This is a genomic window from Massilia putida (assembly GCF_001941825.1).
GTDB classification, from domain to species: domain Bacteria; phylum Pseudomonadota; class Gammaproteobacteria; order Burkholderiales; family Burkholderiaceae_D; genus Telluria; species Telluria putida.
Window position 1 is genome coordinate 3,662,279 of sequence record NZ_CP019038.1, and the last position, 115,343, is coordinate 3,777,621.

Sequence of the window (115,343 nt, forward strand, 5' to 3'; positions counted from 1 at the left end):
TCAGCCTGGGCCCGCTGATCTCGTGGAACCTGCCGGCCACCAGCTCGGCCCGTTCCCACATCGCCCAGGCCAAGGCCGGCACGGCCGGCGCGCTGGCCCGCTTCGATGGCGTCGTGCTGAACGCGCTGCGCGAAACGGAAAGCGCGCTGACCGTGTACGCCCGCGAACTCGACCGTAACGCCGCCCTGCGCGCCGCCCGCGACCAGAGCGCGCTGGCATCGCGCCAGTCGGCCAAGCTGTACCAGTTCGGCCGCACGGACTTCCTGTCCCAGCTCGACGCGGACCGCACGCTGGCCATCGCCGAGAGCATCCTGGCCGCGTCCGACGCGCAGCTGGCGGCGGACCAGGTGCAGTTATTCCTGGCGCTGGGTGGGGGTTGGGAAAACACCCGCACGGCCCACGGCGAGCATGGCGGCGAACACGCCGCGGCCAATGGCGACAAGGCCGGGCAGGTGGCGCAGGCGACGCACGGCAAATAAATCGGCCCACTTGCCATAGCGTCGGCGCGCAACCGTCGCGCATCGCCGCGCGGACGGCGGTAACGGTGCGGATGGACGACCGCGGCCGGTGTGGCCGCCCACCCTACAGCAGCTTGTCGAGCGTGATCGGCAGATCGCGCACCCGTCTGCCCGTCGCGTGGAACACGGCATTCGCGATGGCGGCACCGACGCCCGTGATGCCGATCTCGCCGATCCCCTTGGCGCCCAGCGGGTTCACGTGCGGGTCGTCCTCGTCGACGATCTGCACGTCGATCTCCCGGATGTCGGCATTCGTCGGCACGTGGTATTCGGCGAGGTTGCCGTTCACCGCGCGGCCGATCCGCTTGTCGATCATCGTCTCTTCGAACAGCGCCAGGCTGATGCCCCAGACGATGCCGCCCATCAGCTGGCTGTAGCCCGTCTTTTCGTTCATCAGCTTGCCGACGCCGTAGACGCCCACCACGCGCGGCACGCGGATCTCGCCCAGGTCTTCATCCACCGTCACCTCGACGAACACGGCGCCGAACGCGTGCATCGAATAGGTCTGCTTCTCGTCGCCGGGCTCGGCCTTTGCCGTTGCTTCCACCGGACCACCGTGACGCGCGGCGATGGCCTGCATCGCTTCGCGCCGCGCCGGGTCGGCCAACAAATACAGTTCGCCGCCGTCCGACGTCGCATCCACGCCGACCTGGTCGGCCGTCGCGCCGAACAGGGGAGAACGTTCGTCCGCGGCGGCGATGCCGAGCAGTTTCAGGCGCAGCGCCTTCCCTGCCGCCTGCACGGCCGGCGCCACGCTGGCTACCGTCGTCGAGCCACCCGAGACCGGCGCTTCCGGCATCTGCGAATTGCCCAGCTCGAAACGCACGCGGTCGACCGGCACGCCGAGGGCGTCCGCCGCCACCTGGCTCATCACGGTGTAGGTGCCGGTGCCGAGGTCCTGGGTGCCGGAGCGGAACAACGCGGTGCCGTCCGGCATCAAGGTCGCGGAACATGACGCCGGCGAGCGGTTCGTCGGATAGCTTGCCGTCGCCATGCCCCAGCCGACCAGCTTGTTCCCCTGGCGCATCGAGCGCGGTTGCGGATTGCGGTCGCGCCAGCCGAACCGTTCGGCACCGATGTCGTAGCACTGGCGCAGCGATTTACTGGAAAACGGCAAGTCCTTGCCGGGATCGCGCTCCGTGTAATTTTTCAGGCGCAGCTCGAGCGGGTCCATGTGGAGCTCGTAGGCCAGTTCGTCGATGGCGCAGTCCTGCGCGTACGAACCGGTCGCTTCCCCGGGCGCGCGCATGAACGTGGGCGTGCCCAGGTGCATGCGCGCGAGGCGGTGCGACGTTTCCTGGTTCGGGCTGGCGTACATCATGCGCGTGACGAGGCCGCACGGCTCGACCCAATCCTCGATCATCGACGTGTAGGCGATGGTGTCGTGGCTGGATGCCGTCATGCGTCCGTCCGGCAGCGCCGCCATGCGCATGCGCTGCTCGGTGTTGGGACGGCAGCCGACCGGGCCGAACATCTGGTTGCGGTCCAGCGACAGTTTGACGGGCCGCCCCACCTGCTTCGCGGCCATCGCCGCCAGCACGACGTGCGACCACGCCGAACCTTTCGCGCCGAAGCCGCCGCCGACATACGGGCAGATCGACGTGACATTGTCCGGCGGGATGTCGAAGATGCCGGCGACGATGCGCTGCACGCCTTTCATGTATTGCGTCGAGTCGTACAGCGTGAGGCGGTCGCCGTCCCATGCGGCGATCGTCGCGTGCGTCTCGAGCGGATTGTGGTGTTCGATCGGCGTCGTGTAGGTGACGTCGATCCGCGCGCTGCCGGACAGCAGCCCCGCCTGCAGGTCGCCGCGCTTCGTGTCGGTTTCTTCCGTCAACACCTTGTCGGGCGGATGCAGCGATTGCTTCGCCTGCTCGAAGTCGAGCACGGCCGGCTTGCGTTCGTACTCGATGCGCAGCCGGGCGCCCGCCTCGCGCGCGCGCTCGAAGGTGTCGGCCACGACGACGGCGATCGGCTGGTTGTTGTAGTGGACGTCGTCTTCCTGCAGCAGGGTCAGCCGGCGGCCGATGGGCGGCTGGATCTTGCCGTCCTTCGTCTTTTCGGGCAGACGCAGGGCGTTCTCGTGGGTCATCACGAGCAGCACGCCGGGCACCTCGCGGGCCGCGCTGTCGTCGATGGAGAGCACGCGTCCGCTGGGGATCGTGCTCGTCACGAGGACCGCATGGGCCACGTCGTCGACCGGATGCTCGGCCGAATAGCGTGCCGCGCCGCTGACTTTCGCCCAGGCGTCGACGCGATTGATGGGTGCGCCCGTGATGCTCATGGCATGCTCCCTGCCACGCCGGTGGCGTGGCCGCCGGTGGCGATGCGCAGCGCCCGCGCGACGGCACGCTGCGCCAGTTCGACCTTGAACGCATTGTGCGCATGCGGCTGCGCGCCGGCGACGGCATCCGCCCCCGCCTTGCCGAGCACGTCGTCGGTGAGCGCATCCAGCGCGTGGCCGCGTAATCTCTGTTCCGCGCCGAGCGCGCGCCAGGGCTTATGGGCCACGCCGCCCAGCACGATACGCAGGTCGCGGATGGTGTCGCCATCCAGGTCGACGGCGGCCGCCACCGACACGAGTGCGAACGCATAGCTGGCGCGGTCGCGCACCTTGAGGTAGTGCGCGTGCTGCGCAAACGGCGACGGCGGCAGTTCCACCGCCGTGATCAGCTCGCCAGGACGGATCACCGTGTCGTCCTGCGGGCGGTCTTCCGGCAGGCGGTGGAAATCGGCGACCGGGACCTGCCGCGCGCCGTCCGGCCCCTGCAGGTGGACGACCGCGTCGAGCGCGACGAGGGCCACGCTCATGTCGGACGGATTCGTCGCGATACAGTGCGGGCTGGCGCCCAGGATCGCGTGGATGCGGTTGTGGCCGTCGACGGCGTCGCAGCCCGAACCGGGATCGCGCTTGTTACAGTGCGGGAAAGTGGGGTCGGTGAAGTAATAGCAGCGCGTGCGCTGCAGCAGGTTGCCGCCGACGGTCGCCATGTTACGGAGCTGGGTCGACGCGCCGTTCAGCAGCGCCTCCGACAGCAGGCGGTAGCGCCGGCGCACGAGCGGGTGATTCGCCGCCGCCGTGTTGCTGGCCATGGCGCCGATGCGCAGGCCGCCGCCCGGCAGTTCCTCGATGTCGGCCAGCGCCAGCCGGCTCACGTCCACGAGGCGCACCGGCTTTTCGATGCCGCTCTTGTACAGGTCGAGCAGATTGGTGCCGCCGCCGATGAACTTCGCGCCCGGCTGGCGCGCCAGCTCGAGCGCATGATTCACGTCCCTGGCCCGGTCATAGAAGATCGAATGCATGCACGTCCTCCTACGCCTGGCGCAAGACCACGCTGTGGATGGCCTTGACGATGTTGGGATAGGCGCCACAGCGGCACAGGTTGCCGCTCATGCGCTCGCGGATTTCGTCTTCGGACAACGCGCCCGGCGCCAGCTGGTCGCCTTCCGTCAGCATGCTGGCTTGCCTTGCCTTCACTTCGTCCAGCAGCGCCACCGCCGAACACACCTGTCCCGGCGTGCAATAGCCGCACTGGAAGCCATCGCAATCCATGAAGGCCTGCTGCATCGGATGCGGCTGTCCTTCCCGACCCAGGCCTTCCACCGTGGTGATCTCGCGACCGTCGTGCATCATCGCCAAGGTCAGGCAGGAATTGATACGTTGGCCGTCCACGAGGACCGTGCAGGCGCCGCACTGGCCGCGATCGCAGCCCTTCTTGGTGCCGGTGAGGCCCAGCACTTCGCGCAGTGCGTCCAGCAGCGTCACGCGCGGCTCGATCGTCAGGTTGTGCTCGGCGCCGTTGATCCGCAAGGTGAGCGGTTGCGGCGGCGCATAGGACGGCATCACGCCGGTCGGGCGCTGCGCCGATAGACTCTGGTCGTCGTCTGGCATTGCTTTGCTCGCTTCCGAAATGAGATGAATATCTTATTCATCATCTCCGAAATCGGAAAATCACGGAGCGCGACAGAATGTAATTCCTCAAAGAAATCAGTTACTTAGAGTCACGGGCGACAGGCCGCCGTTGCGGTCGGCGTTTGAAGCGCTCTATACTCGCGCAGTGATGCACCAAAGCATCGCCAACCCGGAAACGACCATGCGCTCCACCTTGCTCCTGTTGACGCCGCTCTTGCTGCTGGCCGGCTGTGTCAACGAATCGGCCAGCTATACCATCGACAGCAACGACCACGCCCTGACCGTGGTCGTCACGCAGGATTATTTCTGGAGCAAACAAGTGGCATTGCGGGTCGTCGCGTCGCGCCTGCCCGACTGCCAGCGCCAGTTCGACCTCGGCAAGACGCCGCTGGCCGACCTGAACGTCGAGCTGTTCTCGACGGGCGAGGAATCGTTCCTGCTGCGCGCGGGCGACGAGATGTGGCAGGTGGACACCCGGGATTGCAAGCAGTTGCCCCAGCCATCGGACAATGTCCAGGCCCAGCCGGTCGGCGTCTTCCACATGGACACGAAAAAGAAATTCGTGTTCGAGCCCGCGGAAGGGTCGGTGGCGACCGCGCGCTGATCGCGGCCGGATCAGCGCTGCCCGGTCAGCTGGCGCAGCCGCGCGATTTCGGCCGTGCGCCCGAGCTTGTCGAGCGCCTGCTCGAGCAGGGTACGGTCGCCGTCGCGCAGCATGGTCCATTGCGTGAAATATTCGTGCACGGTACGCCAGGGCGGAAACTCGGGCGGCATGCTGCGCCAGGCGCTGCCGGTGTGGAGGAAGTACAGGACGGCACAGAAGACATCGTACAGATCGTGCTTGCGAGGCCGGGTCTTGCGCCGCGCCGCTTCCAGCATTTCACGTACGGTCTCGAACTGTTCACGCGGTACATCGCTTGGAAAGGTTTGCCTGGCCATGTCGATCGCCTCAAATAGCACTTGGAGACATATGATCCGGAACAGGTTCCCGATCATCGACGGGCGCAAGGCATGTCGCACCGGGATCGAACATGAGCGCCCCGTAAATACGAGTCTAGCAGCGTGTTCGGAATCTTGGCGACTTTATTTGTATCGGCGGCGGTCCGGAAGGGAAGCCGGGGCGGCGGGCCGCGCCCCGGGACTCAGCGGTCAGTCGCGGGCCAGCGACAGGAACTCGGTGCGCAGCGCCAGGTTCGGCTGCAGTTCGCCGAGCAGGGTCGACGTGATGGTTTCCTCGCCCGGCGTGCGGATGCCGCGGCTTTCCATGCACATGTGGCGGCACTTGATGACCACGCCCACGGCTTTCGGTTCCAGCACTTGCATCAGCGTATTGGCGATCTGGACCGTCAGGCGTTCCTGCACCTGCAGGCGCTTGGAGAACACGTCGACGAGACGGGTCAGCTTCGACAGCCCGACGATCTTCCCGTTCGGCAGATAGCCGACGGTCGCCTTGCCGAAGAACGGCGCCAGGTGGTGTTCGCAATGGCTGTAGACCGGGATGCCGCGCACCACGATCAATTCATTGTATTCCTCGGCGCCGTCCTCGAAGGCCTTGAGGATCTCGACGGGATCCTGGTCGTAGCCGGAAGTCCAGTGTTTCCAGGCCTTGGCGACGCGTGCGGGCGTCTCGTGCAGGCCGGAGCGGTCGGGATCTTCGCCAAGGCTGGACAGCAGGCGACGCCAGTCGTGCTCGGTGAAGACTTCTTTGTCAGACATGGTGCATCCTAAAATTTTCGATTGCCGAGAGTATATAGAAAATGGGGCAGATCCACAGATGGCGACAGTTTCCTTGCGCAAAATGAAGGCCGGCGCGTGGCGCATGCGCTAGCGTAGTCGAGGTCCTTGTCACTGCGCGGGAGAACAGCCATGCTCGGAAGCACCGTCCTGGAAGTTGCGATCGGCCTGACATTTTGTTATGGCACGGTCGCGCTGATCGTCAGCACCTTGCAGGAAGCGCTGGCCGCGGCGTTCCGCCTGCGTGCCAATACGCTGCTGGCGGGCATCAAGAGCATGCTCAACGACCCGCGCTTCGACGGCTTAGCGCGTGCCGTCTACCTGCATCCGCTGGTCAACCCGCACTCGGACGGCGTCACGCCGCACGAGCGGGACATGCGCTCCCGGCCATCGTACATCGAACCGGCGCATTTTGCGATTGCCCTGGTGGACAGCCTGTGGAAAGTGCCGGGCGACTTCGCCCAGCTCGCGAACGCCATCGAGACGATCCCCGATCCGCAGGTCAGGCAAGTGATGCGGGGGCTGTACGGCCGCGCGCGCGACCTGCAGCAATTCCAGGACATGCTGGCCGGCTGGTTCGACAGTGCGATGGCGCGCATGTCCGGCACCTATAAACGGCGGCAGCTGCTGATCTCGCTGCTGCTGGCGCTGCTGCTGGCGATCCTGTTCAACATCGACAGCATCCACCTGTTCCGCACGCTGTGGCAGCAACCTTCCCTGACGGCGCACCTGCATGACGCGCCCGGCGCGCTCGACCCGGCCGTGTTCGACGCCATGATGGCGCTGCCGATCGGCTGGACCCATTTCCCGCCCGCGGCCGGCGCCGATTTCGCGCTGCAGTTCGCCGGCTGGCTCGTCACGGCGTCGACGGCGCTGTTCGGCGCCCCGTTCTGGTTCGACCTGATGCAGCGCGTCGTGCGCATGCGCAGCACGGGCAGCCGGCCGGAAGAACTGCCGCTGTCGCTGCGCGTGGAAGGCAAGATCGCGGCCGCGGCGACGCCGCTGCCCTGATTGCCGCCGCCTCAGCGTCCGGCCGGACGGTGGCTGTCGACGAGCATGCTCGAAATCGACACGTGCGGCACGCGCTCCGGCCACGCGTCATCCGGACCGAACCAGCGTGCCTCGCTGATCTCGTTCGGGTCGATACGGATGTCGCCGTCCAGGTAATCGGCCGTGAACGCGATCATCAGCGAGTGCGGGAAAGGCCACGACTGGCTGCCGAAATAGCGCAGGTTGTGCACGCGCAGGCCGACCTCTTCGAACACTTCGCGGTGCACGGCTTCCTCGATCGTTTCGCCGGCTTCCAGAAAGCCGGCCAGCGGCACGAAGCGCTTGGTCGGCGACTGCGCGTGCAGCGCCAGCAAGACCTTGTCTCCATTGCGGATCAGGACCATCATCGCCGGTGAGATGCGTGGATACGCCATGTGGCCGCAATTCACGCATTTGAAGCAGCGTTCTCCCGCCGCCAGCACGGTGCCGCTGCCGCAGGCGCCGCAGAAACGGTGCGTGCGCGCCCATTCCGCGATCTGGGCCGCGCGCACGGCCACGCCAAGGTGCGCTTCGTCAAACTCGCCGAACAGCGAACGCAGCCCGCGCCAGGCGTACCCCGCCGGCGCCAGCGCCTCGTCGTCCACCCAGGCCGTCTGGCAATAACGCTCCCCCAACAGACCGACCGGCTGCAGGCGCGGCGGATCGAGCGCGAGGCTGCGCACGGCGGTCTCGTCGGGCAGGCCGAGGTCGGCCTCGCGCACGAGCAGCCGCCCGCCGTGGAAGACGAAGGACAGCGGTGCGGCATCCTGCCGTGGAGCCATCAGGGGTGTGAACGAGGCGGGCGTCTGGAGCATGGGGTATCCGGTCATCGATGGGACTGGCGACGATGATACCGCCTTTCGCCACACCGTTCAGGACGCCGCCCAACGCGAATGGATGAACTAATCCAGGTCATCGTGCTCCAAGACTTAGCTGGACCGTTGCATCGCAATCCAACGAGGAGGAAACGATGACCGATGTTCCCGTCGTGCTCGGCATTAACCGGACCCAGGACGCCAGTGCCTGCCTGATGCAGGGTTCGCGCCTGCTGTGGGCAATCCAGAAAGAACGGCTGACGCGCCACAAGCACCACTGGGGCAGACCGGGCGACGTCCGCGACCATTACGGGCCGCGCCTGCCGTGGCCGGAGCGCCCGCTCGACGTCGTGGTCGAATGCTTCTCGTCCGACGACGAAGGGCGCAACCCGGCACGGTACGACGAGGAACTCGAGGCCACCCTGCGCCTGGCCCCGGGCTGCCGGCGCGCGCGCATCTCGCACCACCTGGCCCACCTGTACAGCGTCTTCCACCCCTCGCCTTTCCGCAACGCCGCCGTCATGGTCATCGACGGCCAGGGCAGCCCGGTCGCGGAACTGACCGACCACTGGAGCGGCGCCGCCTACGTGCCGGGCGACTGGCGCGAAGTGGCCTCGTTCTACCGTGCCGACCGTGAACGCGTGCACTGCATCGGCAAGCAGCTGTGGAACCGGGACGACATGCGCCTCGTCGGCCTCGGCATGTTCTATTTTCTGCTCACGCAGGCCATCTTTCCCGGCGAAGGCAACGAAGGCAAGGTGATGGGACTCGCCCCGCACGGCCTCGCGCATGCGCTGGGCCTGCCGCCGCTGGACGTCGAAGGGGGCCAGGTGACATTGCCGGCGGCCTGGCGCGACATCCTGCGCGACCATGAACGGTTCCGCTACGGCCAGCCGGGCGTCGCGTTTGCCGACTGCGCGAACCTGGCGGCGGCCGGCCAGCGCGCCTTCGAGGACGCCATCCTCGCCGTGGCCCGCTGGCTGCATGCGGAAACGGGGCTGGACAATCTGTGCTTCGCCGGCGGCACGGCACTGAACTGTTCGGCCAACGAACGCCTGCTGCGGGAAACGCCGTTCAAGCAAGTCTTCATTCCTCCGGCGCCGGGCGATGCCGGCACCGCGCTGGGCTGCGCGCTGTACGGCCTGACCGAGCTGGCCGGCGCCAGCTGCGCCTACCGCTGGACCCACGACTACCTGGGCCCGGCCCCGCGGCGCGACGACATCGAAGCCGCATTGGCCGACCGCGACGACCTGCACATCACGCACCTGCCCGACCTCGAGGCCATGTGCGACCGCATGCTCGACCTGCTGTGCAAGCGGCGCGTCATCGCGCTGTACCAGGGCAGCAGCGAATTCGGGCCGCGCGCCCTGGGGCACCGCAGCATCCTCGCCGACCCGCGCCACGCCGAACTACGCGACTGGATCAATGCGCGCGTCAAGCAGCGCGAGTGGTTTCGCCCGCTGGCGCCGGTCGTACTCGCCGAACGCGCGGCGGCGTATTTCGACTTGCCCGGCCCATCGCCGTTCATGCAGTTCGCAACGCCGGTCCGCCCGGACATGATGCCGCGCGTACCCGCCATCACGCACGTGGACGGCAGCGCGCGCCTGCAGACCGTCGGCCCCGACGACGACCCGCTGCTGCGGCATCTGCTGGAAGGTTTCGAGGCGCGCACCGACGTGCCGGTCCTGCTCAACACATCGTTCAACGGCAAGGACGAACCGATCGTCGAAACGCCGGACGAAGCGCTCGCATCGTTCCGCCACATGCCCCTGCACGCCCTTGCGATACCGCCCTTCCTGGTGACGAAACGGGTCGAGCCGGAGCTGCCCACATGATCCGCGCGTATCCGGCACGGCCCAGCGTGCTGCCCGGCGCCACGCTGATCCTGCATGTCTCCACCGACAGCAGCCGTTTCCGCGTCATCTTCTACCGCTGGGGCGACGGACCGGTATGGGTCCTGCGCAGCGAGTGGCTGCCCGGTGCATGGGCGGCCGATGCCGCGCCGGACGTCGACTGGAACTGGCCGGCCTATCGCTTTCCGATTCCACCGGACTGGCCCTCGGCCGTCTACATCGCCGACTTCGAAGAGGAAGGACGCAAGGCGCCGTTCGATCTCGCCCGCGACCACGGGACCGCCCTGTTCGTCGTGCGCGCGCGGGCGGGCGGGCGCGGCCTGCTCTATAAACTGCCGGTCGCCACGTACCACGCGTATAACGTCAGCGGCGGCGGCTGCTTTTATGCCCACCCGCCGCGCTCGAACGATCCGCCGGGCGCGCGCGTGTCGCTGCGCCGTCCCGGCGGCGGCATCGGCGGCCCCGTGTGGTGCGCCGCCGATCATTACGATGCGGCGTCGCCGCGCCAGACCTTCGCCCACTGGGACGCGCGCTTCATCCGCTGGATGGACCGCAACGGCTACCGCGCCGACTTCTGCACCGATCTCGACATCCATGCCGACCCGGCACTGCTCGCGGGCTACCGCCTGCTCGTATCCGCCGGTCACGACGAATACTGGAGCACCGCGACCCGTGATGCCGTCGAGGACTTCGTCTCCGGCGGCGGCAATGTTGCGTTCTTCAGCGCCAACGTGTGCTGGTGGCGCATCCACCTCGTCGACGACGGGACGGCCATCGTCTGCCACCAGGGCGGACCGCACGGGGCCCTGGACCACTGGTGGCCCCCGCACGGCGCGGCGCGTCCCGAAGACAGCCTGAGCGGCGCGAGTTACCGGCATGGCGGCGGCTGGTGGGACGGACCCCGCGCCACCGACGGTTACCGCGTCCAGCAGCCGGACCACTGGGTCTTCGCGGGCACCGGCCTGGCACGCGGCGACACGTTGTGTGCGCACAGCTGGCCGCCGCTCGCCGGCTATGAATGCGACGGCGTCCCGCTCGACGTGTTCGACACCGGCCACGGCGCCACGCTGTCGGCCTGGGCGAACGAGGATGGCACGCCGGCCGGCTACACGTTACTGGCGGCCGCGCGACTGGGCCCCGGCTGGCAGGAACTGCCGGCACGCGCACGCCACGCCGCCGGCGAAGGCATCCACGCGGCCGCCATGGGCCTGTTCAGCCGCAATGGCAGCGTGTTCTCGACGGGGACCACCGACTGGGCGCAAGTCCTTGACGCCGGTCGCGATCGCCGGCTGGAGCGCATCACGCGCAATGTCCTCGACGGGCTGTTGCGCGCAGCGCACCAGAGCGCCTAACAAAACCTTCAGGGTCAGACGCATCGTCGAAGACAGTACGCGTTGTACGGCGGGACGATGCAACGTCGCCATGGAGGTTTTGTTAGCCGCTCAGCCGAAAAGGAGGAAAAAGTGTACCGTCGACCACTGCTGCAGCGTCTCGATCCGTCTTCGGTCGTCGTATTCCGCGCGCTCCACCTCGGCGACATGCTATGCGCGGTGCCTGCCCTGCGCGCGTTGCGCGCCGCCCTGCCCCGCGCCCACATCGCACTGGTGGGTTTGCCGTGGGCGCAGCAATTTGCGGACCGGTTCGACACCTATGTCGATGAGTTCATCGCCTTTCCCGGCCATCCTTTATTGCCCGAGCAACCGGTCCGGCAGGAAGCGCTCGCGCATTTTTATACGCACCTCTGCACCCGCCAGTTCGCGCTGGCGCTCCAGTTGCACGGAAGCGGTGACGTGAGCAATGACATCGTCAGCGGCTTCGGCGCGCAAACGATGGCGGGGTTCTGCCGTGGCGACGCCGTCGTCCGCGACCGGACCGTCCTGTTCCCCTATCCGGAGATCGGCGCGGAGCCGGAGCGTCTCCTGTCCCTGATGGAACAGATGGGCGCACCATCGACGGGCGTGGACCTGGAATTTCCGTTGTCGCGGCAAGACGAGGATGAGTGGCGCGCCAGCGGCCTCGGCAAAACGCTCGTTCCCGGCGAATACATGTGCATCCATCCCGGCGCGCGCAAGCGGGACAAATGCTGGCCGGCGCACCTGTTTGCCGACGTCGGCGATCGCCTGGCGGCCGAGTTCGGCCTCAAGGTGGTGTTGACCGGATCGGCCGAAGAAGCGGACTTGACGGCCGAAGTCGCGGACCGCATGCACCACAAGCCGCTCGACGCCGCCGCACCGATCTCCATCGGCGCGATGGCCGTCCTGATGCGCGATGCCAGGCTATTGCTCTGCAACGACACCGGCGTGTCCCACATCGCGGCCGGCCTCAAACTGAAAAGTGTCGTCGTGTTCAGCAAAGCCGACATCGCCCGCTGGGCGCCACTCGACCGCCATATGCACCGCTGCATCTGGGATCCCGGTGCCGAACGCGCCCACGTGGTGCTGCAACACGCGCGTGCCTTACTGTCCGGTACGGCGCCGAGCCGGCAGCGCAGTGTCGGCCTGTGGCCCTACTGGTAGCGATCGATGGCCACCCGCGCCAATGCATCCACCTCATCGACACTCACGTCGGCCACGAAGCTCACATCATGCGGACAGCGCGTGTGGAGATTGTCTTTATCGCAGACGGGACATCGTGTCCGCACCGCCAGGGCGGCATGCAGCGCTGACGGCCGCAACGGCATCCCTTCGATCAGATTCGTCAGCCAGAAAATGCCGACACTCGGCACGCCCAGGGCCAACCCGAGATGCAGCGGTCCGGTGTCGTTCGATACCAGCAGGGCCGTGCGCTCGAGCAGGCCGCACAGCCCGCCCAGGCTCAGCCGGCCCGCGAGGTCGATCGCCGGTGCGCGCATGCGGGTCGCAACGTCGTGCACCAGCGCGGCTTCGTCCGCCGAACCGTTGATCGCCACGCACACGCCGTCTCGCGCAAGCCGGTCGCCCAACGCCGCGAAAGCGCGCGCGGGCCAGCGGCGGCGCGGATCGGTCGCTCCCGGCTGCAGCAGGACGAGACGTTCACCCGGCCTGACGGGGACGATTGCCGCCGCCTCGTCCCGATCGGCTGCCGTCAACGCGATTTCCGCTTGCGCGGCCGGCGGCAACCGGACATCGGCACCGGCAAGGCCCGCGATCTCGAGCAAGGCAAGCCTGCGCTGGCCGGGTTCGCGATAGGCGATCCAGCGGTCGAGCAAGGGAACGCCCAGCGCGCACGCGCCGACCGTCAAGCGCGCCCCGAAACGCAACAGGAAGGGATTCGAATACCGTCCGCCGCCATGCATCTGCAGCGCGAGATCGAACCGTTCCGCGCGCATCGCGTCGACGAAGCGCCCGATTGCGTCTGTGTCCGGTGCCGTATCGGGCGGCGCGGCCACGCCGGGGACGGGAGGGACTTCGACGACGCGGTCCACCGGGCCAGGCCGCCCTTGCAGGAACGTCCGATGCCAGGCTTTACCGGCCAGGACCAGCTCGGCCTCGGGATAGGTCTGCTTGAGCGCATGCAAGGCCGGCAGTGCGAACACGAAATCGCCCACCGCGCCCGGCCGCAGGACGACGATCTTGCGCACGTCGTCCATGTCACCGGATGTCCATCACGCTGTCTGCCGGCGGATCGGCCAACGGCAGCACATAAGGCGCATCGATGGCCCGTGCCGTGATCGTCGTCGGCAGTTCCATGTGATACGCGCCGGACGGCAGGATGGCGCAGCCGCCGTAGCGTGCCATGACGCGCTGCTGAGCCAGCACGTCTTCGCCGCAATGCTGCGCCGGCAGTTCGGGCCAGAAGTCGAAGCCGCCCGCGGCCCGCAGCTTGGCCGTGTCGAACATCACGCATCCGCCCACCCAGGCAATCTTGTAGCGCCGGGTCGGCGCGCCCTCCTGCTTCAGGCGCGACTGCACGTGGAACAGATTCGCCGCGCTGTGCAAATGGTGGCGTGCCCATGCCGGGCTGCCGGGCCGTATGGTTTCCGGCATCACGGGACCGTCCCAGAATTCGATTGTCTCCTGCATCGGCCGCAGCTGCCCGAGGAAGCTCAATCCGTGCAGCGCGCTGCCGACGAGGCCGCATCGTTCGGCGCGGATGACGGCGTGCAAGCGGGCGACGAGGTCGGGCTCAAGGATCACGTCGTCGTCGACGAACAGACAGAACGGAGACCGCACCTGGGCCAGCAGGAAGGCGCGCTGTTCGGCCATGCCGCGGCGGCGCTCACGTTTGAAGGTGTCCACGCTGCGTCCGCACGCGCGCAGGTAGCGCAATACGGCCTGCACTTCGCCATGCGCGCATGCGCCGTCCCCATCCGACTGGTCGGCAAGCACGATGCGCAAGGCCGGCCAGGTCTGGGCGCCCAGCGCCGTCAGCGTGACCGCGAGCGCCCCGGGCCGGTTGCGGGTCGGGATCAGGACGTCGATCGTCTCGCTCACGGCGTCGCCCTTCCATTTGGCGTCGCCTGGCCATTCAGATAGGGATTGAGTGCCGGATCGTTGTACATCTTGAATTGGCGATAGAGCTTGAAGTAAGCCCGTCCGGCCCGCGCCTCCGTGAGCAGGAGGTCGAGGCAGGACACCAGGTCCTGGCGTTGCGTGAGCAGGCGTTCGAGCTTGCCGGTGCAGGTGCGGACGTGTGCCTCGTCCGCATCGGCGCGTTGCGCCTGCGCGCGCATGTGGTGGATCTTGAGGGCCAGGATCGACAGGCGGTCGATCATGGCGCCCGCTGTCTCGCTCGAGAGCCGCGCGCCGGGCTCGCAGACGACGTGGCGCAGGTCGGCCAGCAGCGCCTCGTCGATGGATTCGACCGCGTCGTTGCGCTTCTGGTTGTAGCGGTCGATCAGGCGCTTGCCGGCCGCGATCTCGGCGGGCGGCACGTCCAGCCGGCGCGCCCGGTCCTCCTCGTGCCACAGCAGGCCGTTGTAGCGGTGGTTGTCGTCGATCCATTCCCATACGCCGGATGCGCCGGATGCGCCGGCGCCATGCGACATGACCGGCCAATCGCGTTCGCGCAGCTGACGGTCGTGGAACCAGACGATGGACACGGCATCGATTTCGCTTTGCATGAGAACTCCAGGCAGACGAGTGACACTGCTTGGAGCACCCAGGCGTACTGGGGTTCTTCGAAATCGGCTCGGGCTTGGCTCAGCGCAAACTGCGCGTGCCGGACGAAAAAGATTACTTCAACAGGCGCGAACGGCTGGCCACGAAGGCGATCAGCGCAGCCAGGCCGCCGATGTAGGCGATGGCGACCTGCATGCCGAGGCCTTGCGCGATGGCGCCGATCACCGGCGGGCCCATCAGGCTGCCGCTGTACGCCATGCTGGCGACGCCCGCCAGTGCCACCGGACCTTGGCTGCCTGCGGCGCTGAACACGAACGGGAACACCAGCGCCATGCCCGCGCCGGCGACGGCGAAGCCGAACAGGGCGAAGTAGGCATCCGGCGACAGCACGGCAAAGAACAGGCCGGCCGCACCCAGCATCGAGCCGCTGGTGACCAGGGAGCGGGCGCCGTAGCGGGCCTTGAGCTTGTCGCCGACCAGGCGGGCCAGCAGCATCATCACGGAGAACGACGACAGGGCCAGCGGCGCCAGGCCGTCCGATGCACCGAAATGCTCTTTCAGGAACACGTCGCTCCAGTCGGCGATGCTGCCTTCCGCCATCGAACCGAGGAAACCGATGGCGCCCAGGAACAGCAGCGGACCGCGCGGCAGCGAGAACGATTTTTTCTCGACGGCTTCGCCGGAATCATCCGCGTCCAGCGACGACACGCCGAAGTACAGGGCCAGGGCCAGCGGACCGGCCAGCATCACGAAGTGGGTCGCCGGCGCGATGTGCAGGCTCGCCATCAGGCTGCCCAGGGTGGCGCCCGCCAGGCCGCCGGCACAGCCGAGGCCATGCAGTTTCGACAGTTCCGACTTGCCGGTCTGCTTTTCGCGCCTGGTGGCGGCCGAGTTGACGGCGACGTCGAACGTGCTGGCCGCGACGCCCAGGCTCAGCACGGCCATCATCAGCAAAGGCACGGTCGGCGCGGCACCGATGGCGATCAGCACGGCCAGCAGGGCCAGGCCGGAAAACAGCATGGTCTTGCGCGCGCCGAGCGAACCCATCATGCGCGATGAAATCGGGTACGACAGAACGGCCCCCAAGCCGCCGCAGAGAAGAATCATCGACAACGCCGAGTGCGACACGTGCACGCGTCCGGCCATGGCGGGGATACGGCCGGCCCACGAACCCATGATCACGCCGAACACCGTGAACAGGAGCGGCAGGGCAAACGACTGCGATTGCGCGAATGCGACGGTGCGGGAACTGGCGGTGCTGACGGGCAGATGATTTTGCATTTAGTAGATGTTCGTTGATGACTGAAGCTGACAAAGGCCAAAAGCAAACGCCAACCGATTGGTTGGCGCATGGAAAGCTGACAGGGGGCAATTCTACGTGATTTGCGCGCGCTTTGCTTTGCCACTCGGAAAAAAGACGCCGACAGAAGTCACGGGTTTGTAACCAGATGTGAACGAGAGGCAAAGCAGCAGCGGCCGGCATTTGCAAAAATCATTGAGCGTGAAAACGTTTTCAAACTAGAATTGCCGGGCACAACGGACAGGAATCCCATGACGACCTCCACTATGCCGAACACGTCCCGCCTCGACCTCGTCGACGCCCTGCGCGGATTTGCGATCGTCTCGATCATGCTGCTGCATAACATCGAGCATTTCGACCTCTACTTTTCGCCGCCGGGGGAGCCGGCCTGGCTGAAAGGACTCGGACAAGGCATCTGGGACACGATGTTCGCCCTGTTCGGCGGCAAGTCATATGCCATCTTCGCCCTGCTGTTCGGCCTGACGTTCCAGATCCAGCACGACGCGCGGGCCCGGCGCGGCGAGGATTTCCGGCCGCGCTTCGCGTGGCGCATGCTGCTCCTGCTCGGGTTCGGACTGGTGAACAGCGCGTTCTACCAGGGCGACATCCTGTCGATGTATGCCGTGCTCGGCCTGGTCCTGATCCCGGTCGCGCGCCTGCGCATGCGCACCGTGTTCGTGCTGGCCTGCTTCCTCAGTCTGCAGCCGTTCGCCTGGTTCGATGCGCTGGCGGCACTGGACAGCGCGCCGGGCAAGTTGCCGGATCCGGCGTCCTGGGCCTTGTACGGCCGCGCCGACGCGTACCTGAAGCACGGCGCCTTGGTCGACGTCTGGATCGGCAACCTCACGAACGGCAGGCAGGCCGTGTGGCTGTGGAGCTGGGAAATGGGCCGCGTCCTGCAGATTCCCGCGCTGTTCATGTTCGGCATGCTGGCCGGGCGCGCCGGGCTGTTCGCGGTCAACGACAGGAACCGTCTCATCTGGCGCCGCATCTTTGTCGTCGCGTTGCTGCTGCTCGGTCCGCTGATCTTCATCCACGGTCACCTGGAAGCGTGGATCGCGGCCGAGGCACTGCGCCGGCCGGTGGACGGCATCTGCGCGCCGCTGCTGAAACTGGACATCATGCTGATGCTCGTGACGGGCTTCGCGCTGCTGTACCGCCGCCCTTCAGGCGCGCGCGTGCTGGGCGCGTTCCGCTGGCTGGGACGGATGAGCCTGACGAGCTACATGATGCAGTCCATCATCGGCACGACGCTGTACCACGGCTTCGGCTTCGGGCTGTATGCGACGACGGGCACCGCGCTGGCGCTCTCGATCGGGATCGTGCTGGCCGTGCTGCAGGGCACCTTCAGCGCCTGGTGGCTCAGGCATCACAAGCAGGGGCCGCTGGAAGCGCTGTGGCATCGCCTCACGTGGATCGGCACGGACGCTCAACCGGCGACGCGCGTGAACAACCCCGGGTAATGCAGCACGAGGCCGTCGCCGTCGATCTCGAGCTCGGCGGTGAACGGGCGGGACAGGCTTTCGAACCGCACCCGGTCCTGCGCCAGGCGGGTGTAAGCCTGGGCCACGGGCTGGACGTCGAGCTTGGGCAGGTCGACGTAGGCGACGCGGATTTCCTGGCGCTGCTGCAATTGCTCGCCCAGGCGGCGGATCGGCAGCGTGTTGGTGAAGGGGCTGCCGGACAAGTCGACGTCCGTGCAACCCTGCAGCGCCGGCAGCGGCGTGCCGTCGGCTTGGGTCCAGTTGCCGGCACCGTCGGCCCGCAGACATACCCGCCCCTTGCCCGCGACATGCACGTCGAGACTGCGCACCCGCCAGTGCTCGTCGCAGCATAGCGCGTAACTGCAGGCAAACAACCGGCCGCCCGCTGGACCGATGAGTACGCCTTCGGCCGTCGCGCCCGCGTCGCCGATGTCCAGTTCGACATGCTCCAGGCCCCCACTCTGCTCCGTTGCCCAACGATAGCTGCGATTCACGTCGCCTCCTTCGCTTTTCCGTGCACGCTCACTGTAGCACCATGCCCGCAACCATGTTGCCGAGTTGCGCGCCGGCGATATGGTCCTCGCCGTATCATGTTGACAAGGGCCGCCGTACCGGCGGGCCGCTGCCAGGGAGAAACCGTGTTCGGTATCGATGCGCGCACGGCACGCGTGGTGTGGACGGCCGCGCTGGTCGTCGCAGGCCTGTATGGCGTCTATCTCGTGCGGACGACGCTGCTGGTGATGCTGATCGCCGTGCTGTTCAGCTACCTCATCTATCCGCTGTTCGTGCTGGCCCAACGCCAGGTCGGCGGACGCATTCCGCGCACGCCCCTGCTGTGCCTCGTGTACCTCATCGTCATCGCGCTCGTCGCGCTGGCCGTCGGACTGTTCGGCAACCAGGTGGCCGAGCAGGCGACGACGCTGGCGCACCAGTTGCCCACCCTGCTCGATCCCGCCACGCTGGAAAAACGCCTGCCGCTGCCCGGCCTGCTCGAACCGCTGCGCGCGCGCCTGGCCGCTTTCCTGCGCGGCATGTTGCAGGGCGGCTCGGCGGAAGCGATGCCGTTCGTGCGCAACCTCGGCTTCGGGCTGGTGCACCTGGCCGGCAACCTGATCTATGTCGTCGTCGTGCCGATCCTGAGCTTCCTGATGATCCTGCAGGCGCCCGTCTTCGACGAACTCCTCGTGACGATGACTCACCGCCGCAACGGCGCGTTCTGGACGGACGTGCTGCACGGCCTGAACACCGTACTGTCGAGCTATGTACGGGCGCTGGCCCTGCTGTCGCTGGCGACATTGATCGCCTACGGCCTCGTGCTGTCGCTGATGGGGGTGCCGTTCGCGCTGCTGCTGGCCGGCGTGGCGGCCGTGCTGGAAGTGATTCCCGTGCTGGGTCCGCTGGTCGCGGCGGCCGCCATCGTGGGCGTCGCCCTGTTCAGCGGCTACGAACACGTGGGCTGGATCATCGCCTTCATCGGCGCCTATCGCGTCTTCCAGGACTACATGCTGAATCCCTACCTGATGAGCGAAGGCGTGGACGTGCCGCCCATCCTCGTCGTGTTCGGACTGCTCGCCGGCGAGGAGCTGGCGGGCGTCTCCGGCATCTTCCTCTCCGTTCCCTTCATCGCCGCCGTCCGGATGGTGGCCATGCAGGTGCGCCTGCACCGGGCCAAGATCACGAGCACGTCCACGCCCGCCGGATAATCGTGTTGTAAACGCCACACCTGACCCGACCATGCCGCTATGCACAACTGATAGCGCTAACAGTATCCGACGACCATTTCACTCTGACACAACAACAAGATACGTACCATTTCATGCACATCGCATGATGTCATCTCCGGCGCGTTTCGCTGCGCAGCATGAAGAAATCCTTTACAAACGTGCCGCCTTATTGAAGACTGGGCAAAAATGATAGCGCTAACGGTCGCACCGAACTGAAAGGAAGAAAAACAGCATGGCACCACCAAGCGATGTATCGATCCAGCCCGGCGATGGCCTACGCGGTGACGACCGCCGCTGGGTCATCATGGGCGTCTGCGGATGCGGTAAAAGCACGATCGCTGCCGCCCTCGCCGCGGCGTTCGACGTCCGCTTCATCGAAGGCGACGCGTATCACCCCGCCCCCAACGTGGTCAAGATGTCGGCCGGCATTCCGCTGACGGACGACGACCGCACCGACTGGCTGCAGGCGCTGGCCACGGAAATCGCTGCCGCGCGCGAACGCGGCACCGGCATCGTCGTCTCGTGCTCGGCGCTCAAGCGGCGCTACCGCGACCAGTTGCGCCGCGCCGATCCGAACTTGCGCTTCGCGCACCTGGCAGGTCCGCGCGGCACGATCGCGGCGCGCATGCAGACGCGCATCGGCCACTACATGCCGATTTCGTTGCTGGACAGCCAGTTGCGCGACCTCGAGCCGCTGCAACCCGGCGAGGCCGGCATCACCCTGGACCTCACCCAGCCGCCGGAAATCCTGGTGGCCAGCATCATCGCATCGACCGGCAGGACGGACTGAACACAAGCAATACCAAGTAAGTCGCCGCACCCTGGCCCAGCCGCCCACCGTCCGAGGCGGCACGCCAACCACACGAGAACAACGGAGACACCATGCGTACACCACTACCAAGGACCCTCATCAACCTGGCCGTCGCCGGCGCCTGCGGCATCTTGGGCGCGGCCGTCCACGCCCAGGACGTCCAGCAGGCACCGCAAACCCCGGCCGACGGCCAGGGCGCGAGCGAGGCCGCGCAGGCGACCCCGGCCACGGAACCGGCCACCGCCGCCGTCCCGGAAACGAATGTCGTGCGCATCTCGGGCTCGCGCATCGTGGCGCGCGGCTTCACGCAGCCGACGCCGACGACGAGCCTGTCCGCCGCCGACCTGGAAAAGGCGGCGAAACCGAACCTGTTCAACACGCTGGCCGAACTGCCGGCGCTGCAGGGCAGCACGGGCCGCACGACAAGCACCAACAGCACCTCGAGCGGCATCCAGGGCCTCTCCTCGCTGAGCCTGCGCGGCCTGGGCACGCTCCGCACGCTGACCCTGCTGGACGGCCAGCGCGTCGTCGGCGCCAACGTCACCGGCGTCACGGACGTCAGCCAGTTCCCGCAACTGCTCGTCAAGCGCGTGGACGTCGTGACGGGCGGCGCGTCGGCGTCGTACGGGTCGGATGCGGTGGGCGGCGTCGTCAACTTCATCACGGATAAAAAATTCACGGGTTTCAAAGCCAACGTCGAAGGTGGCCAGACGCGCTACCACGACGACAAGAGCGGCACCCTGCAGGCCGCCTGGGGCAAGGGCTTCATGGACGACCGCCTGCATGCGACCGTCAGCGGGGAATTCAGCAAGGAGAACGGCATCGATTCGCCGGGCTTCGGCGAAGTGGGCGCCGGCGGCCGCACGTGGTACCGCAACACCGTGTTCCAGCGCCGCCCGCTGTCGCAAACGACCGACGGCCAGCCGGAATACAAGGTCATCGACCACGCGCAGCAATACCAGTATTCGAAATACGGCCTGATCACGAACGGGCCGCTGCAGGGCACCGCGTTCGGCGACGGCGGCGTGCCCTACCAGTTCAACTACGGTTCCAACGGCGTGCCGACCCACACGGGCCAGGTCACCAACTGCGTGAATCCGTTCTGCGTGGGCGGCGACTTGTCCGGCAGCGTGGGCGCCGGCACGAACCTCGCGATGAATTTCAAGCGGCAGGTCGCGTACACGCGCCTGTCGTGGGACATCGATCCGGATAACGAGATCTATGTCACGCTGAACTACGCGCAGGTGAAATCGCATTTTTCGCCGAATCCCGGCGCGGCCAAGCAGGCCAACCTGACCATCAATTGCGACAACGCTTTCCTGCCGGCCTCGATCGTGGCAGCCTGCGCGGCCAACAATATCAAGAGCTTCCAGTACGGCACGGCGAACGCCATCTTCCCGGCGAACATCAACGTGCACCCGACGCGCACGCAGCGCCGCTTCGTCCTCGGCGGCGACGGCAAGTTCACGCTGTTCGGCAAGGACTGGTCGTACGACGCGTACGCGGAACACGGCGAGAACACGACCAACATCAACGTCCACGACATCACGCTGAACGCACGCTACGGCAAGGCGATCGACGCCGTGCGCGACCCGGTGTCCGGCAAGATCGTCTGCCGCGATGCCACCGCCGCCGCGAACGGCTGCGTCCCGCTGAACATCATCGGCAACAACCCGGTCGATCCGGCCGCGTGGGCGTATGTCGCGCCGGCCGCCGGCCCGATCCAGCGCACGACGCAAAGCCAGGACGTGGCCAGCGCCAACTTCAACGGCGAAGTGTGGGAAGGCTGGGCCGGTCCGCTGTCGATGGCGACGGGTGCCGAGTGGCGCCGCGAAAAATACGACGTGCACGGCGACCCGTACGGCGCCGGCGTTTCTCCCGATTCGATCGGCGGCGCCGCCTACCCGGCCGATCCGATCCTCAACAGCACGGTCGGCAACAACTGGTACGCCGGTAACTATCACAACGGCGCCGGCGCCTACAATGTGCGCGAGGCCTACGTCGAGCTGAACCTGCCGGTACTGAAATCGGACACGTGGGGCGAAGCGAACCTGAACATCGCCGACCGCCAGACCAAGTACAGCACGGCGGGTAACGTCAGCAGCTGGAAGATCGGCGCCACGTGGAAGACCGGCATCGACGGCCTGCGCTTCCGGGCCGTCAGCTCGAAGGACGTGCGCGCGCCTAACCTCTCCGAACTGTTCGCGGCGCCGGTCGTCGTCAACAACCAGGTCCAATACCAGGGCAACACGGTCAGCGTGCAGCAGCGCACCGTCGGCAACACGAACCTGCGTCCGGAAATCGCGCGCAACAACTCGTTCGGCATCGTGCTGAGCCAGCCGAGCTGGGCGCCCGGCTTCTCGACGTCGGTCGACTACTATGACATCAAGGTCAACGACGTGATCTCCACGTTGTCGATCCAGCAGGAAGTCGACCTGTGCACGGCCGGTAACAAGGAAATCTGCTCGGCGATGGTGCTGAACAGCCCGGGCAACAACTACGTCACGGTGCAGAACTTCAACCTCGCGTCGCTGCATTTGAAAGGCTTCGACATCGAGAGCGCGTACCGCACGAATCTCGACAAATTCAGCCTGCCGGGCCGCTTCACCGTGCGGGCGCTGGCCACGCGCACGCTGCACTTCATCACGGACTCGGGCGTCGTCGGCACGATCCCGTCGGAAGGCGCGGGCGTCAACCTGGGCAACACGCCGAAGTGGAAGCTGCTCGCGACGCAGTCCTGGGACAACGATAAGCTGAGCCTCACGCTGACCGAACGCTGGGTCAGCGACGGCAAGTACAGCAACGAGTACATCGAGTGCCAGACCAACTGCCCGGTGTCGACCCTGATCCACCCGACCATCTACGACAACAAGATGAAGGGCGCGACCTATATCGACTTCGGCGGCAGCTACAACGTGTCGAAGCAGACGATGGTCTACTTCAAGATCGACAATCTGGCTGACCGCGATCCGACGCCGGCACCGCAGGCCAACCCGAGCTTCGCGATCAACCCGGCCCTGTACGACGTCGTGGGCCGCACCTACCGCGCCGGCCTGCGCTACAACTTCTGATCGGAGCCGGCCATGTGGAATCTACTGTCCGTATTGCTGGCGGTCGGCCTGCTGACGTTGATGATCGCGTGGGGCAAGGTGCAGCCGCTCCTCGCGTTCGTCGTCGCCGCCATCGTCGCCGCATTGATGCTCGGGATGCCCGCCGCGAAAATCCCGGGCGCGATCGAAAAAGGGATCGGTGACCTGCTCGGGTCCCTCGTCGTCGTGATCTGCCTCGGCGCCGTGTTCGGCAAGCTGATCGCCGACAGCGGCGCGGCCCGGCGCATCGCGATCAGCCTCGTCGGCCGGCTCGGCATGCACCGGATCCCGGTGGCGATGACCGTCACCGGCTTCGTCGTCGGCCTGCCGCTGTACTACAACGTCGGCTTCGTGCTGATGGTGCCGCTGATCTTCTCGCTCGTGTACCAGTCGGGCCGCCCGGCCGTGGCGCTCGGCATGCCGCTGCTGGCGGGCCTGTCGATCGCGCACGGCTTCCTGCCGCCGCATCCGTCGGCAACGGCGCTCGTCGTCGCGGTGCACGCCGACATGGGCAAGACCTTGCTGTACGGCCTCGTCGTCGCGATCCCGACCTTGATCATCGCGGGGCCGATCTTCGCGATGTCGCTGAAACACATCCGGGGCGAGCCGGCACCGATGTTCCGCACCGCGCAGCAGGACATCCCCGACAGCGAACTGCCCGGCACCTTCAACAGCTTCGCGACGGCGCTGCTGCCCGTCGTGCTGCTGGGTGCCCTCACGCTCGTCACGCTGGTCCGCCCGGATCTGGCGAAACCGCTCGCGTTCCTATCCAGCCCGCTGATCGTGATGCTGCTGTCGTACGGCGTCGCGATCGTGACGCTGGGCGTCGGCCGCGGCCAGCCGTTCAAGCGCGTGACGGACAGCGCCGCGGGCGCGCTGCGCGAGATTTCGCCGATCCTGATGATCATCGCCGGCGCCGGTGGCCTCAAGCAGGTGCTGATCGATTCCGGCGTCAGCGCGGAACTGGGCACGCAACTCGCCCACATGCCTGTGCCGCCGCTGCTGCTCGGGTGGGCCGTCGCGACCCTGATCCGCGTCTGCCTGGGCTCCGCCACGGTGGCCGGCATCACGGCGGCCGGCGTCGTCGGCCCGCTCGTGCAGAGCTCCGGCGTCGACCCGAACCTGATGGTCCTCGCCGTCGGCGCGGGGAGCCTGATGTTCAGTCACGTGAACGATTCCGGCTTCTGGATGTTCAAGGAATATTTCGGCTTGTCGTTGAAGGACACGTTCCGCTCGTGGACGATGATGGAGACCATCGTCGGCGTGTTCGGGCTGCTGTTCGTGATGTTGTTGTCGCTGTTCGTCACCCAAGGATAACAAGGATAACTATAAATGAAGACTACGCTTTCGACGATGCCGGCCGCCATGGCGCTGGCGTTCGCGCTCGCCGCGCCAGGATATGCCGCTGCCGCTTCCGTGTCCGCCTTCCAAACCATGCCGGACGACCCGCACGCCATCGTCGTGCATGCCAGGGGCGACGGCAGGACGGACGACAGCGCCGCCATCCAGCAAGCCCTCGACGCCGCCGCCAACAAGGGCGAAGGCGGCGTCGTGTTCCTGCCGTCGGGCCGCTACCGCATCACGAAGAGCCTCCTGATCCCGCTCGCCGTGCGCCTGTACGGCGTCGGCCCCACGCGCCCCGTGTTCGTGCTGGCGCCGAATACGCCCGGCTTCCAGCAGGGCGTCGCCAACATGGTGATTTTTACCGGCGGCGACCAGTACACGGTCGGCAAGGTGCCGATGCCCGTCGCGGGCGCCGTCGGCGCGACGCAGGACGTGCGCGACGCGAACTCCGCGACCTTCTATTCCGTGCTGTCGAACGTCGATTTCGAGATCGGCGACGGCAACCCGGCCGCCACCGGCGTGCGCATGCACACGGCCCAGCACTCGAACCTGTCGCACATCGACTTCCACATCGGCAGCGGCCTCGCGGGCGTCTACCACGTCGGCAACATCGCCTACGACCTGAAATTCCACGGCGGCCGCTACGGCATTTTGGCGGAGAAGACGTCGCCCGCGTGGCAGTTCACCCTCGTCGATTCCAGCTTCGACGGCCAGCGCGACGCGGCCATCCGCGAACACGAGGCCGGGCTCACGCTGGACAACGTCGACATCCGCGACACACCCATCGGCATCGACATCGACCGCGGCTACGGCGACTGGCTGTGGGGGAGACACGTGCGCTTCGAGAACGTGGCGAAGGCCGCCGTCGTCATCAGCAACGAGGACAACGTCTACACGCAGATCGCCTTCGACCGCGCCAGCGCGCGCAACGTGCCGACGTTCGCACGCTTTCGCGACAGCGGCAGGACGCTCGCCGGCGCCGGCCGCGCGTATGAAGTCACGGAACTCAATTACGGCATGAAGCTCGAGCAGCTGGGCGCGCCGGGCCGCTTCACGACGAATTACAAGACGGCGCCTTTCCCGGCCAAGGCTACGCCGCAGCGTGTGCTGAAAGCGCTGCCGCCGACAAAAGAATGGGCCAACGTGCGCACGTTCGGCGCGCTCGGCGACGGCCATGCGGACGACACGGCCGCCATCCAGAAAGCCATCGACAGCCACCGCGTCGTGTACCTGCCGCAGGGCTTCTACATGGTGAACGACACGATCCGCATGAAACCGGACACGGTGATCGTCGGCCTGCATCCGGGCCTGACGCAGCTCGTGCTGCCGAACGGCTCGCCGCTGTTCCAGGACGTCGGCACACCAAAAGCCCTGCTGGAAAGCGCGCGCGGCGGCGCCGGCATCGTGTCCGGCATCGGCCTCGCGACGGGTGAGGTCAACAACCGCGCCGTCGCGCTGCTGTGGCGCGCGGGCGAAGCCTCTCTCGTGGACGACGTGCGCATCCAGGGCGGCCACGGCACGCGCCTGTACGACGGCACGCGCGCCGATCCGTACAAGAAGACGGCCAACTGGGACACGACGGCCTGGTGGGACCGCCAGTACCCGAGCATCTGGGTGACGGACGGCGGCGGCGGCACGTTCACCGGCGTCTGGTCGCCGAGCGGGTATGCGCAGGCGGGCTTCTATGTCTCGAACACGAAGACGCCGGGCCACGTGTACGAACTCTCGGCCGAGCACCACATCCGCAACGAGATCGTGCTGGACGGTGTCGAGAACTGGTCCTTCTATGCGCCCCAGACGGAAGAGGAAGTCCGCGACGGCATGGATTCCACTTCGTTCGACATCCGCAATTCGAAGAACATCCTGATCGCGAACTACCACGCCTACCGCGTCACGCGCTCCATCAAGCCGGCGCTGACGGCCATGCGCATCGCCAACTCCAGCGGCCTGCGCCTGCGCAATGTGCACGTGAACGGCGAGAGCGGCTTCGCCACCTGCGACGAGAACGGCTGCACCACGTATCTGCGCGCATCGAAATACCCGTACGAGGATGCCATCGTCGACGTCACGCACAACATCCAGGTGCGCGAGCGCGAGTTCGCGATCCTCGACTACACGGGCACGCAGGCCAGCGCACCGGCGCCCATGGGCAAGGTGGAAAAGGTCGCCGACGGCTTTTATTCCATCGCCGGCGGCGCCGTCGACGCGAACGGCAAGCTGTATTTCATCGACCGCCACTTCAAGCGCATCCACGCGTGGAGCGAGGGTCGCGGCCTGGAGATCGTGCGCGACGCGCCGCTCGACCCGATCAACCTCGCCATCGACCGCAGCGGCAACGTGATGGTCGTGTCGCACTACGGCCCGAGCGCGAGCGTGTACGCATTCAAGCCGGACGTCCCGCCCACGCCGGAAGGCATCACGATGATCAAGCCGACAGCCGTGGCAAGCAGGGCGGGTGCGCGCGTCGCCGTCCCCGTCAACTTCTGGCAGAACGGCGAATTCCAGGACCAAATCGACCCGAAAACGTACGAGTTCACTACCTTGAGCGAAATGTTCGCGCGTGACGTCGCACAGCCGAAGGCGCAGGAATACGTGTCCCCGGACGGCAGCCTCGTGCTGCCGGCGTACCGCGTGACGCGCCAGGGCGCGACGAATCACCTGGGCTACCGCTGGTCCGACACGCTCGACACGCACGGCTTCACCAGCGCCCGCGTGGGCGAGCGCGTGATCTTCACGAACGGCTCCGAGAACCGCACGTTCAGCGGCTTGATGGGCCAGGGCGGCGCGATCACGGACCTGAAGGCCGTGGCCGACCGCGGCGGAGAAAGCGCGGCGCTGGGCCCGGACGGCAATGTCTACGTCGCCAACGGCCAGGTGTTTATCTACGGCCCGGACGGCAAGGAACGCGGCCGCATCGACGTGCCGGAACGGCCATTGCAGCTGGTCTTCGGCGGATCTGACAAGCACACCTTGTTCATCCTCACCCACCACAGCCTGTACACGAGCCAGATCGCGAGCCATGTCGACTAAGCGCCTGACCGTATCGATCCTGCTGGCGCTGGGCTGCGCCGGCAGCGCCCTCGCCCAGCAGGCCGCACCGCCCGTGGTTCAGCTGTGGCCCATTGGTGCGCCAGGTTCGGAAAAGCGCCACGGCGAGCCGGAAAAGCTCACGGACGGTGCCTATGTCAGCAATGTGCACGACCCGTCGCTGACAGTGCTGCGCGCGGACCCGCGCCATGCGAACGGCGCCGCGATCGTCGTCGTACCGGGCGGCGGGCATCGGATGCTCGTGTTCCAGAACGAGGGCGTCGTCGCGGGCAAGCTGCTGAACCGGATGGGCGTCACCGCGTTCGTGCTGAAATACCGGCTCGCGCGCGATCCGGACTCGCCCGGCTACAGCATCGAAGGCGACGGCGCGGCCGATCTGCGGCGTGCCGTGCGCTGGGTGCGTGCGCATGCGAACGAGTACGGCGTCGATCCGCAGCGCGTGGGCATCATGGGATTCTCGGCCGGGGGCGAACTCGTGTCGCTCGTCGCGGACAACCCCGAGCCCGCGCCGCGTGGCAAGACGGATGCGCTGGACCGCCAGAGCGCGCGCCCGGATTTCCAGGTGCTCGTGTATCCTGGTCCGCTGGGCTCACCTGCCAAGGCCGTAGACGGCGCGCCGCCCGCGTTCCTCGTCGCCGGGTCGCGCGACACGTGCTGCATGCCGCCGACGCTCACGCTGTACCAGCAACTCGTGAAGGCGGGCGTATCGGCGGAACTGCACCTGTATGCGGACACGGACCACGCATTCAACGTGGGACAGCGCGGCGAACGCGTCTCGCTGCAGCACTGGCCGGATCGCCTGGCCGACTGGCTGTCCGACGGCGGCTGGCTCGTGCCGCGCAACGGCCGGCAACCGGAAGGCGTGCCCGCGCCATGAAAGGATTCCAATGAAAGGCATCGTATCGACGGTGGCGGCGGCCACGATGCTGGCCACGCCGGCGGCATGGTCGGCCGACATCCAGTACAAGCTGCTCGTGCTGGCCATGCCGAACAAGTACCACTACGAATACATTCCCATCGCGCGCGACAGCCTGGAAAAGCTGGCCAGGCTGCACGCGTTCGAGTTCACGTACACGAACAAGCCCGAGGCCTTCGACGGCGATTTGAAACAGTACGCGGCCATCGTGTTCCTCAACACGCCCGGCGAGGAGCTGAGTCCGGCACAGCGCGCGAACTTCGAAGCGTACATGCGCGCCGGCGGCAATGCCGTCATCGTGCACCGCGCCGCGATCACGCCGCCGAACGGGTGGGTGTGGTACGAGAAACTGGTCGGCAGGTCCTTCAAGATCCACCCGTTCCTGCAGACGGCGGCCGTCGACGTCGTCGATAAAGGCTTCCCGGCGACGTTCGGCATCCCGCCGCGCTGGATCTGGAGCGACGAGTGGTACGAGACGACCAACCCGTACAAGGTCGCGATCCGACCCGTGCTGAACGTGGACGAATCGAGCTACGATCCGACCCGGATCTGGCCGGGCCAGGTCGCGACGGGCATGGGCAAGGACCACCCGGTGTCGTGGTATCACCAGGTCGAGAAGGGCCGCGTGTTCGTCACGCTGCTGGGCCACAACGGCGAAATGTACCGCGATCCGCAATACCTGGCCCACCTGATGGGAGGAATCTGGTGGGCGGCGACGGGCAAGGGGCAGCAGCGGTAGGTGGAGGTGGGGTGTTTGATGCTGGGGCATCAAACACGTGCCCACGCGTGACGCTCGCGATTTGTTGGCGTTACGCGTGGGCGGCGGGCCGCCCACCCTATAACTTGGCGGTGTCAGGGCGCGAGCCCGGCCGGAGCCCGCGGCAAATCGCGCGCATGCGTGCCCCAGCCCGCGGTATCCGGCTGCGGCGCGAGGCGGTAGCCGAGCGTGCCGCCGGCCTGCAGCTGTTCCCAATCCAGCCACACGCGCGACAGCGGCTTGTTCGCCCAGCTCACGGACTGCACGAAGCGGCGCTCGCCCACCTTGGTGTCGGGCGCGTCGATGCGCAGCACGCGGCCCTGCGGCAGGTCGATCTCGGCGTGCGCGAATCGCGGCGCGTGAAGCAGGAAGCGGCCGCTGCCCGGCGTGTCCGGGTACAAGCCCAGTGCGCTGAACAGATACCAGGCCGACATCGTGCCCAGATCGTCGTTGCCGGTGACGCCGCTCGGGCCATTGCCGAACAGCGTTTCCGCCGCGCGCAGCACGGTCGTCGTCTTCCACGGCTGGCCCATCAACGTGTAGACCCACGGCGCGTGCAGGTCCGGTTCGTTGTTCGGGTTGTAGCGGAACTGGCTGTAATAGCTGTACGGCCCCACCACCCACGACTTGCGCACGGCCGCCGGATCGGCCGCCAGGGCGTCGTAGTCGAAGAACAGGTCGAGGCGGCGCAGCGCCTGCGCGGGACCGCCCATCGCCGCGGCCAGGCCCGGGATGTCCTGGCGCACGAGCCACTGGTATTGCCATGCCGTGCCCTCGTGGAAGCCCCGCTCGCTGCGCGGATCGTAGCCGCCGCCGACGTCGGCGAACCAGCTGCCGTCCTGCACGCGCGGGCGCGGGAAGCCGCGCAGACCGGTCTCCTTGTCGACCACGCTCGCATCCCACACATGGCGCCAGTTGAGGGCGCGCCGGTCCAGCAGACGGGCGTCGTCGGCGTGGCCGAGCGCCCTGGCCATCACGGCCAGCGCGCTGTCGGACAGAGAATATTCCAGCGTCGCCGAGGCGCCGTGGTGCGGGTCGATGTCCATGCCCTTGGCGACGAAGGCACGGTCGTACTGCACGAAGCCCTGGCTCAAATAGCTCGGGTTGCCGGCGCGGCCTTCGGCGCGGATGCGCTGCGGCGGCACGCCGAACGCGTTTTCGCGCAGCGCCGTATAGGCTTCGCCCTCGCGGCCTTTCAGCGCGCCGTAGCGCCACAGGTCGACCAGGAAGGGCGTGACCGGGTCGCCCGTCATCACGTTCGTCTCGAAGTTGGCATAGCCCCAGCGCGGCAGCCAGCCGCCCTGTTCGCGGATTTTCAGTACCGAATTCGCGATGTCGCGCGCGCGCTGCGGCCGCAGCAGGGCAAGCAGCTGGTTCTGCGCGCGGTAGGTGTCCCATAGCGAAAAGAACTCGTAATACGTCCAATCCTTCGCCGTATGGATCGCGTCGTCGTAGCCGCGGTAGCGGCCGTCCGCGTCGTTGCCCGTCAGCGGCTGCAGCAGCGCGTGGTACAGCGCGGTATAGAACACGGTGCGGTCGTCCTGGCTCCCGCCATCGATGCGCACGCTGCCAAGCTCCCGCTGCCAGGCCGCCTGTGCCTTCTCGCGCATCGCATCGAAGGCGAGCGGCTGGCCGCCGGCCATGCCTTCCGCCTTCAGGTTGGCGCGTGCGCCTTCGGCGTCCACGTGCGAGATTGCGCTGACCGCCGTGACGGCACGTCCGCGTTTCAGGTCGAACGTCAGCCAGACCCCGTGCGGCCGGCTGTCGCCCTGCTGGCTGGGGCCCTTCGCATTCGGCCAGCCGCCGCGGTCGTCCCAGATGCCGTGGGCGGCGAAGGGCTGGTCGAACACGATGCGGAACCAGGTGGTGTACTGCGCGCCGCCGCAGAAGCTTTTCGTCGTGATGCGGCCTTCGACGCTGCGGTCGTCCACGATCCGCACTTCGCTGCCGACCACGGAATGGCGCTCGTTGGCCTGTCCCACGTTGAGCAGCACGTTGCCGGACGCGGTGCCGGCGGCGAACGTGTAGCGCTCGGCCGCGGCGCGGGTCAGCGCCGTCGCTTCGGCCGTGATGCCGCCATAGCTCGTGAGCTGGACCTTGTAGTAGCCGGCCTGGCCGACCTCGCCGTCATGCGTGTAGCCGGCGGCATAGCGTTTATAGTCGAAGGTTTCCGGCTTGGCGGTGTCGAAGTCGCCGCCGGGGCCGATGCGGCCCGTGACCGGCAGCACCTGCAGCTGCCCGCCCTGCTCCCAGCAGCCCGCGCCGGACAGGTAAGAATGGCCGAAGCCGCGGATACGCGTGTCGCTGTAGCGCCAGCCGGCGTAATGCTCCCCGGTCGGGCCGACCTGGATCATGCCGAACGGTGCCGACGCGCCGGGGAAGGTATTGCCTTCGTCCTGCGTGCCGATGAAGGTGTTCACGGGCGTGGCATCAAGCCGAGGCGCGCCGTGCGCCAGCGGCAGCGCCAGCGCCAGCGCCGCCAGCAGCACAGCAAGGCGCGGGGTGGAGAATGCGGTCATGCGGATTCTCCTGTCAGTTCTTTGGCGCCGGCAGGCGCAGCGGATGCGCTTCGGTGTTGAAAGTGACCGCGTCGAAGTCCAGCGCCTGCTTCGGCGCGAACAGCAGGTAGAAATACTTGAAGGTCTCGGCGAACACGAAGCTCTCCATCGAATCTTCCTGGACCTTGGTGCGCACATCCTTCAGCGCCGCGTAGCCGGCGTCGGTGCGGCACCAGCGCACGAAAGCCTCGAAGAATTCGCGGCCCATGGCGCGGTAGCGCGCGTCGCCCGTGTAGTGGTTCAGGTAGTACGCGGATTCGATGATCTCGGGACGCAGCGCATAGCCCGGCGACGTGATCTTCATGCGCGCATAGTCCAGCGCTTCCGGCTCGACGCCGGCGAGGCGCCACATGCGCAGTCCGGATTCCTGCAGCGCCTTCGCGCGTGGGACGTCACCGCCGAGCGCCAGCAGCGCGGGCATGAAGGCGTCCAGCGCCCCATATTGCGTGGCGGTGCGCCGGCCGGTATTCATGTCGGCGTGGCCGTACCACAGGGCGCCGTCGCGCTTGTCGGCCAGGGTCTTGTTGACGCCGGCGATGCTCCGGTCCCACATGGCCTTGCAGTCGTTGTCGCCGAACAGGCGGTAGCACTTGTACAGGTACTCGTAATAGGAGTCGATGCCGCCGCCGATGTGGGCGTCGGTATTGACCCACTTGCCCGTTTCGACGTCGATCGCCGAACCCACCAGGCCATCCTTCGACGCGCGCTGATAGGTTTCCACGAGCGCGCGCTTGGCCTTGTCGAAGTAGACGGGCTTGCCGGTCAGCTTGCTCAGCATGCCGAATTCGAGGATCAAGGTGCCCGTCTCGGCCGGATTGCTGACGTTGCCGCGCACCTTGCCGGTGTGCAGATTGACGTGCGTGTAGGGCATGCCGGTCGGCGACTCGAACACCGGCAGCAGGCGCTGGCCCAGGTCTTCCGCCTTGGCCAGCAGGCGGTCGTCGCCGGTCAGCTGGTAGGCCGAGATCAGGCCGCCCAGCAGGCGGATGGTGATCTCGAAGTTTTGCACATACATGTCCTGGTCGAACGACAGCTGCGTCGCGATCAGCTCGCGCGCCTCGTTGGCCTCGTCCTTCAAGCCCATGATGACCAGCGTATCCAGGGCATCCACGGGCGTCATCAGGAGCGAATGCTCGTACCAGTCGCGCGGTTTCTTGCTGAGCGGGCTCAGGGCGTCGTGGCCCCAGGCATACTGTTTATATCCTTGCCAGGCGTGGCGCATCTCGTCCTTCACGCGCTGGGCCAGCGCCGCGGACTCGATATCGCTGACGGGCCGCAGCGCGGGCACGGGTGCGGCAGCTTGCGACATGGCCGGCAACAGCGCGAACAGCGTGACGCACAGGCCGCGCAGGCCGCGCGCGGTCGGTTTAATCTGGGAAAAGCGGGTACGGCTCGTCACGATATGTCTCCTTAAAATCTTTTCGTAATCATTCAATCGCCATCGCACTGCGTCAATCGAAGCGAGCGAAACAGCGCGTTTTTTAGCGCGGTTTAGTAAACGCCATCGCGTCCGACAGCGAACGCACACGCAACAACGCGCGCAGCTTGGCGAGTCCCGCTTTCGACGACACGTGCAGGGTCACGCTTTCGCCCGGCAGCAACGCGAACGCGTTGTCGGATACGTCGGCATCGCCCGCGTCGATCCACACGGCGCGCGCGAACCGGGTCGCCTGCAGTTCGAGCGCGTAGCCGGCGCCGGCGCGGCGCACGTCGGCACGCAGGCCAGGGTCGGGCCACGTCATGTCTTTCGCGGCCTTGAAATACACGACGCCGCGCGACGCCGGCTCGCCTTCGGCGCGCAGGTCGAACACGGCCACGGTGTTGGAAGGATCCGCGGCGCCGAGCAGGTCGGCATCGACGTAGTCCGCCGCCTTCGTCGCCGCCAGCGGCGCGAGTTCGACCGGCTTGCGTTCGTCGCGCAGCACCTTGCCATCGAGGGTCATCACGCGCAGGCGTAACTCGCCGCGCACAGGCCGCGTGCGGTCGTTGAGCAGACTGACCGACGTCTTGCCATCAAACCCGCGCAGCGCGGCCACCGCGACCGGCGCATAGAAGCGGCGCGCGTGGAAGTGCAGCGCCTTCCAGCGGCCGAACCAGTCGACGCTGGACCACGACGCCCCGGGCCACACATCGTTGAGCTGCCAGTACAAAGAGCCCATCGTGTACGGCCGGCTGGCGCGGTGGTGCAGCGCCGCCAGCTCGATGCCCTCGGCCTGCGCGGCCTGGCTCAGGTAGACGAAGCGGTCGAAATCGTCCGTTGCGCCGAATTCGTAGTCCACATACTTCATCAGCCGTTCGTTGCCTTTACCGGCCAGGAACTTCTGGTGCGCCTCGATCACGGGCGTGGCGATGCCCTGCTCGTCGCGCCTGGCGAATGCGTCGATGGTGCGCCGCACCGGCCAGGCCTGCAGGCCGTATTCGGACATGAAGCGCGGCGTGATCTCCAGGTACTTGGTTGGCGGGTAAGCGGGATTGCCCCACACTTCCCAGTAATGCATGTCGCCGCTGGCCGGGGTGTTTGCGGCATCATGCAGGTCGTCGCTGGGCGAGCTGGCCCAGTAGGCGATGCCGCCGCCCTCGTCCGCCACGACCTTGCGCAGATCCGTGCCGAACAGCTGCACATAGCCTTTCCACACCTTGTCGGCGAACGCCGGATCGGCGTCCTTCAACGTTTTACCGTGGCCCCAGTACTTCCACGCGATCTCTTCCTCGTTGTTGCCGCACCAAAGCGCAAGGCTCGGGTGATTGCGCAGGCGCCGCACGTTGTCGCGCGCTTCGAGAATCACGTTCGCGCGGAACGCGTCGTCGTAGGCGGGCGGCATGCCGCCGCCGAACATGAAGTCTTGCCAGACCAGCAGGCCCAGTTCGTCGGCCAGGTCGAAGAAATCGTCGCTCTCGTAATAGCCGCCGCCCCAGCTGCGCAGGAAATTCATGTTGGCGTCGCGCGCCGATTGCAGCACGCGGCGCAGCTGCGCCTTCGTCACGCGCGGCTGGAACATGTCGAACGGGATCGTGTTCGCGCCCTTGGCGAACACGGGGATGCCGTTGACGACGAAATAAAAGCTCTTGCCCTTGTCGTCGGGGTCGCGGCGCAATTCGATGCTGCGCAAGCCGGTGCGCGCGCTGATCCGGGCGTCGCCCACGTCGAGCTCGTAGCGGTACAGCGGTTGCGCGCCGTAGCCGTTGGGGAACCAGCGTTGCGGCTGGTCGACGTGCACGGGCAATTCGATGCGGTTGGCGCCCGCCTGCAGGTCGACGCGCCGCGTGACCGCCAGCGCGCGCTTGCCGCCGGGCGCCGTCTGCCACAGGCGCAGGTCGACGGCGCCCGCGCGCACGGCATCGATGATTGCCACCGCGACGATGTCGGCACGCGCCGCGTCGACGTGGTCCTGGCGCAGCTGCAGATTATCGATGCGCACCGCGTCCCAGCTTTGCAGCACGACAGGTTTCACAATGCCGGCGGTGACGTAGCGCGGTCCCCAATCCCAGCCGTAGTGGTAGCCGGGCTTGCGCGCAAAGTTGCCGGTCATCGCATCGGGCGGTTCGTCGCCGTAGGGAGACGGATAATTGCCGGCCAGCTTGTGCGGCATGGCCTGGACCTGCGGCAGCAGCGTCGCGATCGGGGAATGCAGCACGATGCGCAGCTCGTTTCCCTTCTCGCGCAGCTTGCCCTGCACCGGCACGCGCCAGGTGCGGAACGCATTATCCGCGTCGAGCACTTTTATCCCATTCAGCCAGACTTCGGCGAAGATATCCAAGCCGTCGAATACGAGGTCGCTGCGCGCGGCTGCCAATGCGGTGCGCGGCGCGTCGAACGTCGTGCGGTATTCCCAGTCCGCGAGGCCGATCCATTGCAGGCCGGCTTCCGGTGCCCCGACGTAGGGATCGGGGATCGCCTTGTTCGCGAACAGGTCCGTGTGCACCGTGCCCGGCACCGTCGCCGCGTGCCAGGACGCCGCTTCCGGATGCGCGTCTCTTTGCGCATTGCCGGGCGCGAGGCGGAACGTCCAGCCGCGGTCGATGACGACGTCGCCCGCCATGGCCGATGCGCCGGCGACAAAGGGGGCGAAGCCGAGGCACAGCCGCGCGAGCGCATGTCTGCTCATGACGCCTTCCAGTAGCGGTTGATCCATTCGTCGTGCGTGGGCATGCTGGATACCGCCTGCGCCAGCGTCGCGCGCATGCCCTCGACGTTGTCGGCCAGCCGCCCTTCGGGCATCTCGTCGACGATCGGGTGGTAGCCTTGCGGGATGATGCGCTGGCCCAGCATCACCTGCACCCAGCTCGGCAGCGCAAAAAAGTCCTCGCCGTTGCGGAAGTAGCGGCCGTCGATACGGAACAGCGCCATCGCGTCGCGCAGCGTATCCGGGATGGACATGGTGCGGCAGTAGTCCCAGAACGGCGTGTCGGTGCGCTGCGTCGCGTGGTAGTGCAGGATGAGGAAATCGCGGACCCGCTCGTACTCGAACATGGATTCATTGTTGTAGCGTTCGGCCAGCAGCGGATTGACGTCGCGCGTGGGGAACAGGCTCAATAAACGGGTGATGCCCGACTGGGCCAGGTAGATGCTGGTGGATTCGAGCGGTTCGAGGAAGCCGCTGGCCAGTCCCAGCGCCACCACGTTCTTGTTCCAGGATTTCTTGCGCACGCCGGTGGTGAAGCGGAGCAGGCGCGGCTCGGCCAGCGGCTTGCCGTCCAGGTTCGCGAGCAGCGTCGCGGCGGCTTCGTCGTCGCTGATGTACCGGCTCGAATACACGTGGCCGTTGCCGGTGCGGTGCTGCAGCGGAATGCGCCACTGCCAGCCGGCCGCCAGCGCCGTGGAGCGCGTGTACGGCGTGATCGATGCGGCGCTTTCGCTGGGCACGGCCAGCGCGCGGTCGCACGGCAGCCAATGCGACCAGTCGACGTAGCCGGTCTTCAAGGTCTGCTCGATCAGCAGCCCGCGGAAGCCCGAGCAGTCGATGAAGAGTTCACCGCCGACGGATTTTCCGTTTTCCAGCGTCACCGAGTCGATGAAGCCGTCGTGGGCGCGCTGGTTGACGCCCACGATCTTGCCTTCGATGCGCTGCACGCCGCGGCGTTCCGCCAGCTCGCGCAGGTAGCGCGCGTACAGGCCGGCGTCGAAGTGATAGGCGTAGGCGATGTCGGCCAGCGGCGAGTTCGGCGCCGCGTTCCGGTCGCCGGGCGCGAACTTGCCGCGCGGGCCCATCACGGTCTGCGGCGAGTATTCGCCGATCGGCCCCGCCTTCCCGGCCAGGAACAGCTTCAGCCAGAACTGGTGGAACGGCAGCGGCCCGATCGATTTGCCGATGGCGCCGAAGCCGTGGAAATAACTGTCGCCGATGCGGCTCCAGTCGTTGAATTCAATGCCGAGCTTCGCGGTGGCCTGCGTGCGCTTGACGAATTCCGCTTCGTCGATGCCCAGCCACTGCCCGTTGAACAGCTTCATGTGCGGGACGCTGGCCTCGCCCACGCCGACGATGCCGATCTCCTCGGACTCGATCAGGCGGATGGTGGCACCCTTGCCCAGGTAGGTCGCGAGGGCGGCGGCGGCCATCCAGCCCGCGCTGCCGCCGCCGACGACGGTGATGCTGCTGATCCGATGATGCGTACTCATTGCGTGCTCGCTGCGTGTCGGAAATGAAGACACCTCCCCGGCCTTGCGGCGCGGGGAGGTCGGGTTGCTGCGGGCTTAGAACTTGTAGTTCAGGCCCACGTACGCGATGCGGCCGGCGTAACCGTTCGAGTAGAAGCGGTCCTTGGTGTCGTTGCCCAGGTGCGAACGCGACTCCTGGCGGGTCAGGTTCAGCACGGACGCCGTCACGCTCAGCTCCTTGGTGACGTTGTACGCCACGTTCACGTCGACCTGGCTGTACGGATCCTCGTACACGTTCAGGCCGTTGACGAGGCCGTCCACCACTTCGCCGCGGCGGTTGTACGACACGCGTGCCAGCAGCTTGTCGGTCTCGTAGAACGCGGTGACGTTGGCCTGGTTCTTCGCGCTGCCGACCAGCGGCGACGTACCGATCGCGGTGCCGTCCGAGAGGGTGATGGCCGCCTCGTTCGTCTTGTTGTACGTGTAGTTGACCTGGAAGCCGAAGCCGGAAGTGAACGTGTGCTGCGCGTACAGCTCGACGCCTTTCGACACGCCGTTGCGGCCGCCGGCGCTGGTCGAGTAGTTCTGCACCGTGACGTTCTGGCCGCCGACGGACATGGCCACGTTCTGCACGACCGGCACCGCGAAGTTGCTGACGTTCTTGCGGAAGAAGTCGGCGCCGACCACCGAGCCGCGATGGAAGTACCACTCCAGGCCCAGGTCGTACTGGGTCGCCTTGTACGGCTCGAGGTTCTTGTTGCTGCCGCTGCCGAACCAGCCCACTTTGTCGCCGCCACCGATCAGGCGGCGGTCGTTGACGTATTCCTGGCTGTAGTACTGCAGGCCGCCCGGCGAGGCGATGTCGCCATAGCTCGGACGCGAGATCGCCTTCGAGGCGGCCGCACGCAGCAGCAGGTTGTCCGTCAGGTCGTAGGCCAGGTTCAGGCTCGGCAGCACGTCGTTATAGGTGCGATCGAGCGCGCTGACCACGAACGACTGGGTGTGCGCGGTGCTGTCCGGCAGCGTCGTGAAGCCGCTGACGCAACCCGAGCCCGCGGGCGCGCCCACGGCCGGCGCACCGCCCGCCTGGCAAGGTGCCGGGCTGCCATTGGGGCCGTTGAAGAAGTAGTCGTTGTAGTTGTCGACGCGGTCCGTCGAATCGGCATGCTGCTTGGTGCGCACGAAACGCAGGCCGACGTTGCCGCGCAGGTGGTCGGTCTTGATGTTGGCCTGCACGTAAGCCGCGGAGATCTTCTCGCTGACGTTGTAGACGAAGTTGTCTTCGTTACGCGTCTGCATCTGGCCGTAGGTCTGGTTCAGGTACGAGACATAGGCCGGGTAATTAATGGCCGGGAAAGCGCTGGCCTTGATGCCGCCGGCGAGGTTGGACAGCGAGCTCGAATACAGGAACTGCGACTGGAACTTGTTCGCCGTCGGGTCGCAACCGGCCTGGAAGCGTTTGTCGTAATTGGTCGGATCCGCGCCCTTGCAGACCCAGTAGTTGTTACCGGTGTTGCGGTGGATGCCGCCGTCGCGGTATTTGCCGCCGAACTGCAGCGAATCGAGCCAGTTCGTGTCGGTATGCCACGTGAAGTCGGCTTGCGCGTATTTCTGCTGGTTGCTGTTGCGGGTCCACGACGACGACGTCGAGCCGAGGTCGATTTCGCCGATGCCCTTCATGAGGTTGTCCATCAGCTGCGGCGAGAACGTCATCGTCGGCGTGCCGTTCAGGCTCCATGCGCTGGCGTAGTTACCGAGGGTCCAGCTGCCGTCCGCATTCTGCACGCGCGGCTTGATCGGCATAGTGAATTGCAGCGACGGGCCGCCGCCGGCCCACGTGCGGCCGCCCTTGAAGCTGGCGTCCAGCGACTGGCCGTGCCAATCGGCTTCCAGGTCGAACGTCTGCGACAGCGCTTTTTCGCGGTTGAAGCTGCCGGTGATCTGCGGCGTCGGGATGGTGCAGTCGTCCGGGCCGAAGCCGCCGGTGTTCGTCAGGCCGCCCGCCTTGGCGGCATCGCCGCTGCAATAATAGGTCTTGCCGGGGTGGGCGCTGTACTGCGCGCCGGTGACGATGGTCTTGCTCGGGTCGAACGTCAGGCCGTCGAGCATGCGGCCGCCCGGCCAGTTGCCGTCACCCGAATAGCGCGCCAGGTTCCATTCCGGGATTTTGAGCGTGTTGGTCTGCGAGTTCTGCGACAGGTCGAAGCGGAAGTAGTTGGCTACCAGGTTCAGGTTGCGGACCGGCTTGAACTGCAGCGTCAATTGGCCGCCCTTGCGTTCGCGTTCCTCGGTCTTGACGTCGAGGTTGACCGACGTCGGCATCATGAAGTTGGTGTAGTACTTGCCGTTCTGGTCGTGGAAGCCCGACTGCCCCCACCAGTAGCTGTCCATCTTCGACGGCTTGCCGTTGACGTCCGTCGCCGGATGCGCGTCGTAGTCGTCGCCGTACCACTGCCAGTTTTCGGTGCTGGCGCCCATCGTGCGCGTCGTGCGTTTCTGCTGGGTGTAGCCCACCAGGATGCCGAAGCGGTTCGATTCGTCGTGCCAGGCGTACTGGCCGGAGAACTGGCCGTCGGTCTTCTTGGTCGTATCGGCCCAGGTGCCCTCGGCATTGACGAAGCCGGAGCCGGACTTGACGTCCAGCGGACGGCGCGTGTGCAGGATCACGGTGCCGCCGATGCCGCCTTCGTCGATGCGCGCTTCCGGCGTCTTGAACAGCTCGGCGCTGGACAGCATGTTCGACGGCATCAGGGTGTAGTTGAACGAACGCGTCGGATCGCCATTCGATTCGGCCGTGGCGATGTAGTTGCCATTCAATTCGGTCAAGGTCAGTTCCGACGACAGGCCGCGCACGCTGACGTTCTTGCCCTCGCCGCCGCTGCGGTCGATGATCACGCCGGGCACGCGCTGCAGCGCGTCGGCCACGTTCTTGTCGGGGAACTTGCCGATGTCTTCGGCGGTGATCACTTCGACGATCGAGTTGGCGTCGCGCTTCTGGTCGAGGCTCTTTTCGATCGAGTAGCGATAGCCGGTCACGACGACTTTTTCCGGCGCGCTGGTGTCGGCCGGCTTGTCGGCCTGGCCGGCGGCGTCCGCGGTTTGCGCGTGCGCGTTCGCAACGGCCAGCAATGCGGCGGCCACCGCCATGGCGATGGGCGTTGCGCGGCAGCTGCGCTGCCGTGAAGCGAGAGGGGTTCTTAACGTCATGTATGTCTCCTGGTTGTACCCTGCGGGGGCTTTTTGTGGTGGCAGCAGGTCTCTCATCACTCGTGGCATGCGGTGACCCATCCGCTCGTTTCCCGTTACGATTTACTAAACGAGAAAGTTGCGCTTGGTGTCGAGGGGTATCGCATTCCACCCAGGAAAATTTATACAAAGGAAGCGAAGGCAGTTCAACAAGCTTTCAAAATTCGCACGATGTTTAGTCGGTTTACTAAACTGGCGCGGCGGAATTGCGACATGAAATCAATTTCATGACCATGCGGCCAGTGCGATGGCGTGTTGCGTGATTGTTCGGCGCCTGCTGTTTTCCGGTCGTTCGCAACGGTCGGTCATGGACCAGCCGGCAGCGACGATGCGGCACTCATCAGGTGAGGAGCAGGCAAGCGGGCGCCTGGCGGATCCTGTCGTTGGGATGGCCATGTCGTAGCGGCGGGCGCTGGGCAATGCGCTACGCCTTCTCGGCCATGAACGATGCGACCAGGGCGTTGGCATGGCCATGACCGACTTGATGTTCGGTCTTGAGGCGGTTGACCAGCTCCATGTGCTTGCGCGGGCCCGCCTGCTCCAGGACCTGCATCCAGTGCGAGATCGGCTTGCCGTACTTCTTTTCGATGGAGGGAAAGTAGGATGCGGGACCTTTGACCGGTCCTTGCGTTGCCAAATTTATTAACGCCTCAATCGTTGTGGCGGATCGGTTCCTTCATGACGACGAATGAGGTCACCGCATTTCGACAGGACGACATCGACTTTGCTATAGTTGCCGGCCTGGCCCCGCGCCCGGCGCCGCTATCCACTCCATGAACCCTTCTCCGCCCGATCGCCTGCGCACGCGGCTCTCGCAGCTGCTGCGCGCCAATGCCATCCTGCTATGGGCGGCGCTGGTCGGCTTCGTCGGCGCACTGGCGACGCTCCTGTTCCGCGACGGCCTGACGCTGCTGCAGGCGCTGCTGTTCGGCCGCAGCGGCTCCTTCGTCGACATCGCGACCGCCCTGCCCTGGCAGGCGCGCCTCCTGACGCCGTGCGCCGGCGGCCTGCTCGCGGGCTGCCTGCTGGTGCTGGCCCGGCGCCACGCGGCCGGCGCGCGCGCCGACTACATGGAAGTGGTGGCCGTCGGCGACGGCAAGGTGCCGGTACAGCTCACACTCGTGAACAGCGTGTCGTCGCTGCTGTCGATCGCATCCGGCGGCTCGATCGGCCGCGAAGGGTCGATGATCCAGCTGGCCGCGATGAGCGCATCCGTCGTCGGCCGCATCGCCCGCTTCAACACCGTGCGCCTGCGCCTGCTCGTGGCCTGCGGCGCGGCGGCCGGCATCGCGGCGGCCTACAACGCGCCCATCGCCAGCGCGTTTTTCGTCACCGAGATCATCCTCGGCGCGATCACGATGAACAGCCTCGGACCGATCATGGTCTCCGCCGTCGTCGCCAACATCACCATGCGCCGCCTGCCCGGCTATCACCCCACGTACGAGATGCCGGCCTTCGCGCCGATCGCCAACCTGGAAGTCGTCTGGTTCGTCGCGCTCGGCGTGCTCGCGGGCCTGATCGCGCCGGCCTTCCTGTACGCGCTGCAGCGTACGCGCCGCCTGTTCGCGGGCAGCAGGCTGCCGTTGCCGCTGCGCCTCGCGCTCGGCGGCCTGGGCGTGGGCGCCATCTCCATTTGGACACCCCAGGTCTGGGGCAACGGCTACAGCGTCGTGAACGCGCTGCTGCACCAATCGTGGCTGTGGCAGGCCGTGCTCGTGGTCCTCGTCTGCAAGATCGCGGCCACCCTGCTCACCAGCGGTTCCGGCGCCATCGGCGGCATCTTCACGCCCACGCTGTTCGTCGGCGCGGCCATGGGCCATTTGTTCGCGCTGGTGCCGCAGGTACTCTGGCCGGAGACGGCGGCGGCACCGGCGGCCTTCGTCGCCGTCGGCATGGGCGCCATGCTCGCCGCCGCGACGAGCGCACCGCTGATGGCGATCCTGATGATTTTCGAGATGACGCTCAGTTATTCGTTGATGCTGCCGCTGATGCTGGCCTGCGTGGTCGCGTATGGCGTCGCGCGCGCCGTGAACGGTCCGTCGATGTACGAGATCACGGCCCGCCGCGCGGCCGACGAGCAAGAACGCGAGCGCCTGCGCGCGATCCGCATGCAGGAACTGATCCGCCCCGCCGACACCGTCCTGCCGCTGGACGCCCCCATCGCCCACGCCGCCGCGCTGTTCCGCCAGCATCCCGTGAAATACGTCTACCTCGTCGACGACGCGCGGCGCTACCGCGGCGTGGTGGCCCTGCACGACGTCGCCGCGCTGTACCAGCAGGACGAGGCGTCCGCCCGCACCTGCGCCGACATCGCCCGGCCCGACGCGCTGCCGGTCGTCAGCGCCGACATGGGGCTGGACGAGGCGCTGCGCCAGTTCATGCGCCACTTCGGCGAGCGCTTGCCGGCCGTGCGCAGCGCGGCCGATCCGGAGCTGCTCGGGGCGGTGCACAAGACGGATGTGCTGGATGCGTATGTCAGGTTGAATCGGGTGCCGGTGGGGGGGCAGGTGGAGACGTGAAAATGACGCGTTTGTTCACCATTTTTCTTTGGGAAGACTTGGACGTCGACGCAGCGGTCTTGCTCACGATTGGCGCATGAAAGTTGTGGTACGACTGCGAAATCGAGAACAAAGTCGATCGCTATGCGCTGCCACTCGACGTAAAAAACAGGCTCGGCAATGCACGGCACACTCTGCTAGTCAGTCCCCCGAGCCCTGACATGACACTCGTGTCACCCTGTAGACAAGTTGCTGAGCCAGTTCGAGCTCGGGCTTCGGGACTAGTCACGTAGCGCCTGCACCCCCGTCCGCTCGTAATGCCGCATCTCTTCAAGCTGACCGACAAACGGCCTGACGCTCGCAAAGAACTCGCGGAATTCGGGGCTCTTGCGGAAACCCTCCATATGCCCTTCGACCGAATCCCATTCGATCCGCAGAATGAATGACGTCGGCTCTTCCATGCACCGGCTCAACTCGAAGCCGAGGCAGTGACTGGATTTGCGCAGCGCCTCGCCTGCGGTCGCGTAGGCGGCAATGAACTGGTCGGCCTGGCCGGCCGGTATCTTGTAGCGGACATATTCGGTCACCATGGTGCGCTCTAATCCTGACTAGAATTTCTGCCTCAACCCCACGATGGCCGTGGTCGCCCGCTCCTGCGCCGTCACCTTGTCGAACATGCCGACCACATACAGGTCGACCCGTTTGGACAGGAGATAATCGTACCCGAAGGATACCGTGTTGCGCGACAGCGTGCCGCCCACGGGATTGCCCAGGCGGCGCGTATTCGCCCACGACAGCAAAACGGCGCCGCGTCCCACCGGCGCGCTGGCGCCGAGCTGGCCGGTCTTGTCGCTCGAGTTCGAGCTGTTCGCCGTCTTCTGGAATGTTCCGAACAGCTTGACCGCCGTGAAGTCGTAGGTGGCGCCGACGAACCAGGCGCTCTGACGCGCGGGCGAACCCACCGTGTTCAATGCCGAGACCGGGCCGCCCGCGTCGAGCGGGTTGTTGACTTCGACGCGCTGCGCATAGGCCGCGGCCGCGAACGGTCCCTGGGCGTAGGACAGGCGCGCGCCAATGTTGTTCTTGCCCGCATGGCCGGCCGCTTCGCCGAACTGGACGTGCAAATCGGCGACGAGACCGTGGAATTCCGGGGTCGTGTACGACACCTGGTTGCTCCAGCCGGTGTCGCCCGCGATCGCGTTACGCCACACGAAGCGGTCGCCGTTCGTCTGCACGTAGGAATGCAGCAGCAGGGGCGACACCACGGTGGAATTGCCGAAAGGGTTGAAGCGCACGGCCGGGAAGAAGTTGGGGCTGACGTACGAGCCCAGATGGATGGCGCCGAAGCGGCCACGCAGGCCGATGTTGGCGTCGCGCGAAAACATCGTATCGCCCGGGAAGCGGCCCTGCATGCCCGTATCGGGCTTGTAGAACGATGTCAGCGCGAACTCGGCCTGCATACCGTCGCCCAGGTCCTCGGCGCCGACCAGGCCGAACCACGACGTCGACATGCCGCCCGGGCCGACGTTCGTCACGCCATGCGACATGCCGCTCAAGCGGTTCGAACCGACGTAGGCATCGATCAGGCCCGTCAACCGGATGCTTGACTGCGCGTGCGCCCCCGATGCCGCGGCCGCGCACAGCGCGACTGCGATGCCCTCTTTCCAGCGATAGCCATGTCTCCTCATCATGCGTCTCCTTGTCGTTGTGATGTCGATGGGTACAGCGTGTCGTGCTAGTGATGGACCAGAATGAACAGGCCGGATACGATCGCGAAGGCCAGCACCGCGACGCGCAGGAAGCGGGCGTCGATCCGCCGGTAGAACGCCTGGCTGGCGACGACGCCGATCGCGAGCGGTGGCATGGCCCAGGCCAGTGCGGGCAGCACCGTCGCGTCGATGCGCCCCATGACCGCCAGCGCGCCAAGCGAGATCAGCTCACCGATCAGGAAGCACAGTGCCACCGAGGAGCGCAGCGTCGGCGCCGGCTTGTGCTGGTAGACCAGCGCCAGCGGCGGGCCGCCGATACCGGTCGCGGTCTCGGTGATGCCGGTGAAGACGCCGGTCGACAGGAAAGCGCGCCGGCCGGGCGAAAAGGCAGGCAAGATAAGCGTTGCGACGGCCGCCAGGATAGTGGTCGCGCCGACCACCAGATTGAGCGACGCCGCCGGCAGCACCACCAGCACCGCGAGGCCGCCGAAGGTGCCGGCGGTGCGTCCGGCCGTGATCCAGCTGACGCCGTGCCGGTCGAGCGCGCGCCATTCGCGCCAGGCCACGTAGGCGTTCAAGGGAATCATCAGCAGGAGCAGGCCGGCCGGCAGCAGGTCCGGCCGCAGAATGCCCAGCACCGGCGCCACGATCAGGGCGAAGCCCATCCCGGTCACGCCCTGGATGAATGTGCCGACGAAGACGGCGACGGCGATGAAGCCCAGGATCTGCGCGCTCATTCGGCCGCTCCCGGACGGCCACCTGCCTGGCTGGCGCGCCTGTGGTCCGCCGCGAAGGCGTGCAGCTTCCTGATCGGCGCGGCCGCCACGACCTTGGCCGCCACGTCGGATACGGCGTCCATGAGGGCCTTGCCGTCCCAATCCACCGGCCAGCCATCGAGCAGCTGCAACCTGCCGGCCACGAAGACGGCCATGATCTGGCTGCGATTGCACAGCCGGACCAGTTCCCAGCTCAGGTCCCAGGACGGCGTCATTTCCGGGACGTCGAGATCCACCAGCAGGAAATCCGCGCTCTTGCCGGCGGCAATGTCCCCGGTGATGCTGTCCATCCCCAGCACTTGCGCGCCGCGCCGGGTGCCGAGATCCAGCCATGTCCAGCCAGCGCCGCACGACGAGTCGCCGACGCCGAGGCCGAACGCGAACCGCTGCGCGGACTCCGCATGGTCGAGCAGGCGGAAACCGTCGCTGCGCGTACCGTCGGTGCCCAGGCCGAGACGGATGCCGAAGACGTCCATCAGGTGCGCCGGCGCCACCGCGTTGCCCTTCCAGGCGCTGGCCACCGGGTTGTAGCTGACGGCGGCGCCGGAATCGCGCAGCATGGCCAGCTCTTCCGGCGTCACCAGCGTCGCATGCGCCAGCAGCGCTTGCGGCCCCAGGGCGCCGATATGGTGCAGGTGCTCGATCGGGCGGCGGCGCTGCTGTTCGATCGAGCGCTCGACCGCGACGAGATGCTCGTTCACGTGCGTCTGGAACATGCAATCCGATTCCGCGCACAGGTCCGACACCCATTTCAGCATGCGGTCGGTGGCCGCTTCCGAGATCGAGATCGCCAGCGAAGGCTGGACCAGCGGATCGCTGTGCCATTGCGCGATGTGATCCTCGGCCCGTTCGCGGATCCCGGCCGCATCCTGCGCCGCGCCGCCCACGTCGTTGCAGATGAGGCCAAGGACGCATCGGATGCCGGCGTCCGACGTGGCCCTGGCGACCGCGCCGATGGTGCCGCCGGCACGGGTGCCGGCGTCGCACACGGTGGTGAAGCCGCCGCGCAGCGCCTCCAGCGCCGCCAGCTTGGACGCGAGGTACAGATGCTCTTCTTCCAGGCGGCCTTCGAGCGGCACCCAGACGCGCCGGAAGATTTCCGACGGCTCGCCGAACACGAGCGACTTGCCGAACGATTGGGTGACATGGTGATGGGTGTCGATAAAGCCAGGCATCATCAGCGTGCGCGCCAGTTCACGCACCGGTATGCCGGGGTACCGGGTCTTGAGCAGCACGGCCGGTGCCACCTCCTTGAACTTGCCGTGGCTGACGACCACGCCGTAGCCCTGCACGGGACCGCTGGCGAGCAGCAGCCAATCGGGAATGAGCAGTTGCTCGTCGTGGCGGAATTCTTTTGCTGTGAGACCTGATTTCATGGTGTGCCTTTAGTGCTTTTCTTTGTTACCGAAGTGGAAGAAGAGGAAATTCAATGCGGCCGCCGTGATGGCCCCCATGGCGACGCCATTGCTCAGGAACATCCGTACGCCGGGCGGGAAGTTGACGTACAGGCCGGGAATGAGGATGGGCAGCAGGCCGGCGCACAACGCCACCGCGAGGATGTACATGTTGGCGTGGTTGCGCAGGTCGGACCGGCGCAGCATGTCGATGCCCATGATCCCGACGATCGCGAAGACGATCACGCCGGTGCCGCCGACGACCGCTTCGGGCACCAGGCTGAGCAGTTTCGTCAGCGGCGCCAGCAGGCCGAACACGATCAGGATCACGCCGGACACCATCGTCACGAAGCGCGACCGCACGCCGGTGGCCCGCACGACGCCGATGTTTTCGCCGCTTGTGACGATCAGCGACGTGCCGAACAGCGCGCCGACGAGCGACATCACGGCGTCGCCGCGGATCGTCTTCGGCACGTCGCGCTGCTGGTCGATGTCCTTGCCGACGGCTTCGCCGATGGCGACCGTCTGACCGGTCGCCTCCACCATCGAAATCACCGAGAAAATAATCAGCGGCAGCGCCGCCACTACATCGAATTGCGGCAGCCCGAAAGGCAGCAGCACGGGCGCGCTGAACAGGGGCCACAGCGCGACGGTGCCCACCTTGAACACGCCGCAGGCCGCGGCGGCCAACGTGCCCGCCACGAGTCCCAGCAGGATCGCCAGCTGGCACCAGATGCCTTTCAGCGTGCGCGAGAACAGGACGGTGAACAGGATCGTCGCGAATGCCAGGAAGATGTTCGTCGGGGCCGCGAAGCCGGGCGTGCCGGGATTGCCGGTGATGAGCAGGCCGGACACCTTGACGAGATTGACCGACACCAGCAGCAGCATCGTCCCCACCACCAGCGACGGGAAGAAGCGCAGGCAACGCCGGAACACGGGCAGCAGGACGAAGTAGGCCAGCCCGGTCAGCAGCACGGCGCCGGCGGCGGTCTGCAGATTGGTTTGCTGCGCGATCAGGATGAACAGCACGACGGGCGCGCCGCCGGGCAGCATGATGAACGGCAGGCGCGCCCCGATACCGCGCGGGCCGATGGACTGCAGCATGCTGCCGAGGCCGCACATCACGAACGTCGCGCTCAGCAGGTTGATCGTCAGCGCCTGCGACAGGCCCAGCGCCTTGGCCATCATGAACACCGAAGCGATCGGCGCGGCCGCCATCACGAGTACGTGCTGCAGGCCGAAGAGCAGCAGCTTGCCCGTCGCCAGCCGTTCATCGACGGCCGCCACGGGATGGGATTGCGCCGCCGTGTCCAAGAGCGGAACGCGCGGCGGATGGTATGTGTTGTTGTGCTCAACTACTGTCTCCTCGGCGGAGACAGCCTGTGCGAGATGGTCTGCCATTGATTCCTCCAAGTGTTGCGTTTGTCGTGCGCGTCCGGCGGCCGGCAATGGATGGTTCCGGCGCGCCGACTCTCTGGTCGGCTTGCTTCCGGCATTGCGCAGTGTCACCCCAAAACGTTTTGGGATCCAGGCGAGCGTTTTCCTTGCGCGAAGCAAAAAAATCGCCGTTCACACTGTCTGTGAGCCAGGATTATCTGGAATCGGGTTGATCCGCATCGACCCCAAAACGTTTTGGTAAGTGTATGCGATGTTCGTACCGTGCGCAAGCACGGCCGCGACTGTCGTGTGCGACCGACGCTACGGCGTGCCGGCGCGCGTCGACGACTTGCGGATCACCAGTTCCGGCGCGGGGCCGGTGACGACGTGGCGGCGGGTGTCGCCGCAGATGTGTTCGAACAGCAGGGCGACGGCCAGCGCCGACACCTGTTCGAGGTGCAGGTTGACCGCCGTGATCGGCGGATTGGCATTCCTGGCGCGCAGGCCGTCGTAACGGGTCACGACCATCACGTCGTCGGGCACCCGCCGTTCCAGTTCGCCCAGCGCCTTGATCACCCCGGACGCGAACGCATCCACCGGGACGCAGATCGCGTCGATGTCCGGATAATCGGCGAGCAGTTCGTGCGCGGCCAGCCGGCCGGCCTCCTCGCCGCCGTACTCGTCGGCCTTGGCGACCATCTTGGGAAGACGGTGCTTGCGGATGCACGCGGTGTAGACGCGCTCCATCTCGGCATAGGAATGGCGCTGCTGGGCGCCGACCAGCAGCGCGATATGGCGCGCGCCGCGCTCGAGCAGGTGGTCGAGCAACAGCTGGCCCGTCGCGCCGGCCTGGAGGTCGACCTGCGGAATCGACGCATCGGCGTCCGCCACGCATCCGATCGACACCACCGACACGCCGCGCTCCTTCAGGCGCCTGATCTGCGGGTCGTCGGCGACCGGTTCCACCATCAGGGCACCGTCGATATCGAGTTGATCGATCAATTGGCGCGAGCCTTCCATATGCGGCACGAGGACCAGCGCCTGCCCCTGCTGCAGCGCCGTCTCGGCCGCCACCGCAGCCACTTCCATCATGAAGCCCAGCCGCGACGACCCGCCCGCCACGGAAAAGGGCATCGAGGACAGCAGCGCGATGCTGTTCGCCCTGCCGGTGCGCAGCCGCTGCGCGCGCACGTTGGGCCGGTAGCCCAGCGCCTCGGCGATGCGCTTCACCTTCGCCCGCGTGTCCGGGTCGACGTAGCCGCGGTCGTTCAACGCATGGGACACGGTGGTCAGCGACACGCGGGCCTCCCGCGCCACGTCCTTGATCGTCGTGCGGCGGGCGGGGGCGGTCGGCGTCGCCGGGATTTGTTGGGGTTTCTTCATTACTGCGGGATCGATGTCATTGGGGGAGTTGCAGGTACGGCAACCAGGATGGAAGCATACCGCAAATAGCAAAAAAGCCTGCCACTACGAAAGTGGCAGGCTCTTGTCAATGAATCGCGAGAACCGACTGCTTAATTCTCAGAACCATTATGAGCACTAATTCTCGTAAACAGCCTTGCAAGTGAGTAAGTGACTAGCCTCCGGCGCTAGCTCATCAGGAAAAAGTAAACAAAAAGGTCCTCCGGCACGAGTTGTTTACACTTTTCTTGAGCTCCTTCGTTCTCGACGCCTATCCTGAGTGTAGGGCGACAGGTCAGCAAACCAGGAGGTTTGGCTAGTGAAGATACTTCAGTCTACGCAGCGCTGGATGCTCTAGCTCCTCTAAGGCTACGTCTGGGGCGACATATGGACCTGCAGTCAAACAACCCATCGGAGAGCGCTCATACGCCTGGTTCGGCACCGGACAGGTCCCCGAGGCTTGGACGAGGTACACATCCTGCAGTGTAGTCGGCAGCCGTAGTTCGACGGGAGGAGCATCATCCTCTTGCATCGACTCCGTCTCGACATTAGGTTGTTCGGAATCCGCTTTTCTGCCTTCAGTCATTGCCGCTCCTTAGTTGCCATAGGGCACGCGTAATTTAAAACGCGCTCCCTAGCGGCGTCCAAGTTTCGAAACACTACTCAAAGTTGCGTTTGCGCAGTAATAGCTGATTATAATTGTGCAGTCGTATGCTGACCTTGAGGCCGAATGAAGACGCAAACCGAAGTTGAGTTGGACTACGCCCATCTTGCCAGCATCGGCTTAGGGGTAGACGCTTTTGTACGCTCCCTTACTGTGAATCGCGGCCGCCCAGTGTGTTTCCTGGTCGGCGCCGGCGCATCTCTTACCTCAGGGATGCCTAGCGCTGAACGGTGCATCTGGGATTGGAAAAGAGACATCTTCGTTAGTAATAACCCTACCCTTCGCGAAACGGTAGGTGAGCTAACCCTAGAGGGAACTCGTAAGCGAATCCAATCTTGGCTGGATAGGCAGGGACACTATCCCCAAGCGGGAAGCGAGGACGAATACTCCTATTTTGCCCAAGCATGTTACCCATCCAGAAACGACCGCAAGAGCTTCTTCTACACCTACGTTAAGAAAGCAGTACCTCATATCGGATACAGGCTCATCCCTTTGTTAGTACGGGCCGGGCTGCTACGCACGCTTTGGACAACAAACTTTGATGGCTTGGCAAGCCGCGCGTGCTCTGCGGCTGACGTAGTGTGTGTTGAGGTTGGAATGGATTCCGTGGCCCGTACGCTACGCCCGCCAGTAGACGGCGAGTTGAGAGTCGTTTCAATGCACGGCGACTATCGATATGACCCCTTAAAAAATACAGTTGGGGAGCTCGCTGAGCAAGATGAAAGCTTCCGAAGAGCGCTTGGCATTGAATTAAAAGATTGTGACCTTGTCGTTCTCGGGTATAGCGGCAGGGATGAATCAATAATGAGTATTCTGCGCAAGGCGTACACCTCCCCAGGTGAAACACGGCTGTTCTGGTGCGGATTTGGCGCGCAACCGCCCAAAGAAGTATCAAGTTTAATCGCCACAACGCGGAACAATGGCCGGGAGGCTTTTTACATACCGACGGATGGCTTTGATGACACAATAACCCGTTTATCCCTAAGCTATCTTGATGCAGAGCACTTAAGCATCGCGAAAGAGATTATAGGGACCTTAAGCACCTCACAGGCACCCGCCAAGCTTTTTGCATCTCCACCAATTGAGCCGACCACGTTATTTAAGAGTAATGCTTATCCTATATCGTTCCCTGGCGAGCTCTTTGAAGCGAAATTGGATTTCCCCAACGATGTACATCGGGGCAAATGGTTGCAAGAGAAACTTAGCTCAATTCACGCATGTGGAGTAGCAACGCGAGACGGAGCCTTTCTATATGGAAATCCGAAAGACCTCCAATCCGCATTGGGACATCATCTTATTGGTCAAATTGTCAGCCATGCGGTTTCCGACATCGACATTGCAAAAGACCCTCGGATTCGCTCGCTCGTACGCAAAGGCCTTCTGCTGAGTTTTAAACGTCACTTATCAACACACGGGACCACCGCACGTATATGGGAGAAATCTCCCTATGAAAGCCGCAAACATAATGGGAAGCTCTATAGTATTCACCGCGCACTAAGAGCCGAGATAAACGTCATAGCTGGGCGCCCGTTGGCGGTCTTAATGCCAGAAGTGACCGTTTATGACTCAGCTGGAAACTTGGCAGAACTGGATACGGCAAAAGTATTACAAAATCAGGTGTACGGTTATCAGCACAATAATATTTTCGACCGCGACCTACGGCATTGGCTTGACCGGTTAGTTAACATTGACATACCAGCCTTGGCTGGTGGCTTATTCCGGCTCAAGAAAGCACCATGGTATGCCGGAATAAGCGAAATCGGCAAACGTCCCTTAGATGAAAAATCCAAGAGATTTGTCAAACAATCTGGCGTGGTCGTCAATGACATGCCCTTGCTGTTCTCATCGCGCGCTAGCAATACCGAAGTTAGAGATATCCACCCAATTCGAGGCTTGGTTACAAATCGCCCTTGGGATTTTAGCCTAACTTCCAATGGGCTTGCACCTCAAGCGGATTTAGCAGTCATATGTCCTGCGCCAGATGCTAATGTGTTCTCTCGATTTCTCTATCAACTGAATGAGCGAGCGACGCCTCCTCAAACCGAACAAGATTACTTACTGCCATATCCAGGCTTCACCGCTGCGTTCGGCCTACCCTTAGTTATTCCGTCGCCCGGTGATTCAGGGTGGCAAAACATTAATGACAGGGTTGAAGGCGACCGGCTCGAAGCCGCGAAGTCTCTTGCGCAGCGTCTATGTAGAGCTTTGGACAATATACGTTCCAGTACACGTCCAGGAGCTGTGACCTTGATATTTGTGCCCTCCAGATGGGAGAGTCTTAAGGTTGTACAGACTTCTATTGAGTCATTCAATCTGCACGACTACGTTAAGGCTTATGCTGCGCGCGCAGGATTAAGTACACAGTTCTTACGAGCAGAAACCGTGCAGTCGCCCCAGCCATGTAGGGTCAGATGGTGGCTATCGCTCGCCCTGTACGCGAAAGCTCTGCGCACTCCATGGCGGCTTGACTGTATCGATGACGAGACTGCATATGTTGGCATTGGATACAGCATCGACCAGAGCGCTGACAATGGAAGTCATATTCTTCTTGGATGTAGTCATCTCTACAGTTCGCGTGGCGAAGGGCTGCAGTTTAGGCTTGGACGCCTTGAAAACTCGATTATTAAAGGCCGCAATCCATTCATGTCCGAGGACGACGCCCGGCGGACCGGAGAGACAATACGTCAACTGTTCTTTGATGCAAAAATGAAGTTACCTTCCAGAGTGGTCGTTCATAAGCGAACACGGTTCACAGAGGAAGAGCAGCGCGGCCTTTGCCAGGGCTTAGATGGTGTTAAGAACGTGGAACTAATCGAAATAAACATTGACGAGTCACTACGTTATCTGGCTTCAAAGAAGACAGACAAAGGCATGGAACCGGACACTTTTCCAGTTCCGCGAGGCACGACCATTGTTCTCAGTGGACATTCCGCATTGGTTTGGGTTCATGGCTCAGCCTTGAACATCAAAAACCCCAAATTCCGTTATTATCAGGGTAAGCGCCGAATTCCCGCCCCCTTATTTATTAAACGTTATATGGGGCAATCAGATGTTATGCAAGTTGCATCCGAGATATTAGGATTATCCAAGATGAATTGGAACCACTTCGACTTCTATTCGCAAATGCCGGCCACATTGACATCGGCGAATTCTATCGCACAGGTAGGCTCGTACTTAAGTGCATTTGGCTCTGCGGCATATGACTACCGCTTACTCATTTAAAATGAATTGACTGACTCAAACGCCGTTTATCTAAAACAGGGTACTTGAATATAGTAAGTCAGCATCGGAAATTTATACTTTATGGATGACAGTTTATTTAGGTCGAGCTTTATAGTGTCTAACGTTCCACATTGGCCCTGCCCGGTGTGCGAAAGAGGCATCCTGCGTTTGAAGAAAGAGGATTTCTTCTCCGAATACGACGCTTCTACGGAAGCCTCAAAAGATGACCCGCAGTTCGATTATGAATGGGTAACATATGTCTTCCATGGCTTCTTGCGCTGTAATTTATGTCTAGCTAAAGTAGCCTTTTCTGGAAGCGGGAATGTTGAGCAAGATTACGACGACTCTGACCGCGGCTGGTCCTATTTTGACTATTATCGGCCGAAGTTTTTCCACCCCTCGTTAATGCTTATTCAAGTCGATAACAAAGTCCTCGTACCTGGACCAGTGATGGATGCGCTTCAAAAGGCATGCGAACTATTTTGGGCCGACCTCGATAGCTGTTCAAACCGCATTCGAACTGCGGTCGAATACATTCTCGATGACCTTAAAATTCCAAGGCGCCAGCAACGTCCGAAAAGACGACTTAACCTCCATGAACGTATCAACCTGTTACAGGAGCCAAACTTAGCGGACGTCAAAACTATACTGGAAGCTGTGAAGTGGATTGGGAATACCGGGACGCACGAATCGGGAACACTCGACCGCCAGCAGGTCATTGAAGGCTTTCGTATGCTAGAACATTGCCTCTCTACGTTATACCCTAAGCCCGCGGCAAGCGTGGCGGGGATTCTTGCTGTTGCCAGAGCCGTGAATGATGCTAAAGGAAGCCTAACTTCTGGTGAAATTAGGCGACTACGTGCAAGTGCAGAGGGCGGAGAGCTCGGCAAGTAGACGAAAGCACGCAAAGCATCGCCGCTAGCGTAACCAAGGGTTTTCCTTCGTTCTTAGTACGAACTGGCCTGCGTGAGTACGTTCGACGAGAGGGTCGCTTTCCAGCTCGGCTACCGCAGCTAATCGGCGATTTGTTGGCCGTTGGCCATGGTCAACCTCCTCGGGAGGCGCGCGGCTTACCGGGCGAACGGGGTCGCTCGCTGCGCTCCCGGTCCACTTCGGGAAGCGGCGAATTCAGGATTTCCTTGGTTAGGCTCCGGGTCTGGGCGTTATAGGCCCAACGAGCGAACTGTTCGAGCAGGCTGTTGTTCTCGGCAGCAAGCCGCTGATTTTCCGCTTCCAGGCGGGCAATCCGCTCCAAGGCGACTTGCAACTCCGGTGACTCCACTTCGGGAGCCTGCTCAACTGGTTGCCCTGACAGCGCCTTCTTTCGCACGGTGAAGGCGAGCCGAATACGCTCGTGACGATGGAGTGCCTGCCGCGTGTATTTAAGGCCTGCGCGTTTCTCGACAGCATCGATGAGGGCTTCCCAACTTAGCTTGCCGCTCCAGCCATCGAGCACCTGGACGATGGTTTCAACGACCTCATCACCGAGGTTTTTCTCTCTCACTCGGGTCATGCCGTCTCCTCCTCGATTGTTGGCAAAGAATCTTCAACTATGGGCGCCGGCGGCAATGCGCGGGCTTGTTCGGCCTGGTCGAGCCGGGACCGAGTGTCCGTAGGCATGAGCTGAATGATTGCACCTCGAGGCACAAGCGGGTTATCCAAGATGTCGAGCAGCGCCGAAGTCCGCGCCAGTTGGGCCCGATGGTGCTCGGCCCATTCGCTTGCACCGAGTTCGCCCTCGGTTTCCGCCTGCTCAGCCATCGCCAGCAATCGCGTCGCCTCGTCATGGGCTTGGCGGATGCGCTTCTCCTTCTCCGATTCGCCCTTTATACAAACCTGTTCACCACAGTTGAGGCAGTCGCGGTGCATCTGACACGGAGTCATCACATAGTCGTGGATGCAGTATCCGAAGTCCGTCGTGTGTGCCGTCGGCACCTTTAGCCGTGCAAATTCGTCCCGCGTGATAAGTGCCGCGCGGGGGCCCTTGGCTAGGGGTCCAAACATCCGTGTGTCATCCCCGACCGCCTCCCGGATTCGCGCAACAACAGCGTCGACTGTCTCGTGGTCATAGTACTTGTTCTGCCTGACGTCCTTACGCCCGGACCATTTGGCAATGTCAAGCTGGCTCATGCCACCTGATTGTGCCAATGTGTTCAGGTAGTGGCGAAACTGATGGGTAGTCACGCGAATAGCGCTACCGTCCGGCTCAAACAGTCCGCAACGGTCGAAAATGGATTTGATACCGTGCTTCGACCCAGCTCCCAAGCGAATATAGATGTTTCCTTGGCTGACTGGCTCGATAACGCAGCGCAGGCGGGTGAGCGTTGCGTGAAGCGCATGGCGCTGAATCACAAACAGCGCGTCACTGTATTTAAGCCCCGTTGGCTCATGCAGATAGGGGAATCCGTCCGGCAGCATCTGCAGGACCGTCGATTCCAGGTCTTCGAACCGAACATAGAGCTTCTCCCCGTGCTTTTCAAAAGGAACCTTATGGTCCACACACCACTGTCGTGCAGTCGTCCTGTGAACCGGGTCCGCGAACAAGATTTCGTTAACGTCGGCCATCGACAACCTCTCTTGCGCCCGCAGGTGTTCTGTCTCTTTCGTCAGGTAAAGCATCCCAGGCTTCTTTTCATACCATCTGGAGACCTCTCTGGCCTCATCGGTAATCCCTCGGATTTTGGCAAGAGCTTCCTCGACTACGCCCGACATCGACGAGATGACCCACTTCACCATCGGCTCGGCCCCTTTTGCGGGCCACCACCGAAGACCATAGGCGTTTCCATCGGAGCCGCTCCGTTTCTGCCGGACTTCGCAGTCAACAGGGAGCAGCAGCACCTCGTTGATACGGTCAGGTGCCGAACAGAGAATTCCAGTAGCCGCCGAAACCAGGACGTCACCTGGCTCGGTGGCAAGTCGGAACACCCTGGGTATCGCGTCGAGAGCCGCCTGACTCGGCATCTTGGCGGCTCGACGCTCATCTGCATCCTTGCCAACTCTCCCGTTATGGTCGTCAGGGTGCTTTAGATGGTGACGCCAGCGCGTTGGCACAGCAGTCAGCCGGTTGTCGCACAAGAAGTCGGCAATCATTTTCAGTTGGCCTGCCGTTCCATACGCGGTCGATACGGCCAATCGCTCGGCAGCCAGTTGCGCCGCGCGGTTGAGGATATGGGTATCTATCCGGACCGGGTCCGATGTGCCCGACTCCTGAAGAGCAGCTTCAAGCGCCCGCAACGCCCCCATGCGCCTGGCCAGCCCCACAGACGGCTTCATGCCGTATTGGTATCGAACATAAGACTTCGCAAAGGCCTTGAAGGGCTCAGCCATCATTGTGGGCAACGGTTCTTCGCTGGCCTGGTGGTTGCTGAACACCAAGCGAACCGCTTGATTTCTGCCCTTAAGCTTTATTGTCCGGGACACGTCCCAAATGTCTTCCTCGAATGCCAGTGTGCGGCCGAAAACAGTAAGTTTCGATTTGCACAGTTCAATGAACCCAGCCATGTTAGCTTGCGCGTCGAGGTCATCATGGGGAACAAAGGTTACGATGTCAGCCATGAGTCGCGTCCCCCTCCGAACGCGTCGCATTGCACAGCTGAATCACTTGTGCGACCGCAAGAATGGCCCGGTCGTTGACTGAAGCAACGCGTGAATCGCCCGTGGTATTCATCAGCCTCTCTCGGTCAGCAATCAGATAGTCGAGCACCTGCTCATGAGGACCGTCTAGCCACGGCTCGAAGCTGTTGCAGGTGTAGCAGGCAATAGGCTTGAGAAACCCGCAGAAGCCATGTGCGCCGCAGCTCGACATCGGCTCGAAGTTCCCCGTAATGGCCGGCGCGCGGATTTTGCTCGACGGGTCAGCACCTCTCGACGCCTCTGAGCCATCTCTAATCAATTTGCCTGCGAATGCCTGCGCAATCGGTCCCATCTTGAAGGCAACGGCTCTGTCGATTCGGTCGATGATGGCTGGCGTTGCGCCCACATACACGCCGACATTCTGCGTGTCGGTATGGTCCAGAAGCTCAGCTATTACCAGCTCGCCATGCCCCTCTTCACCAGCGCGCGTCCCGATTGCTGTCCGAAACCGGTTGGCGTTAATCTTGATACGCTTGCCAGTACGCTCGGAGACGACTTTCAGCCTATTGAACGTGCGCTCGAGCGTATTCGAAATATCAGGTGCCGCACTGTGATAGTCGTCTGCGTGGAACCCTGACCCAACGAGTTCGCGCGGGAATAGGGGGGCCTGTGAGGGGTCATCAATGACACCCACGAAGCGGCTTTTGACTTGGGCAGCGTATTTGACGACAACTTCGCCAATCTGGGGTGCGAGCACGCGGTCCTTAAATTGGGCACGTGCACTCGCTTGCCGGGTTTTTGCTCGCGGCATGCGTATCGAGTACGTCATCGCCCCGTTACCTTTATGAAGCAGCACGACATCAGAGACCTTCAGCGAGGCGTATTGGGTCGGTCGCATACCCAACGCCATGAACAGCCAACAAAGTGTGTACTCGGCGAGGCCTACCTCGCCACGACCATATGCGCTGTTGAGAGCGAGTTGAAGCGCCTCCGTCTCCATAACCGAAAGTGGGCCTTTTACTGGGTCCATCGTCGCAGTGGCGACACCCTTCCGATTTCCCTTAAGTCGCATCTGGCCCAGCAATGTATATGCATCCGGGCTAATTCCGGGATAACCCAACGTACGCCACTTTTTCAGAAAGCCAGCCAGCGAACTTAGGTACCATTCCCGCTCCGCGCCCAGATGGGCCCTGAAGTTGAGAATGTCGACGCTCGTTATTTCGACGATGGGATAACCGGTCGACTCGGCTTTATGCTTGAAGAGACGTTGACTACCGTCGAACATGTTCTCCGTGTGCCGCAACGACCTATTCTGCGCGTACCAGGCGAGCGTCAATTTAAAAGAACGCTTAAAGTCGTTTGCGAGAGGGTTCGACTTGTCAAATCGAAGCGTCGCCTCGTGTGCAAGCTCGCGAAGAACCCAAAGGTCTTCGTCCGGGTCAAATAGACTGCCCCCGCGCGCCCTTAGCGCCCCCTGTGGGCTGTTCAAAGAAAGGGGCGTGCTTGTTTTACTTTCAGGTGTTTTCATCGTTCGGCTTCGTCATCTTGTTCTGAAGCTCGAGGGATGCGTCTCGCGCCTTCCGCTCAATTTCTCGCCGCGTGTACTTCTCAGCGGTACCGGACGTCTCCGACCAGCCCATCAATTGGGAGCGCGTTTTCTTTTCCTTCTCCCGGTCCATGCCCTGTTCGTCCGCGAGCTTCGAGAAGTTGAAGTTATTCGTATGGCGGAGCAAATGCGGGAAGACACTCAGCAACTCCGGATGCTTTGCGCTCAACACGCTAAATATCTTGTTCAAGCCGCGCAGAGAAAGCGGTGCTCCACCGTTGGCTACGAACAGGAATGCGTGCTTGCGCGCGGCGGGGTAGCGCCGCCGCTCTTCAAGAATGTAATGACGCGTCCGCCGAGCTAAATCGTCGCTCAACGGAAGAACGCGGTCGGCCGTCTTGGTATTAGGTTGATTGGCGCGAGGGTCGCTCGGGTCATCGGCACGCCGGGCGATGAACACCTCGTTTGACCGGAAATTGACGTCGCTGACCTTCACGCCGAGCAGCTCACCGCGTCGGACACCGAGGCCCATGAACCATCGAACGATGAGTTCATTACGTACCCTGGCGTGGCGCCCCTCCCATGGATTCTCGGGCGAGTCGACATCGATGATTCTCCACAGAAGGCCCTGTGCGGCCTCATCGAGTGCCTTGCGGCCGCTAACCTTGTTTCGGCCTTTGCCCGTCGGAATACGGGCATTCAACCCGGACTCCACGATTTCTTTCGTCTGAAGAAGAGCCGCACGCGAAGGATGCCGTGCGCTCAAGCTAAGGATGCGCCGGTCGGCTAACCAACCGATGAACTGCCGAATGTAGCGCATTCGAACGCCAGCGGAATCAACATCTACTTCGGGAAGACCAGCCCTTGCCTTGGCTCGGTACGATTCGAGCGAAATCACGGCGCGGGGTTGGGTGGTGTCTGCATCGATTCTTGACTCGATTTCAGACATTGGGAGACGACACAGCTTCGCAAGCGCGTCGAGCTCACCAAGTCCGAGCAACTGTCCATCCAGCATGCGACTTGTCAGGTCAATTTGGTGCGCCTCGCAAAAGAGTACAAACACCTTCAATGCGCGCAGGACTTGTTCAATCGTAGCGCTCGCCCGATTGCGTGCCCGGAATTCGGTGAGAGTAAAGACCGTCGGGTCAAACAGCGGCATCCCAGTGCGCCGGTCGACCAGCAACGGGAAACGCTCGCCTGATTCGAAAACGATGTTCTTGACAGCGTAGCTCTCACCCATTTATTTACTTTTTCAAAAGTGCCTCATAACCTCACGATACATCAGGCAAGAAAAAATGTACATAAGAAAAAAGCCCGTAAGCACGGGGCTCACGGGCCTTCTAGTTACATCGTCCGCTCTGTGCAGTCAGGCGACAATTTCGCGAAGCTCGCTACGCACCAGGCCTAGCAATTCGTCAACCGAAGCGGCGTCATACTGGCTTAGATAAGCAAGCACGACAGGGGTGAGCGGGTGAACTGCTAGAGCTGTAGAGAGTTCGTCAATTTTCTGCAAGGTTGGCTGCTTAACGCCACGCTCAAGCTCACTTATGTAAGTACGACCGGACTGCTGCGCGAAGTCTTCCTGCGTCAAACCTCGGGCGAGGCGCACTGTTCTGAACGCAGCACCGAACTGATTTTTGTGCTTCATGGTACTCCGTTAGTCGAGCCCCATGAGACTACATTGCATGCTATAGTGCTACACGCTATAGCGTGCACGAACGCTGCCGCGTCTTAGAAGACTGCAGAATCCCTGAATCTGCCCGTATATCGCCTCCGTAATTTACGCATCACACTACACGCCTTGAACGTGCCGCCACATTTCGAATTGAGTTTAAAAAATTGAAAGTTTCAACATTACGCCTACACACGCCTGGGTTGAAGCCGAACATTATCCAAGCCATAGAGGCGCTTGTTGCATATGCAGAGCGGCATAAGGACCTTCGTGTCCACAAAATGCAGTTTCCCGAATTTTGCATGACAGTTGGTTTTCCGCCAACTACGACACGAGAGGAGGTCGTAAAAGTTATGTCTCAGACACGTAAAGCAACAGCGTCGATACGCGTAACTGAAACCTCACCGCGCAAAAAAAGAGAGCTTTTAGCCGGCAGCTGGCCGGTGTTTAATTTTATTTTTATAGACCATGCGCAAATATCATTTGAAGTTTGCGAATATATGTGGGAGGAGCTGCCAACGTAGACTTGATTAGACCGCAAATCAAAGGTTCCGCTGCTACCTCAGAAATGACTACAAAACACATTAGTCCAATGTATTCGCCGCCATGGCTCGGCCGCCCATTCACCCTGACCGAGGATTCGTTAGTATGGGGGCGTTATGTTATAACGGACGCCACAATGGCAGAGGCGAACAAGAATAAGCGGCGCTATCTTGAGTCCGTTATCAAGCAGACCGAACCTGCGCTACTAGCTTCCGCATTCGAACATTTAATTCATGTTTACTGCCCGAGCAGCTTCCCAGACTTCCTTCGTGAGATACAAGCTCTAGCGACGTTTCACTATGCAAAAGAGCATTTGAAAGCGTTACTTCGCAATGGTTGCGCTCCAGATGATTATTTCCGGGCAAGAATTGCGACAGTCGGTTCGTTTGACGAAGCTATTGAGGCAGTATTCGAGTCTTCCATTCCATTACATGGACTCAGTGGCCTGACCTATGTTCACTATCGCCAGAAATTGCACGGCATGCATTTGACCACTTTCGCCGATGACCAGCACACGTTTGACGTTGCGTTCACGCCGGACCTAGTGCTCGCGTCCATCCACCGCGACAGTGATTGGAGCCGTATTTGGCCATAGTCCACTTAAAGGATGACGATATGAGGCACGACGCTCGCCCCCTTGTGTTTCTCGACATGGACGACGTCCTTTGCTTGGACGATGTGCATCACAGCGGCCAGATGTTGAAAATATTCGAGCAGACGATTCCGGACTATCCAGAGATGTGGGAACGCCTTGTTGACGCGGGCGCAGCAGAGAATTTGCGTCAGCTTCATGCTGAGTTCAAACCGGTATATGTTATTAGCTCGTCCTGGGCAACATATCTCGACCGAGAGCAGATGTGCGAAGCATTGACTCGGACGCAGCTGCAGTTCGTAGTGGAGAACTTACATCCAGAGTGGAGAACGCCGCGGGCACTCTCGTCGAGTCGACGGGATGAAATCGAATGGTGGCTTGAAGCACATCGTGGGCCGTCGCAGCCGTTCCTCATCATTGACGACAGCTGGAGCGGGACCCGCCTGGCGCACTCTCCCCTCGCACTGGACGGACACGTTGTCCTATGCAGGAGCGGGTTCGGATTCACCAAGAAGAGACTGAAAGAAGCATGTAGACAGCTGCTGCGCCAAGGAGCAGTAGGTGGTTGTGCTCCACTTGAGTGGTAAAACGCCCGAGGAAATGTTCTGGACCCTGTCTCGATGCCGTCGTCTCTCGTCGAGCCATGACGACGCAGGAGCTCATCAGCACGGCTCCCGAGTCTGTACGAGTACGGGTTCTAAATACTGTTGGAATGTTCTCGCGTGATACTCCCGCGCCGAGGCAAGGAGGTAACGCCTTCAACCCGCGGAATGCACCCGCTTCAGCGCTAGCTAGCTAGGCGCGGACCAGCGAGTATCACGAAGTATCAAGGGTTTTGATACTTTCTCACCATGTGGAACGACGGGGCTCATTCGAAGCGTATGGCGTCAGAACAATCTTGGCGACCTTAGGATAGCTCATGCGTAAATTCGCGCGGAAACGACAGTCGAGTTGCTGTAATCATAATTTCCGAAGAGAACGCAAAAACTGGTCATAATATGGCTTTTACCAACGCCGTTACCAGTTTCTGATGCTTGACGATATTAAGAAAACATTATGGGCAGCAGCCGACAAGCTGCGCGCGAACATGGACGCGGCCGAGTACAAGCACCTCGTCCTCGGCCTCATTTTTGTGAAGTACATCTCCGACACCTTCGACGCACGTCGCGTCGAGCTGACGAAGCGGTTTGCCGACGAGTCTGATGAATACTTCTTGCATGACTCCGATGCCGAGCTGGTTGCAGAGGAGCTGGAAGACCGCGACTACTACAAAGCGGCCAACGTGTTCTGGGTGCCCGAAGCAGCACGATGGGAGGCGTTGCGCTCGGCAGCTAAGCAGGTCGACATCGGCAAGCGCATTGACGAAGCGCTGACCTTGATAGAAGCAGAAAACTCCAAGCTCAAAGGGATTCTGGACAAGCGCTATGCGCGGGCGCAGCTCCCGGACGGGAAGCTCGGCGAGCTAGTCGATTTGATTTCCACCATCGGTTTTGGCGACAACCCCAACGTTGCTCGCGACGTCCTGGGCCAGGTGTACGAGTACTTCCTCGGCATGTTTGCAAGCGCCGAGGGCAAACGCGGCGGGCAGTTCTACACGCCTGCGAGTATCGTGAAGACCCTAGTTGCCATCCTCAATCCGCACAGCGGCCAGGTCTACGACCCGTGCTGCGGGTCGGGCGGCATGTTCGTGCAATCCGAAAAATTCATCGAGGCTCACGGCGGAAAGCTAGGTGACGTGTCTATCTACGGGCAGGAGGCCAATCCTACGACTTGGCGCTTGGCTGCAATGAACTTGGCCATCCGCGGGATTGACTTTAATCTTGGTAGAGAGCCAGCAGACACATTCACACGTAATCAGCACCCAGACCTACGGGCGGACTTCATCTTGGCCAACCCACCGTTCAACATCAGTGATTGGTGGCACGGCAGCCTGACTGGTGACCCTCGGTGGGTCTACGGGGACCCGCCGCAAGGCAACGCCAACTATGCTTGGTTGCAGCACATGCTGTACCACCTCAAGCCGACAGGGCGTGCTGGCATCGTGCTGGCTAACGGTTCCATGAGCTCCGGTCAGAACAATGAAGGCGTGATTCGTGCTGCGATGGTCGATGCCGATGTCGTCGAAGTGATGGTAGCGCTGCCAGGCCAGTTGTTCTTCAATACACAGATTCCAGCTTGTTTGTGGTTCTTAGTCAAGAAGAAGACCCATCGTAAGGGCGAGGTGCTGTTCATTGATGCCCGTAAGGTCGCCACGATGATTAGCCGTGTCCAGTCCGAGCTGAGCGACGAGGTGATTGAGCGCATTGCGAACGTTGTTGCGGCTTGGCGCGGTGAGCCGGATGCGGATGAATACCAGGATGTTGCCGGCTTCTGCCGCAGCGTCAAACTGTCCGAAATTGCTGAGCACGGCCATGTGCTTACGCCTGGTCGCTATGTCGGCGCTGAAGAGGTGGAAGACAACGATGAAGACTTTGCCACCAAAATGCAGCAGCTCACGGAGAAGTTGGGTGAGCAGATGGCTAAGGGTGCGGAATTGGACCTGCTGATTCGCCAGAAATTGGGAGGGTTAGGGTATGAGTTCTGAGTGGCCCCTCGTCGAGATTGAGCAAGTCTGTGAACTGATAGTTGACTGTGTTAACAAGACTGCTCCGGTTGTCGCCGATGTCACGCCATATCGGATGATTCGTACTACCAATGTGCGCAGAGGTCGCATTGACCTCGGAGAATGCAGGCATGTTGAACAAGCGACATATGAGAAATGGACACGCCGTGCCAAGCTACGACCTGGCGATGTGGTATTGACTCGTGAGGCGCCGATTGGCGAAGTCGGATTAGTCACCGAAGCTGATGGTGTCTTCTTAGGCCAGAGGTTGATGCAGTACAGGGCAAATCCTCGACTCCTTGACTCTCGTTTCTTGCTCTATTCGTTTTTGTCGCCGTTTTTGCAGCAGCAATTCGGCAGTCATGAAGGCTCTGGTTCGGTGGTGAGCCACATCCGTGTTGGGGACTGTTTCAAATTTAAACTAGCGCTACCTCCACTCAGGATTCAAAGAGAGATTGCGAATTTACTTGGGGCTCTCGACGACCGTATCACCCTCCTGCGCGAAACAAACGCCACGCTCGAGGCTATCGCCCAAGCACTCTTCAAGTCATGGTTCGTCGACTTCGACCCAGTGCGCGCCAAGATGGAGGGCTGCGCTCCGGAAGGCATGGATGAGGCCACGGCGGCTTTGTTTCCAGACAATTTTGAGGAGTCGGAGTTCGGGGCGGTGCCGAGGGGGTGGAGGGTCGGTGCGTTAGGTGACATTCTCAAGCTTCGTAACGAACGGGTACAGCCGTCGGAACTCACTGCATCGCTACCGTACGTGCCGATTGAGAATATTAGTACCAAATCTCCATTTCTTCAGGAGTATAAATCGGGACAAGAGGCCAATAGCAGTTTGGTGTTGTTTAAAAAAGGTGACGTTCTATTCGGTGCTATGCGACCGTATTTCCATAAGGTATGTTCTGCCCCGTTCGATGGCGTTACCCGCACCACAGTGTTTACGTTAATGCCCGTAAATCCAAGTGTGGCTGCTTTTGCTCTATTTCAGGCATATCAGGATGGCACAGTTGAGTACGCAACGCAGCATTCGGAAGGTTCAACAATTCCTTACGCAAAATGGCGGAATTCGATGGAGTTGATGCCTATAACTATGCCGCCGGAGTCGCTTCAAATTGCTTATTCTAAAGTTGTCACATCGTTCGTCGAGCGTGCAAATTTAAATATTTTGCAAGCTCAAAAGCTTGCCACTCTTCGCGATACTCTTTTGCCTCGGCTGATTTCTGGCCAGTTGCGTATCCCCGAAGCAGAAGCCCAAATTGAAGCTCTTGCAGCCTGAGACGAACGATGACAGAGGACCAACTGGAACACGAAGCCCTTGTATGGCTGCAAGACATCGGCTATACCCATCTCTACGGCCCGGACATCGCTCATGACGGTCCCCAGCCGGAACGCGTTGGCTATCAACAGGTTCAGTTGGCCTATCGTCTACGCGGAGCGATTCAGAAGCTTAACCCGAGCATTCCTGCCAATGCTCGGGAAGACGCGCTAAAACAGGTGCTCGACTTGAGCATTCCATCCTTGTTGTCCGCTAATCGGCATTTCCACAAGCTGCTGGTAGGCGGGGTGCCGGTCCAGTACCAACTGGACGGCGAAACCAGGGGTGACTTCGTGCGTCTGATTGATTGGGCGAACCCTGAACGTAACGAGTGGCTGGCGGTGAACCAGTTTTCCATCAAAGGTCCGCACCATACCCGTCGACCCGACATCATCCTGTTCGTTAACGGTCTTCCTCTGGTGCTCATCGAGTTGAAGAACCCTGCCGACCAGAAGGCTGACATATGGAAGGCCTACGACCAGATACAAACGTACAAGGAGCAAATCTCGGATGTGTTCCAGTACAACGAAGTACTGGTTATCTCCGACGGCAGCGAAGCACGCTTAGGTTCGTTGTCGGCCAGTAGTGAGCGCTTTATGGCTTGGCGCACCATTGATGGTGAGACGCTAGACCCGCTGGGCGAATTCAATGAGCTGCAGACCTTGGTGCGTGGCGTGCTGGCACCAGCCTACCTCTTGGACTATCTGCGCTACTTCGTGCTGTTCGAGGACGATGGCCGCCTCGTCAAGAAGGTTGCAGGCTACCACCAGTTTCACGCGGTGCGCTCCGCAATCGGCCATGTAGTGACAGCCTCGCGACCTGGTGGTACCCGCAAAGGCGGCGTGGTTTGGCATACCCAGGGAAGCGGCAAGAGCATTACCATGACATGCTTTGCAGCTCGTGTAATGCAAGAGCCCTTGCTGGAAAATCCGACCATTGTTGTCATCACGGACCGCAACGACCTGGATGGGCAGCTCTTTGGCGTGTTTAGCCTAGCTCAGGACCTATTGCGAGAGCAGCCAGTGCAGGTTAGCACTCGCCAGGACCTACGCGCCAAGCTGGCGAATCGCCCGTCAGGCGGCATCGTGTTTGCCACTATCCAGAAGTTCATGCCGGGAGAGGACGAGGATACATTCCCGGTACTTTCTGACCGACACAACATTGTAGTGATTGCCGATGAGGCGCACCGAACTCAATACGGATTCGAGGCGAAGCTGAAAGGTAAACCCGGCCACGAAACGTATCAGGTCGGCTACGCTCAACATTTGCGTGACGCGCTCCCTAATGCCACGTTTGTGGCGTTCACCGGTACCCCGGTCAGTAGCGAAGACCGCGATACCCGCGCGGTATTCGGCGACTACATCTCGGTCTACGACATGCAGCAGGCCAAGGAAGATGGCGCCACAGTAGCCATTTACTACGAGTCGCGCCTGGCTAAGCTGAAGCTGAAAGAGGAAGAGTTGCCGCACGTTGACGACGAAGTCGACGAGCTAGCTGAGGACGAAGAGGAAAGCACTCAGTCCAAGCTGAAAAGTCGCTGGGCTGCGCTCGAGAAGGTCGTCGGAGCAGGGCCTCGGGTCGCCAGCGTAGCAGCTGACTTAGTTGCACACTTTGAGGAACGCAGTAAGGCCCAGTCAGGTAAGGCCATGGTGGTGGCAATGAGCCGGGACATCTGCGTGCATCTGTACGACGAGATTGTGAAGCTTCGTCCTGAGTGGCATGACAAAGACCCTGAAAAGGGCGCCGTCAAGATTGTCATGACCGGCTCGGCAAGCGATAAAGCCTTGCTGCGTCCACACATCTACAACGGCCAAGTAAAGAAGCGCCTTGAGAAGCGATTCAAAGACCCGACGGACCCGCTGCAGTTGGTCATCGTCCGGGATATGTGGCTCACCGGCTTCGATGCCCCTTGCGTCCACACGCTGTATGTAGATAAGCCAATGAAGGGCCATAACCTGATGCAGGCCATCGCCCGCGTGAATCGGGTGTTCAAGGATAAGCAAGGCGGCCTTGTTGTCGACTACATCGGCATCGGCAATGAATTGAAGGCCGCGATGAAGGAGTACACGCAGTCGAGCGGCCGCGGGAAGCCAACCGTGGATGCTCGCGAGGCCTACAGTGTGTTGATGGAGAAGATGGATGTCCTCAGGGGGATGCTACATGACTTCGACTACAGCGACTTCCTGACGGCCGGACATAAGGCGTTAGCAGGTGCTGCCAACCATGTGCTCGGCATCAAGGACGGCAAGAAGCGCTTCGCAGACACCGCTTTGGCAATGAGTAAGGCGTTCACCTTGTGCTGCACCTTGGATGAGGCCAAGGAAGTACGCGAGGAAGTCGCGTTCCTCCAGGGCGTGAAAGTCATCCTGACCAAGAAGGACCTTACTGCCCAGAAGAAGACTGATGAGCAACGCGAGCACGCCATTCGTCAGATTATCAATTCTGCTGTCGTGTCTGAGAGTGTTGTGGACATCTTTGATGCGGTTGGGCTGGAAAAGCCGAACATAGGACTGCTGTCGGACGAATTCCTAGCGCAGGTCAAGAATCTGCCCGAAAGGAACCTGGCGGTAGAGCTGCTGGAGCGTCTCTTAGAAGGTGAAATCAAGAGCCGCTTCGCCAGCAATCTGGTACAGGAGAAGAAGTTCTCTGAACTCCTTTCCAACGTGGTGACTCGCTACCAAAATCGTTCGATTGAAACGGCTCAGGTCATGCAAGAGCTGGTTGAGATGGCAAAGAAGTTCCGCGATGCCGCCAACCGCGGGGAGCAGTTGGGCCTGACGGACGATGAAGTCAAATTCTACGACGCACTGGCTACGAACGAATCCGCTGTTCGCGAGTTGACCGATGAAACCCTAAAGAAGATTGCGCACGAACTCACTGAGAATCTTCGGAAGAATATTACCGTAGACTGGTCGGCTCGGGAGAGCGTCCGAGCTACCTTGCGTCTCATGGTCAAACGAGTTTTGCGAAAGTACAAGTATCCCCCGGACCAGCAGGAGCTGGCGGTAGAGCTGGTGTTGAAACAGGCGGAGGCGCTAGGCGCCGATTGGTCTTAATCCAGCTAGAGCAGCTTACTTAAGCGCGCAGATAATAAAAATGGAGTATGGTTTGGAAGAGCATGAATATGAAATTTATAGCCCTGTAATTCCAAGCGGTGGCTCCGCGCGCGATTTCTTTCTTCCTGAATCAGATAGCGAACTAAGTGACCAGCTTGCCATAATTGTTGACGGTGAGGGCCCGGTTTTAAAGTCTATTGTCATGGAACGGCTTGCCAAAGCATGGGGGCTAGGTAGGTTTGACAAAAAAATTGAAGCCCGGCTTAGCAGCTTGTTTCCTGATTCCATCAGCGCGAATGGTGCTGAAGAAGATTTCGTTTGGCATGAGGCACGTATTGGCCCCAAGACGTATCACTTTCGGGGCGCATGCTTCTACCCTAGCTCTAGACGTAAGGTGCAGGAAGTGTGCTTAGAAGAACTCGGCAATGTCGCGCTTTACGTTTTGGAAAGCGTAGAGGAATTGAATGTGGAGGAGTTGACACGTCGAGTCTGCCGAATTATCGGAACTAGCTCCAGTGACCTCGCGCGTGAGCGTATTAACCGAGCGTTGAGGATTGACTTCATACGGAATGACATCCATATCGATGGCGATACGATAAAGCTATCTAAATAATGCTTGTCAATTTGGTGCGCCTCGCAAAAGAGTACAAACACCTTCAATGGGCGCAGGACTTGTTCAATCGTAGCGCTCGCCCGATTGCGTGCCCGGAATTCGGTGAGAGTAAAGACCGGCGGGTCAAACAGCGGCATCCCAGTGCGCCGGGCGACCAGCAATGAGAAACGCTCGCCTGATTCGAAAACGATGTTCTTGACAGCGTAGCTCTCAGCCATTTATTTACGTTTTCAAAAGTGCCTCATTCACCTCACAATACATTACACAAGAAAAAATGTACATAAGAAAAAAGCCCGTAAGCACGGGGCTCACGGGCTTTTTAGTTACATCGTCCTAAAAGTACTCGTTAGAACGGGATATCGTCATCCATGTCCGAGAAGTTCGGTGCCGGTTTCGGCTGCGGACGTGCGGCCGGTGCCGGCGGGGCCTGGCGCGGGGCCGGGCGGCTCGGCGGGGCGTCGTAGCCGCCCATGTCGTCGCCGCCACCGTAGCTGTCGCCGCCGCCCATGCCCTGGCGTCCGCCCAGCATCTGCATGTTTTCAGCGATGATGTCGGTGGCGTAGCGCTCGATGCCGTCCTTGTCGGTATATTTGCGGGTCTGCAGGCGGCCTTCCACGTAGACCGACGAACCTTTTTTCAGGTACTGGCCGACGATTTCGGCCAGGCGGCCGAAGAACGAAATGCGGTGCCACTCGGTCAGCTCTTTCTGCTCGCCGGTGTTGCGGTCCTTCGATTTGTAGGACGTGGCCACGGCGATGTTCGCGATGGCGTCGCCGCTCGGCATGTAGCGGATTTCCGGATCGCGGCCGAGGTTGCCCACGATGATGACCTTGTTAACTGATGCCATTTTGTAAAGCTCCTTTGGATGGTCCCCGACTCTGCGTGATGACTAGGCGTCGGGGAAACTATGGGAATTGCGTCCGCTATTATGCCTGTTTGGCTGGCTTCGCAGGCAAATTTTTGAGCAATTTTCAGGGTGGCGGACACCGTGTTTTGCTACCTGTGCTCAGACCACGTAAATGGGGGCGAAGTGCCCAAATTGGAAGAGATACGCATCAATCCAACCGGTGAAAAATTTTTTGGCTTTCTGGTGAGTCTGTCATTGAATTGGCCCGTACCCGGACCACATACCGACCACACAGTTGTCCTCGCACAGCAGGTCTTGACAGGTCGTCATATCATGCTGCTAACCCTTGCGCACTTTTTCGCGGTCCGGCATACCACTGTAAATAAAAACAGTTAAACTAGTGCGCTTTCCCGTTCGGCCCGCTCACCTGTGCCATTCGTGCGCCGGCCCCGCAACCATTCGAAAGCCTTCAAACAACAATGGAAGAAATCCGTATCCGCGGCGCCCGCACGCACAACCTCAAGAACATCAATCTTGACCTGCCGCGCAATAAGCTGATCGTCATCACCGGCCTGTCGGGTTCCGGTAAATCCTCCCTCGCTTTCGACACCCTGTATGCCGAGGGCCAGCGCCGCTACGTCGAATCGCTGTCGGCCTATGCGCGCCAGTTCCTGCAGCTGATGGAAAAGCCGGACGTCGACATGATCGAGGGCTTGTCGCCCGCGATCTCCATCGAGCAGAAGGCGACGTCGCACAACCCGCGCTCGACCGTCGGCACCGTCACCGAGATCCACGACTACCTGCGTTTGCTGTACGCGCGCGTCGGCACGCCGTATTGCCCGGACCACCCGGAAGAGCCGCTGGCCGCGCAGACCGTCTCGCAGATGGTCGATGCCGTCCTGGCCATGCCGGAAGGGACCAAGCTGATGATCCTGGCGCCCGTCGTGGCGAACCGCAAGGGCGAGCACAGCGACCTGTTCGAGGCGATGCAGGCGCAGGGTTTTGTCCGCTTCCGCATCCAGAGCGGCACGCACGCGGCCAAGATCTACGACGTCGACGACCTGCCGAAGCTGAAGAAAACGGAAAAGCACACGATCGACGTCGTCATCGACCGCGTCAAGGTCAACGCCGAGATCAAGCAGCGCCTGGCCGAAAGTTTCGAGACCGCGCTGCGCATCGCCGACGGCCGCGCCGTCGCGTACGAGATGGACACCGAGAAGGAGCACATCTACTCGAACAAGTTCGCGTGCAACGTCTGCGGCTACTCGCTGCAGGAGCTGGAGCCGCGCCTGTTCTCGTTCAACAATCCGATGGGCGCGTGCCAGGAATGCGACGGCCTGGGCCACATCGAATTCTTCGATCCCAAGCGTATCGTCGCGTTCCCGAACCTGTCGCTGGCGTCCGGCGCCGTGAAGGGGTGGGATCGCCGCAACCAGTTCTACTACCAGATGCTGACGAGCCTCGCGTCGCACTACGGTTTCGACCTCGACAAGCCGTTCGAGCAGCTGCCGAAGTCCGCCCAGGACGTCGTCATGTTCGGCTCCGGCAAGACGGCGGTGCCGTTCGCGTACGTGAACGAGCGCGGCCGCACGGTGATCCGCGAGCACACGTTCGAAGGCGTCGTGAACAACCTGCAGCGCCGCTACCGCGAGACGGATTCGATGGCGGTGAAGGAAGAGCTGGCGAAGTTCATCAACGAGAAGGAGTGCCCGTCGTGCGGCGGCGCGCGCCTGCGCACGGAAGCGCGCTACGTCAAGATCGGCAACGGCCCGCAGCAGCGCGCCATCTATGAAGTCGCGAAGACGCCGCTGCGCGACTGCCTGACCTACTTCGACGGCCTGGAACTGACGGGCGCCAAGCGCGACATCGCCGAACGCGTCATCAAGGAAATCGTCGCGCGCCTGAAATTCCTGAACGACGTCGGCCTCGATTATCTGTCGCTGGACCGCAGCGCCGACACGCTGTCGGGCGGCGAAGCGCAGCGCATCCGCCTCGCGTCGCAGATCGGCTCGGGCCTGACCGGCGTGATGTACGTGCTGGACGAGCCGTCGATCGGCCTGCACCAGCGCGACAACGACCGCCTGATCGCGACCTTGAAACACCTGCGCGACATCGGCAACAGCGTGCTCGTGGTCGAACACGACGAGGACGCGATCCGCACGGCGGACTACATCGTCGACATGGGCCCGGGCGCGGGCGTGCACGGCGGCGCCGTGATCGCCGAGGGCTCGCTCAAGGACATCATGAAGAGCAAGGAGTCGCTGACGGCGGCCTACCTGTCGGGCAAAAAGAAGATCCACGTGCCGAAGAAGCGCACGCAGGCCGACCCGGACCGCCAGCTCGTGATCACGGGCGCGACCGGCAACAACCTGAAAAACGTCTCGCTGGAGCTGCCGGTGGGCCTGCTGACGTGCGTGACGGGCGTGTCGGGCTCCGGTAAATCGACGCTCGTGAACGACACGCTGTACCCGGCGCTGTCGCGTCACCTGTACGGTTCGCAGACGGAGCCGGCGCCGCACGATTCGATCCACGGCCTGGAACACTTCGACAAGGTGATCTCCGTCGACCAGGCCCCGATCGGCCGCACGCCGCGTTCGAACCCGGCCACGTACACGGGCGTGTTCACGCCGATCCGCGATCTGTTCGCGACGGTGCCGACCGCGAAGGAACGCGGTTATTCCGCGGGCCGCTTCTCGTTCAACGTCAAGGGCGGCCGCTGCGAGGCGTGCCAGGGCGACGGCGTGATCAAGGTCGAGATGCACTTCCTGCCGGACGTGTACGTGCCCTGCGACGTCTGCCACGGCAAGCGCTACAACCGCGAGACGCTGGAAGTCGAGTACAAGGGCAAGAACATCACCCAGGTGCTGGAGATGACGGTCGAGGATGCGCACGAGTTCTTCAAGGCCGTGCCGGTCATCGCGCGCAAGCTGCACACGCTGCTGGACGTGGGCCTCGGCTACATCAAGCTGGGCCAGAGCGCGACCACGCTGTCGGGCGGCGAGGCGCAGCGCGTGAAGCTGTCGCTGGAACTGTCCAAGCGCGACACGGGCCGCACGCTGTACATCCTCGACGAGCCGACGACGGGCCTGCACTTCGCCGACATCGACCTGCTGCTGAAGGTGATCCACCGCCTGCGCGACCAGGGCAACACGCTCGTCATCATCGAGCACAACCTGGACGTCATCAAGACGGCGGACTGGATCGTCGACCTGGGTCCGGAAGGGGGCGCGGGCGGCGGCACGATCGTCGCGCACGGCACGCCGGAAGACGTGGCTGACAATCCGGACAGCGTGACGGGCAAGTATCTCAAGCCACTGCTCAAGGCCTAACCGTCGCCCCCGCGCAAGCGGGGCCCATGCTGAGCAAGCGGGCCCGCGGCGCCAAGCCGGCACTACGCTACTTCAGCATGGGGGAAGTCGTTTCCGGCAGTGCCGGAAACGACGGTCTTGCTACTCCACCGTATAAAACGGCTGGTGCACCCGCACCGCCCGCACATCCATCCTGATCCGGTAGATCGAATACGCATCCTCGCGGTTCGTGACGTACTCCCCGCTGTCCGGCATGCGCGTGAACGTGAATTCGAACCCGTGGTCCGGAGACTGGCTGTCCGGCCCTTCGAACGCCACGCCGACGGCGCGCTCCAGATCGCTGTCCGCCAGCTTCTCGAGCAGGTCCGCGACCGCCGTGTTGCCGAGGATGTCGGTATAGAAGATCGGCGCGCGGTGCTCGACGTACTTCCTGTCCACGGGCTCCTTGCCTGGCCCCGGCACATAGGTGCGCGTGGCCAGGTTGAACCGGTCGCCGCTGTCCAGGTAGCTGATGCGCGCGTTTGAAAGATTAAACCCCGGCTTAGCCTTGTCGGTGCTGGCATCGAGCAGGTCGAGCACGAGCGCGCCCCGATAACCGATCACCGTGACATCGCGCCCCGGCCCCACGACGGCGGCCGTGTTCTCGTCGATCCCCAGTCCCAGCGTATAACCCTTGGCCAGCATCGCGGGCAGCATGCGCCCGAAGCGTCCGCGCGCGAGCAGGTGCTGGTCGACGAAGACGTCCGTGCCGATGAAGCCGAGGCCCGGCGCGATGTCCTTGCCGTCCACCACGCCGTTCTTCAGCACCGGCATCACGTCCAGCGGCGGGTCGTAGAACATCGTGCTGCTCATGATGGCGGCGCCGGCGCTCGTGCCCGCGATGACGCCGCCGCGCCGGTACAGCGCCCACAGCGCGTCCAGCACGGCCGTGTTGCTGCCGTCGGCGCGCCGCAGAGCACCCGTGATGCGGGCTTGGTCCCCGCCCGTGAAGAACGCGCCGCCGGCCTTGCGCACGGCATCGGCCAGGGCCGGATCGTCGGCAGCTTTACGCGCGCCAAGCCCGGCCAGCCGCGGCGCGACCGGCACGACGAAGGCCCTGGCGCCGTAACGGTTCAACGCATCCACGGTGAGCTGCGCCTCCTTCGCGGGATTCTCGGCGGCGGTCGGCAGCACGGCGATGCGCGCGCCCTTCCCGCCCGCCAGCGCGACGATCCTCTCCCACACCTCGGCATTGTTCGCACGCAGGCCGCCGCCGATGATGACCAGGGAACCCTTGGGGCCGGTCACCGCCGCGGCGGCGGCCCATGCGCCGACGCCCGCAAGCGCCAGCACAACGCACAAGCGCTTCAACATATCAGCGGAACGAGTAGTTCGCGCTCACGAACGCGCTGCGGCCGCGCGGGTCGGTGTAGCTCGGGTCGTACCCGGCCAGGAAAAAATAGGCCTGGTTCGAGAACGGCGGATCGGCGTTGAACAGGTTCAGCACGCCGGCGCGCACCTTCAGCTGCTTGCTGACCGTCCAGCTGCCCGTCAGGTCCCACAGCGAATAGTATTTCACGTGGTTCGGCGGGAGGAGCTTGTCCGTGTACGGGTCGTAGGTCGTGTTCTGGTCCGTGTAGCCGGTCGAGTACTGGTTCGCCAGGGTCAGCGCGAGGGGGCCGTTGTCCCATTCGACGTTCACGCGGTGGCGCCACTTCTGGATCACCTGGTCGTTCAGGAACACGCCCAGATTGCTGCGGAACGGCTCCGCCGGACCGAACTGGCGGTCGTAGTGCAGGATCAGCGTGCCGGACAGGTTGACGCCGAAGCGGCCCCACGCTCCGCGCTCGGTACTCCAGTCGGCGCCGATGTCGAAGCCCGACGTCTTCAGCTTGCCCTGGTTTTCCTTCATCAGGAGGATGTTGGAGATGAAGCCGTCATCGTCGCGCTGGATGTACTTGCCGTTGTACGCCGCCGGGTTTTCGATGATGACCTGTTCGCCCAGGGTGCTGATCACGTCGCGCTTCTCGATGTTCCAGTAGTCGATCGAGAGGCTCGTGCGCTTGACCGGCTCGAACACGACACCCAGGGTGAACTGGCGCGATTTCTCCGGCTTGAGGTTCGGGTTCGAGCGGCGTTCGACGTCCCACTGGTCGGTACACGTGTCGATGCTGCCTTCCTGCTTCACGCACTGCGGGTCGGTCAGGATGCCGGCCGTCGTGCCGAAGATCGTCGGGCGCTTCAGGTCCGACAGCGACGGCGCGCGGAAGCCCGTGCCGGCCGACGCGCGCAGCAGCAGCGATTGCACCGGCTGCCAGCGCAGGCCGATCTTCGGATTGGTCGTGTTGCCCACTTCGCTGTAATGGTCCCAGCGCAGCGCGAACTGCATCTCGAGTTCCTTGGTGAACGGCGCGACCACCTCCGTGAACACGGACGCCACCTTGCGTGTGTTGTCCGCGGTCTCGACGTCGGCCAGCTGGCCGGCCGGGATCGTGCTGTCGCGGTCACCGGCGATGTTGTTCGACTTGAGCAGTTCCGACGGCGTGAACGTCTGGTGCTCGTGCCGCAGCTCGCCGCCGACCGCGAGCGCCAGGTCGCCGCCGGCCAACGCCATCAGGGAACGCGACATCTTGCCGTCGAGCGAAGTGGACACGCCTTTCGCCTTTCTCGCCTCGTCGTTGATCTTGATGCCGTTGATGAGGTCCAGGCCGGCCTGGGACGACGGCGCGAACGGATTGATCGTCCCCGCGCGCACGCCGGCTTCGAACTTGTCGTACAGGACGTAGCCGTTCACGTATTTGTCGACGGCCTTGTTCTCGGCGCGCCCCAGGGCGACGTCGTAGTCCCAGCCCGCGAGCGTGCCGGTTGCGCCCAGCAGCAGACGCTGTCCGCTGCTCGTCACTTCGTTGCTGCGGTTGCCCGCTTCCGCCATGCGGTAGCGGATGCCGCTGAACGTGGCGGGCAGGCCAGGAGCCGACAACGCCGTGCGATACGCGCCCGGCAGGATGCTCACCGGCAGACCACGGATGCGGACGGGATTCGGCGACAGCACGTACTTCGACTTCGCCTCGGCCTGCATGAGCTCCGCGAACAGCTGGTTGTCGGCGTCGAGCTGGAACGTGGCGCGGCCGATGAAGCCGATCTTGCGCGAATCCGGATAGATCTCGGTGTCTTCCATGTAGTCGTAGCTGCAGCCCGCCGCGCCACCCGGTCCCTTTTGGGCATAGACGGTGGCGGGCGGATTGCACTTCGGCGAACTCGGATTGATCCGGCTGGACGTACTGCCGGCCGGCAGCAGGCCCGCCGCGATCAGCGCCGCCCGCTGCGCGCCCGAGACGTCGAAGTTGGCGGGGAACGTGTTGCTCGACATCTGCGCCGGCAGGGTCGTCGCGAGCGGGCGCTCCGCGATGAACCGGCGCTGGCCCGAGCGCAGGCGGTCGAGCTGCTGCACGTCGAGCACGCCGAACACATTGAAACGGTCGGTGTTCAGGTCGCCCGTGCCGCCGCTGAGGCTCAGCGTGCGCTTGCCCGCGCCGCCCTGCTGCGTGCCCGCGCCTGACGCAGCCAGGTCGATGCCCGTGTAATCCTTGCGGGTGATGAAGTTGATCACGCCGCCGATGGCATCCGTGCCGTAGATCGCCGACGCGCCGTCCTTCAGCACCTCGACGCGCTGGATCGCGCCGGCCGGGATGTTATTCAGGTCGACGCCCGAGTTGTCGCCCGGGGACGCGAAGTTGGCAAGGCGCCGGCCGTTCAGCAGCACCAGCGTGGACGACACGCCGAGGCCGCGCAGGTTGGCGCCGTTCAGGCCGCGCTGGCCGGACGTGCTGTCCGAGATGCTGGGCCCGTCCGTCAGCGGCGCCGTGTTCGCGCTGATGTTCCTGACCAGTTCCGCGGCCGTCGTGGCGCCCATCTTCTCGATGTCCTCGCGCGAGATCAGTTGCACGGGCAGCGCGGTCTCGGTGTCGATGCGCTTGATCGACGAACCGGTGATTTCCACGCGGTGCATCTTGGGTTCGTCCGCCTGCGCCTGCGCGCTGGCCTGCTGCGCCGTCAGGGCAGCGATGGCCGCCGCGATGACAGTCGGTTGCAAGGCTCTCGAGAAATGCTTGGTCATGCAGTACTCCCTCTCTTGGTGTCTGGGTGGTGACTCAGGGCTTCTTCGCGACGGGGCGCTTGCGCACGCCCTCTTTGATCTGGTGCTCGCCATGCAGATAGGCGGCGATGGCCTCGGTGTGGCGCGCCGCCTTGGCGACGTTGGCTTTGTTGGACGTCATCAGCGACACCGCCAGCGCCTCGATGACGGCCAGCGCGGCGCTCGAACTGCTGGGCAGCACCGGATGCGCGCTATGCGCGTACAGCACGTGGTGCCCCAGCTCGGCGAGCGGCGACGCGGGCGAGTCCGTGATGGAGACGATGGTCGCGCCGGCATCGCGCGCGAACCGCGTCAGCGACGCGGCGTCCAGCGTGTAGCGCGGCAGCGAGATCACGACCAGCACGTCCTTGCCGGTGACGGTGGCGAGATGGCTCGCCGCCACCTCCGTGCCGCCGCTTGCGGCCACTTCCACCACGTGCCGGCAGAATGGCTGCAGGTGCATCGCGAGCGCACCCGCGAGGAACGACGACAGGCCGAAGCCCAGCACGTACACGGTGCGCGCCTTGGTGAGCACCATGCCGATGCCGTCGATCTGCGTGCCCGCCAGCGCGCGGCTGGTGGCCGTAATGGCCGCTTCGGCATAACCCAGGCTTTCCAGCGCGGGCGACACCTTGGCGGTGCGGCGCGCGATCATGCTGCGCAGTTTTTCGACGGGCTGCAGCACGGACTGCAACGTCTCCGCCACCGCGCCGCGCATCGCCGCGTAATTTTTAAACCCGAGGTCGCGCGCGAAGCGGCTGATGGTCGCCGTCGACACATCGCACGCGTCGGCCAGTTCCTCGATCCCGAGCGCCGTCACGCGCACCTGGTTGCGCAGCACGTAATCCGCGATCGCACGGTTCGACGCCGAGCCCTCGGCCAGCACCCGCAACAGCGACCGGCCGAGCGAAGACTCGGCGAATCCGATGTCGGGCGAAGCGCTGGACGGGACGGGAGGAGTCATCGTAACGGGATGTCAATGAGTTAACATTTTTAAATGTAAAACAGGTGCGGCGCGCAATTCAACAAGATTTTGAAAATAAACTTTCATCGATTTACGTTGTGTAAAAATTCATACATAATCGGCCAAAGCGGTCGCCAGGAGATCTTGCGCATGCATATGAACACACACCCGATCGCCACCGAGCCCGGCCTCGCCACGTATCAGCTCACGTCGTACCACTACGGCAGCGCAGGCAGCGGCAAGAAGGTCTACATCCAGGCTTCGCTGCATGCGGACGAAGTCCCCGCGATGCTCGTCGCGCATTTTCTGCGGCGCGAACTCGAACGCCTCGACGGCGACGGCCGCATCCATGGTGAAGTGATCCTGGTGCCGGCGGCGAATCCCGTCGGGCTGTCGCAGGTCGTGCACGGCATGCCGCTCGGGCGCTTCGACCTCGGCACCGGCGTCAATTTCAACCGCGGCTTCCGCCACGTGGCCGGCGAACTCGAAACGGCGCTGGCCGGCAAACTCGGGCCCGACGCGGCCGCGAACGTCGCCGCGATCCGCGCGGCAGCGCGCGCCGCCGTCGAACGCTGGGATCCTTCCGATGCGACCCAGGTGCTCAAAAAGACGCTGCTGGCGCTGGCGATCGACGCCGACATCGTGCTCGATCTGCACTGCGATAACGAAGCGCTGCTGCACGTGTACACCGGCCCCGCGCTGGCGGAACGCGTGAAACCGCTGGCGGCGCTGCTCGGTGCGCGCGCCTATCTGCTGTCGGCCGAATCGGGCGGCGAGCCGTTCGACGAAGCGTGCAGCCGGCTGTGGTGGGAGCTCGCCGCGCACTTCGGCCCGGAGATTCCCATCCCGCCCGCCTGCGCCGCCGTCACGGTCGAACTGCGCGGCGAGATGGACGTGCGCTACGAGTATGCGGAACAGGATGCGCAGGCGCTGCTGCAATACCTCGCGCGCGAAGGCATCGTCGACATGCCGCAGACCGCGCTGCCCGAGCCGCTGTGCGAAGCGACGCCGCTCGAAGCCGTCGAACCCTTGCCGGCGCCGCAATCGGGCGTGCTCGTCTTCCTGAAAGCGCTGGGCGAGGAGGTCAAGGCGGGCGATGCCGTCGCCGACATCGTCAATCCGGTCACCGGCGACACGGCCACCGTGCGCGCCAGCCGCGACGGTCTGCTGTTCGCCTCCACCGCACACCGCCACCTGCTGCGCGGCATGCAAGTCTGTAAGATCGCGGGCACGACGCCCTTCCGTTCCGGTTCACTTCTAAGTCAATGAGTATGCGCCTGCGAATGCCCAACACCTTCGTGCTGCTGTTCGCGATCCTCGCGCTGATCGCGTTGGCGACGTGGCTCGTCCCCGGCGGGAAGTACGAGACCCATCTCGTGAACGGCAAGCAGCTCGTCGACCCGGCCTCGTTCCACTACGTCGCGAACGCGCCGCAAGGCCTCGTGGCCTTGATGAAGGCGCCCATCAAGGGTTTCGTGGAGGCGGCGCAGATCATCGGCTTCGTGCTGATCGTCGGCGGCGCGTTCGCCGTCGTGCAGAAAACCGACGCGATCGACACGGGGATCCGCTCGATCGCCCGCATGCACGAGCACTCGGCACTCGTGCGCGCCGCGCTGATTCCCGTTTTCGTCACCTTGTTCTCGCTGGGCGGCGCCACGTTCGGCATGAACGAGGAGGCGATTCCGTTCGTCCTGATCTTCGTGCCGCTGGCGCTGGCGCTCGGCTACGACACCATCGTCGGCGTGTCGATTCCGTTCCTCGGTTCGCAGGCCGGTTTCGGTGCCGCCTTCCTCAATCCGTTCAACGTCGGCATCGCCCAAGGCATCGCCGGCGTGCCCGTGTTTTCGGGGATCGGGTATCGCTTGATCGTGTGGGTCGCGGCGACGTCCGTCACGATCGCCTTCCTGATGTGGTACGCGGCCCGCGTCAAGAACAACCCCACACTGAGCCCGACCTATGTGCTGGACCAGACACGGCGCCTTGAACGGCCCGCGGCCGTGGCGCTCGACCGCATGACGGGCCGGCACAAGGCGGTGCTGGCGATCTTCGCGCTGGCGCTGGGTTCGATGGTGATCGGCGTGGTGAAGTTCGACTGGTACATCGACGAGATCGCGGCGCTGTTTTTGTCGATGGCGATCGTCGTGGGCATCGTCGGGCGCCTCGGGCCCGACAACTGGGTGGCGGCGTTCATGCAGGGGGCAAAAGACCTGGCGCCGACGGCGCTCGTGATCGCGATCGCGCGCGGCACGATGATCCTCGCGCGCGACGCCCACATCATCGACACGATGCTGCACGGCCTGATGCCGCTCGTGCAATCGAGCCACCCCGTGTTCGCGGCGCAGAAGATGTATCTGATCCAGTCCGTGATCAACTTCTTCATCCACTCCGGCACGGGCCAGGCCGCGCTGACGATGCCGATCATGGCGCCGCTCGCGGACCTCGTGGGCGTCACGCGCCAGACCGCGATCCTTGCTTTTCAACTCGGCGAGCTGTCCACGCCGATGATCCCGACGTCCGGCATCACGGTGGGCGTGCTCGCGCTCGCGCGCGTGCCGTGGCTCACGTGGGCCAGGTGGATGATCCCGCTGCAGCTGATCTACCTCGTGCTGGCCCTCGCCCTGCTGGTGCCGCCGTGCCTGATGCAGTGGGGCTAAGAACGCCCGGCAAATCCGTTCGACATACCGCCAACAGATGAGCGAGCAGGCCAGCAAGAGCAAGGCCTGATGAATGCTTGTAGCCAAGCTTCCCCCGATCAGTTGGGTTTCGGCCGGTATGCTCGCTCGATCCCACGCGATCTGGCCATATTCGCGGAGCCGGCGCCACCTTGATCGGCCTTGCAGCACGGGCTTGTCGAAGGAATAAAGCTGCGCGAAGGCATTCAGCATAGCAGACAACGATGCGGCAAAATCATCGGATTGTCACAAGGAAAAAATTGTTGGAATTTTAATACTTTGAACTTGTCGCACGTGCAACGCGATCGCATAATGACAGGTCACCGTTGCTGTATTTATATCGTTACCCGATCCGGCTGACGTTTCGCTGCCAACGCGACGCCAAGCCACTGCAGCGCACTGAGCTTAGTGGGACACCCTTGCTGTCAGTCCTATTAATTTTCCTCAAAGCATTATTCAACCTTATATGACAACCATGTCGCATACCGCGACAGTAAGCGATCGCACAACAAAATGAATTTACGCTATCTTGTCCTGGCAATCAGCACGACTTTCCTCACCGCTTGCGGTGGTGGTGGTGGCGGTGGTGGTGGCGGTGGCAGCGGTGGTGGCGGTGGCGGCAGCGGAACCACGCCCGCACCTGCTGTCCCGCCACCTTACACGCTCAGCACGAGCACCGTTAATGCGAAATACGTGGCCGGGTACCCTGCAACAGTCAACGTGACGGCCACCCAGACGACGCCTTTCGTTGGCGTTGCGTATCTCAAGCTCACCTCCGACAGCGACGTCATCCAGTCGATGCAGGCCAAGCCGAATACGGACGGCAGTTTCGCAATCACGCTTAGCACTTCCGCCACTGCGATCGCCGGCCACTACGCAGGGCAGATCACGGTGAACGTGTGCAAGGACGCGGCATGCACATCTTCGTTCGACGGCGCGCCGTTCAAGGTCCCGTATGTCATCGATATTGTTCCTGCAGAAGGCGGCACGATCCCGTCCAACCTCACCGCGCTTGCGTCCATCGCCGGCGCCGGGGACTGGAGCGGCTTCCAGGGCAATGCGGCGCACACGGGCTTCGTTCCTGTTGCGCTGGCCCCAGCCAAGTTCGCGGTGCGCTGGAAATACGAGGCGGCGTCGGTGAACGGTTACCAGATGACGATTTCGGACATCGTCACCAGCGCCGGGCAGCTGTATTTTTCGACCGGCGGCTTCTGGGATGCCGGCCGCGTTGGCCACAACCTGTACGCATTCAACGAGCAAGATGGCAAGCAGTCATGGATTCACGACTTCGGTAACCTGCAGACGCCAACCACCAACCCGCCCGGCGTTGCCAACGGCAAAGTCTACCTGTTCGCTGGTTCGCAGGAATCGACGGCCATGTTCGCATTCGATGCGAAAGATGGCACACAGCTGTTTTCGACGCCCGGCTCGTCACAGTGGGAGCACTATCTTGCACCGGTCGTTGTCGGCGGCAGTGTTTACTCCGAGGGTGGCACGTATGGCGGTATGTTTGCGTACAACGCAGGTACGGGTGCCATGCAGTGGTTCACCAATCTCGCGCAGATCGATGGCTGGACACCGGCGGTCGATGCCGACAACGCCTATGTCTACCTGAATAATGCCCTGGACATCGTCGATCGCCGTACCGGCACCAAGGTTCGCCAGATAGCGGGGACGGCGAATGCCTGGCCCACCGGTGCGACGCCGCTGATCGGCGCGCCGGGTAACGTGATCGTCACCGGGAACGAAGCGTTGATGAACTTCGATACGGTGAACGGGCAAGTACGCTGGACGGTGCCCGGACATTTCCACGCGGGATCGGCCTACGACAACAAGGAGATCTTCGTCCTGAACGGGGGACCTTATGTGCTCGAAGCACGCAGTGAAACCGATGGCAGCAAGCTGTGGAGCTGGACGCCACCGGCCCCGACCGGTGGCTGGCGCGGCAACGTCCTGCTGACGCAGAACCTGGTCTTCGTGAGCACGGACAGCGCTACCTATGCGATCGATCGTACGAGTCATGCAACGGTGTGGACGCAGCCGTTTCCCGGCAAGCTGACGCTGTCGGCCAACGGCGTTTTGTATATCAATAACGATACGAGCATCCTGGCGATCAATGTGAAATGATCGCTGGAGATACGCTGGCTCATGGCTGGCGTATCTCGACGGAGGCCTGCAAACGACAACGCCACCCGAAGGTGGCGTTGTCGTTCCACTGCTGTATTCCGGTGGCCCGGGATGGAATCGAACCACTGACACCAGGATTTTAGTTCTAGCACTTCTTCGCCATAGCCAGTGTCTACTTCTGGCCTGACGTGGCCTTGCTGGCTTCGGGTATCGCGGCCTTGGCGGCAATACGCCGTCGTAAGGCAGTCCGGATGCACTAGAACCGCCTCCAATGCTGTTCGAGCAGTACAAGTATCGATCGCGCGGCGGCACGAAATGAAAAAATGGCCGCGAGCGCGGCCATCCGGATGCGACCAGGGAGCGTCGTGGTTCAGCGCGACGTGGCGATCTTCACCAGCACCACGTCGTTGACGCGCATCGGCACCTGCAGGTTCGCGGTGCCGTTCGCCGCGACCTTCACGGTGCGCGTCTCGGGCTTGTCCACCGTCTGCGCCTGCAGCTGCGCGAGCTGCGCACTGGTGAGCGTCTTCGGCTTGCCCATCTCGATGTAGGCCGTGTGCGCATCGTTGGCCTTGAAGCCGGTGCGATAGACCTGGACCTTGTAGGTGCCCGGCGCCATGCCCTTCAGGGTGAGCTTCAACGGCGTGCCGTTCTTCGTCGGCTGGACCACGCCGAAGAACGGGCGGTTGCTCTTGTTGCCCATGTCCGGTGTCTGGAAGTCCCACGCCAGCACCTGCACGCCGTCCGGGTCACGCTTGGAATCGCGCGTCACCCAGCTCTGCTTGTCGGTGGTCTGCACAAGCTGGTCACCCAGCTCGTGCAGATATTTATAGGCGAACCAGGCCGGCTTGCGGATGCCCTGCGGGTTCATCAGGCCGAAGCCGCCTTCGAACGGCGCGGTCGGCGGGCCCGGTTCCTCGAACAGGTCCGTATAGGTCCAGTAGCTCATGCCCTGCGCGAGGCCTTCCGTCGCCTTCAGCTTGGACAGGATGTAGGCGGCGCTCATGTACGAATCGTGCACGAGGTCGCGCGGCGAGTAGCTGGTGCTCCATTCGGTGAAGTACAGCGGCAGCTTCGGCAGGTAGGAGGCTTCGATTTCCTTCCTCACCTTGCGCACGTCGCCCACGATGCCGTCCGGCGATGGGGACAGCTTATTGTCGCCCTTGCCCTCTTCGTCCAGGAAGCCGCCGTCCACGCCATAGGTGTGCGTGGCGATGAAGTCGACCGCCGCGCCGCTCTGCTGCGTGTGCGCGAGGAATTCCGGCACCCAGGCCGCGCCCGCCGTCGCCGGACCGCCCACGCGCAGCGCCGGGTCGATCGCCTTGAGGGTCTTCGAGGTCAGGTCGAACAATGCAAAGTATGCCTTCTGGTCGGCCTTTTCCCAGAAGCCGTCCAGGTTCGGCTCGTTCCACACTTCGAAGAACCAGGTACGCACTTCGTCCTTGCCGTAACGCTGCTGCACGTGGCGCACGAAGGCGTCGACGAGGCCCGCCCACTGGTCCGGTTTCGGATGCGACGTATTGCCCTTCCAGTAGAAGATGCTGTTGTCCGACGTCTTCATCGCCTCCGGCGTGAAGCCCAGCTCGACGAACGGCTTGATGCCCATGCCCAGCAGCTTGTCGTACAGGTAGTCGATTTTCGTCCAGTCGTACACGGGCTTGCCGTCCACGACCTTGTACGTGCCCAGCACGTCGTGGAAGATGGCGTGGAAGCGGATGTAGCGGAAGCCCAGTTCGTCTTTCGCGATTTTCAATTGCGCCAGGCTGTCGTCGCGGATCAGCGTGCCCGGATAATCCGAGCCCACCGACAGGTCGGCGAAGTGGTCGCGTGCGACGGTCGGCGCCTTGGCGTCGATGACGATCTGGCGCGCGGCGTCTGCGGCCAGGGCGGTCGCGGGGAGTGCGAATGGGGAGGCGAATGCCAGCGCCAGAGCGGCGCGCAGCACGGTGCGGCGTTGTCTCATGGTTATTATCCTTATGACGTCGAAGGGCGATGTTTGCGCTAACAGCGCGTCGATGCCAAGGATAGAGGATAATTCCGGATTAGTAAAATCAAGAAACAAATTGGTAGCGCTACCCGATAAATAAAAAAAGGACAGGCGCCCAGGCCTGTCCTTTTCCGTTTGTTGCGGCCGCCTCATCGTGCGACCGTCGTCTCCCCGCTTACTTTATTCGGCCAGACGCGTCTCCAGCTGCTGCTTGGTGGCCACCAGCTCCTGCGGCAGGCGGTAGGCCAGCTTGTCGAACAGTTCGCTGTGCAGCTTGAGTTCTTCGCGCCATGCATCCTTGTCGATCGACGTGATCCGGTCGAATTGCTCGGTCGTGAACTCGATGCCGGTCCAGTTCAGGTCGCCGTACGTCGGGGTGGTGCCGAACATATGCTCGACGCCGCCGCCCTGGCCCTGGCTGCGGTCCAGGATCCATTTCAGGACGCGCATATTGTCGCCGTAGCCCGGCCACACGAACTTGCCGTTGTCGTCGGTACGGAACCAGTTGACGCAGAAGATCTTCGGCAGCGCCTGCGGGTTCTTGTCGGCCACTTTGCGGCCCAGGTCGAGCCAGTGCTGGAAGTAATCGCTCATGTTGTAGCCGATGAACGGCAACATGGCGTACGGATCGCGGCGCACGACGCCCATCTGGCCGGCGGCGGCGGCCGTCGTCTCCGAGCCCATCGTGGCGGCCATGTACACGCCTTCCGTCCAGTTGCGGGCTTCCGTCACCAGCGGCACCGTCGTCGAGCGGCGGCCGCCGAAGATGAAGGCCGAGATCGGCACGCCGGCCGGATCGTCCCAGGCCGGGTCGATCACCGGGTTCTGCGTGGCGGCCACGGTGAAGCGCGCGTTCGGGTGCGCGGCCTTGGTGCCGGACGCCGGGGTCCAGTCCTTGCCTTGCCAGTCGATCAGGTGCGCGGGCGCTTCCTTCGTCATGCCTTCCCACCACACGTCGCCATCGTCCGTCAGCGCCACGTTCGTGAAGATGACGTTTTCGCGCAGCGAGGCCATGCAGTTCGGGTTCGTCTTTTCGTTCGTGCCCGGGGCCACGCCGAAATAACCCGCTTCCGGGTTGATGGCGTACAGCTTGCCGTCGGCACCCGGCTTGATCCAGGCGATGTCGTCGCCGATGGTGGTGACCTTCCAGCCTTCGAAGCCGGTGGGCGGGATCAGCATCGCGAAGTTCGTCTTGCCGCAGGCCGACGGGAACGCGGCCGCGACGTATTTCTTGTCGCCCTGCGGCGATTCCACGCCGAGGATCAGCATGTGTTCGGCCAGCCAGCCCGGACCGCCCTGCTGGGCGTCCTGGTAACCCATATTGGAAGCGATGCGCAGCGCGAAGCATTTTTTACCCAGCAGCGCGTTGCCGCCGTAGCCCGAGCCGAACGACCAGATCTCGCGCGTTTCCGGATAGTGCACGATGTACTTGGTCGAGTTGCACGGCCAGCGCACGTCCTGCTGGCCCGCCTGCAGCGGCATGCCGACGGTGTGCACGCACGGGACGAAATCGCCGTCGCTGCCCAGCACGTCGTACACGGCCTTGCCCATGCGGGTCATGATGCGCATGTTGACCGCGACATACGGCGAATCGGACAGTTCCACGCCGATGTGCGCGATCGGCGAGCCCAGCGGGCCCATCGAGAACGGCACGACGTACATCGTGCGGCCGGCCATGCAGCCGTCGAACAGGCCGTTGAGGGTCTGGCGCATTTCGTTCGGGTCGACCCAGTTGTTGGTCGGGCCCGCCTGCTCTTTCGTCGCCGAGCAGATGAAGGTGCGGTCTTCCACGCGCGCCACGTCGCTCGGGTCGGAGCAGGCCAGATAGGAATTCGGGCGCTTCTCCGGGTTCAGGCGCTTCATCGTGCCGGCCTCGACCATCTGCGCGCACAGGCGGTCGTACTCGTCTTTCGAGCCGTCGCACCAGTAGATGGCATCGGGCTTCGTGAGGGCCGCGATCTCGGCCACCCAATTGATGAGCTTGTTGTGCTTGATGTAAGCTGGGACGTTCAGTGCGGCGACGCCGCCCATCACGGGCTGGTTCATACATACCTCCAATGCCAATTAAGAATTCCTGGCGATTCCGACAACCTTCAATGCGGCAGAGGCGGCGGCCTGCGATGCGCGCGGCGGGCGGAATCCCGTTATCTTGTCCCGGCAGGATCGTCGTCTGGAATGGCCTCGTGGGCCCGCACCGGGGAATCCGTGCGGTTCACGGCTCAGTGCTACGGCGGTCATGTCGCCAGCCCGAAGGTCGCGTGTGCGCGGTGCCGGCGGACTGGGTGGAACGTGTGCTGCTGGCCTCAAGTAATATCAATCTGACATCATGGGCTCTTATGTCTGGACGATTCTACACCCGTCCAAACCCGTTTCAAATGCTTCAATAACAAAAATGTAGGAATTTTGGTTGAGTAATGTAGTAGGCTATTTTCCACTGTTCATATTCTGTTATTTCATTACTTTCTTACCCATAACATCGGCTAACATTCATGAAAATTGCCATCCTTGACGATTACCAAGACGCCGTCCGCAGCCTCGAAAGCTTCCGTTTATTGGACGGCCACGACGTCAAAGTGTTCACCAATTCGACACGGGGACTGGGCCAGCTGGCGATCCGCCTGGCACCGTTCGACGCCCTCGTCCTGATCCGCGAACGCACCGCATTCTCGCGCGCGCTGCTGGCCAAGCTGCCGAATTTGAAGCTGCTGTCGCAGACGGGTAAAGTTGCCGGCCACATCGACGTGGCGGCCGCGACCGAGCACGGCGTGGCGATCGCGGAAGGCGTCGGCTCGCCCGTCGCACCGGCCGAGCTGACATGGGCACTGATCATGGCGGCCAGCCGCAAGATCGTGCCCTACGCCAACAACCTCAAGGATGGGCTGTGGCAGACGGCCTCGATCAATCCCGAGCTCAACGGCCTGGGCCGCGTGCTGAAGGGCCGGACGCTGGGCATCTGGGGCTATGGCAAGATCGGGCACCTGATCGCCGGCTATGCCAAGGCGTTCGGCATGCGGGTGATGGTGTGGGGCAGTGAAACAAGCCGGGCCGCGGCCGCCGCGGACGGTTTGACCGCAGCGCCGACGCGCGAGGCATTCTTCGAACAGGCGGACGTCGTGACCCTGCACCTGCGGCTGAACGACACGACGCGCGGCATCGTCACGGCCGACGACCTGGCGCGCATGAAGCGTGATGCCTTGTTCGTCAACACGAGCCGGGCGGAACTGGTCGAGGAAGGCGCGCTGGAGGCCGCGTTGCGCAAGGGCCATCCCGGTCAGGCGGCGCTGGATGTGTTCACGAGCGAGCCGCTGGCGGCGGATGCGCCGATATTAAAGATTCCGACCGTGCTGGCGACGCCGCACCTGGGGTATGTCGAGCGGGACAGTTATGAGCTGTATTTCCGGGCGGCGTTCGAGAATGTCGTGCAGTTCGCGAACGGCAATCCGACCAATATCTTGAATCCGGATGCGTTGGGGCGCTAAACGCTCGCATGCGGCGGCCGTAGGGTGGGCAGCCGCTGCCCACGCGTGACGTTTGCGTCTCGCCGCGTTACGCGTGAGCAAGGCGTGCCCCCCTACGTGGGTCAACGATGCGTTACCGCAACTCCGGCTCGCCCGTGAGATTGGGCTTGCGCATCGGCATCTCATGCCGCCGCGTCCACAATCCAGCCCAGCCGGGCGGCCATTCGATCACGGGGCCCGCATACGCCGGCAGCCCCGCGCGCACGGCCACGACGGGCACCGGTGGCATCTCGATCAGGCCGCCGTTCGCGTTCTTTTGCATCGGCGCCATGTCGAAGGAGTACATATAGCCCGGCAGCAGCGCATCGCACACATTCGCGAACCAGGCCGTGTGGTCTTCGTCGCGCCCGAGCGCGCGTGCGAGGCCTTCGGGGTCGAACTTCGCCAGCGCGCGGATCAGCTCGTCCGTGCTGGCGCCGGGCGCGTCGCCCCATCCCATCACCGGGTTGTTGTTGTAGTCGGCGCCGGAGCCGTACCAGCCTTCGCGCCAGGGGCGCTGCATCCAGTCGCGCTGGCCCGCGAACAGATGCCAGCGCCAGTGCAGGCCGGACGGCTTGGGCCAGGAATACAAGTACAGTTTTTCGTAGCCGGCCTTGTGCAGCTCGCGCACCATGGCCATCAGGCGCGCATGCGGCATGCGGTCCGGCGGGGAGCGGCGGAACAGGATCGCTTCGCCGTCGGCATGCTGCACCTCGTCGGTGGACAGGTTCAGGTCGAGCGTGCGCGTTTCGTTGCCGAAGCGTGCGGAAATCCAGCCTGTCAGCAGGTTGACGTGGGTGATGACGCCATAGCCGCGATGGCGGTGGAAGATGACGGTTCCGGGTGCGACGGGTTTCATTGGGAAGACGGGCACGGCCCAAAAAGGAGAAAGGATACTCATCCGATCCAAACGATTCTAGCGCAGACACGTACGGATACACTACGGTTTGCGGCTATCATTACCCACCTTTTTTTACCGAGTTTTCAAATCATCATGACTTTGCGGATCATCGCCACCGGCGGCACTTTCGACAAACACTACAACGAACTCAACGGCGTTCTGGGCTTTGGCACAAGCCACTTGCCGGAGGTCATCGCGCGTTCCCGCATGACCATTCCCGTCGAGCTGCAAGTCGTGTCCCTGCTCGACTCGCTGGACATGCAGGACACCGACCGCCGGAACGTCCTGGCCGCCTGCCAGGCAGCCGCCGAAAAGCAGATCGTGATCGTGCACGGCACCGATACGATGCGCGAAACGGCCGAGGTGCTGGGCGCGGCCATGTCGGACAAGACCATCGTGTTCACCGGCGCCATGATCCCATACGAAATCGCCAACTCGGACGCGTTGTTCAACTTCGGCTTCGCCTGCGCCGCCGCGCAGACCCTGCCGCCGGGCGTCTACGTGGCGATGAACGGCAAAGTGTTCACCTGGGATAACGTCACGAAGAACCGCGCCGCGGGCGTGTTCCAGGCGCTGTAACCACCGGGGTCAGAGCCCGATTTTGGGAAATTTCCAAAATCCGGGCTCTGACCCCGGTGTGTCGGGCGCTCCGCATTTTCGTCAATTCCTATAATGGTTTTTCAATAAACCTGAAGGAGCCATGCGATGAGCGAGCAGCGTCCCACCCTGACCACCCGCCAGGGCCATCCCGTCCGCGACAACCAGGCCATGCGTTCCGTCGGCGAACGCGGCCCGGCCACCCTCGAGAACTACCAGTTCATCGAAAAGATCACCCACTTCGACCGCGAACGCATCCCCGAGCGCGTGGTGCATGCGCGCGGCACGGGCGCGCACGGTTATTTCGAAGCCTACGGCAAGATCGGCGATGAACCCGCCAGCAAGTACACGCGCGCCCGCGTGCTCAACGAGACCGGCGTGCAGACGCCCGTGTTCGTGCGCTTCTCGACCGTCATCGGCGGCAGGGAATCGCCGGAGACGGCACGCGATCCGCGCGGCTTCGCCGTCAAGCTGAAGACGGTCGAAGGCAACTGGGACCTCGTGGGCAACAACCTGAAAGTCTTCTTCATCCGCGACGCGATCAAGTTCCCGGACATGATCCACGCGTTCAAACCCGACCCCGTCACGAACCAGCAGGAGCCGTGGCGCTTCTACGATTTCATCTGCAGCCATCCGGAAGCGCTGCACATGGTTACGTGGGTCAAGAGCCCATGGGGCATCCCGGCCAATTACCGCGAGATGGAAGGTTCCGGCGTCAACACGTATAAACTCGTGAACGACCACGGCATCGCCCACCTCGTCAAATTCCACTGGCAGCCGAAACAGGGCGTGCGCAACCTGACGAGCCAGCAGGCCGCCGAGATCCAGGCGCACGACACGAGCCACGCCACGCGCGACCTGTACGACGCGATCGAACGCGGCGAGTTTCCGGAATGGGAATTCTGCGTGCAGATCATGAGCGACGGCGAGCATCCGGAACTGGAATTCGATCCGCTGGACGACACGAAACGCTGGCCGGAAGACCGGTTCCCGCTACTGCCCGTGGGCCGCATGGTGCTCAACAAGAATCCGGACAATGTGTTTGCCGAAACTGAGCAATCGGCCTTCGGCACGGGCGTCCTCGTCGACGGCATCGATTTTTCCGACGACAAGATGCTGCAAGGCCGCACGCTGTCGTATTCGGACACGCAGCGCTACCGCGTCGGTCCGAACTATCTGCAACTACCGATCAATGCGCCGCAAGAAAAAGCCGTGGCGCGCACGAACCAGCGCGACGGCCAGATGACTTTTTATGTGGACACCGGCGGCGAGGACAAGCACATCAACTACGAACCGAGCCTGCTGGGCGGCTTGAAAGAAGCGCCGCAGCCCGAGAAGGATTACCACCAGCACGTCGAAGGCCATCTGGGACGCTACCAGACGAGCCGCACGGCCGACGACTACCGGCAAGCCGGCGACCGCTACCGCACGTTCGCGGAGTGGGAGCGCGACGACCTCGTCAACAACGTCGGCGGCGACCTCAAGAAATGTCCGGAAGTGATCCAGCTGCGCATGGTGTGGCATCTGTGGCACTGCGACGAGGATTACGGCCGCCGCGTGGCCGAGGTCGCCGGCATCGACCTGGAGAAGGCCAAGGCCCTGCAGCCGCTGCCGGGCAAGCCGGCGCCGGGCGAAAACCGCCAGGGATCCGTCTATACGAGCGGCCAGCCGGAAGGCGGCGGTGGCAAGAAAGAACCGGCTACGACCGAAGAAGTGGCGTCGGTGAAATAAGGCAAATGGCCCGGGTAGGTGGGTGATTGATGCCGGGGCATCGATCGGGTGCCCATGCGTGACGTGTGCATTCCGCCGGCGTCACGCGTGGGCGGAGTGCCGTCCACCTTACGCCTTGGCTTCGCCGCCCAGCGCTTCCACCAGATCCGTCATCATCTTCGCCAGCTCGCCCGTCATCAGCATGATGTCGTTGTCGAAACGCTCATCGTCGCTGTAGGTGATGGTCTCGTTTTCCTTGATCACGTCCAGCGGCTTGATGCCCTTGACGGCCAGCTGTTCGGTCAGCACCAGCGAGATGCGGCTGTTCCACGTCATGGCCAGGCGCGTGCACTGCTTGCCGTTGGCGATGTGGCGGCGGATGTCTTCCGGGTCCAGCGAGTGTTTTACGTAACGCACGGCGGCCTTGCTCTCGCCCGTGGCGCGCAGTTCCGTGTCCTGGTCGATCGTGAAGTTGTACGGCGCCTCGTCCGATTCGAGCCAGCCCGTCATCACGGCGACCGGCGATTTTTGCACGCGCAGCGATTCCAGCGGCAGCTTGTCGACGGCCTTCAGCAGCAGCTTGATGACGTCGTCGGCCTTGCTCGGGCTGGCGGCGTCGACGACGAGCCAGCCGTTGACCGGATCGATCCACGTCCACACATTGCTGCGGATCGAAAACGCGCGCGGCAGCAGTTCGTCGGCCACGCGTTCCTTGAGTTCCTTCATCGCCTTCTTGCCCGGCGGGAAGCCCTGCTGCTCTTCCAGTTCGGCGGCCTTGGCCTTGGCGACCTGGTTGATGACCGAGCTCGGCAGCAGTTTCTTTTCCGTGCCCAGCATCATCAGCATCTGCTTGTTGACGACATGAACCAGCTTGCCATTGCCACGTGGCGAATCCCAGCCCTGGCGCAGCAACTCGTTGCTGCTGGCGGGCGTGAACGCCTGCGACTGCAAGGCCTCTTCCATCTGTTCAGGGGAGAAATTCCACGGTGCGGGCAGGCGGTAGATCTGAAGATTCTTGAACCACATAACGTTGCTTTCGGTTATCTCAGTATTGCAAAGGAACGACATTCTACACGCTGATCAGCGGCACAAGATGTCGTTGGGAATCGGTTTTTTAATGTGTTGCTCGTTCGTCAAACAGGCTCAGTTGCTCGACGGTTTCGGTGTCGCTCAGGCGCACGCCGACGCCCAGCAGCCGCACGGGACGGCTCGCACGCAGCCAGCCTGTTTCCATCAGGTGGCGGTACGTCTCCATGTTCGGCGCGTAGCCGACGCACTCGACGGTCGTGCGCTGGAAGTCGGTGAACTTGATTTTTACGAATAATTTGTTGATGAATTTTTCGGCATTGTTGCGCTTGATCCGGCCGAGCAAATGCTCATACAGGTCCGGCAGCAGCGCGAGGCAGCCTTCCAGATCGGGGACGTCCGGCGTGTACGTCTCCTCCGTGCTGATCGACTTTCTCTCGCGCACCGGATTCACGTCACGGTAGTCGATGCCGCGGCACAAATCGTACAGGCGCGCGCCGAACGAGCCGAAATGCTGCTGCAGCTTGTCCATGTTCCAGTCACGCAGGTCGCCACACGTCTGCGCGCCGAGGCGATGCAGCTTCGCCGCCGTCACCTTCCCCACGCCGAACAATTTTTTGACGGGCAAGGCGGCAACAAACGCGTCGACCTCGTCCGGCCGCACGAGGAACAGCCCGTCCGGCTTGTTCCAGTCGCTGGCGATCTTGGCGACGAACTTGTTCGGCGCCACGCCGGCCGACGCCGTGATGCCGACGGTGTCGAAAATGCGCCGGCGGATTTCCTGGGCGATCAAGGTGGCGCTGCCCTTGCAGTGCGGCGAGTTCGTCACGTCGAGATAGGCCTCGTCCAGCGACAGCGGCTCCACGAGGTCCGTGTAGTCGCGGTAGATGTCCATGATCTGGCGCGACGCGACCCGGTACTTTTCCATATTCGGTGGAATCAGGATCAGGTCCGGACACAACTTGACGGCCTGGGCCGTGGCCATCGCCGAATGGATGCCGTAGCGGCGCGCCTCGTAGTTACAGGTGGCGACGACGCCACGCTGCTCCGCCCGCCCACCGACGGCCAGGGGCCGGCCGCGCAGGGACGGGTCGTCGCGCATCTCGACGGATGCGTAGAAACAATCGCAATCGCAGTGGATGATCTTGCGGACGAGGGCGTTCACGGTGACGGTCGCCCGCGCCGAGCGACTACTGTAATTGCATACAGTATCGCTGGGTTGTGAGATTAGTGCAAGAGGGAACGCCGCCGCAGGACGCGGCGGCGGATGAGGCAGGCGTTACTTGGTGACGCTGGAGTAGCTGCACGACTTGACGTAGCCGTACGCCGGATCGCCGAACACGGCGTTCGTGCACGCGACGGAACCGGTGAAGGTCTTCGTCACATAGCTCGTGGCGGTGCCGTAGCGCACGTCGCGGGTACCGCTGAACGTGCAGGTGCCGCCTTCGGTGGCGCAGGTGGTCCAGGTCGGCGTGGTCGTCGTCGTGGTCGTCGAGGCCAGCGCCGCGTTCACGGCGGCCGCCGCGTTGACGATGCCGGCGCCGCAGCCCGAGCACGGTGCCGGGAAGGCGCGCGCCGTCGACTTCAGCTTGGCGGCGACGTCATCCGGCGTCAGGTTCGGGTTGGCGGACAGCATCAGCGCGACGACGCCGGCCACGTGCGGGGTCGCCATCGACGTGCCCATGTACCAGGCGTAGTTGTCCGATGCCGGCGTCGTCGTGCCCGAGTTCAGGGTCGACAGGATGCCGGCGCCGCTGTCGCCGCCCGGTGCCGCGATCGTCACGTTGGTGCCGTAGTTCGAATACGATGCCTTGCCGCCCGAACGGTTCGTCGCGGCCACCGCGATCACGCCGGCGCAGTTGGCCGGGTTCGTGTTCGACGCGTTGGTGTTCGCGTTACCCGCCGCGACGACCACCACGGCGCCGCGCGAACGGGCGCTGTTGATCGCGTTCTGCGTCGTCGTGTCGCAGGCGCCGGTGCCGCCCAGCGACAGGTTCAGCACGCGCGCCTTGTTGGCATTGGCCGGCACGCCGGTCACGGTGCCGCCCGAGGCCCAGACGATGGCGTCGGCGATGTCGGACGTGTAGCCGCCGCAGCGGCCCAGCACGCGCGCCGGGACGATCTTGGCGTTGTAGGCGATGCCCGCGATGCCGAGGCCGTTGTTGGCCTTCGCGGCGATCGTGCCCGACACGTGGGTGCCGTGCCAGCTCGAATTCTGGTCCGCGGCCGGGATGCCCGTGCCGCAGCTGCCGGCCGGGGTCCAGTCGCCCGGATCGCTGGCGTCCGTGTCGCGGCCGCCGCCGTCGTTGGCGATGGCGGTCGTGGAAATGAAGTCGTAGCCCTGCACGATCTGGCCGGACAGGTCCGCGTGCGGACGATAGCCCGTGTCGATCACGGCCACGTTGATGCCGGCGCCGGTCGACTTGTCCCAGGCGGCCGGTGCGTTGATGCCGCCGGTGGCCTCGTACAGGTCCCATTGCTGGGTGTAGCTGGGGTCGGTCGGGGTGGCCAGCGGGACCATGATCCGGTCCGGCTCGGCGTACTCGACGTTGGCGTCGCGCGACTTCAGTTCGGCGGCCAGCTGGCGCGCCTCGTCGAGCGACATCGTGCGGTTGAGTTGCAGGACGTTCGCGCCGTTCGCGGTCGCGCGCAGCGCGCGCATCGTGGCGCCGTACGTCTGGCCGGCGCGGTCGATCAGCGCCTGGCGCGCGCGGTCGATGCCGCGTGCCGCGCGGCCCGTCGTGGACGTGTCGCTGTCGCCCTTGTACTTGACGATGATACGGTCCGTCTGGACGACGTAGTGAGTGGTCTGTGCCGTCGCCTGGCCGGCGAACCCGGCTGCGATCAGGGCCGCTGCACAAATTTTCAACAAAGAGGAGATCGTGTGGCGCTGCGTCATGCTGCATCCTTTTCAGAGAACCGAACTGTGCAGCGTAACGAAAAACGGCCCGCATGGGGCCGTTTTCGGGGTTTTTGCAACAGGAAAATTTTAGTTAAGTAATTGAATTTTAACGGAAATTATCCTGTCTGCAACATCCCTGTTACCAGGTCAGCTTGAGCGTGTACTTGCCGCTGGTCGACCCGGTGCCGCCGGCGTAGTACACCACGCGCACATAGCGGGCCGACGTCGTCGTGCCCGTGTTCGCCGACGAGGCGCTGTCCACCGCGCCCGTGCCGTTCTCACTGTACGACAGCAAGGTGCCCGCGCTGTTGTAGATGTACAGATCGTAGTCCGAGCTCGAGTTCGGCGTCAGCGTGGCGCTCAGGGTTTTGCCGGCCGGCAGTTGGACCGAGAAGAAGTCCGTATCCGTCGTGCTGCCCATCGTGCCGTTGACCGTCGTGCCGGACGTCGTCACGCCGTTGGCCGTGCTGATCGTGTCGTTCGACTCCGTCTCCGACATCGTCGTACCCGTGCTGGTACCGGCGGCCGCATCGATCGCGGCCGAGGCGTCGACGATGCCGGCGCCGCAACCGGAGCAGCTGGCCGGGAACGGCCGCGCGCTCGATTTCAGGCGGGACTCGACGTCGTCCGGCGTCAGGTTCGGGTTCTTGGCCAGCATCAGCGCGACGACGCCCGCCACGTGCGGCGTCGCCATCGACGTCCCCATGTATGAGGCGTAGCTGTCGGCGCCCGGCGACGTGGTGCCGGCGTTCAAGGTCGACAGGATGCCCGCGCCGGTATCGCCGCCCGGTGCCGCGACGTCGACGATGGTGCCGTAGTTCGAATACGACGCGCGGCCGCCGGAGCGGTTCGTCGCCGCCACCGCGATCACGCCGGCGCAGTTGGCCGGGTTGCTGTTGCTGGCGTCCTGCGACTCGTTGCCGGCGGCGACCACGACGACGGTGCCGCGCGAACGGGCGCTGTTGATGGCGCTCTGCGTCGTCGTGTCGCAGGCGCCGCTGCCGCCCAGCGACATGTTGATCACCTGGGCGCGCGCCGCGATGTTGGGCACGCCGGTCACGGTGCCGCCCGATGCCCAGATGATGCCGTCGGCGATGTCCGACGTGTAGCCGCCGCACTTGCCCAGCACGCGCACGGGCACGATCTTGGCGCCGTACGCGATGCCGGCGACGCCGGTGCCGTTGTTCGTCAGCGCGGCGATGGTGCCGGCCACGTGGGTGCCGTGCCAGCTCGAGTTCTCGGCCGGCTGGCCGACGCCGCACTCGCCCGCCGCGACCCAGTCGCCCGGATCGCTGGCGTCGCTGTCGCGGCCGTCGCCGTCGTTCGACACGGCGGTATCGGAAATGAAGTCATAGCCGGCCAGGATCTGGCCCGACAGGTCGGCGTGCGGACGGTAGCCCGTGTCGATCACGGCCACGCGGATGCCGGTGCCGGTCGACTTGTCCCAGGCGGGCGGCATGTTCAGGCCGCCGGTCGCTTCGAAGTAATCCCACTGCTGGCTGTACATCGAGTCGTTCGGCGTGAACAGCGGGTGCATCATGCGGTCCGGCTCGGCGTACTCGACGGACGCATCGCGCGACTTCAGGTCGGCCGCCAGCTTCGCGGCATCGGCCAGCGACACTTTGCGGTCCAGCTTGAAGATCCGGGCGCCCGTGGCGATCGAATGCGATTCCTTGAGCAGCATGCCGAACTGCTGGCCGGCGCGGTCGACCAGCGCCTTGCGCGATGCCGCCAGCGGCGCGGGGGTGCGTGCGACAGCCGCCTGCATGCCCTTCGCGCCCTTGACGGCGACGGGTGCGCTCTCGTCCTTGTACTTGACGATGATGCGGTCGGTCAGGTCCGAGACGGCCACGCGCTTCCCGGCGGATGCGGCCGGTACGTCCGTGGGCGTGCCGGCGCCCGCAACGCCGGCGCCGAGACCGAGAACGGCCACGACGCACAATTTCAACATTGCCGGATACTTCGATTGCTGAGACTTCATGTTTATTCCTTTTTAGAAAAACACAAAAGTTTGATTTTCCGCAGGCAGGATTGCCTGAGATCTAGTTGTTCGACGTCATTTTGTGAGCGCCGATTGCCCGTCTTAAAGCGGACACGGCAGATTATCGCGAAAGGAATGAACGTGTAGAAATTTCACAATTGAATTCAATGTATATACAACACATTCCCCGGCTGGTAGCGCTAAAACCTAGATTCTTCGGAAAACTGTGAACTCAACGGAACAACATATCGCCTCGGCGGGACCCAGGAATTAACAATGCTTCGTGACTGTCAGGCGTCGTGAATTCGGGTTGAATTCGTGAATTCGGGGTCAGAGCCCTTTTTGGGGCACGATCCTTGAAGCAAGCTCGTATCGGGCGCCCCGGTCCGCCTAGCGCGACGTATCGAGGCACATGCTGATCTGCGCGATTTTGATTTCTACTGAAACATTGATCAAAATGTGCTCTGACCCCGAATCTCCGAATCTCCGAAGCTCAAAAAAAAAGCCGCGATCACTCGCGGCCTTCTCTCCGACGACTTCTAAAACTTAGAAATTGCCTTTGAACTGAACACCGTAGGTGCGCGGTTCGTTGGTAAAGCCCGTCAGGTTGTTGAAGTCGATCGCACCGGTGATGCGGCGCTGGTCGAGGATGTTGCGGCCGAACGCGGCCACTTCATACTTGCCGTCAGCCCAGATATAGCCCAGACGCAGGCCGCCTTCCGTCAGCGGCTTGCCCGTGAACTCTTTCGCTTCATACAGGAAGAAATTGATCTTCGAACGGTACGACCAGTCGGTGTAGACGTAGAACTCGCCGTCGCTGACCGCCATGCTGTAGCGGGCGTTCAGGTTGACGATCCACTTCGGTGCCTGCGGCAGCGGGTTGCCGTCAATCAGGACGTTGCCGGCGGCATTCAGCGGATCGGTGATCGTGCAGGCCGCGCACTTGCTCAGCGACAGGCTCGGGTCGCGGATTTCCGTGAAGTTGTACGAGGCGCTGGTGCCGATGCGCAGGTCCGGCGTGACGAGGCCTTCGAAGTCGAACTCGGCGCCGCGGCCTTCGGTCTTCTTCGCGTTGATCAGCTTGGTAACGTTGGTGTTGCCACCGACCACGGTCAGCTGCTGGTTCTTGATGTCGTAGTCGTACAGCGAGAACGCGACGCGGGCACGGCGCTCGAACAGGTCGGCCTTGATGCCGCCTTCGTACGACGTGATGGTCTCGGCGTCGGCGATGGTGATGCCCACCGGTGCGAAGGTCGAGGCCGGCGCGATGCTCGGGGCGCGGAAGCCGGTCGCGATGCGCGCGTACAGGTTCACGTCACGGTTCAGCTTGTACGTGCTCGACAGGTCCCAGCTGATCTTATCCTTGCTTTCGCCGACGCTGCTCGGGCCGACCGGGTTGAAGCCGATCGCGGTGACCGTGCGGAAGTCCTTCTTGTCGTCCGTGTAGCGGATACCGCCGCGCACCGACAGCGCATCGTTGATGTTGTAGGTCACGGAACCGAACGCGGCCCAGGCCTTGTTGTTCTGCTCGCTGGCCTGGCGCGACGTCTGGGCGCCGGTGGCGCTGTTGTAGCCGTCGCTGCCGCCCGTCACGTCTTCCTTGAAGTAGTACACGCCGGCCTGCCAGTGCAGCGGACCCGCATCCTTCGACTCGACGCGGAATTCCTGCGAGTACTGTTTCAGGTCGTCGATGAAACCGCCCGTCTCGGACTGGAACGGGATGAAGCCCGGACCTTGCGGCGTGCCGCCGTCGATGTCGCCGCGGCTGTAGTACTTGCCGACCGACTCGTAACCCGTGATCGAGTGGAAGATGACCGGGCCCAGGTCCCACGTGATGCGGGCGTTGGCGCCGTTCGTCTTGAGGTTCTGGTAGTTCTGGGCGTTGGTGACGATGCTGTCGAGGTCGTAGCCGTCGACGATATCGTTCGTTCCCTTCTTGATCAGATTCGCGCGGAACAGGCGGGCGCTGCCGTTGGTCGTGCGCTGGTGCACGTTGAACAGGGCGCTGAACGTGGTATCCGGCTTGTACAGGAATTGCACGCGTTCGGCGTGTTCGTTGTAGCCATCCAGTTCGCCGGTCTTGTGCGTCTTGGCGACGTCGCTGTAGTTGTCGACGTAGTCGTCACGGTGCTGGCGCAGGGTCGACACGCGCATCGCCCACTTGTCCGACAGCGGCACGTTGACGGCGCCTTCGACGTTGGCGGTGCCGTGGGTGCCGTACGACAGGTTGTAGTAACCCTCGACCTTCTTGAAGTTCGGCTTTTCCGATTCGAATTTCACGACGCCGGCCGGAGTGTTGCGGCCGAACAGCGTGCCTTGCGGGCCGCGCAGCACTTCCACGCCGGCCAGGTCGAAGATCGGGAAGCCTTTGAGGATCGGGTTTTCCTGGACGATGTCGTCATAGATCAGCGACACCGGCTGCGAAGCGAATTCCGAGAAGTCCGTGTTGCCGTAGCCGCGGATGTAGAAACGCGGGAACGTGCGGCCGTTCGAGGACTCAACGTTCAGGCTGGGGGTCTTGCCGGCCAGCAGGCGGATGTCCTGGCCGCCGGACACGAGCACGTCCAGCTTTTCGCCCTTGATGGCGGTCACGGACACCGGTACTTCCTTGATGTTTTCGGTACGGCGCTGTGCGGTCACGGTCACCGTTTGCAATTCGTTCGACTGGGTCGTCTGGGCCAGGGCCGCACCGCCGGGTACGGCGGCCAGCGCCAGCATCGCGCCATGCGCGGCGATGACGCGCTTGTGCATCTTGGACATCTTGATCATTGAGTTTTTCCTTGGGAAGAGTGAAAAAAGCTGCCGCGTTGTCTCCGCTGGTCTCTCCTGAGGCACCCTTTTAAGGCAGGCCTTGGGCCTCGGCAAACTCGCACCTGATTGTGGATGTCTAAATATTGCCGGCTTGTAAAACGGCAATTGTCGATTATGTGTATATCCTTATGCAAGGAATACGGACGGACGCACACATCCATACAACAGATTGTTGTATATGAGAACGTGGCACTTTGCATCCCTGTTCACTTTTTTCCGAAAAAGCCTTGCGCGTTTTCGAACGGATACGCTATGATTCGGGCCTCTTCGGACGTGATGACAAACGTCGGCAAGACAACCCTGAAACAGAGTGACGGGCGCTTAGCTCAGTTGGTAGAGCGGATCCCTTACAAGGATTAGGTCGGGAGTTCGAGCCTCTCAGCGCCCACCAGGCAGTTTCAGCAGTCTTGCAAAGTGAAGAACCGATCAGAGTAAACGGAGCGGTAGTTCAGTTGGTTAGAATACCGGCCTGTCACGCCGGGGGTCGCGGGTTCGAGCCCCGTCCGCTCCGCCAGTATCAAGAAGAAGGGTCCGATTCGTCGGACCCTTTTTCGTTATGTGCCCCCTACTCTATCGATGACGCATCCCTACATCCGGTTCCGTGTGCGCCTCGCCCGCCACGCCGTGGCGCAACTGGCCGCGCGCCTGCGCAGCTCCGCCGAGATCGTCATGTTCGTGCTGGGCCCGCCCATCCTCGGCCTGATCGCTTTCGCCGCCCTGCCGCCGATGCTCGCGGCCGCCGAACCGCTGCCGCTCGCATTGCCCCTGCTGTGCCTGCATGGCGCGGCGATGAGTGTGCCTGTCGTGCTGCTGCGGTCCCGCGTCGTGCCCGCGCACGTATGTGCGTGGCTCTACCCGCTGCCGGTGCCGTCCGGCCTGCTGCTGCGCGCCTCCGCCGCCGTTGCCGCCCTGCTGACCGGGCCGCTGGCCCTGACCTATGCGGCTTCGCTCGCGGTGTGGCTGTATCAACGTCCCGACTGGCTGATGCCGCCGCGCGCCGTCGCCGGAACCGTGCTGTCCTTCCTGCTGACCTGGGCGTGCGCCACTGCCCTGCTCGTGCGCGGCGCCGGCCTGCCGCAACGGACGACACTGACATCCGCGGATACCGTCGCCGCCACCCATCCTGCCGCGCCGCGCGCCGGCGGGTTTTACCTGTGGCGCCAGCTGTTCTGGCTACCCCTGTGGCGCGGCAATGCCGCCGGCGCGCGCCAGTGCGCCCTGCTCGTCGCCGCCGTCGGCGCCAGTGCGCTCTGGATGATGGGGCCGCAAGCGCTGCCGCGCGTGGCCGGCGCGATACTGACGAGCATCCTGCTGGTGCTGCTGGCGCACGAGGCCGACCAGGCGCTGCGCACGCGGCTGGCGCGGGTACGCGTGCTGGCAGCGGGCTGGCCGATCGACGTCGCCGCGCTGGCCCGACGTGCCCGCGCCATGACGTGGCTGACTGTGGCGCCGGCACCGGCCGCGCTGGCCGCCATCGGCGTGGCGGCCGGCGCATGGCATGGGACGGCCGGCCATTTGTATCTTGCATTGGCCTGGGGCGCGCCGCCCGTACTGATGTTGACGCCCCCTTTCACGGCACGCGGCCGCATGGCGCTGGTCGCGTTCGCCATCGTGCTGCTGTGCGCCACCGGAAGCAAACTATGGGATTGAATCCATCCGTCGACGTCGAGAATCTCGGCTTTCACTTCGCGACGCGCAGCGTCTTCCTCGGCCTGAACCTGCAACTCGGCCCCGGCCTGACGTGGCTGCGCGGCCGCAACGGGCGCGGCAAGACGACATTGCTGAAACTGCTGGGCGGCGCGCTGGCGCCGAGCCGCGGCCATATCCGCCTCGACGGCCTGGACAGCGCAAAGGATGCACTCGCCTACCGCCGCCTGAGCTTTTATTGCGGCGGCGAAGCCCCGGCGCTGGACTGGCTGACGGCCCGCGAATGGCTCGAATTGCACCTGGCGCTCTACGCCGATGCCGACCGCGATGCACTCGGCCGGCACCTGGACGCGTTCCAGATCGCCGACATCGGCAGCCAGCCGGTCGCGGGCCTGTCGCTGGGCCAGTACAAAAAGCTGCAGCTGGCGCTGGCGCTCGCGCTGCCGGCACGGCTGCTGTTGGTCGATGAACCGTTCAACGGCCTGGACGTCCAGGCGGTCGACGTGCTGGAGGCGGCACTCGCGCGCCGCGCCGGCGCGGGCACAAGCTGCATCGTGCTGACGAGCCACCTGGACCTGCGCCTCGCACCGACGGCCACGCTCGACCTGGACGCGCAGCCCGGCGTGCTCTGACCATCGGCCTCAGGCCCGCCTGAGGAGGGGCGCGCCGATCTCGACACGATTGCGGCCGCCCGTCTTGGCCGCGTACAAGGCGTGATCGGCGCGCGCCAGGGCGGCCGTCAACTCCTCGTGCGGATCGATCATCACGACGCCGATGCTGACCGTCATACGATAGGTGGCGCCACACGCCAGTGCCGGCGCCTCGGCCACGGCGACGCGCAACCGTTCGGCCGCCTGCTGCGCGCCCGCCAGCGACGTGCCCGGCATCGCGAGCGCGAATTCCTCGCCGCCCAGCCGGCCCATCACGTCGTTCTCGCGCAGGCTCGCACGCGCGGTGTCGGCAAACAGGCGCAGGGCGTCGTCGCCGCAGGCATGGCCGAAGTTGTCGTTGAGCTGCTTGAAATGGTCGAGGTCGAGCATCATCAGCGCGATCGGCTTGCGCAGGCGCAGCGCCTGCTGGCGCACGCTTTCGGCACGCTCGAAAAAGGCGCGGCGGTTCAGCATGTCCGTCAAGCCGTCGATCGTGGCCAGGCGGTGCATGCGCTGGTCATCCTTGAGCTTACACAACAACAAAAAGCCGAAGCCATTGACGATCATCAGGAGATAGCTTGCCAGATAGGCGACGCCATACGCCGGATTCGCATCGAACGTCCCCAGCCCGCCGTTGGCCATGCCCATCCAGATCCAGATCGCGATGGCGAACACGGCATCGTTGACGCCGATGATCCGCTGCAGCAGCGGCGCGTCGGCCTGCGGCCGCAGCAGGATGGCGGCGGCGCCGGACGCGAACAGGGCGACGATTACCGCCACCACCTGCGTCATCTGCTGGCGCGACGCCTGCGCCATCGCCGCGGCGGCGACGATGAACAGGGCCGCGACGGCCGCCGGCGCCAGCACCCGGCGCCAGTTGCGAAATTCGAAAAACACGCAATACGACGCCAGTTCCAGCGCGACACCCCCCACCCAGCCGAACGCGGCCAGCTCCTCCGCGATCGGTATGCCGGCATGCGGTGCGGCCCAGGAGCATATCTGCGCCAGACCGGACGACAACCGCGCCCACATCCAGGTGCGCAGACCCGGATTCAGCGCCGCGCCGCGCATATAACCCGCCATCAGCAAGGCAAACGCCGTGTTACCGACGCCAAGCGCCAGCATGAAGGTCTGGATATCGATCACTCGGTTCCTCCTGGTCGGAAGTGTTGAGATGATGCCATTAAGGTAATGAATATTTCCCGAAGGAATGATATTACACGTTTTCCAATCTGGTGCACGCACGATTTGCGTCAACGCATGAGCGTTATGCGCCATGGTTGCCGGGCGTTGCGTAGTAGCTGCGCAAGGACAAATGAATCGTTCATAATTGACGTACAGCCACTCGGCTGCATTGTCCCGGAGCTTTCGTGATCTTTGGTTTCCTGAAATCGTCCACGTTGTCCCCCCGCCAGCTCCGGCTGCAGAACACGCCGCTGTTCCGTTCTCTCAAGCCGTTGGAAATCAAGTTCGTCGACGGCCTCATGCACGAACGGCGCTACTTGCCGGATGAGATCGTGTTCGACGAAGGGGAAGAAGGCCAGGCGCTTTACCTCGTGATGAGCGGCCGCGTGCAGATCAGCCGCAGCCACAGCCGGGGCCGCCAAGTCGTGGGAGAACTAAGCGCCGGCAGTTTCTTCGGCGACCTGGCCCTGCTGGACAATTCGCCGCGCAGCGCCCAGGTCCGTGCCGTCGACGCCTGCGAGCTGGCCGTGTTCTTCCGCGACGACTTCCTGGCCTTGATGGAAACGGATGCCGTGATCGGCTACAAGATCTCGCTGGCGCTGGCACGCCACATCGGCCAGCGCCTGCGCGGCTGGCTCGACGGCAACGCCCAGGTGGAGGCGCTGTGATCCACGGCTATCTCCGCGACGAGCGCAGCGGCCCGTTCGTCTGGATCGGCATCATCGGCATCACGTGTCTGCTGCTGGTGCTGCTCGAACACATGCTGTGGCTGGTGCTGCCGTTCATCCTCGGCACCGTCATGTACTACATCCTGCTGGGCCCGATGCAGCGCCTGCTGCGCGCCGGCTTTACGCGCAACGTCTCGGCCACGCTCGTGTGCATCGTGTTCTACGGCGCCAGCGCCCTGCTGATGATGGCGGCGATGACCTGGACCGGATCTCCCGGCGACGCCGACAGCTGGCACAAGACGGGCGCCCTGTACCTGGACGGCGGCGTCGCCTTCGTGCGCAACACGATGACGCTGCTGGAAGCCAAATTCCCGATCCTCGCCGAGATGCACTTGACCGCGATCGTCAACAAGCGTTTCAAGGCCTACACGGACAATTTCGCCCAGCGCCACCTGACCTCCTTCCTGCTGGGCGCGGCCGGCTGGCTGCCGTCGCTGCTGCTGGCCCCGTTTCTCGCGTTCTTCTTCCTGCGCGACGGCCTGCGCTTCAAAAAATTCCTCGCCCGCGCCGTGCCGAACGCCTATTTCGAACGCACCCTCTTCCTGCTGCACCAAGTCGACCAGACCGCGCGCCGCTACTTCGAGGGCCTGTTGAAGCTGACCGTGCTGGACACCATCGTGCTCGGCTTCGGCCTGTGGGTGATCGGCGTGTCGTCGCCGCTGCTGCTCGGATTTATCTCCGCGCTGCTGGCATGGGTGCCGTTCGTCGGCTCGGTCGTGGGCTGCATAATGGTCGTGGTCGTCGCCGCCACGGATGCCCCGAACAACCCGCTGATCGCCTACGGCGCGATCGTGGTCTTCATCCTGGCCCGCCTGCTGGACGACTTCGTCTTCATGCCGCTGACCTTGGGCCGCAGCCTGCACATCCACCCGCTGGTGACGGTGCTGATGATCTTCATCGGCGGTGCGCTGTCCGGCGTGGCCGGACTGATGCTCGTGCTGCCATTGCTGGGCGTCGTGATGGTGGTCGGCGAGACCATGGGGAGACTCATGACCAATCCGCGGCTGCGGGCGCGGCATCGGTATGCGCGCAGGTTGCGCGACAAGCAGGCGAGTGCAGACTTGAGCGTCTGAACACCGGGGTCAGAGCCCAAATTTTGGCAATGGCTTTTGAGCTATTTCCAAAAAAGGGGCTCTGACCCCGGTGTTCATTTGCGCCCTGCTTTGGGCTTGGACTTGATGGTCGACAGGATGCCCGCCTTCGCCTTGGACGGCGGCGCCATGAACGGTGCCGGTTCGCCGCGACGCTCGCCGCCGCGTCCGTTGCGCCGGGTCGCCACCTCGATCACGCGGCCTTTCGGCGCGTCGCTGCGCGGCGCCACCGGTGGACGGCGCTCGCCGCCACGCTGCGGCGCGACGTCCTGTTCGGCCCCGGCCGGCGGCACCAGATGGCGCTCGCCGTTGCCGATCAGGTCGGCGCGGCCCATGCGTTTCAAGCCCTCGCGCAGGGTCGGCCAGTTTTCCGGATCGTAGTAGCGCAGGAAGGCCTTGTGCAGTTTGCGCGTCTTGCCGCTCTTGGCCGTGACGACTTCTTCCGAATCCTCGGTGACCTTGTGCAGCGGATTCTTGCCCGAGTGATACATCGTCGTCGCCATCGCCATCGGCGTCGGCGTGAACGTCTGCACCTGGTCGAGGTGGAAATTGTTTTTCTTCAGCCAGAGGGCCAGGTTCAGCATGTCCTCGTCCGTCGAACCCGGGTGCGCGGCGATGAAGTACGGGATCAGGTATTGCTTCTTGCCCGCTTCCTTCGAATACTTGTCGAACAGCGCCTTGAACTCGTCGTAGGCGCCGATGCCCGGCTTCATCATCTTCGAGAGCGTGCCCTCTTCCGTGTGTTCCGGTGCGATCTTGAGCAGGCCGCCGACGTGGTGCGTGACCAGTTCCTTGACGTATTCCGGCGAGCGCACGGCGAGGTCGTAGCGCAGGCCCGAACCGATCAGGATCTTCTTGATGCCGGGAATCGCGCGCGCCTTGCGGTACAGCGAGATCAGCTTGCTGTGGTCCGTGCCCAGATTGCTGCAAATGGTCGGATACACGCACGACAGGCGGCGGCACGTTTCCTCGATCTTCTTGTCCTTGCACGCGAGGCGGTACATGTTCGCGGTCGGGCCGCCCAGGTCGGTGATGGTGCCGGCAAAATTCTTCGTCGTGTCGCGGATCAGTTCGATCTCGCGCAGGATCGACGGCTCCGACCGGCTCTGGATGATGCGCCCCTCGTGCTCCGTGATCGAGCAGAACGTGCAGCCGCCGAAGCAGCCGCGCATGATGTTCACGGAATAGCGGATCATTTCCCAGGCCGGGATGTGCGCCTTGCCGTAGCTCGGGTGCGGCGCGCGCGCGTACGGCAGGTCGTAGACGCCGTCCATCTCGTCCATGGCGAGCGGCAGCGGCGGCGGGTTCAGCCAGACGTCGCGGTCGCCGTGCTGTTGCACGAGCGCGCGCGCATTGCCCGGGTTCGATTCCAGGTGGAACACGCGCGACGCGTGCGCGTACATCACCGGGTCCTCGCTCACGGTCTCGAACGACGGCAGGCGCACGACGGTCTTCTGCGCTTTCTCGCGCGCGGCCGCCTGGCGCTGTTCGCGCGTCATGATGACGACCGGCTTCACTTCCGGTTCCGGCTGCGCATTGTCCAGCGCGCACTGCTTCGGGTCTTCCAGCGCCATCGCGTACGGGTTCGGCTGCGGGTCGATGCGGCCCGGCACGTCCACGCGGGTGGAATTGTGCACCGTCCACTCTTCGTCCGGCAGCCAGCCGTGCGGCACGAGGAAGGCGGTGCCACGCAAGTCGCGGATGGTCTTGACGTTTTCGCCTGCCGCGATGCGCCGGGTGATGTCGACGAGCGCGCGTTCCGCATTGCCGAAGATGACGATGTCGGCCTTCGATTCGAACAGCACGGAGCGGCGCACCTTGTCCGACCAGTAATCGAAGTGCGCGATGCGGCGCAGCGATGCCTCGATCGAACCGGCGATGACGGGCACGCCGGGAAACGCTTCGCGCGCGCGCTGGCAATACACGGTCACGGCGCGGTCCGGCCGCTTATTCGGCTCGCCGTTCGGCGTGTACGCATCGTCCGAGCGGATCTTGCGGTCGGCCGTGTAGCGGTTGACCATCGAGTCCATATTGCCGGCCGTGATGCCCCAGTACAGGTTCGGCTTGCCCAGCGCGCGGAACGGTTCCACGGAGGTCCAGTCCGGCTGGCTGATGATGCCGACCCGATACCCCTGCGCTTCCAGCAGGCGGCCGACGAGAGCCATGCCGAAACTCGGATGGTCGATGTAGGCGTCGCCCGTGATCAGGATGATGTCGCACGAATCCCAGCCCAGCTTGTCCATTTCGGCGCGGGACATGGGCAAGAACGGGGCGGCAGGGGCGCGGCTGGAACGTTTGGCAACGTTCGCGAAGAGATTGGCAGGGGAGTTCATTGGCCGGCATTTTACCGGAAAACGCGGTATTAAGCTGCCGCCCCCTATAAAAATGGCTTAATTTTCAATGGCTTGTCTCATCCACGGCGGATAAGCGGCGTCAGATGCCCATGCTCGCCAGGATGTTGCCGAGCTCGCGTAACGCGGGTTCCAGATGTGGATGGCGGAGCGCGAACCGGGCCGTCAGCTCCTGCGTGCGCGACGCGAGGCCGTACGTGTTCGCATCCGGATCCTGGGCGCGCTTGCTGAGGACATGCTTGATGTCGCCGTCGAGCTGGCGCAGCAGCATTTCCAGTTCGTCGTCGACTTCGCCGGTTTCCTCGAGGCTGCGGTGCAGCGTCTTGAGGTGCGCTTTCAGGGTGTTTTCGTTTTCGGGCAGCATGGCTTTCTCGCGTCATGATGTTGTGAGAAGTCTACACCCGATGACAGTGGATTGGGCGCGCGGCCTTTAACGTCGGTCCCGCGGAGGCCGGAACAGTGCCCCCGGCACTATTCCCTCCGTGCTGAAGTACCGGGGTCACTCATTCACTCCGGCACCTCGGCATGGGTCCTTCGCTTTCGCGGGGACGACGGCCGGGCTTACTCGCCCGTCAGGCCACGGCGCTCCAGCAGCGGCTCGATCTTCGCATCACGGCCGCGGAAGTTGCGGTACATGTCCATCGCATCCATCGTGCCGCCGCGCGACAGCAGCATCTGGCGGAAGCGGTCGCCGTTCTCGCGCTTCAAGCCGCCGTGTTCCTTGAACCATTCGACGGTGTCGGCATCCAGCTTCTCGGCCCACAGGTAGCCGTAGTAGCCGGCCGAATAGCCGCCCGAGAACACGTGCGAGAAATAGGTCGTGCGATAGCGCGGCGGCACGAGCGGGAAGTCGACACCGGCGTCATGCAAGGCCGTCGCCTCGAAGCCCAGCACGTCGGCCGGAATCTGGTCGGCCGGGAGCTGGTGCCATTTCTGGTCGAGGATCGCCGCGGCCAGGTACTCGGTCGTGCGGTAGCCTTCGTTGAACTTGGACGACGCCTGGACCTTATCCAGCAACTCCTTCGGCATCGCCGCGCCCGTCTGGTAGTGCTTGGCGTAGTTGGCCAGCACTTCCGGCCAGGCCATCCACATCTCGTTGACCTGCGACGGGAACTCCACATAGTCGCGCGGCACGCGGGTGCCCGAAAAGCGCGGGTATTTCACGTTCGAGAACATGCCGTGCAGCGCATGGCCGAACTCGTGGAACATCGTGCGCACTTCGTCATATGTCAGCAGGGTCGGCTCGCCGGCCGCCGGCTTCGGGATGTTCAGGTGATTCGCGATGACCGGATGCGTGCCCAGCAGCTTGTTCTGGCCGACATACGCATTCATCCACGCGCCGCCGCGCTTGTTCGAGCGCGCGTACGGGTCGTGCAGGAAGATCGCCAGCTGCTTGCCGTCGGCGTCGAACACGTCGAACACGCGCACGTCCGGGTTGTACACCGGCAGGTCGTGGCGTTCCTTGAACGTGATGCCGTACTCCTTGGTGGCGGCGAAGAACACGCCGTTCAACAGCACGTTGTTGTATTCGAAATACGGACGCAGCTGGTTTTCGTCGAACGCGTAGCGCGCCTGGCGCACCTTGTCGGTGTAATAGTTCCAGTCGTAAGCGGTCGCCTGGAACTTGCCACCTTCGGCATCGATAACCTTCTGGATCTCCGCGGCTTCCTTCTTCGCGTTGCGCACGGCCGGCTTGGCGAACTCGGCCAGCAGGTTGTTGACGGCGTCCGTCGTCTTGGCGGTCTGGTCTTCCAGCATGTAGGCGGCGTGGCTCGGATAACCCAGCAGCTTGGCGCGCTCGGCGCGCGCCTTGGCCAAGTCCAGCACGAGCTGGCGGTTGTCATAGTCTCCGCCGTGGCTGCCGCGCGCCAGCGACAGCGCCAGCAGTTTTTCGCGCGTGGCGCGGTGGGTCAGCACGGACAACGGCGCCTGCTGCGTCGTGTTCACGACCGGCACCTTGAACTTGCCATCGAGACCATCTTTCTTTGCCAGCGCGGCGGCGGCGTCGATCGCCTTGTCGGACATGCCGGCCAATTCCTCGCGGGTGTCGACGACGAGTGCCGACGCGTTCGCTTCCTTGAGCACGTTCTGGCTGAACTGGGTCTGCAGCGCCGCGATCTTGCCGTTATAGGCCTTCAGCGTTTCCTTGTCGGCAGGGGACAGCTTGGCGCCGGCGCGCACGAAATCGGTGTGGTAGCGCTCGAGCAGGTAGGCCGATTCCGGATCCAGGTGCAGCTTGGCGCGCTTGTCGTACAGGGTCTGGATGCGCTTGTACAGTTTGTCGTTCAGGCGGATCTTGTCGCTGTGGGCGGCCAGTTTCGGCGCGAGATCCTTGTCGAGCGCGTCGAGCGTCGGGTTGGTATTGCAGCCGACCAGGTTGAAGAACGTGGTCGAGACGCGGTTCAGCAGCATGCCCGAACGCTCCATCGCGACGATCGTGTTCTCAAAAGTAGGTGCCGCCTTGTTATTCGCGATCGCGTCGATTTCCAGCGACTGCTGGCGCATGCCTTCCTCGAACGCCGGCGCGAAGTCTTCGTTCTTGATCTTGTCGAAGGCCGGGTACTGGAATTGCAGGGTGCTCGGCTTGGCGAACGGATTGGACGCCGGCAGCAGCGAAGCGGGGGCGGCATAGGCCAGGTTGGCGACGGCTGCGGTAACAGCGACGGCCAGGATGTGCGAACGGTTCATTCTTTGGCTCTCCGGAGGGTTATCGGACCCGCCCGTGCTTGTGCCACGGGCCGATCTCTTTTGGTGCTACGCGCACCCATCCGTGCCGGACGGCTTATCGATCACGTACGGACACCGGAATGGAAACCGCCGGGGCGGGCCCGGCGGCAAGTGCCCATGAAGCATAGCAGGGATATTGCCGTATGTTACATATTTACGGCCGAAAAAAGGCGTTACTGGGATGTTCAGCCCTGTTCCGATTGCTCTTCCCGCCCGGTCTCCTGCGCGACTTTGTCCTCGATGCGCCGGTCCGGAATCAGCCACATGACGGCCACGCCCGCATAGACGAGGAACCCGAACCAGGCGGCAAACCACGCGAGCGCCACGCCGGCCAGGTACAGCACGCACGACAGCTTGCCCTTGCGGTCATTACCGATTGCCTCAGCCAGCTTTGCGTTCTGCGGATGATTGGCGATCAGTCCCCTCACCAGCAACAGGTAAGCGACCGAGCACATGAACAGGACGAAGCCATACGCCGCGGTCGGCCCGGTCTCGAAATGGTTCTCGCCCATCCACGCGGTGACGAACGGGATCAGCGACAGCCAGAACAACAGGTGCAGATTCGCCCACAAGACGCCGCCGCTGACTTCCCTCACGGCATGCATCATGTGGTGGTGGTTTCTTCAATATGTGAACAACCCATTAGATGTGCTACAGTTTCGGCATGGAAAACGTATACGTATACATCAGGTTCTCGGACGACAAGCAGGCCCAAGGCTCAAGCTACGAACGACAACTAGGCCTTGCTCGGAACTACTGTGCTTCCCTTATTGAGGACAAAGCCCACATCTTTTTTGACGCTGGCAAGTCGGCATTCACAGGTGCGAACGTCCGCGAAGGCGGAGAACTGAAGCGGTTCTACGATGGAGTGGAATCGGGCGGTATTCCGCGTGGTAGCACGCTGCTCGTCGAAGACCTAGATCGGCTTTCGCGCGCTGGCATGTGGAAGGCTTCTGACAAACTTCGCGACCTAACGGAAAACGGTATCACAGTAGTAACGCTTCGAGACCAACATACGTATACAGGCAAGCTCACCCTATCCAGCAGCCTGACGGCACTCATTAAACAGGAGCTTGCGCACGAAGAGAGTGCCAAGAAAAGCGAGCGTGTGGCTCACAGTTGGAAAAAACGAGCTCAAGAAGCGAGGGCCGGAGAACGAATAAAGCTGCCGCTTGCAAGTTGGCTGGCCTATGATCCTACCAACAACAGTAAGTACATTTTAGTACGAGAGCGAGCCGAAGTCGTGAAGCGTATGTTCGCACTCTGCAAAGAAGGGCGAGGAACAATCGCCATAGCAAAACTACTCAACGAGGAGGGCATGAAGCCGTTCCGGGGGAGCAGGTGGAGCAATGCAACGGTTTACAGTGTCCTGAAAAACACAGCGACTATTGGCACATACACACCCGACAAGAACAAGGGTGTTGAGCACCGAAGTGCCGCCGTCGAAGACTTTTTCCCTCCCGTTATAGATAAGGCCACGTTTTACGAGGTCCAAGCAATTCTGGGTGAGAGGAAAAATACCAAGGTCACTCGACAGAGCAGCATCTTCAATGTATGGGCAGGCATCGCGAAGTGCTCAGTCTGTTTCGGCACTCTTCATTGCGTGCCTAAAGGCCGAAATAATCAGAGGTATCTCGTTTGCTCGAACAAGATTGCGGGGAAATGCACGAAGGCAAAAAATGTCCGAAATGATGACGGCGAACTGGCATTTCGCGAACTGCTTGCCAAGGTGGAGTCGGAAAGCCTCTACACCGAAGACAAGGCTGTGGATCAGAAACTTCTTCGTGAGCTGGAGGGAAGAATTGCTGAGCAGCGCAAGCAACATAGTGAGCTAGGACTTGCACTGGACCGACGTTATACGCCTCAGCTCGACGATTTAGCATACGCCGCTGGAGAAAGGCTTAAGCAACTGGAAGAAGCGCACAACGATATGCTTGAGCGACTGTCAAAAGAACGCCTTCGTCAAGATGACAAAGCTTGGCTGATCGAACAGCTAAGTGCTGTGCTTGTCAGTTATGAGCAGCGCGCAAAGGCAAATGCATTGCTCAAGAGGCTTGGCATCTACGTCGTTGTGCAGGGAGGACAAGAGCCAGTTTTCGTGGCACGTAGGCCTGAGGAGCTTTGGATCCCCGGAACCCCTGAGCACCCAGACAGAATTCTCATGAATACACACTCGTCATTCTTGCAACTTGTCGTGCGAAAGAACGGCGTAGTGTTAGTTCCAATTAAAGCCGACCAACGGACAAAGTTTCGTGAGCAGGACAAAACTGGCGAGGACTCGGCAAGATTCGACGACTGGTTCAACTCTTTAGGTCTGTTTTCCAAAAAGGCAGTGTAAGCAAGTAGGGCGTTCTGGCTCGAATTCCTATCAGCAACGTTGGTTGGTATCAGCAAATCCAGGGAAGCAGATCAACACATAGAGGGCCGCTGCTATCGACCTCCTAATCGAGGATTAAGCTGCTTTCTCTTCCTTTGCCTTTTTCAAAATGAGCTTCACTTGCGATTCGCTGACGTTCAACGTTGATGCAACCTTGGCAATGGTGTAGCCGATGGCTCGGAGTTCAACAATCTTGGCGTTCGCAACTGTATCAGGCTTGCGGCCCCGGTAAGCCCCCTTGGCCTTCGCTACCTCGATGCCTTGACGCTGGCGTTCACGTCGAGTTTCCCAGTCAGCGCGGCATTGATACAAGGCCATCTTCAACAGCATCGCTTGCATCGACTCCATCACAATTCCCGTCATGCCGTCCGCTGCCGTGGGCAGGTCGATCAGGCCAGGGACCGATACCGTCGCACCCTTAGCCTTGATCTGGCCCATGAGGGCTTCGGCCTTATCCATTGGGAGACGAGTGATGCGGTCAAGGTGTTCAGCAATGATGATGTCGCCTTCATTCAGGTCCGCCAGCATACGCTGTAGCTCTGGGCGCTTCTCAGTCGTCCCGGATTCCTTCTCGGAGTACGTCGCCACAACCTTGTAGCCCTTAGCTTCTGCCTCTGCTCGGAGCGCGTCTTGACGGGTGAGGTCTTGGGCCTTGGTGGACACGCGTTGATAGATTCGGGCGTTGGGCTGGCGCATTTGTTTCCTTTAGTATTTTGTTAAGTCAAATTGAGTATACTCTAACTAACTAATCGTTTACAAGTAATCTCTAGGGCACAGCAAGGGCTAAATTGTTGTGTTTCTGACTGTTCGGCTGACGACCACCCTATTTGACTGTTGCGCCCGCAGCTATACACTCGGCTCGGCACCTGCAATAATGCTCAGATGAAAACACTGCTCATTACCTTGATGGTTGCTGCTTCGGCTCACGCTGGGGAAAAGCCGGAATTCAAATACGATCCGAACAGCCCTGAAGCACTGGCGGCGAAAGCAAAGTACGCGAGCTATGAACGGGATGGGCAAGCCCTGCAAACCCGTGAGCTTTACAAGGAACTGGAGCGTCTCGACGCAGCAATGAAGTCACGTATTGCCCTTGCAAAGCCCGAGGAAATCCTGTCCGCCGCCTTTGTCACGACCGATGACGACATGCGGGCAATCTCGTACGCAACTGTGCTACAGAAGCGAAGCGAGAGCGGCGATCCGTACGCCTCATTCTTTTATGCTGTACGTGAGTGGAACTTCTGCCTGAGAATGCAGCAACAAACAGGTGATGTTTGGGCAAAGCAAGCGTCTGAGTGTTGGCGAAACGTTATGCCAGCCTTCAAAAGAGCGTCAGACGGTCAAATGGCCGATGCGACCTTCAATATCGCCCGTCTGTACCAAAATGGCTTTGGTGTGACGCCTTCCAAGCTGGTTGCTGCTGAGTGGTATGTGAAGTCTGCAAACCAGTACACCAAGCAAAATGATCGGGAGGATGCATTAACCGCTATTGAGTCGGCACTGAACTTAGTGCCCGACCACCCCGCAGCCCTCAGACTCCGCAAGGCGATGTTGAAATAGTGCTTGGCCATCAGTTCCGCTTCCCGCTTTGGCAGGTAGTAGCATGGCTGCCAGTACGTGGGCCAGTGAACAGTCCTGGTCGAATTTGCCTTCAAGGTCGAAGCATTTCCCATAGTTGCATTCCGACTGCATGAGCTAGATGCTCCATGTTGTCGATTGAGATGTTGCGTTCTCCACGTTCCACTTGTCCGATGTATGTGCGATGAAGGCCAGCACGTTCGGCAAGCTCTTCCTGAGATAGCTGTTGTTCCTCGCG

At 63.1% G+C, this 115,343-nt stretch carries 83 protein-coding genes, 2 tRNA genes and 1 pseudogene (2 of these 86 running past the window's edge); 38 read left to right on the forward strand and 48 right to left on the reverse strand.

All coding sequences use genetic code 11. The annotated features are described in order from the left end of the window. On the forward strand, nt 1–479 hold the end of the coding sequence (locus tag BVG12_RS18510; RefSeq protein WP_083685745.1) for an efflux transporter outer membrane subunit. Its footprint begins 1,048 nt before the window's first position; only the last 479 of its 1,527 coding nucleotides appear in the window; the start codon falls outside the window, past its left edge; it ends in the stop codon at nt 477–479. A gap of 103 nt (nt 480–582) precedes the next feature. Here BVG12_RS18510 and BVG12_RS18515 read toward each other — a convergent pair whose 3' ends face one another. From BVG12_RS18515 to BVG12_RS18525, 3 genes are read right to left on the reverse strand one after another with little or no spacing between them, the layout of a single operon-like run. Beyond that, complete coding sequence (locus BVG12_RS18515) at nt 583–2,802, reverse strand: xanthine dehydrogenase family protein molybdopterin-binding subunit (RefSeq protein WP_075793680.1); 2,220 nt, start codon at nt 2,800–2,802, stop codon at nt 583–585. After that, nucleotides 2,799–3,821 (reverse strand): FAD binding domain-containing protein, encoded by a 1,023-nt coding sequence (locus BVG12_RS18520; RefSeq protein ID WP_075793681.1) that lies wholly within the window; start codon nt 3,819–3,821, stop codon nt 2,799–2,801. The genes BVG12_RS18515 and BVG12_RS18520 overlap by 4 nt, the downstream gene beginning before the upstream one ends. A gap of 10 nt (nt 3,822–3,831) precedes the next feature. Beyond that, complete coding sequence (locus tag BVG12_RS18525; RefSeq protein ID WP_075793682.1) at nt 3,832–4,410, reverse strand: (2Fe-2S)-binding protein; 579 nt, start codon at nt 4,408–4,410, stop codon at nt 3,832–3,834. Nucleotides 4,411–4,612: 202 nt separating this feature from the next. Between BVG12_RS18525 and BVG12_RS18530 the strand changes: the two genes are divergently transcribed. Further along, nucleotides 4,613–5,035 (forward strand): hypothetical protein, encoded by a 423-nt coding sequence (locus tag BVG12_RS18530; protein WP_075796443.1) that lies wholly within the window; start codon nt 4,613–4,615, stop codon nt 5,033–5,035. Nucleotides 5,036–5,094: 59 nt separating this feature from the next. On the opposite strand, the pseudogene BVG12_RS18535 reads toward BVG12_RS18530, so the two are convergent. Both BVG12_RS18535 and folE read right to left on the reverse strand, forming a co-directional pair. Continuing rightward, a pseudogene (locus tag BVG12_RS18535) lies at nt 5,095–5,370 on the reverse strand (transposase); the annotation flags it as partial. 210 nt (nt 5,371–5,580) lie between these two features. Continuing rightward, entirely contained in the window at nt 5,581–6,147 is a 567-nt protein-coding gene (gene folE, locus BVG12_RS18540) for a GTP cyclohydrolase I FolE (RefSeq protein ID WP_075793683.1), read from the reverse strand. A gap of 150 nt (nt 6,148–6,297) precedes the next feature. Here folE and BVG12_RS18545 point away from each other — a divergent pair, with 150 nt between their 5' ends. Then, nucleotides 6,298–7,176 (forward strand): hypothetical protein, encoded by an 879-nt coding sequence (locus BVG12_RS18545; RefSeq protein WP_075793684.1) that lies wholly within the window; start codon nt 6,298–6,300, stop codon nt 7,174–7,176. A gap of 11 nt (nt 7,177–7,187) precedes the next feature. Here BVG12_RS18545 and nudC read toward each other — a convergent pair whose 3' ends face one another. Continuing rightward, nucleotides 7,188–8,009, reverse strand: a complete 822-nt coding sequence (gene nudC / locus BVG12_RS18550; RefSeq protein ID WP_083685203.1) for an NAD(+) diphosphatase — start codon at nt 8,007–8,009, stop codon at nt 7,188–7,190. Between the two features lie 155 nt (nt 8,010–8,164). Between nudC and BVG12_RS18555 the strand changes: the two genes are divergently transcribed. From BVG12_RS18555 to BVG12_RS18565, 3 genes are read left to right on the forward strand one after another with little or no spacing between them, the layout of a single operon-like run. After that, nucleotides 8,165–9,844 (forward strand): carbamoyltransferase family protein, encoded by a 1,680-nt coding sequence (locus BVG12_RS18555; protein ID WP_075793685.1) that lies wholly within the window; start codon nt 8,165–8,167, stop codon nt 9,842–9,844. Next, nucleotides 9,841–11,214, forward strand: a complete 1,374-nt coding sequence (locus BVG12_RS18560; protein ID WP_075793686.1) for a N,N-dimethylformamidase beta subunit family domain-containing protein — start codon at nt 9,841–9,843, stop codon at nt 11,212–11,214. The genes BVG12_RS18555 and BVG12_RS18560 overlap by 4 nt, the downstream gene beginning before the upstream one ends. A 57-nt stretch (nt 11,215–11,271) precedes the next feature. Then, entirely contained in the window at nt 11,272–12,378 is a 1,107-nt protein-coding gene (locus BVG12_RS18565) for a glycosyltransferase family 9 protein (RefSeq protein ID WP_075793687.1), read from the forward strand. Here BVG12_RS18565 and BVG12_RS18570 read toward each other — a convergent pair. From BVG12_RS18570 to BVG12_RS18585, 4 genes are all read right to left on the reverse strand, one after another. Beyond that, nucleotides 12,369–13,430, reverse strand: coding sequence for a glycosyltransferase family 9 protein (locus tag BVG12_RS18570; RefSeq protein ID WP_075793688.1), 1,062 nt, complete (start codon nt 13,428–13,430; stop codon nt 12,369–12,371). The two genes, BVG12_RS18565 and BVG12_RS18570, sit on opposite strands and share 10 nt — an antisense overlap. A 1-nt stretch (nt 13,431) precedes the next feature. Then, nucleotides 13,432–14,274: a glycosyltransferase family 2 protein gene (locus BVG12_RS35195; protein WP_075793689.1), complete on the reverse strand. Its 843-nt coding sequence runs from the start codon at nt 14,272–14,274 to the stop codon at nt 13,432–13,434. Beyond that, nucleotides 14,271–14,903, reverse strand: coding sequence for a DUF4254 domain-containing protein (locus BVG12_RS35200; protein ID WP_075793690.1), 633 nt, complete (start codon nt 14,901–14,903; stop codon nt 14,271–14,273). Before BVG12_RS35200 ends, BVG12_RS35195 begins: the two co-directional genes overlap by 4 nt. 112 nt (nt 14,904–15,015) lie before the next feature. Next, nucleotides 15,016–16,182: an MFS transporter gene (locus tag BVG12_RS18585; RefSeq protein WP_075793691.1), complete on the reverse strand. Its 1,167-nt coding sequence runs from the start codon at nt 16,180–16,182 to the stop codon at nt 15,016–15,018. Nucleotides 16,183–16,452: 270 nt separating this feature from the next. Between BVG12_RS18585 and BVG12_RS18590 the strand changes: the two genes are divergently transcribed. After that, nucleotides 16,453–17,664 (forward strand): DUF418 domain-containing protein, encoded by a 1,212-nt coding sequence (locus tag BVG12_RS18590; protein ID WP_075793692.1) that lies wholly within the window; start codon nt 16,453–16,455, stop codon nt 17,662–17,664. On the opposite strand, the gene BVG12_RS18595 is transcribed toward BVG12_RS18590, so the two are convergent. Further along, nucleotides 17,631–18,179 carry a putative glycolipid-binding domain-containing protein gene (locus BVG12_RS18595; protein ID WP_075793693.1) on the reverse strand — a complete coding sequence of 183 codons (549 nt, stop codon included), beginning with the start codon at nt 18,177–18,179 and terminating at the stop codon, nt 17,631–17,633. The two genes, BVG12_RS18590 and BVG12_RS18595, sit on opposite strands and share 34 nt — an antisense overlap. Before the next feature lie 144 nt (nt 18,180–18,323). Here BVG12_RS18595 and BVG12_RS18600 point away from each other — a divergent pair, with 144 nt between their 5' ends. The 7 genes from BVG12_RS18600 to BVG12_RS18630 all read left to right on the forward strand — a co-directional run bounded on the left by BVG12_RS18600 (nt 18,324) and on the right by BVG12_RS18630 (nt 29,356). After that, nucleotides 18,324–19,388 (forward strand): AI-2E family transporter, encoded by a 1,065-nt coding sequence (locus BVG12_RS18600; protein ID WP_075793694.1) that lies wholly within the window; start codon nt 18,324–18,326, stop codon nt 19,386–19,388. Nucleotides 19,389–19,713: 325 nt separating this feature from the next. After that, the gene (locus tag BVG12_RS18605) at nt 19,714–20,199 is read left to right on the forward strand and encodes a gluconokinase (protein ID WP_075796445.1); all 486 of its coding nucleotides are present in this window, start codon (nt 19,714–19,716) and stop codon (nt 20,197–20,199) included. Between the two features lie 92 nt (nt 20,200–20,291). Next, complete coding sequence (locus tag BVG12_RS18610; RefSeq protein ID WP_075793695.1) at nt 20,292–23,291, forward strand: TonB-dependent receptor; 3,000 nt, start codon at nt 20,292–20,294, stop codon at nt 23,289–23,291. A 12-nt stretch (nt 23,292–23,303) separates the two neighbouring features. After that, nucleotides 23,304–24,626, forward strand: coding sequence for a gluconate:H+ symporter (locus BVG12_RS18615; protein WP_075793696.1), 1,323 nt, complete (start codon nt 23,304–23,306; stop codon nt 24,624–24,626). Between the two features lie 15 nt (nt 24,627–24,641). After that, nucleotides 24,642–27,683, forward strand: coding sequence for a glycosyl hydrolase family 28-related protein (locus tag BVG12_RS18620; RefSeq protein WP_075793697.1), 3,042 nt, complete (start codon nt 24,642–24,644; stop codon nt 27,681–27,683). Then, nucleotides 27,673–28,578 carry an alpha/beta hydrolase gene (locus BVG12_RS18625; protein WP_075793698.1) on the forward strand — a complete coding sequence of 302 codons (906 nt, stop codon included), beginning with the start codon at nt 27,673–27,675 and terminating at the stop codon, nt 28,576–28,578. Before BVG12_RS18620 ends, BVG12_RS18625 begins: the two co-directional genes overlap by 11 nt. A gap of 10 nt (nt 28,579–28,588) precedes the next feature. Next, nucleotides 28,589–29,356: a ThuA domain-containing protein gene (locus BVG12_RS18630; RefSeq protein ID WP_075793699.1), complete on the forward strand. Its 768-nt coding sequence runs from the start codon at nt 28,589–28,591 to the stop codon at nt 29,354–29,356. A 113-nt stretch (nt 29,357–29,469) separates the two neighbouring features. Here BVG12_RS18630 and BVG12_RS18635 read toward each other — a convergent pair whose 3' ends face one another. The 6 genes from BVG12_RS18635 to BVG12_RS18660 all read right to left on the reverse strand — a co-directional run bounded on the left by BVG12_RS18635 (nt 29,470) and on the right by BVG12_RS18660 (nt 41,411). Further along, on the reverse strand, nt 29,470–31,893 hold the full coding sequence (locus tag BVG12_RS18635; protein WP_075793700.1) for a GH92 family glycosyl hydrolase: 2,424 nt from the start codon (nt 31,891–31,893) through the stop codon (nt 29,470–29,472). A gap of 13 nt (nt 31,894–31,906) precedes the next feature. Beyond that, a complete protein-coding gene (locus tag BVG12_RS18640; RefSeq protein WP_218921023.1) occupies nt 31,907–33,331 on the reverse strand; it encodes a glycoside hydrolase family 47 protein in 1,425 nt (474 codons plus the stop codon). An 82-nt stretch (nt 33,332–33,413) separates the two neighbouring features. Continuing rightward, the gene (locus BVG12_RS18645; RefSeq protein WP_156895668.1) at nt 33,414–36,038 is read right to left on the reverse strand and encodes a beta-mannosidase; all 2,625 of its coding nucleotides are present in this window, start codon (nt 36,036–36,038) and stop codon (nt 33,414–33,416) included. Further along, nucleotides 36,035–37,549 carry a tryptophan halogenase family protein gene (locus BVG12_RS18650; protein ID WP_075793702.1) on the reverse strand — a complete coding sequence of 505 codons (1,515 nt, stop codon included), beginning with the start codon at nt 37,547–37,549 and terminating at the stop codon, nt 36,035–36,037. The genes BVG12_RS18645 and BVG12_RS18650 overlap by 4 nt, the downstream gene beginning before the upstream one ends. A 75-nt stretch (nt 37,550–37,624) precedes the next feature. Beyond that, entirely contained in the window at nt 37,625–40,735 is a 3,111-nt protein-coding gene (locus BVG12_RS18655; protein WP_075793703.1) for a TonB-dependent receptor, read from the reverse strand. Nucleotides 40,736–41,198: 463 nt separating this feature from the next. After that, nucleotides 41,199–41,411, reverse strand: coding sequence for a DUF4287 domain-containing protein (locus BVG12_RS18660; protein ID WP_075793704.1), 213 nt, complete (start codon nt 41,409–41,411; stop codon nt 41,199–41,201). A gap of 136 nt (nt 41,412–41,547) precedes the next feature. Between BVG12_RS18660 and BVG12_RS18665 the strand changes: the two genes are divergently transcribed. Further along, nucleotides 41,548–43,293 carry a ClcB-like voltage-gated chloride channel protein gene (locus BVG12_RS18665; RefSeq protein ID WP_075793705.1) on the forward strand — a complete coding sequence of 582 codons (1,746 nt, stop codon included), beginning with the start codon at nt 41,548–41,550 and terminating at the stop codon, nt 43,291–43,293. A gap of 260 nt (nt 43,294–43,553) precedes the next feature. Here BVG12_RS18665 and BVG12_RS18670 read toward each other — a convergent pair whose 3' ends face one another. The 6 genes from BVG12_RS18670 to BVG12_RS18695 all read right to left on the reverse strand — a co-directional run bounded on the left by BVG12_RS18670 (nt 43,554) and on the right by BVG12_RS18695 (nt 49,911). Then, nucleotides 43,554–43,862: a putative quinol monooxygenase gene (locus BVG12_RS18670; protein WP_075793706.1), complete on the reverse strand. Its 309-nt coding sequence runs from the start codon at nt 43,860–43,862 to the stop codon at nt 43,554–43,556. An 18-nt stretch (nt 43,863–43,880) separates the two neighbouring features. Then, entirely contained in the window at nt 43,881–44,963 is a 1,083-nt protein-coding gene (locus BVG12_RS18675; protein WP_229503652.1) for a porin, read from the reverse strand. A 44-nt stretch (nt 44,964–45,007) separates the two neighbouring features. After that, nucleotides 45,008–45,718 (reverse strand): sulfite exporter TauE/SafE family protein, encoded by a 711-nt coding sequence (locus BVG12_RS18680; protein WP_075793707.1) that lies wholly within the window; start codon nt 45,716–45,718, stop codon nt 45,008–45,010. Then, a complete protein-coding gene (locus BVG12_RS18685; protein WP_075793708.1) occupies nt 45,715–47,133 on the reverse strand; it encodes an amidohydrolase family protein in 1,419 nt (472 codons plus the stop codon). Before BVG12_RS18685 ends, BVG12_RS18680 begins: the two co-directional genes overlap by 4 nt. Nucleotides 47,134–47,142: 9 nt before the next feature. Beyond that, entirely contained in the window at nt 47,143–48,552 is a 1,410-nt protein-coding gene (locus BVG12_RS18690; protein ID WP_083685206.1) for a uracil-xanthine permease family protein, read from the reverse strand. A gap of 297 nt (nt 48,553–48,849) precedes the next feature. Further along, nucleotides 48,850–49,911 carry a LacI family DNA-binding transcriptional regulator gene (locus BVG12_RS18695; protein ID WP_075793710.1) on the reverse strand — a complete coding sequence of 354 codons (1,062 nt, stop codon included), beginning with the start codon at nt 49,909–49,911 and terminating at the stop codon, nt 48,850–48,852. A gap of 748 nt (nt 49,912–50,659) precedes the next feature. On the opposite strand from BVG12_RS18695, the gene BVG12_RS18700 reads away from it, so the two are divergent. Then, nucleotides 50,660–53,815, forward strand: a complete 3,156-nt coding sequence (locus BVG12_RS18700; RefSeq protein WP_075793711.1) for an SIR2 family protein — start codon at nt 50,660–50,662, stop codon at nt 53,813–53,815. 81 nt (nt 53,816–53,896) lie between these two features. Beyond that, complete coding sequence (locus BVG12_RS33540) at nt 53,897–54,709, forward strand: DUF8608 domain-containing protein (RefSeq protein ID WP_083685208.1); 813 nt, start codon at nt 53,897–53,899, stop codon at nt 54,707–54,709. A 151-nt stretch (nt 54,710–54,860) separates the two neighbouring features. Here BVG12_RS33540 and BVG12_RS18710 read toward each other — a convergent pair whose 3' ends face one another. The 5 genes from BVG12_RS18710 to BVG12_RS18730 form a co-directional block, all read right to left on the reverse strand. Continuing rightward, the gene (locus tag BVG12_RS18710; RefSeq protein ID WP_075793713.1) at nt 54,861–55,328 is read right to left on the reverse strand and encodes a hypothetical protein; all 468 of its coding nucleotides are present in this window, start codon (nt 55,326–55,328) and stop codon (nt 54,861–54,863) included. After that, on the reverse strand, nt 55,325–57,370 hold the full coding sequence (locus BVG12_RS18715; RefSeq protein ID WP_229503653.1) for an integrase: 2,046 nt from the start codon (nt 57,368–57,370) through the stop codon (nt 55,325–55,327). Before BVG12_RS18715 ends, BVG12_RS18710 begins: the two co-directional genes overlap by 4 nt. Then, entirely contained in the window at nt 57,363–58,916 is a 1,554-nt protein-coding gene (locus BVG12_RS18720; protein WP_075793714.1) for a site-specific integrase, read from the reverse strand. Before BVG12_RS18720 ends, BVG12_RS18715 begins: the two co-directional genes overlap by 8 nt. Further along, complete coding sequence (locus tag BVG12_RS18725) at nt 58,903–60,174, reverse strand: tyrosine-type recombinase/integrase (RefSeq protein WP_075793715.1); 1,272 nt, start codon at nt 60,172–60,174, stop codon at nt 58,903–58,905. The genes BVG12_RS18720 and BVG12_RS18725 overlap by 14 nt, the downstream gene beginning before the upstream one ends. A gap of 126 nt (nt 60,175–60,300) precedes the next feature. Then, on the reverse strand, nt 60,301–60,582 hold the full coding sequence (locus BVG12_RS18730) for a helix-turn-helix domain-containing protein (RefSeq protein WP_075793716.1): 282 nt from the start codon (nt 60,580–60,582) through the stop codon (nt 60,301–60,303). Between the two features lie 703 nt (nt 60,583–61,285). Between BVG12_RS18730 and BVG12_RS34110 the strand changes: the two genes are divergently transcribed. Further along, the gene (locus tag BVG12_RS34110; protein ID WP_156895669.1) at nt 61,286–61,744 is read left to right on the forward strand and encodes a hypothetical protein; all 459 of its coding nucleotides are present in this window, start codon (nt 61,286–61,288) and stop codon (nt 61,742–61,744) included. Between the two features lie 5 nt (nt 61,745–61,749). On the opposite strand, the gene BVG12_RS35205 is transcribed toward BVG12_RS34110, so the two are convergent. Continuing rightward, nucleotides 61,750–61,941, reverse strand: coding sequence for a hypothetical protein (locus tag BVG12_RS35205; RefSeq protein WP_156895670.1), 192 nt, complete (start codon nt 61,939–61,941; stop codon nt 61,750–61,752). On the opposite strand from BVG12_RS35205, the gene BVG12_RS35850 reads away from it, so the two are divergent. The 5 genes from BVG12_RS35850 (at nt 61,846) to BVG12_RS18755 (ending at nt 69,330) form a co-directional block, all read left to right on the forward strand. Next, complete coding sequence (locus tag BVG12_RS35850; RefSeq protein WP_370662847.1) at nt 61,846–62,328, forward strand: HAD domain-containing protein; 483 nt, start codon at nt 61,846–61,848, stop codon at nt 62,326–62,328. The genes BVG12_RS35205 and BVG12_RS35850 overlap by 96 nt on opposite strands. A 443-nt stretch (nt 62,329–62,771) precedes the next feature. Continuing rightward, nucleotides 62,772–64,325 (forward strand): class I SAM-dependent DNA methyltransferase, encoded by a 1,554-nt coding sequence (locus BVG12_RS18740; RefSeq protein WP_075793718.1) that lies wholly within the window; start codon nt 62,772–62,774, stop codon nt 64,323–64,325. Continuing rightward, nucleotides 64,315–65,622 (forward strand): restriction endonuclease subunit S, encoded by a 1,308-nt coding sequence (locus BVG12_RS18745; RefSeq protein WP_075793719.1) that lies wholly within the window; start codon nt 64,315–64,317, stop codon nt 65,620–65,622. Before BVG12_RS18740 ends, BVG12_RS18745 begins: the two co-directional genes overlap by 11 nt. An 8-nt stretch (nt 65,623–65,630) precedes the next feature. Next, nucleotides 65,631–68,717 (forward strand): type I restriction endonuclease subunit R, encoded by a 3,087-nt coding sequence (locus BVG12_RS18750; protein WP_075793720.1) that lies wholly within the window; start codon nt 65,631–65,633, stop codon nt 68,715–68,717. A 52-nt stretch (nt 68,718–68,769) separates the two neighbouring features. Then, nucleotides 68,770–69,330 carry a DUF3320 domain-containing protein gene (locus tag BVG12_RS18755; protein ID WP_075793721.1) on the forward strand — a complete coding sequence of 187 codons (561 nt, stop codon included), beginning with the start codon at nt 68,770–68,772 and terminating at the stop codon, nt 69,328–69,330. Nucleotides 69,331–69,676: 346 nt separating this feature from the next. Here the strand turns inward: BVG12_RS18755 and ssb are convergent, their stop codons facing one another. Beyond that, complete coding sequence (gene ssb, locus BVG12_RS18760) at nt 69,677–70,177, reverse strand: single-stranded DNA-binding protein (RefSeq protein WP_036233516.1); 501 nt, start codon at nt 70,175–70,177, stop codon at nt 69,677–69,679. A 479-nt stretch (nt 70,178–70,656) separates the two neighbouring features. Between ssb and uvrA the strand changes: the two genes are divergently transcribed. Beyond that, a complete protein-coding gene (uvrA, locus tag BVG12_RS18765; RefSeq protein ID WP_075793722.1) occupies nt 70,657–73,506 on the forward strand; it encodes an excinuclease ABC subunit UvrA in 2,850 nt (949 codons plus the stop codon). 120 nt (nt 73,507–73,626) lie between these two features. Here uvrA and BVG12_RS18770 read toward each other — a convergent pair whose 3' ends face one another. From BVG12_RS18770 to BVG12_RS18780, 3 genes are read right to left on the reverse strand one after another with little or no spacing between them, the layout of a single operon-like run. After that, complete coding sequence (locus BVG12_RS18770) at nt 73,627–74,838, reverse strand: cyanophycinase (protein ID WP_075793723.1); 1,212 nt, start codon at nt 74,836–74,838, stop codon at nt 73,627–73,629. A gap of 1 nt (nt 74,839) precedes the next feature. Continuing rightward, nucleotides 74,840–77,581: a TonB-dependent receptor gene (locus BVG12_RS18775; RefSeq protein WP_075793724.1), complete on the reverse strand. Its 2,742-nt coding sequence runs from the start codon at nt 77,579–77,581 to the stop codon at nt 74,840–74,842. Nucleotides 77,582–77,615: 34 nt separating this feature from the next. Continuing rightward, entirely contained in the window at nt 77,616–78,563 is a 948-nt protein-coding gene (locus BVG12_RS18780; protein WP_075793725.1) for a MurR/RpiR family transcriptional regulator, read from the reverse strand. Nucleotides 78,564–78,713: 150 nt separating this feature from the next. On the opposite strand from BVG12_RS18780, the gene BVG12_RS18785 reads away from it, so the two are divergent. From BVG12_RS18785 to BVG12_RS18795, 3 genes are all read left to right on the forward strand, one after another. Continuing rightward, nucleotides 78,714–79,832, forward strand: a complete 1,119-nt coding sequence (locus tag BVG12_RS18785) for a succinylglutamate desuccinylase/aspartoacylase family protein (RefSeq protein ID WP_075793726.1) — start codon at nt 78,714–78,716, stop codon at nt 79,830–79,832. Nucleotides 79,833–79,846: 14 nt separating this feature from the next. Beyond that, nucleotides 79,847–81,217 (forward strand): YfcC family protein, encoded by a 1,371-nt coding sequence (locus BVG12_RS18790; protein ID WP_229503654.1) that lies wholly within the window; start codon nt 79,847–79,849, stop codon nt 81,215–81,217. A 531-nt stretch (nt 81,218–81,748) separates the two neighbouring features. Then, entirely contained in the window at nt 81,749–83,362 is a 1,614-nt protein-coding gene (locus BVG12_RS18795) for an outer membrane protein assembly factor BamB family protein (protein WP_156895671.1), read from the forward strand. Nucleotides 83,363–83,732: 370 nt separating this feature from the next. Here the strand turns inward: BVG12_RS18795 and BVG12_RS18800 are convergent, their stop codons facing one another. Together BVG12_RS18800 and BVG12_RS18805 are read right to left on the reverse strand one after the other, a co-directional pair. Next, nucleotides 83,733–85,325 carry a GH39 family glycosyl hydrolase gene (locus BVG12_RS18800; protein ID WP_083685212.1) on the reverse strand — a complete coding sequence of 531 codons (1,593 nt, stop codon included), beginning with the start codon at nt 85,323–85,325 and terminating at the stop codon, nt 83,733–83,735. Between the two features lie 204 nt (nt 85,326–85,529). Beyond that, entirely contained in the window at nt 85,530–87,395 is a 1,866-nt protein-coding gene (locus BVG12_RS18805) for a phosphoenolpyruvate carboxykinase (GTP) (RefSeq protein WP_075793729.1), read from the reverse strand. A gap of 443 nt (nt 87,396–87,838) precedes the next feature. Here BVG12_RS18805 and BVG12_RS18810 point away from each other — a divergent pair, with 443 nt between their 5' ends. After that, on the forward strand, nt 87,839–88,828 hold the full coding sequence (locus BVG12_RS18810) for a D-2-hydroxyacid dehydrogenase family protein (RefSeq protein WP_075793730.1): 990 nt from the start codon (nt 87,839–87,841) through the stop codon (nt 88,826–88,828). 112 nt (nt 88,829–88,940) lie between these two features. Here BVG12_RS18810 and BVG12_RS18815 read toward each other — a convergent pair whose 3' ends face one another. Further along, entirely contained in the window at nt 88,941–89,705 is a 765-nt protein-coding gene (locus BVG12_RS18815) for an L-asparaginase (RefSeq protein ID WP_075796450.1), read from the reverse strand. Between the two features lie 135 nt (nt 89,706–89,840). On the opposite strand from BVG12_RS18815, the gene BVG12_RS18820 reads away from it, so the two are divergent. After that, entirely contained in the window at nt 89,841–90,326 is a 486-nt protein-coding gene (locus BVG12_RS18820; protein ID WP_075793731.1) for an asparaginase domain-containing protein, read from the forward strand. Between the two features lie 126 nt (nt 90,327–90,452). Beyond that, nucleotides 90,453–92,075, forward strand: a complete 1,623-nt coding sequence (locus tag BVG12_RS18825; RefSeq protein WP_075793732.1) for a catalase — start codon at nt 90,453–90,455, stop codon at nt 92,073–92,075. A gap of 108 nt (nt 92,076–92,183) precedes the next feature. Here BVG12_RS18825 and BVG12_RS18830 read toward each other — a convergent pair whose 3' ends face one another. From BVG12_RS18830 to BVG12_RS18850, 5 genes are all read right to left on the reverse strand, one after another. Then, entirely contained in the window at nt 92,184–93,080 is an 897-nt protein-coding gene (locus BVG12_RS18830; protein WP_075793733.1) for a recombination-associated protein RdgC, read from the reverse strand. A gap of 88 nt (nt 93,081–93,168) precedes the next feature. Then, a complete protein-coding gene (gene dinB / locus BVG12_RS18835) occupies nt 93,169–94,245 on the reverse strand; it encodes a DNA polymerase IV (RefSeq protein ID WP_075793734.1) in 1,077 nt (358 codons plus the stop codon). A gap of 114 nt (nt 94,246–94,359) precedes the next feature. Continuing rightward, entirely contained in the window at nt 94,360–95,979 is a 1,620-nt protein-coding gene (locus BVG12_RS18840) for a S8 family peptidase (protein ID WP_075793735.1), read from the reverse strand. Between the two features lie 142 nt (nt 95,980–96,121). Beyond that, nucleotides 96,122–97,963, reverse strand: coding sequence for a S8 family peptidase (locus tag BVG12_RS18845; protein ID WP_075793736.1), 1,842 nt, complete (start codon nt 97,961–97,963; stop codon nt 96,122–96,124). A 546-nt stretch (nt 97,964–98,509) separates the two neighbouring features. Then, entirely contained in the window at nt 98,510–100,732 is a 2,223-nt protein-coding gene (locus BVG12_RS18850; protein WP_075793737.1) for a TonB-dependent receptor, read from the reverse strand. A gap of 357 nt (nt 100,733–101,089) precedes the next feature. Between BVG12_RS18850 and BVG12_RS18855 the strand changes: the two genes are divergently transcribed. The 4 genes from BVG12_RS18855 (at nt 101,090) to BVG12_RS34575 (ending at nt 103,053) form a co-directional block, all read left to right on the forward strand. Continuing rightward, nucleotides 101,090–101,165, forward strand: a tRNA-Val gene (locus BVG12_RS18855). Nucleotides 101,166–101,211: 46 nt separating this feature from the next. Then, nucleotides 101,212–101,288: transfer RNA gene (locus BVG12_RS18860), tRNA-Asp, on the forward strand. Between the two features lie 62 nt (nt 101,289–101,350). Then, nucleotides 101,351–102,424 carry a hypothetical protein gene (locus tag BVG12_RS34570; protein ID WP_075793738.1) on the forward strand — a complete coding sequence of 358 codons (1,074 nt, stop codon included), beginning with the start codon at nt 101,351–101,353 and terminating at the stop codon, nt 102,422–102,424. Continuing rightward, nucleotides 102,415–103,053 (forward strand): ABC transporter ATP-binding protein, encoded by a 639-nt coding sequence (locus BVG12_RS34575; RefSeq protein ID WP_075793739.1) that lies wholly within the window; start codon nt 102,415–102,417, stop codon nt 103,051–103,053. The genes BVG12_RS34570 and BVG12_RS34575 overlap by 10 nt, the downstream gene beginning before the upstream one ends. Before the next feature lie 9 nt (nt 103,054–103,062). On the opposite strand, the gene BVG12_RS18875 is transcribed toward BVG12_RS34575, so the two are convergent. After that, on the reverse strand, nt 103,063–104,217 hold the full coding sequence (locus BVG12_RS18875) for a GGDEF domain-containing protein (protein WP_075793740.1): 1,155 nt from the start codon (nt 104,215–104,217) through the stop codon (nt 103,063–103,065). 224 nt (nt 104,218–104,441) lie between these two features. Between BVG12_RS18875 and BVG12_RS18880 the strand changes: the two genes are divergently transcribed. Next, nucleotides 104,442–104,924 (forward strand): cyclic nucleotide-binding domain-containing protein, encoded by a 483-nt coding sequence (locus BVG12_RS18880; protein WP_075793741.1) that lies wholly within the window; start codon nt 104,442–104,444, stop codon nt 104,922–104,924. Next, nucleotides 104,921–106,057, forward strand: coding sequence for an AI-2E family transporter (locus BVG12_RS18885; RefSeq protein ID WP_229503655.1), 1,137 nt, complete (start codon nt 104,921–104,923; stop codon nt 106,055–106,057). Before BVG12_RS18880 ends, BVG12_RS18885 begins: the two co-directional genes overlap by 4 nt. A 74-nt stretch (nt 106,058–106,131) precedes the next feature. On the opposite strand, the gene BVG12_RS18890 is transcribed toward BVG12_RS18885, so the two are convergent. The 4 genes from BVG12_RS18890 to BVG12_RS18905 all read right to left on the reverse strand — a co-directional run bounded on the left by BVG12_RS18890 (nt 106,132) and on the right by BVG12_RS18905 (nt 111,761). Continuing rightward, entirely contained in the window at nt 106,132–108,408 is a 2,277-nt protein-coding gene (locus BVG12_RS18890) for a YgiQ family radical SAM protein (protein WP_075793742.1), read from the reverse strand. Nucleotides 108,409–108,508: 100 nt separating this feature from the next. After that, on the reverse strand, nt 108,509–108,790 hold the full coding sequence (locus tag BVG12_RS18895; RefSeq protein WP_075793743.1) for a DUF4404 family protein: 282 nt from the start codon (nt 108,788–108,790) through the stop codon (nt 108,509–108,511). A gap of 197 nt (nt 108,791–108,987) precedes the next feature. Then, nucleotides 108,988–111,114, reverse strand: coding sequence for a M3 family metallopeptidase (locus BVG12_RS18900; RefSeq protein WP_075793744.1), 2,127 nt, complete (start codon nt 111,112–111,114; stop codon nt 108,988–108,990). A 224-nt stretch (nt 111,115–111,338) separates the two neighbouring features. Next, the gene (locus tag BVG12_RS18905) at nt 111,339–111,761 is read right to left on the reverse strand and encodes a TMEM175 family protein (RefSeq protein ID WP_075793745.1); all 423 of its coding nucleotides are present in this window, start codon (nt 111,759–111,761) and stop codon (nt 111,339–111,341) included. A 56-nt stretch (nt 111,762–111,817) separates the two neighbouring features. Here BVG12_RS18905 and BVG12_RS18910 point away from each other — a divergent pair, with 56 nt between their 5' ends. Beyond that, nucleotides 111,818–113,491, forward strand: a complete 1,674-nt coding sequence (locus BVG12_RS18910) for a recombinase family protein (RefSeq protein ID WP_169926824.1) — start codon at nt 111,818–111,820, stop codon at nt 113,489–113,491. Between the two features lie 114 nt (nt 113,492–113,605). On the opposite strand, the gene BVG12_RS18915 is transcribed toward BVG12_RS18910, so the two are convergent. Continuing rightward, a complete protein-coding gene (locus BVG12_RS18915; RefSeq protein WP_075793747.1) occupies nt 113,606–114,226 on the reverse strand; it encodes a recombinase family protein in 621 nt (206 codons plus the stop codon). Between the two features lie 186 nt (nt 114,227–114,412). Between BVG12_RS18915 and BVG12_RS18920 the strand changes: the two genes are divergently transcribed. Further along, a complete protein-coding gene (locus BVG12_RS18920) occupies nt 114,413–115,087 on the forward strand; it encodes an SEL1-like repeat protein (RefSeq protein WP_075793748.1) in 675 nt (224 codons plus the stop codon). A gap of 91 nt (nt 115,088–115,178) precedes the next feature. Here BVG12_RS18920 and BVG12_RS18925 read toward each other — a convergent pair whose 3' ends face one another. Beyond that, nucleotides 115,179–115,343: the 3' portion of a helix-turn-helix domain-containing protein gene (locus BVG12_RS18925; protein WP_075793749.1), read on the reverse strand. Its footprint extends 75 nt past the window's final position; only the last 165 of its 240 coding nucleotides appear in the window; its start codon lies off the right edge, out of view; the stop codon is at nt 115,179–115,181.

Excerpts from the sequence above, each read along its gene's own strand:
- BVG12_RS18895 (WP_075793743.1), bottom strand. The coding sequence starts at position 108,790 with ATGCTGCCCGAAAACGAAAACACCCTGAAAGCGCACCTCAAGACGCTG.
- BVG12_RS18905 (WP_075793745.1), bottom strand. The coding sequence starts at position 111,761 with ATGATGCATGCCGTGAGGGAAGTCAGCGGCGGCGTCTTGTGGGCGAAT.
- BVG12_RS18650 (WP_075793702.1), bottom strand. The coding sequence starts at position 37,549 with ATGAGTACGCATCATCGGATCAGCAGCATCACCGTCGTCGGCGGCGGC.
- BVG12_RS18890 (WP_075793742.1), bottom strand. The coding sequence starts at position 108,408 with ATGAACTCCCCTGCCAATCTCTTCGCGAACGTTGCCAAACGTTCCAGC.
- ssb (WP_036233516.1), bottom strand. The coding sequence starts at position 70,177 with ATGGCATCAGTTAACAAGGTCATCATCGTGGGCAACCTCGGCCGCGAT.
- BVG12_RS18745 (WP_075793719.1), top strand. The coding sequence starts at position 64,315 with ATGAGTTCTGAGTGGCCCCTCGTCGAGATTGAGCAAGTCTGTGAACTG.
- BVG12_RS18725 (WP_075793715.1), bottom strand. The coding sequence starts at position 60,174 with ATGGGTGAGAGCTACGCTGTCAAGAACATCGTTTTCGAATCAGGCGAG.
- BVG12_RS18680 (WP_075793707.1), bottom strand. The coding sequence starts at position 45,718 with ATGAGCGCGCAGATCCTGGGCTTCATCGCCGTCGCCGTCTTCGTCGGC.
- BVG12_RS18590 (WP_075793692.1), top strand. The coding sequence starts at position 16,453 with ATGACGACCTCCACTATGCCGAACACGTCCCGCCTCGACCTCGTCGAC.
- BVG12_RS18785 (WP_075793726.1), top strand. The coding sequence starts at position 78,714 with ATGCATATGAACACACACCCGATCGCCACCGAGCCCGGCCTCGCCACG.
- BVG12_RS18690 (WP_083685206.1), bottom strand. The coding sequence starts at position 48,552 with ATGGCAGACCATCTCGCACAGGCTGTCTCCGCCGAGGAGACAGTAGTT.
- BVG12_RS34570 (WP_075793738.1), top strand. The coding sequence starts at position 101,351 with ATGACGCATCCCTACATCCGGTTCCGTGTGCGCCTCGCCCGCCACGCC.
- BVG12_RS18630 (WP_075793699.1), top strand. The coding sequence starts at position 28,589 with ATGAAAGGCATCGTATCGACGGTGGCGGCGGCCACGATGCTGGCCACG.
- BVG12_RS18800 (WP_083685212.1), bottom strand. The coding sequence starts at position 85,325 with ATGAGACAACGCCGCACCGTGCTGCGCGCCGCTCTGGCGCTGGCATTC.
- BVG12_RS18775 (WP_075793724.1), bottom strand. The coding sequence starts at position 77,581 with ATGACCAAGCATTTCTCGAGAGCCTTGCAACCGACTGTCATCGCGGCG.
- BVG12_RS18695 (WP_075793710.1), bottom strand. The coding sequence starts at position 49,911 with ATGAAGAAACCCCAACAAATCCCGGCGACGCCGACCGCCCCCGCCCGC.
- BVG12_RS18520 (WP_075793681.1), bottom strand. The coding sequence starts at position 3,821 with ATGCATTCGATCTTCTATGACCGGGCCAGGGACGTGAATCATGCGCTC.
- BVG12_RS18710 (WP_075793713.1), bottom strand. The coding sequence starts at position 55,328 with ATGACCCGAGTGAGAGAGAAAAACCTCGGTGATGAGGTCGTTGAAACC.
- BVG12_RS18615 (WP_075793696.1), top strand. The coding sequence starts at position 23,304 with ATGTGGAATCTACTGTCCGTATTGCTGGCGGTCGGCCTGCTGACGTTG.
- BVG12_RS18545 (WP_075793684.1), top strand. The coding sequence starts at position 6,298 with ATGCTCGGAAGCACCGTCCTGGAAGTTGCGATCGGCCTGACATTTTGT.
- BVG12_RS18730 (WP_075793716.1), bottom strand. The coding sequence starts at position 60,582 with ATGAAGCACAAAAATCAGTTCGGTGCTGCGTTCAGAACAGTGCGCCTC.
- BVG12_RS18685 (WP_075793708.1), bottom strand. The coding sequence starts at position 47,133 with ATGAAATCAGGTCTCACAGCAAAAGAATTCCGCCACGACGAGCAACTG.
- BVG12_RS18655 (WP_075793703.1), bottom strand. The coding sequence starts at position 40,735 with ATGACGTTAAGAACCCCTCTCGCTTCACGGCAGCGCAGCTGCCGCGCA.
- BVG12_RS18525 (WP_075793682.1), bottom strand. The coding sequence starts at position 4,410 with ATGCCAGACGACGACCAGAGTCTATCGGCGCAGCGCCCGACCGGCGTG.
- BVG12_RS18585 (WP_075793691.1), bottom strand. The coding sequence starts at position 16,182 with ATGCAAAATCATCTGCCCGTCAGCACCGCCAGTTCCCGCACCGTCGCA.
- BVG12_RS18530 (WP_075796443.1), top strand. The coding sequence starts at position 4,613 with ATGCGCTCCACCTTGCTCCTGTTGACGCCGCTCTTGCTGCTGGCCGGC.
- BVG12_RS18720 (WP_075793714.1), bottom strand. The coding sequence starts at position 58,916 with ATGAAAACACCTGAAAGTAAAACAAGCACGCCCCTTTCTTTGAACAGC.
- BVG12_RS18790 (WP_229503654.1), top strand. The coding sequence starts at position 79,847 with ATGCCCAACACCTTCGTGCTGCTGTTCGCGATCCTCGCGCTGATCGCG.
- BVG12_RS18565 (WP_075793687.1), top strand. The coding sequence starts at position 11,272 with ATGCAACGTCGCCATGGAGGTTTTGTTAGCCGCTCAGCCGAAAAGGAG.
- BVG12_RS18560 (WP_075793686.1), top strand. The coding sequence starts at position 9,841 with ATGATCCGCGCGTATCCGGCACGGCCCAGCGTGCTGCCCGGCGCCACG.
- nudC (WP_083685203.1), bottom strand. The coding sequence starts at position 8,009 with ATGCTCCAGACGCCCGCCTCGTTCACACCCCTGATGGCTCCACGGCAG.
- BVG12_RS34110 (WP_156895669.1), top strand. The coding sequence starts at position 61,286 with ATGGCAGAGGCGAACAAGAATAAGCGGCGCTATCTTGAGTCCGTTATC.
- BVG12_RS18795 (WP_156895671.1), top strand. The coding sequence starts at position 81,749 with ATGAATTTACGCTATCTTGTCCTGGCAATCAGCACGACTTTCCTCACC.
- BVG12_RS35200 (WP_075793690.1), bottom strand. The coding sequence starts at position 14,903 with ATGCAAAGCGAAATCGATGCCGTGTCCATCGTCTGGTTCCACGACCGT.
- BVG12_RS18900 (WP_075793744.1), bottom strand. The coding sequence starts at position 111,114 with ATGAACCGTTCGCACATCCTGGCCGTCGCTGTTACCGCAGCCGTCGCC.
- BVG12_RS18670 (WP_075793706.1), bottom strand. The coding sequence starts at position 43,862 with ATGGTGACCGAATATGTCCGCTACAAGATACCGGCCGGCCAGGCCGAC.
- BVG12_RS18625 (WP_075793698.1), top strand. The coding sequence starts at position 27,673 with ATGTCGACTAAGCGCCTGACCGTATCGATCCTGCTGGCGCTGGGCTGC.
- BVG12_RS18850 (WP_075793737.1), bottom strand. The coding sequence starts at position 100,732 with ATGATCAAGATGTCCAAGATGCACAAGCGCGTCATCGCCGCGCATGGC.
- BVG12_RS18620 (WP_075793697.1), top strand. The coding sequence starts at position 24,642 with ATGAAGACTACGCTTTCGACGATGCCGGCCGCCATGGCGCTGGCGTTC.
- BVG12_RS18645 (WP_156895668.1), bottom strand. The coding sequence starts at position 36,038 with ATGAGCAGACATGCGCTCGCGCGGCTGTGCCTCGGCTTCGCCCCCTTT.
- BVG12_RS18915 (WP_075793747.1), bottom strand. The coding sequence starts at position 114,226 with ATGCGCCAGCCCAACGCCCGAATCTATCAACGCGTGTCCACCAAGGCC.
- uvrA (WP_075793722.1), top strand. The coding sequence starts at position 70,657 with ATGGAAGAAATCCGTATCCGCGGCGCCCGCACGCACAACCTCAAGAAC.
- BVG12_RS35850 (WP_370662847.1), top strand. The coding sequence starts at position 61,846 with ATGTTGAAAATATTCGAGCAGACGATTCCGGACTATCCAGAGATGTGG.
- BVG12_RS18570 (WP_075793688.1), bottom strand. The coding sequence starts at position 13,430 with ATGGACGACGTGCGCAAGATCGTCGTCCTGCGGCCGGGCGCGGTGGGC.
- BVG12_RS18830 (WP_075793733.1), bottom strand. The coding sequence starts at position 93,080 with ATGTGGTTCAAGAATCTTCAGATCTACCGCCTGCCCGCACCGTGGAAT.
- BVG12_RS18665 (WP_075793705.1), top strand. The coding sequence starts at position 41,548 with ATGAACCCTTCTCCGCCCGATCGCCTGCGCACGCGGCTCTCGCAGCTG.
- BVG12_RS35205 (WP_156895670.1), bottom strand. The coding sequence starts at position 61,941 with ATGAAGCTGACGCAAATTCTCTGCTGCGCCCGCGTCAACAAGGCGTTC.
- BVG12_RS18605 (WP_075796445.1), top strand. The coding sequence starts at position 19,714 with ATGGGCGTCTGCGGATGCGGTAAAAGCACGATCGCTGCCGCCCTCGCC.
- BVG12_RS18810 (WP_075793730.1), top strand. The coding sequence starts at position 87,839 with ATGAAAATTGCCATCCTTGACGATTACCAAGACGCCGTCCGCAGCCTC.
- BVG12_RS18920 (WP_075793748.1), top strand. The coding sequence starts at position 114,413 with ATGAAAACACTGCTCATTACCTTGATGGTTGCTGCTTCGGCTCACGCT.
- folE (WP_075793683.1), bottom strand. The coding sequence starts at position 6,147 with ATGTCTGACAAAGAAGTCTTCACCGAGCACGACTGGCGTCGCCTGCTG.
- BVG12_RS18715 (WP_229503653.1), bottom strand. The coding sequence starts at position 57,370 with ATGGCTGACATCGTAACCTTTGTTCCCCATGATGACCTCGACGCGCAA.
- BVG12_RS18770 (WP_075793723.1), bottom strand. The coding sequence starts at position 74,838 with ATGTTGAAGCGCTTGTGCGTTGTGCTGGCGCTTGCGGGCGTCGGCGCA.
- BVG12_RS18825 (WP_075793732.1), top strand. The coding sequence starts at position 90,453 with ATGAGCGAGCAGCGTCCCACCCTGACCACCCGCCAGGGCCATCCCGTC.
- BVG12_RS34575 (WP_075793739.1), top strand. The coding sequence starts at position 102,415 with ATGGGATTGAATCCATCCGTCGACGTCGAGAATCTCGGCTTTCACTTC.
- BVG12_RS18740 (WP_075793718.1), top strand. The coding sequence starts at position 62,772 with ATGCTTGACGATATTAAGAAAACATTATGGGCAGCAGCCGACAAGCTG.
- BVG12_RS18555 (WP_075793685.1), top strand. The coding sequence starts at position 8,165 with ATGACCGATGTTCCCGTCGTGCTCGGCATTAACCGGACCCAGGACGCC.
- BVG12_RS18805 (WP_075793729.1), bottom strand. The coding sequence starts at position 87,395 with ATGAACCAGCCCGTGATGGGCGGCGTCGCCGCACTGAACGTCCCAGCT.
- BVG12_RS33540 (WP_083685208.1), top strand. The coding sequence starts at position 53,897 with ATGGATGACAGTTTATTTAGGTCGAGCTTTATAGTGTCTAACGTTCCA.
- BVG12_RS18515 (WP_075793680.1), bottom strand. The coding sequence starts at position 2,802 with ATGAGCATCACGGGCGCACCCATCAATCGCGTCGACGCCTGGGCGAAA.
- BVG12_RS18840 (WP_075793735.1), bottom strand. The coding sequence starts at position 95,979 with ATGACGCAGCGCCACACGATCTCCTCTTTGTTGAAAATTTGTGCAGCG.
- BVG12_RS18820 (WP_075793731.1), top strand. The coding sequence starts at position 89,841 with ATGACTTTGCGGATCATCGCCACCGGCGGCACTTTCGACAAACACTAC.
- BVG12_RS18815 (WP_075796450.1), bottom strand. The coding sequence starts at position 89,705 with ATGAAACCCGTCGCACCCGGAACCGTCATCTTCCACCGCCATCGCGGC.
- BVG12_RS18750 (WP_075793720.1), top strand. The coding sequence starts at position 65,631 with ATGACAGAGGACCAACTGGAACACGAAGCCCTTGTATGGCTGCAAGAC.
- BVG12_RS18910 (WP_169926824.1), top strand. The coding sequence starts at position 111,818 with ATGGAAAACGTATACGTATACATCAGGTTCTCGGACGACAAGCAGGCC.
- BVG12_RS18610 (WP_075793695.1), top strand. The coding sequence starts at position 20,292 with ATGCGTACACCACTACCAAGGACCCTCATCAACCTGGCCGTCGCCGGC.
- BVG12_RS18635 (WP_075793700.1), bottom strand. The coding sequence starts at position 31,893 with ATGACCGCATTCTCCACCCCGCGCCTTGCTGTGCTGCTGGCGGCGCTG.
- BVG12_RS18780 (WP_075793725.1), bottom strand. The coding sequence starts at position 78,563 with ATGACTCCTCCCGTCCCGTCCAGCGCTTCGCCCGACATCGGATTCGCC.
- BVG12_RS18675 (WP_229503652.1), bottom strand. The coding sequence starts at position 44,963 with ATGATGAGGAGACATGGCTATCGCTGGAAAGAGGGCATCGCAGTCGCG.
- BVG12_RS18700 (WP_075793711.1), top strand. The coding sequence starts at position 50,660 with ATGAAGACGCAAACCGAAGTTGAGTTGGACTACGCCCATCTTGCCAGC.
- BVG12_RS18845 (WP_075793736.1), bottom strand. The coding sequence starts at position 97,963 with ATGAAGTCTCAGCAATCGAAGTATCCGGCAATGTTGAAATTGTGCGTC.